The sequence below is a fragment of the Bacillus sp. A01H genome (genome assembly GCF_045277205.1).
GTDB lineage: Bacteria > Bacillota > Bacilli > Bacillales > Bacillaceae_G > Bacillus_A > Bacillus_A paranthracis.
Window position 1 is genome coordinate 946,981 of sequence record NZ_CP117702.1, and the last position, 115,343, is coordinate 1,062,323.

Annotated in this window: 93 protein-coding genes, 5 pseudogenes and 1 riboswitch; of the genes and pseudogenes, 58 read left to right on the plus strand and 40 right to left on the minus strand. The window is 35.3% G+C overall.

Annotation, left to right across the window (positions count from 1 at the left end):
* Positions 1-15: 15 nt before the first annotated feature.
* Complete coding sequence (locus PSR14_RS05095) at positions 16-564, plus strand: NAD(P)H-dependent oxidoreductase (RefSeq protein ID WP_000718019.1); 549 nt, start codon at positions 16-18, stop codon at positions 562-564.
* A gap of 72 nt (positions 565-636) precedes the next feature.
* On the opposite strand, the gene PSR14_RS05100 is transcribed toward PSR14_RS05095, so the two are convergent.
* A complete protein-coding gene (locus tag PSR14_RS05100) occupies positions 637-2,376 on the minus strand; it encodes an SgrR family transcriptional regulator (RefSeq protein WP_098487620.1) in 1,740 nt (579 codons plus the stop codon).
* 105 nt (positions 2,377-2,481) lie between these two features.
* On the opposite strand from PSR14_RS05100, the gene PSR14_RS05105 reads away from it, so the two are divergent.
* On the plus strand, positions 2,482-3,738 hold the full coding sequence (locus PSR14_RS05105; RefSeq protein ID WP_098487619.1) for an MFS transporter: 1,257 nt from the start codon (positions 2,482-2,484) through the stop codon (positions 3,736-3,738).
* Positions 3,739-3,782: 44 nt separating this feature from the next.
* On the opposite strand, the gene PSR14_RS05110 is transcribed toward PSR14_RS05105, so the two are convergent.
* From PSR14_RS05110 to PSR14_RS05130, 5 genes are all read right to left on the minus strand, one after another.
* Positions 3,783-3,986 (minus strand): hypothetical protein, encoded by a 204-nt coding sequence (locus PSR14_RS05110; RefSeq protein WP_001063858.1) that lies wholly within the window; start codon positions 3,984-3,986, stop codon positions 3,783-3,785.
* A 240-nt stretch (positions 3,987-4,226) separates the two neighbouring features.
* A complete protein-coding gene (locus tag PSR14_RS05115) occupies positions 4,227-4,742 on the minus strand; it encodes a type 1 glutamine amidotransferase domain-containing protein (protein WP_061185590.1) in 516 nt (171 codons plus the stop codon).
* A 23-nt stretch (positions 4,743-4,765) separates the two neighbouring features.
* The gene (locus PSR14_RS05120; RefSeq protein WP_142328674.1) at positions 4,766-6,763 is read right to left on the minus strand and encodes a catalase; all 1,998 of its coding nucleotides are present in this window, start codon (positions 6,761-6,763) and stop codon (positions 4,766-4,768) included.
* 192 nt (positions 6,764-6,955) lie between these two features.
* Positions 6,956-8,155 carry an ABC transporter permease gene (locus PSR14_RS05125; protein ID WP_098487618.1) on the minus strand — a complete coding sequence of 400 codons (1,200 nt, stop codon included), beginning with the start codon at positions 8,153-8,155 and terminating at the stop codon, positions 6,956-6,958.
* Between the two features lie 60 nt (positions 8,156-8,215).
* Entirely contained in the window at positions 8,216-9,640 is a 1,425-nt protein-coding gene (locus tag PSR14_RS05130; RefSeq protein ID WP_001186312.1) for an amino acid permease, read from the minus strand.
* Between the two features lie 147 nt (positions 9,641-9,787).
* A riboswitch (Lysine riboswitch) is annotated at positions 9,788-9,971 on the minus strand.
* A 200-nt stretch (positions 9,972-10,171) separates the two neighbouring features.
* On the opposite strand from PSR14_RS05130, the gene racE reads away from it, so the two are divergent.
* Positions 10,172-11,002 carry a glutamate racemase gene (gene racE / locus PSR14_RS05135; protein ID WP_061536321.1) on the plus strand — a complete coding sequence of 277 codons (831 nt, stop codon included), beginning with the start codon at positions 10,172-10,174 and terminating at the stop codon, positions 11,000-11,002.
* A gap of 112 nt (positions 11,003-11,114) precedes the next feature.
* Positions 11,115-12,200: a DUF3626 domain-containing protein gene (locus tag PSR14_RS05140; protein ID WP_074533142.1), complete on the plus strand. Its 1,086-nt coding sequence runs from the start codon at positions 11,115-11,117 to the stop codon at positions 12,198-12,200.
* 77 nt (positions 12,201-12,277) lie between these two features.
* Here PSR14_RS05140 and gapN read toward each other — a convergent pair whose 3' ends face one another.
* Positions 12,278-13,717 carry an NADP-dependent glyceraldehyde-3-phosphate dehydrogenase gene (gene gapN, locus PSR14_RS05145; RefSeq protein WP_000213632.1) on the minus strand — a complete coding sequence of 480 codons (1,440 nt, stop codon included), beginning with the start codon at positions 13,715-13,717 and terminating at the stop codon, positions 12,278-12,280.
* Positions 13,718-14,307: 590 nt separating this feature from the next.
* Between gapN and PSR14_RS05150 the strand changes: the two genes are divergently transcribed.
* From PSR14_RS05150 to PSR14_RS05170, 5 genes are all read left to right on the plus strand, one after another.
* Entirely contained in the window at positions 14,308-16,068 is a 1,761-nt protein-coding gene (locus tag PSR14_RS05150; RefSeq protein ID WP_098487617.1) for an ABC transporter ATP-binding protein, read from the plus strand.
* On the plus strand, positions 16,065-18,065 hold the full coding sequence (locus tag PSR14_RS05155; RefSeq protein WP_406644163.1) for an ABC transporter ATP-binding protein: 2,001 nt from the start codon (positions 16,065-16,067) through the stop codon (positions 18,063-18,065). The genes PSR14_RS05150 and PSR14_RS05155 overlap by 4 nt, the downstream gene beginning before the upstream one ends.
* Positions 18,066-18,336: 271 nt before the next feature.
* Positions 18,337-19,134, plus strand: a complete 798-nt coding sequence (locus PSR14_RS05160) for an amino acid ABC transporter substrate-binding protein (RefSeq protein ID WP_000732854.1) — start codon at positions 18,337-18,339, stop codon at positions 19,132-19,134.
* A complete protein-coding gene (locus tag PSR14_RS05165) occupies positions 19,121-19,819 on the plus strand; it encodes an amino acid ABC transporter permease (protein ID WP_002170323.1) in 699 nt (232 codons plus the stop codon). Before PSR14_RS05160 ends, PSR14_RS05165 begins: the two co-directional genes overlap by 14 nt.
* Before the next feature lie 28 nt (positions 19,820-19,847).
* Entirely contained in the window at positions 19,848-20,582 is a 735-nt protein-coding gene (locus tag PSR14_RS05170) for an amino acid ABC transporter ATP-binding protein (RefSeq protein ID WP_000623602.1), read from the plus strand.
* A 51-nt stretch (positions 20,583-20,633) separates the two neighbouring features.
* Here PSR14_RS05170 and sasP read toward each other — a convergent pair whose 3' ends face one another.
* Positions 20,634-20,837 (minus strand): small acid-soluble spore protein, SasP family, encoded by a 204-nt coding sequence (sasP, locus tag PSR14_RS05175; protein WP_000013338.1) that lies wholly within the window; start codon positions 20,835-20,837, stop codon positions 20,634-20,636.
* A 355-nt stretch (positions 20,838-21,192) separates the two neighbouring features.
* Here sasP and PSR14_RS05180 point away from each other — a divergent pair, with 355 nt between their 5' ends.
* Positions 21,193-21,438, plus strand: coding sequence for a hypothetical protein (locus tag PSR14_RS05180; RefSeq protein ID WP_000510467.1), 246 nt, complete (start codon positions 21,193-21,195; stop codon positions 21,436-21,438).
* 16 nt (positions 21,439-21,454) lie between these two features.
* Here PSR14_RS05180 and PSR14_RS05185 read toward each other — a convergent pair whose 3' ends face one another.
* Both PSR14_RS05185 and PSR14_RS05190 read right to left on the minus strand, forming a co-directional pair.
* A complete protein-coding gene (locus PSR14_RS05185) occupies positions 21,455-22,915 on the minus strand; it encodes a YheC/YheD family protein (protein ID WP_000658075.1) in 1,461 nt (486 codons plus the stop codon).
* 20 nt (positions 22,916-22,935) lie between these two features.
* The gene (locus tag PSR14_RS05190; RefSeq protein WP_000242722.1) at positions 22,936-23,988 is read right to left on the minus strand and encodes a YheC/YheD family protein; all 1,053 of its coding nucleotides are present in this window, start codon (positions 23,986-23,988) and stop codon (positions 22,936-22,938) included.
* A gap of 134 nt (positions 23,989-24,122) precedes the next feature.
* Between PSR14_RS05190 and PSR14_RS05195 the strand changes: the two genes are divergently transcribed.
* Positions 24,123-25,259 (plus strand): DUF445 domain-containing protein, encoded by a 1,137-nt coding sequence (locus PSR14_RS05195; protein WP_113732813.1) that lies wholly within the window; start codon positions 24,123-24,125, stop codon positions 25,257-25,259.
* A gap of 142 nt (positions 25,260-25,401) precedes the next feature.
* Positions 25,402-25,758 (plus strand): YlbF/YmcA family competence regulator, encoded by a 357-nt coding sequence (locus tag PSR14_RS05200; RefSeq protein WP_000164606.1) that lies wholly within the window; start codon positions 25,402-25,404, stop codon positions 25,756-25,758.
* A gap of 114 nt (positions 25,759-25,872) precedes the next feature.
* On the opposite strand, the gene PSR14_RS05205 is transcribed toward PSR14_RS05200, so the two are convergent.
* Together PSR14_RS05205 and PSR14_RS05210 are read right to left on the minus strand one after the other, a co-directional pair.
* Positions 25,873-26,478 (minus strand): NDxxF motif lipoprotein, encoded by a 606-nt coding sequence (locus PSR14_RS05205; RefSeq protein WP_000760974.1) that lies wholly within the window; start codon positions 26,476-26,478, stop codon positions 25,873-25,875.
* Positions 26,479-26,499: 21 nt separating this feature from the next.
* Positions 26,500-27,060 carry a DUF1700 domain-containing protein gene (locus PSR14_RS05210; RefSeq protein ID WP_001042981.1) on the minus strand — a complete coding sequence of 187 codons (561 nt, stop codon included), beginning with the start codon at positions 27,058-27,060 and terminating at the stop codon, positions 26,500-26,502.
* A gap of 402 nt (positions 27,061-27,462) precedes the next feature.
* Between PSR14_RS05210 and alsS the strand changes: the two genes are divergently transcribed.
* Together alsS and alsD are read left to right on the plus strand one after the other, a co-directional pair.
* Positions 27,463-29,151, plus strand: a complete 1,689-nt coding sequence (gene alsS / locus PSR14_RS05215) for an acetolactate synthase AlsS (RefSeq protein ID WP_000103506.1) — start codon at positions 27,463-27,465, stop codon at positions 29,149-29,151.
* 16 nt (positions 29,152-29,167) lie between these two features.
* Positions 29,168-29,926 carry an alpha-acetolactate decarboxylase gene (gene alsD / locus PSR14_RS05220; protein WP_000215014.1) on the plus strand — a complete coding sequence of 253 codons (759 nt, stop codon included), beginning with the start codon at positions 29,168-29,170 and terminating at the stop codon, positions 29,924-29,926.
* Between the two features lie 270 nt (positions 29,927-30,196).
* On the opposite strand, the gene PSR14_RS05225 is transcribed toward alsD, so the two are convergent.
* On the minus strand, positions 30,197-30,814 hold the full coding sequence (locus PSR14_RS05225) for a DNA-3-methyladenine glycosylase (RefSeq protein WP_001148803.1): 618 nt from the start codon (positions 30,812-30,814) through the stop codon (positions 30,197-30,199).
* Positions 30,815-30,948: 134 nt separating this feature from the next.
* Between PSR14_RS05225 and PSR14_RS05230 the strand changes: the two genes are divergently transcribed.
* The gene (locus PSR14_RS05230) at positions 30,949-31,821 is read left to right on the plus strand and encodes a Cof-type HAD-IIB family hydrolase (protein WP_000640425.1); all 873 of its coding nucleotides are present in this window, start codon (positions 30,949-30,951) and stop codon (positions 31,819-31,821) included.
* Positions 31,822-32,309: 488 nt separating this feature from the next.
* Positions 32,310-36,344: a SpaA isopeptide-forming pilin-related protein gene (locus tag PSR14_RS05235; RefSeq protein WP_098487615.1), complete on the plus strand. Its 4,035-nt coding sequence runs from the start codon at positions 32,310-32,312 to the stop codon at positions 36,342-36,344.
* Positions 36,345-36,402: 58 nt separating this feature from the next.
* Here the strand turns inward: PSR14_RS05235 and PSR14_RS05240 are convergent, their stop codons facing one another.
* Positions 36,403-38,142 carry an S-layer homology domain-containing protein gene (locus tag PSR14_RS05240; RefSeq protein WP_142328672.1) on the minus strand — a complete coding sequence of 580 codons (1,740 nt, stop codon included), beginning with the start codon at positions 38,140-38,142 and terminating at the stop codon, positions 36,403-36,405.
* 257 nt (positions 38,143-38,399) lie between these two features.
* Between PSR14_RS05240 and PSR14_RS05245 the strand changes: the two genes are divergently transcribed.
* The 3 genes from PSR14_RS05245 to PSR14_RS05255 all read left to right on the plus strand — a co-directional run bounded on the left by PSR14_RS05245 (position 38,400) and on the right by PSR14_RS05255 (position 46,792).
* Positions 38,400-39,890 carry a coproporphyrinogen III oxidase gene (locus PSR14_RS05245; protein WP_001998823.1) on the plus strand — a complete coding sequence of 497 codons (1,491 nt, stop codon included), beginning with the start codon at positions 38,400-38,402 and terminating at the stop codon, positions 39,888-39,890.
* A gap of 274 nt (positions 39,891-40,164) precedes the next feature.
* Complete coding sequence (locus PSR14_RS05250; protein ID WP_000282004.1) at positions 40,165-41,721, plus strand: fatty acid--CoA ligase; 1,557 nt, start codon at positions 40,165-40,167, stop codon at positions 41,719-41,721.
* 613 nt (positions 41,722-42,334) lie between these two features.
* On the plus strand, positions 42,335-46,792 hold the full coding sequence (locus tag PSR14_RS05255; protein ID WP_406644164.1) for a Cna B-type domain-containing protein: 4,458 nt from the start codon (positions 42,335-42,337) through the stop codon (positions 46,790-46,792).
* Between the two features lie 92 nt (positions 46,793-46,884).
* Here the strand turns inward: PSR14_RS05255 and PSR14_RS05260 are convergent, their stop codons facing one another.
* Positions 46,885-47,349, minus strand: a complete 465-nt coding sequence (locus tag PSR14_RS05260) for a hypothetical protein (protein ID WP_000955016.1) — start codon at positions 47,347-47,349, stop codon at positions 46,885-46,887.
* A 152-nt stretch (positions 47,350-47,501) separates the two neighbouring features.
* Here PSR14_RS05260 and PSR14_RS05265 point away from each other — a divergent pair, with 152 nt between their 5' ends.
* Positions 47,502-49,016, plus strand: a complete 1,515-nt coding sequence (locus PSR14_RS05265) for a SulP family inorganic anion transporter (RefSeq protein ID WP_179886022.1) — start codon at positions 47,502-47,504, stop codon at positions 49,014-49,016.
* Positions 49,017-49,212: 196 nt separating this feature from the next.
* Positions 49,213-49,584, plus strand: coding sequence for a hypothetical protein (locus PSR14_RS05270; protein WP_000278023.1), 372 nt, complete (start codon positions 49,213-49,215; stop codon positions 49,582-49,584).
* A gap of 101 nt (positions 49,585-49,685) precedes the next feature.
* On the opposite strand, the gene PSR14_RS05275 is transcribed toward PSR14_RS05270, so the two are convergent.
* Together PSR14_RS05275 and secA2 are read right to left on the minus strand one after the other, a co-directional pair.
* A complete protein-coding gene (locus tag PSR14_RS05275) occupies positions 49,686-50,567 on the minus strand; it encodes an accessory Sec system S-layer assembly protein (RefSeq protein ID WP_098487390.1) in 882 nt (293 codons plus the stop codon).
* A gap of 14 nt (positions 50,568-50,581) precedes the next feature.
* Entirely contained in the window at positions 50,582-52,948 is a 2,367-nt protein-coding gene (gene secA2, locus PSR14_RS05280; RefSeq protein WP_098487389.1) for an accessory Sec system translocase SecA2, read from the minus strand.
* 282 nt (positions 52,949-53,230) lie between these two features.
* On the opposite strand from secA2, the gene PSR14_RS05285 reads away from it, so the two are divergent.
* From PSR14_RS05285 to PSR14_RS05300, 4 genes are all read left to right on the plus strand, one after another.
* The gene (locus tag PSR14_RS05285; RefSeq protein WP_098487388.1) at positions 53,231-54,751 is read left to right on the plus strand and encodes a polysaccharide biosynthesis protein; all 1,521 of its coding nucleotides are present in this window, start codon (positions 53,231-53,233) and stop codon (positions 54,749-54,751) included.
* A gap of 141 nt (positions 54,752-54,892) precedes the next feature.
* Positions 54,893-55,996 carry a polysaccharide pyruvyl transferase CsaB gene (gene csaB / locus PSR14_RS05290; RefSeq protein ID WP_001241608.1) on the plus strand — a complete coding sequence of 368 codons (1,104 nt, stop codon included), beginning with the start codon at positions 54,893-54,895 and terminating at the stop codon, positions 55,994-55,996.
* A gap of 677 nt (positions 55,997-56,673) precedes the next feature.
* Entirely contained in the window at positions 56,674-59,172 is a 2,499-nt protein-coding gene (locus PSR14_RS05295) for an S-layer homology domain-containing protein (protein ID WP_098487387.1), read from the plus strand.
* Between the two features lie 700 nt (positions 59,173-59,872).
* A complete protein-coding gene (locus tag PSR14_RS05300; RefSeq protein WP_001140724.1) occupies positions 59,873-62,452 on the plus strand; it encodes an S-layer homology domain-containing protein in 2,580 nt (859 codons plus the stop codon).
* A 95-nt stretch (positions 62,453-62,547) separates the two neighbouring features.
* On the opposite strand, the gene patB1 is transcribed toward PSR14_RS05300, so the two are convergent.
* Together patB1 and PSR14_RS05310 are read right to left on the minus strand one after the other, a co-directional pair.
* Positions 62,548-63,738: a secondary cell wall polysaccharide O-acetyltransferase PatB1 gene (gene patB1 / locus PSR14_RS05305; protein ID WP_000733026.1), complete on the minus strand. Its 1,191-nt coding sequence runs from the start codon at positions 63,736-63,738 to the stop codon at positions 62,548-62,550.
* A gap of 24 nt (positions 63,739-63,762) precedes the next feature.
* Positions 63,763-65,178, minus strand: a complete 1,416-nt coding sequence (locus PSR14_RS05310; protein WP_000232139.1) for an MBOAT family protein — start codon at positions 65,176-65,178, stop codon at positions 63,763-63,765.
* Between the two features lie 223 nt (positions 65,179-65,401).
* Between PSR14_RS05310 and PSR14_RS05315 the strand changes: the two genes are divergently transcribed.
* Positions 65,402-66,859 carry an MBOAT family protein gene (locus PSR14_RS05315; RefSeq protein ID WP_000898520.1) on the plus strand — a complete coding sequence of 486 codons (1,458 nt, stop codon included), beginning with the start codon at positions 65,402-65,404 and terminating at the stop codon, positions 66,857-66,859.
* A 9-nt stretch (positions 66,860-66,868) separates the two neighbouring features.
* Positions 66,869-67,900 carry a hypothetical protein gene (locus tag PSR14_RS05320; RefSeq protein WP_000792077.1) on the plus strand — a complete coding sequence of 344 codons (1,032 nt, stop codon included), beginning with the start codon at positions 66,869-66,871 and terminating at the stop codon, positions 67,898-67,900.
* A 141-nt stretch (positions 67,901-68,041) separates the two neighbouring features.
* Here the strand turns inward: PSR14_RS05320 and PSR14_RS05325 are convergent, their stop codons facing one another.
* Complete coding sequence (locus tag PSR14_RS05325; protein WP_000256702.1) at positions 68,042-69,436, minus strand: O-antigen ligase family protein; 1,395 nt, start codon at positions 69,434-69,436, stop codon at positions 68,042-68,044.
* Positions 69,437-69,745: 309 nt separating this feature from the next.
* Here PSR14_RS05325 and PSR14_RS05330 point away from each other — a divergent pair, with 309 nt between their 5' ends.
* From PSR14_RS05330 to PSR14_RS05340, 3 genes are all read left to right on the plus strand, one after another.
* The gene (locus PSR14_RS05330) at positions 69,746-70,534 is read left to right on the plus strand and encodes an enoyl-CoA hydratase (RefSeq protein ID WP_000454170.1); all 789 of its coding nucleotides are present in this window, start codon (positions 69,746-69,748) and stop codon (positions 70,532-70,534) included.
* Positions 70,535-70,635: 101 nt separating this feature from the next.
* Positions 70,636-70,956, plus strand: coding sequence for a hypothetical protein (locus tag PSR14_RS05335; protein WP_000720155.1), 321 nt, complete (start codon positions 70,636-70,638; stop codon positions 70,954-70,956).
* A gap of 17 nt (positions 70,957-70,973) precedes the next feature.
* Positions 70,974-71,300: a nucleoside triphosphate pyrophosphohydrolase gene (locus tag PSR14_RS05340; RefSeq protein ID WP_000118158.1), complete on the plus strand. Its 327-nt coding sequence runs from the start codon at positions 70,974-70,976 to the stop codon at positions 71,298-71,300.
* Positions 71,301-71,321: 21 nt separating this feature from the next.
* On the opposite strand, the gene PSR14_RS05345 is transcribed toward PSR14_RS05340, so the two are convergent.
* Positions 71,322-71,501, minus strand: a complete 180-nt coding sequence (locus tag PSR14_RS05345; protein WP_001027091.1) for a hypothetical protein — start codon at positions 71,499-71,501, stop codon at positions 71,322-71,324.
* A 126-nt stretch (positions 71,502-71,627) separates the two neighbouring features.
* On the opposite strand from PSR14_RS05345, the gene PSR14_RS05350 reads away from it, so the two are divergent.
* The 3 genes from PSR14_RS05350 to PSR14_RS05360 all read left to right on the plus strand — a co-directional run bounded on the left by PSR14_RS05350 (position 71,628) and on the right by PSR14_RS05360 (position 75,593).
* Complete coding sequence (locus PSR14_RS05350; protein WP_000930097.1) at positions 71,628-72,677, plus strand: M42 family metallopeptidase; 1,050 nt, start codon at positions 71,628-71,630, stop codon at positions 72,675-72,677.
* 240 nt (positions 72,678-72,917) lie between these two features.
* Positions 72,918-74,507: an N-acetylmuramoyl-L-alanine amidase gene (locus PSR14_RS05355; protein ID WP_000877253.1), complete on the plus strand. Its 1,590-nt coding sequence runs from the start codon at positions 72,918-72,920 to the stop codon at positions 74,505-74,507.
* Between the two features lie 132 nt (positions 74,508-74,639).
* Positions 74,640-75,593: a TRM11 family methyltransferase gene (locus PSR14_RS05360; RefSeq protein ID WP_001059296.1), complete on the plus strand. Its 954-nt coding sequence runs from the start codon at positions 74,640-74,642 to the stop codon at positions 75,591-75,593.
* Positions 75,594-75,797: 204 nt separating this feature from the next.
* Here PSR14_RS05360 and PSR14_RS05365 read toward each other — a convergent pair whose 3' ends face one another.
* The gene (locus PSR14_RS05365; RefSeq protein WP_000400488.1) at positions 75,798-76,040 is read right to left on the minus strand and encodes a YflJ family protein; all 243 of its coding nucleotides are present in this window, start codon (positions 76,038-76,040) and stop codon (positions 75,798-75,800) included.
* Positions 76,041-76,129: 89 nt separating this feature from the next.
* Here PSR14_RS05365 and PSR14_RS05370 point away from each other — a divergent pair, with 89 nt between their 5' ends.
* Positions 76,130-77,173: a proline racemase family protein gene (locus tag PSR14_RS05370; RefSeq protein ID WP_305037128.1), complete on the plus strand. Its 1,044-nt coding sequence runs from the start codon at positions 76,130-76,132 to the stop codon at positions 77,171-77,173.
* Positions 77,174-77,324: 151 nt separating this feature from the next.
* On the opposite strand, the gene PSR14_RS05375 is transcribed toward PSR14_RS05370, so the two are convergent.
* Positions 77,325-78,554: an IS110 family transposase gene (locus PSR14_RS05375; RefSeq protein ID WP_098487274.1), complete on the minus strand. Its 1,230-nt coding sequence runs from the start codon at positions 78,552-78,554 to the stop codon at positions 77,325-77,327.
* 369 nt (positions 78,555-78,923) lie between these two features.
* Here PSR14_RS05375 and PSR14_RS05380 point away from each other — a divergent pair, with 369 nt between their 5' ends.
* Positions 78,924-79,085 (plus strand): hypothetical protein, encoded by a 162-nt coding sequence (locus tag PSR14_RS05380; protein ID WP_098487705.1) that lies wholly within the window; start codon positions 78,924-78,926, stop codon positions 79,083-79,085.
* A gap of 165 nt (positions 79,086-79,250) precedes the next feature.
* Here the strand turns inward: PSR14_RS05380 and PSR14_RS05385 are convergent, their stop codons facing one another.
* A complete protein-coding gene (locus tag PSR14_RS05385; RefSeq protein ID WP_098487704.1) occupies positions 79,251-79,826 on the minus strand; it encodes a TetR/AcrR family transcriptional regulator in 576 nt (191 codons plus the stop codon).
* Between the two features lie 142 nt (positions 79,827-79,968).
* Between PSR14_RS05385 and PSR14_RS05390 the strand changes: the two genes are divergently transcribed.
* Positions 79,969-81,444, plus strand: coding sequence for an MDR family MFS transporter (locus PSR14_RS05390; protein WP_113732458.1), 1,476 nt, complete (start codon positions 79,969-79,971; stop codon positions 81,442-81,444).
* A 40-nt stretch (positions 81,445-81,484) separates the two neighbouring features.
* Here the strand turns inward: PSR14_RS05390 and PSR14_RS05395 are convergent, their stop codons facing one another.
* The 4 genes from PSR14_RS05395 to PSR14_RS05410 all read right to left on the minus strand — a co-directional run bounded on the left by PSR14_RS05395 (position 81,485) and on the right by PSR14_RS05410 (position 83,171).
* Positions 81,485-82,012 (minus strand): permease, encoded by a 528-nt coding sequence (locus PSR14_RS05395; RefSeq protein WP_000661324.1) that lies wholly within the window; start codon positions 82,010-82,012, stop codon positions 81,485-81,487.
* Complete coding sequence (locus tag PSR14_RS05400) at positions 82,009-82,491, minus strand: hypothetical protein (protein ID WP_000606986.1); 483 nt, start codon at positions 82,489-82,491, stop codon at positions 82,009-82,011. Before PSR14_RS05400 ends, PSR14_RS05395 begins: the two co-directional genes overlap by 4 nt.
* The gene (locus PSR14_RS05405; protein ID WP_000683189.1) at positions 82,484-82,825 is read right to left on the minus strand and encodes a PadR family transcriptional regulator; all 342 of its coding nucleotides are present in this window, start codon (positions 82,823-82,825) and stop codon (positions 82,484-82,486) included. The genes PSR14_RS05400 and PSR14_RS05405 overlap by 8 nt, the downstream gene beginning before the upstream one ends.
* Before the next feature lie 220 nt (positions 82,826-83,045).
* Positions 83,046-83,171, minus strand: coding sequence for a YjcZ family sporulation protein (locus tag PSR14_RS05410; RefSeq protein WP_000540377.1), 126 nt, complete (start codon positions 83,169-83,171; stop codon positions 83,046-83,048).
* A gap of 198 nt (positions 83,172-83,369) precedes the next feature.
* On the opposite strand from PSR14_RS05410, the gene PSR14_RS05415 reads away from it, so the two are divergent.
* From PSR14_RS05415 to PSR14_RS05430, 4 genes are all read left to right on the plus strand, one after another.
* Entirely contained in the window at positions 83,370-83,615 is a 246-nt protein-coding gene (locus tag PSR14_RS05415; RefSeq protein ID WP_000013680.1) for a hypothetical protein, read from the plus strand.
* Between the two features lie 452 nt (positions 83,616-84,067).
* Entirely contained in the window at positions 84,068-84,850 is a 783-nt protein-coding gene (locus tag PSR14_RS05420; RefSeq protein ID WP_098487702.1) for a hypothetical protein, read from the plus strand.
* 352 nt (positions 84,851-85,202) lie between these two features.
* A complete protein-coding gene (locus tag PSR14_RS05425) occupies positions 85,203-85,787 on the plus strand; it encodes a CGNR zinc finger domain-containing protein (RefSeq protein ID WP_048557805.1) in 585 nt (194 codons plus the stop codon).
* Between the two features lie 116 nt (positions 85,788-85,903).
* On the plus strand, positions 85,904-86,458 hold the full coding sequence (locus PSR14_RS05430) for an HPP family protein (protein ID WP_061535743.1): 555 nt from the start codon (positions 85,904-85,906) through the stop codon (positions 86,456-86,458).
* A gap of 119 nt (positions 86,459-86,577) precedes the next feature.
* On the opposite strand, the gene PSR14_RS05435 is transcribed toward PSR14_RS05430, so the two are convergent.
* Complete coding sequence (locus tag PSR14_RS05435; RefSeq protein WP_000505679.1) at positions 86,578-86,688, minus strand: YjcZ family sporulation protein; 111 nt, start codon at positions 86,686-86,688, stop codon at positions 86,578-86,580.
* Between the two features lie 151 nt (positions 86,689-86,839).
* Entirely contained in the window at positions 86,840-87,106 is a 267-nt protein-coding gene (locus PSR14_RS05440) for a YmzC family protein (protein ID WP_061131448.1), read from the minus strand.
* Between the two features lie 560 nt (positions 87,107-87,666).
* On the opposite strand from PSR14_RS05440, the pseudogene licT reads away from it, so the two are divergent.
* The 8 genes and pseudogenes from licT to PSR14_RS05480 all read left to right on the plus strand — a co-directional run bounded on the left by licT (position 87,667) and on the right by PSR14_RS05480 (position 95,616).
* Positions 87,667-88,515, plus strand: a pseudogene (gene licT, locus PSR14_RS05445) (BglG family transcription antiterminator LicT).
* A 146-nt stretch (positions 88,516-88,661) separates the two neighbouring features.
* Positions 88,662-90,554, plus strand: a complete 1,893-nt coding sequence (locus PSR14_RS05450) for a beta-glucoside-specific PTS transporter subunit IIABC (RefSeq protein ID WP_095842624.1) — start codon at positions 88,662-88,664, stop codon at positions 90,552-90,554.
* Positions 90,555-90,649: 95 nt separating this feature from the next.
* On the plus strand, positions 90,650-92,089 hold the full coding sequence (locus tag PSR14_RS05455; RefSeq protein WP_001984321.1) for a 6-phospho-beta-glucosidase: 1,440 nt from the start codon (positions 90,650-90,652) through the stop codon (positions 92,087-92,089).
* A gap of 144 nt (positions 92,090-92,233) precedes the next feature.
* A complete protein-coding gene (locus PSR14_RS05460) occupies positions 92,234-92,692 on the plus strand; it encodes a MarR family winged helix-turn-helix transcriptional regulator (RefSeq protein WP_061535745.1) in 459 nt (152 codons plus the stop codon).
* Positions 92,685-93,269: a CDP-diacylglycerol--serine O-phosphatidyltransferase gene (gene pssA / locus PSR14_RS05465; RefSeq protein WP_113732456.1), complete on the plus strand. Its 585-nt coding sequence runs from the start codon at positions 92,685-92,687 to the stop codon at positions 93,267-93,269. Before PSR14_RS05460 ends, pssA begins: the two co-directional genes overlap by 8 nt.
* Positions 93,270-93,291: 22 nt before the next feature.
* Positions 93,292-93,663, plus strand: a complete 372-nt coding sequence (locus tag PSR14_RS05470) for an ATP synthase subunit I (protein WP_098487701.1) — start codon at positions 93,292-93,294, stop codon at positions 93,661-93,663.
* 291 nt (positions 93,664-93,954) lie between these two features.
* The gene (locus tag PSR14_RS05475; protein WP_098487700.1) at positions 93,955-94,608 is read left to right on the plus strand and encodes a DUF2306 domain-containing protein; all 654 of its coding nucleotides are present in this window, start codon (positions 93,955-93,957) and stop codon (positions 94,606-94,608) included.
* Between the two features lie 357 nt (positions 94,609-94,965).
* Positions 94,966-95,616 carry a VanZ family protein gene (locus PSR14_RS05480; protein ID WP_098487699.1) on the plus strand — a complete coding sequence of 217 codons (651 nt, stop codon included), beginning with the start codon at positions 94,966-94,968 and terminating at the stop codon, positions 95,614-95,616.
* Positions 95,617-95,714: 98 nt separating this feature from the next.
* Here PSR14_RS05480 and dhaQ read toward each other — a convergent pair whose 3' ends face one another.
* Together dhaQ and dhaS are read right to left on the minus strand one after the other, a co-directional pair.
* Complete coding sequence (gene dhaQ, locus PSR14_RS05485) at positions 95,715-96,713, minus strand: DhaKLM operon coactivator DhaQ (RefSeq protein WP_098487698.1); 999 nt, start codon at positions 96,711-96,713, stop codon at positions 95,715-95,717.
* Between the two features lie 19 nt (positions 96,714-96,732).
* Positions 96,733-97,299: a dihydroxyacetone kinase transcriptional activator DhaS gene (gene dhaS / locus PSR14_RS05490; RefSeq protein WP_000204220.1), complete on the minus strand. Its 567-nt coding sequence runs from the start codon at positions 97,297-97,299 to the stop codon at positions 96,733-96,735.
* A gap of 178 nt (positions 97,300-97,477) precedes the next feature.
* Between dhaS and dhaK the strand changes: the two genes are divergently transcribed.
* Positions 97,478-99,229: a dihydroxyacetone kinase subunit DhaK gene (dhaK, locus tag PSR14_RS05495; protein WP_169509492.1), complete on the plus strand. Its 1,752-nt coding sequence runs from the start codon at positions 97,478-97,480 to the stop codon at positions 99,227-99,229.
* A 179-nt stretch (positions 99,230-99,408) separates the two neighbouring features.
* Here dhaK and PSR14_RS05500 read toward each other — a convergent pair whose 3' ends face one another.
* Positions 99,409-101,574 carry an ATP-dependent RecD-like DNA helicase gene (locus tag PSR14_RS05500; RefSeq protein WP_098487696.1) on the minus strand — a complete coding sequence of 722 codons (2,166 nt, stop codon included), beginning with the start codon at positions 101,572-101,574 and terminating at the stop codon, positions 99,409-99,411.
* A 612-nt stretch (positions 101,575-102,186) separates the two neighbouring features.
* Here PSR14_RS05500 and PSR14_RS05505 point away from each other — a divergent pair.
* Positions 102,187-102,578: pseudogene (locus PSR14_RS05505) on the plus strand (DAK2 domain-containing protein); the annotation flags it as partial.
* A gap of 222 nt (positions 102,579-102,800) precedes the next feature.
* Positions 102,801-103,151, plus strand: coding sequence for an SH3 domain-containing protein (locus tag PSR14_RS05510; protein WP_000946189.1), 351 nt, complete (start codon positions 102,801-102,803; stop codon positions 103,149-103,151).
* Positions 103,152-103,358: 207 nt separating this feature from the next.
* Here the strand turns inward: PSR14_RS05510 and PSR14_RS05515 are convergent, their stop codons facing one another.
* Both PSR14_RS05515 and PSR14_RS05520 read right to left on the minus strand, forming a co-directional pair.
* Positions 103,359-104,168 (minus strand): CPBP family intramembrane glutamic endopeptidase, encoded by an 810-nt coding sequence (locus tag PSR14_RS05515; protein ID WP_098487694.1) that lies wholly within the window; start codon positions 104,166-104,168, stop codon positions 103,359-103,361.
* 362 nt (positions 104,169-104,530) lie between these two features.
* Entirely contained in the window at positions 104,531-105,013 is a 483-nt protein-coding gene (locus PSR14_RS05520; RefSeq protein ID WP_001049724.1) for a GNAT family N-acetyltransferase, read from the minus strand.
* Positions 105,014-105,363: 350 nt separating this feature from the next.
* Between PSR14_RS05520 and PSR14_RS05525 the strand changes: the two genes are divergently transcribed.
* Both PSR14_RS05525 and PSR14_RS05530 read left to right on the plus strand, forming a co-directional pair.
* On the plus strand, positions 105,364-105,693 hold the full coding sequence (locus tag PSR14_RS05525) for a hypothetical protein (protein ID WP_061131456.1): 330 nt from the start codon (positions 105,364-105,366) through the stop codon (positions 105,691-105,693).
* Positions 105,694-106,003: 310 nt separating this feature from the next.
* Entirely contained in the window at positions 106,004-107,128 is a 1,125-nt protein-coding gene (locus tag PSR14_RS05530) for an HD-GYP domain-containing protein (RefSeq protein WP_016716670.1), read from the plus strand.
* A gap of 150 nt (positions 107,129-107,278) precedes the next feature.
* On the opposite strand, the pseudogene PSR14_RS05535 reads toward PSR14_RS05530, so the two are convergent.
* Positions 107,279-107,353, minus strand: a pseudogene (locus PSR14_RS05535) (YjcZ family sporulation protein); the annotation flags it as partial.
* Between the two features lie 278 nt (positions 107,354-107,631).
* On the opposite strand from PSR14_RS05535, the gene PSR14_RS05540 reads away from it, so the two are divergent.
* A complete protein-coding gene (locus PSR14_RS05540) occupies positions 107,632-107,913 on the plus strand; it encodes an LCI fold-containing protein (protein WP_000473834.1) in 282 nt (93 codons plus the stop codon).
* Positions 107,914-108,559: 646 nt separating this feature from the next.
* Here PSR14_RS05540 and PSR14_RS05545 read toward each other — a convergent pair.
* A complete protein-coding gene (locus PSR14_RS05545) occupies positions 108,560-108,775 on the minus strand; it encodes a hypothetical protein (RefSeq protein ID WP_000833256.1) in 216 nt (71 codons plus the stop codon).
* 964 nt (positions 108,776-109,739) lie between these two features.
* Between PSR14_RS05545 and PSR14_RS05550 the strand changes: the two genes are divergently transcribed.
* From PSR14_RS05550 to PSR14_RS05560, 3 genes and pseudogenes are all read left to right on the plus strand, one after another.
* Entirely contained in the window at positions 109,740-111,476 is a 1,737-nt protein-coding gene (locus PSR14_RS05550) for an S-layer homology domain-containing protein (protein ID WP_098487692.1), read from the plus strand.
* A gap of 416 nt (positions 111,477-111,892) precedes the next feature.
* Entirely contained in the window at positions 111,893-112,510 is a 618-nt protein-coding gene (locus PSR14_RS05555) for a DUF6241 domain-containing protein (RefSeq protein ID WP_000823726.1), read from the plus strand.
* 246 nt (positions 112,511-112,756) lie between these two features.
* A pseudogene (locus PSR14_RS05560) lies at positions 112,757-112,927 on the plus strand (hypothetical protein).
* Between the two features lie 449 nt (positions 112,928-113,376).
* On the opposite strand, the gene PSR14_RS05565 reads toward PSR14_RS05560, so the two are convergent.
* Both PSR14_RS05565 and PSR14_RS05570 read right to left on the minus strand, forming a co-directional pair.
* Complete coding sequence (locus tag PSR14_RS05565; RefSeq protein WP_000700215.1) at positions 113,377-113,616, minus strand: DUF2798 domain-containing protein; 240 nt, start codon at positions 113,614-113,616, stop codon at positions 113,377-113,379.
* A 300-nt stretch (positions 113,617-113,916) separates the two neighbouring features.
* Positions 113,917-113,991, minus strand: a pseudogene (locus PSR14_RS05570) (YjcZ family sporulation protein); the annotation flags it as partial.
* A 325-nt stretch (positions 113,992-114,316) separates the two neighbouring features.
* Here PSR14_RS05570 and PSR14_RS05575 point away from each other — a divergent pair.
* Positions 114,317-114,730: a hypothetical protein gene (locus tag PSR14_RS05575; RefSeq protein ID WP_046199501.1), complete on the plus strand. Its 414-nt coding sequence runs from the start codon at positions 114,317-114,319 to the stop codon at positions 114,728-114,730.
* Between the two features lie 86 nt (positions 114,731-114,816).
* On the opposite strand, the gene PSR14_RS05580 is transcribed toward PSR14_RS05575, so the two are convergent.
* Positions 114,817-115,272 carry a hypothetical protein gene (locus PSR14_RS05580; RefSeq protein ID WP_098487461.1) on the minus strand — a complete coding sequence of 152 codons (456 nt, stop codon included), beginning with the start codon at positions 115,270-115,272 and terminating at the stop codon, positions 114,817-114,819.
* Positions 115,273-115,343 lie beyond the last annotated feature (71 nt).

The window sequence follows — 115,343 nt, forward strand, 5'->3', positions numbered from 1 at the left end:
GGGGAGAGGAAAACGATGAAAAAAATATTTATTATAAATGGACATGAAAAATACGGTACAAAGGAAGGACGATTAAATAAAACGTTAGTGGATCATATGGTGGCGGTATTAAGCGAGAACCATCAAGTAAAAACAACAACGATTCAAGATGGATACAATATAAAGGAAGAACAAGATAAATTTTTATGGGCTGATGTTGTGATTTATCAAACACCGATTTATTGGTTTAGTGTTCCAGGATTATTTAAAACGTATATGGATGAAGTATATGAATACGGTTTGTTCTTTAAAGGTGCAGATGAATACGGAACAGGTGGTTTATTAACAGAGAAAGAGTATATGTTCTCTACAACTTGGAATGCACCTGAAAATTCATTTGGAGATAAGACGAAGTTCTTTGAAGGGGAAAGTCTAGAATCAACGCTTAGTCATTTACACCGCGTGCAGAAGTTTCTTGGGATGAGTCCGTTAAAGAGTTTTGCTTGTTATGATGTGGTGAAGAATCCGGATATTGAGCAATATTTATTGAACTTGAAGGATCACTTAGATGAAGTAATTAAATAATAGTTTGTATTTGTATGTGAAGAAGGTACTACTAAGGATGTAGTACCTTCTCCTTTTATAATGAATCACATTTTAAGACATGGATGGCTGTATCCATAACTTCGCAAAATTTGCCCAACCGAATGAATCAATTGTTACGTTTTTTAAAGAAGAAGGGTATGTCTTTCTTTTTAAAACGTGATAGTTAAATAAAATGATGTGTTCTGTTTGTAAAAATTCTTCGATCTCATACATGAGCTCGTAGCGCTTTTCTTTATTTTCTTCTAATAAAAATGTATCAAGTAAACAGTTAATTTGTTTTTCATAGTGCGGGTCCATGAACCGGTTTATGAAGCAACTTTTATTTTTAAATACATTTAAGAATGCAAGTTCGTGATTGGAAGCAAACACTTCTCCCATGAAAATAATATCGGCATGCTGATCGATAGAACGGTTCATATAATCTGAAACGAGAAATGGGTGAAGCTCTACTTGTATACCTAGACCGTCACATCGTTCTTTTAAGAAATATGCATCATTTGCACTATCTTTAAATGCGAAGAAGTAAATATGTATCGTCTCTCCATTATAAGTGCTCTTTTTTAAATACTCTTTTGCTTTTTCTAAAGAGTAAGACCTTTTAGAAGCTTGGCGACTTCTTTCAGGGAAAAAGCTTGATGCAGCAATTGTTCGTCTTCCTTCTATGTTACGAAGTATCATTTCAACATCATATAGTTCTCTCCAAGCCTTTCGAAAGTAAATGTCGTGATGAGGACCAGGTTTTGCAAAGTTGAAGCCAGCATAAATACAACCTATTTCTTCTATTTGTATATTATGCCTTTCATTTTCTTCTTCATTTGGTAGTTCATAATCAGCATCGATTTGTACATGATCAGGAATACCCCAAAATTCAATACGGTCTAATAAAGCGCGCTCTTTAAAATAATGAGTGAACGCTTCGAGCACGATATTATCTTCAGAGTAATGGGCAAGTTTGAAAGGTCCAGTACCTATATAATGGTGATTTTGAATAACTGCATCACACGGTAAAATTGCTAGTTGTATGGAACTTACATAGTGTAAGAAAAATAAATTTTGTTTTGCTAAATGAAATCGAATTTGCAGTGGTGATGGCGTTTTAATTTGAACAATTTCTGCTGTTAACCATTCGAAAGGAGAGTGAACTTCTTTTAGTCTTTCAAATGAAAATCGTACATCTTTAGAAGTTAAAACTGTTTCGTTATGAAAATATACATCCTTTCGTAAATAAAAAGTCCACGTAAGCCCGTCTTCGCTTAATTCCCACGTATGCGCAATGTGTGGTTCCATTTTTTCCGTAACATCGTTATAAACGACTAACGTATCAAAAATTTGACTTGTAAGATGGCTTTCTGTAGTTACAGCCACAAAAGCCGGATCTAATGGGACTATCTTTCTCGATATAGGAATTTTTAGTATGTCGTACATATCATTTGAAGGTTCGTATCCAAAATGATGATGTAGTTTATTTTCTATCTTTTTTTGAAGTGCAAGGGGTAGGGGTTCTTTTAAAAGAAGAAAGATATCTTTTAATTTTTCTTGCGCTAACAGTTCATCTGTATAGGACTCAATCGCTTCTACGAAATTATGTATAAATAGAATTTCCGTTTTATTCCCGCGACCTCGCCCTGGAGTCCAGCTAATTAATTGCTCATCGCTCATTTTCTTTAATAAAATCTTTACGTTTTTCGTACTGCAATATAAAACATCCGCTAATTCTTGTAAGCTATTTCGCAGATGCTGTTGATCTTGTGCATGTAGTCTTAGTCTAATGTAATAGTCCATAATTTTCATATATACACTTCCTTCTATTATAAAAGGGGAAACTCTTTAGAATATTCTAACCTTTTTCTTCCTTTTTTTCAAAGTAAAATAAGTAAGCATAAGGAGGGGGAAACAATGGGATTTTGGAGTATGCATCGAAATATAAAAATTAGAATTATAACTTCGTTTTTAACACGTACTGTATCCACGATGATTTTTCCATTTATGGCGATTTATTTTTCAATAAAGTTAGGTAGTGCGATTGCTGGTGCGTTACTACTTATTAATGTCATAGCTTCATTAGTAATTGGTTTGTACGGTGGGTATGTTGGAGATCGGCTTGGTCGTAAAAAGGTTATGATTATCGGTCAAAGTATACAAGTCATTTCCATTGCTTGTATGGGGATTGCAAATTCCGATTATGTAGATTCACCTTGGTTAACATTTATCTTTATGCTAGTGAATAGTTTAGGATCTGGACTTATGAATCCTGCGACAGAGGCGATGTTAATTGATGTGAGTACACCTGAGAATCGAAAAGTGATGTACAGCATTAACTACTGGGCAATTAATTTATCCATTGCGATTGGAGCGATATTTGGCGGATTACTATTTGAGAACTATAGATTGCAATTGTTTATCGGATTAACAGTGATTGCAGTTATTACTTTATATGTGATGGCTGTATATATGGAAGAAGTGTATGTAGCACGGAAAACGGTGGAGAAGAAAAATGTATTAAAAGATATGGCGGATAGTTATAAAGTTGTGACGAAAGATAGAGCGTTTTTAATTTTTTGTGCAGCAAGTATATGTACATTATCGTTAGAGTTTCAAATTAATAATTATTTAGGAGTACGTTTGCAGAAGGAATTTGAAACGGTGCACTTTTTATTCGGGAATGGTGTTACGTTTGATTTAACAGGTATTCGCATGCTGAGCTGGATTTCTGCAGAGAATACAATTTTAGTTGTATTATGTTCAGCACTTCTTATTAAAATGCTGAAAAGCTTCAACGATTTGAAAATTTTATATGTAGGCTTATTCATTTATACGATTGGTTTTACAATACTCGGAACGAGCAATAGTTTATGGATTTTATTAATTGCAGGGCTTTTCCAAACGGTAGGAGAAATGATGTATGTGCCAGTGCGTCAATCTATTATGGCAGATATGGTACCAAATGAGGCGAGAGGTTCATATATGGCGATTAACGGAATGGTCTTTCAAGTAGCAAAAATGAACGGGGCATTGGGTGTTATGTTAGGTTCATTTATCGCATCTTGGGGCATGAGTGCTCTGTACTTTATCGTTGGTATGAGCAGTATTTTATTATTTATGAAGGCGATTGGGAGAGAGAAGTATGAGGGGGAGGTTTCTCAGATTGGATAAAACGATATGAAAAGCGATGCTAGAAATCGCTTTTCATATGGCTTTTAAAACGGATCAACTTCAGCTAAATTTGGAGTGGTGCTCGGTTGTAGTAAAAGATTTTTTAACGTTCCTACTTCAGAAAGAGTGACTAATATGTAGCCACTAATCAGTACAATAAGTCCGATGACGCGTAACGTTTGTAAGCTCACTTCATTATTATTCGTTTCCGCTGGATTTGGGGGCGTTGAAGGTGGATTGTTATTCATAAATAAGGCTCCCATCTTTTGTATTTATATATGTGTAAAATCATTATTTAACTTATGGATAGGAATTGTATAGTCATTTTCACTATATGAGAACTGCTTATGAAAAGTGATTAGAAGTTCCGGGGAGAGAAAAGAGGGTGTATGAAAAGATCATTAAAAATAAGGTTCTTTTTTGTTTTTCATACAAATAAAAAGATTAATCAAAGTAGCTAAATAGCTACTTTGATTAATCTTTAATAACTATTCCAATATACGCAACGATTTTTCAATAAACGCCGGGATGTCCTCAGGTTGTCTACTTGTTACTAGCTGATTTTGGCATACGACTACTTCTTTATCGTGAAAGTTTCCGCCGGCGTTTTTTAAATCGACTTCAATAGATTTATATCCAGTCACATCGCGTCCTTCAAGTGTTTGTGCAGTGATGAGTAATTGGGGTCCGTGACAAATAGCAAAAACAGGTTTTTCCGCATCCATAAATGCTTTACTAAAGTGAACGAAACGCTCATCCGCACGAAGTATATCTGGAGAAAATCCACCCGGTATGAAGAGTGCATCAAAGTTCTCTGGAGAAACATCATCGATACCTTTATCAATTACAATTTCACTTTTTCCTTGTTTACCGTGTACTGTTTTACCTTTTTCTGTTTCAATAGTTGTTAATTCATATCCCTTTTGTTTAAAAGCTTCTGTTGGCTCTGTGTATTCTGTGTCCTCGAAATAATCCGTTATTAAAATAGCAATTTTTTTACTCATTTTAATCCGCTCCTTATATTATATTATCGGTTCCAGAATCGTCCTTGGGCAATGCCTTCTATAAATGACTCAATTGAAGTGTTTGTTAAGTTGTAAATTCCTGCTCCATCTAATTTGATTTTACTATTGTCTAAAGCATGAGGATCGCTAAGGACATAGGCTATCGGTTTAAAGTGTTTAAAAGTAGTTTCTGCAAATTCTAAAACAGGGGGTTGAATGACAGATTCGCTACTAAACACTAATACCGCATCAAAAAGTGCAGAGTCTGCTGTTGTATAAGTATCCGTTACTTTAATGGAATCATTGAACTGATGAATTTTATTATCTATGATGCTATAGTTCATTCGGTGTTGTACAAAAGCTTGAATCCATTCGGACAGAAGGGCGACGCTTGGGTCACCATTCAATAGAATTGCCACATTTTTGGAATCAGCTTTAAAAATAGTGTTGGACATGCTTAGTGCAGGTGATTTTGCATCCGAATTTATTTCGTGATTTTCTTTAGGCAAAGGGGCTCCAATCATGTTAGCGACTTCCTTTGCTAATTGACGATCGACATGATTCAGTAGAGCAATTACATTTGCCTTCACCATGTCTGATTTGCACTTCCCAACTTCAAAGCAAAATGCATCTTTTATGTGCTGCTTTTCAATAGGGTTCATACTATTGTAGAAAAGTTTAGCTTGCGAATAAAAGTTAAGAAAGCTTTTACTGCGCCCCCTAATTTTATGTCCATCAATCTTTTCTTGATAATGCTCATATCCGCCCTGTTCAGCTTGCACGGTTGCTGGTTGATTATTATTTAAGCCATTAGGGTGATAGCTTGTTTGACCGCGATGAATCTGCATTTGATGCATGCCATCACGTTGATTATTATGAAAAGGACATACGGGCTGGTTAATAGGAATTTGGTGAAAATTAGGGCCTCCTAAACGAGATAATTGTGTATCTGTATAGGAGAACAATCTTCCTTGCAGAAGAGGATCATTTGAAAAATCAATACCTGGTACGACATGGCCAGGGTGGAAAGCTACCTGCTCCGTTTCTGCAAAGAAGTTATCAACATTTTTGTTCAATGTCATTTTACCAACTAGTTTTACAGGAACTTCTTCTTCTGGCCATAATTTCGTTGGATCTAAAATATCAAAATCAAATGCATGCTCATCTTCTTCTGGAATTAGCTGCAATCCAAGCTCCCATTCTGGATAATCGCCCTTTTCAATTGCTTCATATAAATCTTGACGATGGAAATCAGGGTTTTTCCCAGCAATCCTTTGAGCTTCATCCCATACTAATGAATGAACCCCGAGGGTAGGTTTCCAATGAAATTTTACGAAGTGGGCTTTTCCTTCTTTATTAATAAGTCGAAATGTATGAACCCCAAAACCTTCCATCATTCGTAAACTACGCGGAATAGCACGGTCGCTCATCTGCCACATAACCATATGAGTAGACTCGGGATTATGCGCAACAAAATCCCAAAATGTATCATGAGCGCTAGCTCCCTGAGGAATATCATTATGTGGTTCTGGTTTAACTGCATGGACAAAATCAGGGAATTTAATAGCATCTTGGATAAAGAATACAGGCATATTATTACCTACTAAATCATAGTTACCTTCATCTGTATAAAATTTTGTGGCGAATCCGCGTACATCTCTTACTGTGTCATTGGATCCTTTAGAGCCTTGAACGGTCGAGAACCGTACAAATACAGGTGTCTTTTTTGAAGGGTTAGTAAGAAAATCTGCTTTTGTATATGCTTCTAACGATTCATAAAGCTGAAAATAACCATGAGCGCCAACTCCGCGCGCATGAACAATTCTTTCAGGAATTCGTTCATGATCAAAGTGGGTCATTTTCTCTCGAAAGTGGAAATCCTCCATTAAGGTTGGGCCTCTTAAGCCCATCTTTAAAGAGAATTCATCCTCGGCTATTTTTACTCCTTGGTTTGTTGTTAAAGCATGTTTGCGTTGATTGTCGGTAACGTGGTGCTTCAATTGTTCCATTTTTTTATTCACAATATAGGCCCCTCCTTTACTCTGTTAATTTAATAGATACCCTTTTTGTTAGGACGTAAACATGTATTATCGTTTTTCTATGTAAAAATCATAAAATATTGGTTGTTTCAGTGATTTTTGTTTGAGGAATGAAAATAAAAAAGCCAAGGAGATACTTTATTTTCTCCTTGGCATTTAAGATAATTCTTTTCGTTAAAACGAAGAAACGCGTTGTTTCGTTTTTGGTACAATAATAAATTTGATCCAGAGTAACCCGACAATCATAATGATAAGGCTATGTAAAAATTGACCTGTAGCAATGAGTATAACAATTGAAAATATAATGAGCTGAATGCTTAGCAATATAAAGATTAAGTGAAGAAATTGATTCATTCGTTTTTCAGTATCAATTGGATATAATGCTACAATAATATCTCCCGAAAAATATTTCCATAGGGAACGGAGCTGCATAGAAATCATATATAGGACGATATATGCGATAGCGCCTTTTACGTATATGTTTGGTATAAAATATAAGGCGAAGGCACCGATCAACCCTAAGCGAATATATATACCGAAATAATCATTCCCGCGTAAAAATGCGAGTGTATGTAAATAGAAGAAAGTTGCTCGTTTTTTATGTAATAAAGGTTCAATCCAAGTTGTAAGCCATTTTCTTTTATTTACTTGCTTATTTAGTTGCGGAACATCAGTGAAGATGCTAGCAAATTGATAAAAACGAACGTTCATTTTTTCTTCTTGCTCGATTATGTAATCCCATGGTATTCGTTTTGTAGGCTGTTTTTTCGTATAAAGAAGCAGGAAAGCAAGCAGTAAAAGTAATCCGCCCAATATGAGAACATTTGCCGCATAAAACAGCATATAAATGACTAGGGCGTTACAAGCAATACGAATAATCAGCCATATATTTTTTTCGTGACGATCACGCCACATCCAATGTATGTATATGTTCCAAGCTTTCGTAACCATTAAAATGATAAAGATTGTACATAAGAAAGGTATCGTTAATTGTAATGATTGCAGTGCAAGCGGAACGAGAATAAGGAACGTAAATAATAATGGGAAAAGCTGAATGATGTAATTGTATAGAAGAGATTTTTTGAAATAAGAAGTTAATTTCTCTTCTAGTGCTAGTAAATAGACAGCGTCAGGTTTTTGAATAAATGTACGAATAGGGCATCTCGTTATAATGAATGTAAGTACAATCGTGATGAGTAGTAAAGATATTCCTTTAGAAGGAGATGCTTTTAGAAACTGAGCATAGTAGTATGCGCCAACGCATGAAATAAAGATAAAGCTATATAGTAAACCGTTAATCATACGTGCAAAGTATGTAATGATATTTTGCATATGTTGTTGGAAACGGCTGCTCCATAGTGATTCGATTGACATGTTTTTCACCTCTTTGTTCTATTATATATGTTTTGTAAAAGAAAAAACGAGCAAATTGCGTTATGCAACTTGCCCGTTTTTCTTTTCGTTATTTTTTTTCTGATCACGATTCATTAATGGATAGAAGGCAAAGCCGATTACGAATAAACCAATTCCGAGAAGGAATGTTTTTATATCGGCTGCTCCTGTTTTAATAACCCACAGTGCGTAGCAAAGTGCAATCACTGCGACTATGCCATCTGTAATTCTTGCCCGCATTTCATTTTTATACGTTTCACCAGTTGCGACTAGTTTTAACTGGAAGATTGGTGAAACGAGATATGGAATGAGGTAGGCCAGTGTCGATACAGTAATAACGAATGTATAAGCTTCCGCAATTGTTCCTGATAATGTTGAGAATAAGAACACTTGCGACATAATGTTTGTTAATCGTAATGAATAAATTGGACTTCCTTTTTTGTTTGTTTTTGTGAAGAAGGAAGGGAAGAAACCTTCTTTTGCTGCTTGATATGGTACTTCTGAGCTTAATAAAATCCAGCCTAAGATGGAACCGAATAGGGAAGTAAGAGCAAGTAATGCCATCAGTTTCCCGCCGCCATGACCCATTGCAGCGTTTAGTGCATCTGCTAATGGACGTTCAGAAGCTTGTAATTTATCAATGTGAAGTACACCCATTGTTAAAATTGTAATTCCTAAGTAAATCGCAACTGTAATAAGTAATCCCGCAACTGTTGCGCGTTTTACCGTTTTTGGAGAAACAGCACGGTTTGATAAAAGAACCGCTGATTCAATTCCGATAAATGCCCAAAGCGTCGTAAGAGCAGCTAAGTTTACTTGTGAAAGAAGGCCGTGTGATACACCTGATTTATCGATCATCGGTGTGTACCATTGTCCAAACTTAGAAGCTTCGAATGCAAATAATGTAACGACGATGAATAATAGGAATCCAGTTACTTTCGTTGTTGTTGCTAAGAAGTTTAGCTTTCCAGCTCCGCTTACACCGTTTGTTAATATAATATGAGTTCCCCAAAGTAAGATGGAACAAATCGTAAATGTAATTAGTTTTCCGACTTCTACATTAAAAGAACCGATTGAAAATAGTAGTCGTGTATCTTTCATAATTGGGAAGAAGAGTGATAAATATCCCGCAAATGATGTAATGATGGCAACGTTACTTGCCCAGTTTGCAACCCAATATCCCCATACCATACTGAAACCAGCCATTTTTTTCTTTTTTGGTGTTGAGAATAAAGCATATGCATGACTTTGTGGCCCTGTCGTTAAATCAGGACGACGAATTGCTAAATTACCGAAAACAAGAGCTAGCATTAAAACACCAAACCCTGTTGTTAACCAAGCTAAAGTGACACCGAGAGGGCTTGCTGTTTGTGCCAACGTACTTGGCACCATGAAAATACCAGCGCCAACCATGTTACCGACAACGAAAGCTGTGAGTACCCAAAAGCCCCATTTTTTTTGTTGCATAGAAAATACCTCCAAAGTTAGTATAACCAAGTCAAGCGAGGAGATATGTATGTCTTCCTGAGTCAGGAAGAGAAGTCCCAAACAAAACAAAAAAAGCACGTAATTTGCCGCTACATGCTTTCCATCTTATAAGAAACCCACGACATACCTCTCGATAGCTCTCCACAAACGAAACGTTTGTGACAGTTCTGCACTTATTAAGTAGCAGACCCAGCAAGCGTGCATGGTGGACACGGGCTTACTTCGGCAATCATTCCTTTCTCATTCGTTCATCAATGCCACTACATCTCCTGAAATGATACTCTTAATGACTGCAACCTCTACCTCACCGAGATACGAATGAGGATTTAAATATTAATTTAACGTATTTAAGAGTAACAAATGAATTTTTATACGTCAATGGATATAATAATAATCAGATTATAGAGAAGAGTTTGTGATTAAAAGTAAGAGGGATTATTATGTAATATTGAATTTTCATAATATAATAAATGTTGTTGGCGCTAGATGATTGAAAAGGGGATGAAGTATATGTCTGTATGTCATAAACATTCAGTAATAGGTGTGTTAGATTCGGGAGTTGGGGGATTAACAGTTGCGAGCGAAATTATAAGACAATTGCCTAAAGAGAGCATTTATTATATTGGTGATAATGAGCGTTGTCCGTATGGGCCAAGAAGTGTAGAAGAGGTACAATCTTTCGTATTTGAAATGGTTGAGTTCCTCAAACAGTTTCCGTTAAAAGCTCTAGTTGTAGCATGTAATACTGCTGCAGCTGCTGCATTGACTGCGCTGCAAGAAGCACTTTCTATTCCGGTTATTGGCGTTATCCATCCAGGAGCAAGAGCGGCAATTAAAGTGACAAAGAAAGGAAAAATCGGAGTAATTGGAACTGTAGGTACGATAAAATCTAATATGTACGAAAAAGCATTGCATGAGCTTGATACATATTTGAAAGTGCATAGTCATGCGTGCCCGACCTTAGCTACAGTTGTAGAAAATCAATTAGAAGATACAGCATATGTAACCGAGCAAGTGAAACAAGCTTTACTGCCATTAACGAAAGAAGATATAGATACGTTAATTCTTGGGTGTACACATTATCCACTTTTAGAGTCTTATATTAAAAAGGAACTAGGAGAGGATGTAACGATTATTAGTTCTGCAGAAGAAACAGCGATAGAGTTAAGCACAATTTTACAGCACAAAGGAATTTTGTCTGACAATCTGAATCCTGAGCATCGATTTTTTACAACAGGCTCTGCCTTATCATTTGAACATATTGCTGAGCGTTGGCTAGGATATCACATTTCTGTAGAATGTGTGGATTTACCCGTAAAGAATGCTCGCATCTGTAATTAGACTGTATGAAAGTACTTTTTGTTCAATACACTAGGTTAGTTGCATAAGAAGGAAAAAATGCACTTTTAATTGAAAGGATTAAGGTCATTTCAATTAAAGGGGAGATTGGATTATGGAATTATCAAGGTCTCAATTATTTGCTTTAGAGTATATTTCAAAATATGCAGAGAACGAAAAACGTGAGGCGAAAGCAACAATTAATCATATACTTAACATGTGTAATATTACAGATGAAATATTTGAAGAAGCTGTGGCTAACTTAAAATCTCATGCAAGGATCGCTTTACACTTTCATCCAGACAGACTCGATTCGAGTATGAAAAGTGTTGCTGAAGCATTGTTTGAGCAAGGAATATATAAAAGTCAGTTTGAAACATTGCTATCTAACGGAAGCGTATCTGCTTATCCTGGCGGTGAACGTGACCTTTGGGAACAGAGAATATTTGGAGGAGCATATCAATTGGAAGGTGTAACGAATGATCAACGGCCAAAGTATGGGGCGCTAAATTTGATGTTACATCCAGATGGGCCGGCTCCGCGTTTTGGATCATGTTATTTTCTCTTATCTCCAAAAGTTTCTTCTCGCTCTACATATACGTATTTAGATTCGCATCAAGATCCAAAAGAAAAGGGGACTTATGAGGAGTTTGATATGATTTTAGCTGCTCTTTTGGAAGAGACATTCGTAAGAGAGTGTGCAATTGGTGAAGGGAATTTGACTCCAACAAGATTAGTTAATCATTTACTGGCTAACATGGAAAGGCCGTTTATAGATTTAGTAAGCAAAGAGCCAGCCCGTAATCTTAATCATTATATTGAAGCGCAAGTTCATGGAGAGATTTCTCTTAAAGAAGACGTGGAAGCTCTTGTTGTAGATCCTTCATTTAAGGGGACGGATGTAGGAAGAACTTTAGAAGAAATTTGCCTGAAGTATGCTATTGATTTGTATTGGCACATGGGTTTTGTACTGCCGGTAGACGAAGTTCCAATGGATTTTAGAGGTTCCAAAATGCCATCTTTGGCAAGACGTATTGCACGACATAATTGTATCGATGCAAATATAATCGGTTCTGCTGTAGCGGATTTGAAACACAATCCATTATCTTGGAGTGATCGTGGAACTTATGAGGAAGTGCTTCAAGAATTAAAATTATTATGGCATGTTTTAGTTCGGTTTGGAAAACCAAATCGGAAGTAGAACGAAATACTCTGTTTTTTGGAAGTATATATAGAAAAGAAGCTGATCTAAAACTAGATCAGCTTCTTTGTATAAGATTAAACTAAGTTTAATACAGTTACTTTTTCACGTGTCATAGACTCAAGGCTCTTACGAATACCTTGTGCGCCCATACCTGAACCTTTTACACCGATGAATGGGAAGTGGTCAGGACCGCGCTCTGTGCGTCCGTTAATTTGAACAGAACCAGTTTCGATTTTGTTAGCAATTGCAAATGCTTTGTTAATGTCTTTAGTGAAGACACTTGCTTGCAGACCGAACTCTGATTTGTTAGCAATTTCAATTGCTTGCTCATCTGAAGAAACACGAATGATTGGAAGGATTGGGCCAAATGGCTCTTCCCAAGCAACTTTCATTTCTTCTGTTACGTGGTCGATTAATGTTGGATAAATTAAGTTACGCTCACGTTTATTACCGATAACGATTGTTGCACCTTTTTCCACAGCGTCGTCAACTAAACCTTGAACGAAGTCAGCAGATTTATCGTCGATTAATGGAACGATTGTGCTGTCTTGTTCTGGAGATCCAACTGATAGGTTAGCTACTTGCTCTTTTAATAAGCCAACAAGCTCGTCTGCTACGTTTTCGTGTACAAGTACACGTTTAATAGCTGTACAACGTTGACCAGAGTAAGAGAATGCACCGCTTACGATATGGTTTGCAGCATCTTGTAAGTCAGCATCTTCACGAACGATACCAGGGTCTTTACCACCAAGTTCTAATACAAGTGGAATCATTGAAGCTTTTTTCGCTAAATGTTTACCTGTGTTTGTACCACCTGTGAACGATACCATATTGATGCCTTCGTGTTCTACTAAGTAGTCACCAATTACAGAACCACGTCCTGTCGCTACGTTTACAAGACCTTTTGGAAGGCCAGCTTTATGAAGTGCTTCCACCATTTTAATACCGCTAATTGCACCTTGAGTTGCTGGTTTGAAAATAACAGCGTTACCCATAATTAATGCTGGTGCAAGTTTTGCAGCAGATAAGTTTACTGGGTAGTTAAATGGTGCGATTGCTAATACAACACCAAGTGGTGCGCGTTGGATAATCGCAAGTTTTGATTTTGTACCGCCCGGGAAGCTATCGCCCATCATGCTTTCCCCGTGCATATGTAAAGCTTCTTCAATCGTATAACGAATGAAATCAGCTGTACGAACAACTTCTTTCTTCGCATCTTTATATCCTTTACCGACTTCTTTCATAATGATATCGGCAATTTCATCCTGCATATTTACGAGCTCATCAGCCCATTTATATAAATACTTTGCGCGATCTTGTAGAGAAGCTTCCGCCCATGATTTTTGAGCTTCCTTTGCAGATGCAATTGCTTCATCTACTTCTCCGCGAGTAATTGCTTGTACTTGTCCAATTACTTCGTGTAAGTATGGAGATGGAATTTCAATCGTTTCTCCTGAAGAGCTTTCTCTCCATTCTCCATTTAAATAAAATTTGTACGTATTGCTAGTTGTCATGATTAGTCCTCCTAAAATAGCAACTTGTAAGAGTGAGTATAAGGTGATTGTATGGGGTTTGATAACATTTTTCAAATGAAATATTTGTGAAAACGATTTCTTATGAAGTTTTTATTTTGTATGCCCTTTCTTACAGAACATTCCCTTATTTCGAAATGATGGATCATATGTTTTTATTCAATTTGTAAAAAAAACAATTGACAGAATACTCAATAAAGTTATAAGATTATAAATGGAAAATAAATGAAGGGGGTGTGCGTAATGATTGTAATCGTAAATGTAATGGGTTTAGCTCTGTTAAATGGCAGAAAACATTTATATCATTACGCAACCCGTGCGGATATATAGGGCATTTTTGTCTTATAAAAAGCGTACGTTGCGTATATCGTAACGTACGCTTTTATGCATTTTTGTGCATATCGTCAAGCGGCGGTATGCTTTTTTTTGTTTATTTTCCATGTTACTAAATAAAACTTTGGAAGGTGGAAAAATGTGATGAGATTGTATGGGTTACGAAATGTAAATGTAATGGGTCTGGATAGCGGATAAAGAAATGAGAGATAAACGAGAACGAGAAGGGAGAGATTACATTGTTTTCAGTATTACTAAAGTTAAAGTGGTTTTTTAAGGAGCACTGGAAGAGATATAGTATCGCCATTGGAGCTCTTTTAATTGTGAATATAGTTGAAGTTATTCCCCCGAAAGTGTTAGGGGTTACGATAGATAATATAAAAACAGGAACGTTATCGAACGAAGCTATTATACAGTCTATTCTTATTTTAATTGGGGTTACGATAGTTGGGTATGGCCTCACTTTCGTATGGCAACATCAATTGTTTGGCGGTGCATTCGTGCTTGAGAAAACAATGCGCTCTAAATTTATGGGGCATTTACTTAAGATGACGCCGACTTTTTATCAAAAAAATCGTACTGGTGATTTAATGGCGAGAGCGACAAATGATTTAAAAGCAATCGCTATGACAGCTGGTTTCGGTATATTAACGCTCGTTGATTCGAGTTTATATATGCTTACGATTGTCTTTATGATGGGATTTACAATTAGTTGGGAGCTTACATTTGCGGCACTTATACCGCTTCCAATTATGGCGTATGCGATGAATATATATGGAAAGAAATTGCATGAAAGATTTACAGTTGCGCAAGATGCGTTCGGTGATATGAACGATAAAGTATTAGAATCGATTGCTGGCGTGCGTGTTATTCGTGCGTATGTACAAGAGAATGTAGATCAGGAAAGATTTCATCAATTAGGAGATGACGTCTACGAAAAGAATATGAAAGTAGCTAGAATTGATGCACTATTCCAGCCAACTGTGAAAATGCTTGTCGGTCTTAGTTATTTAATTGGTTTAGTGTATGGCGCATATCTTGTATTTCAATCAAAGGTGACACTTGGTGAACTTGTTTCCTTTAACGTGTATTTAGGGATGATGATTTGGCCGATGTTTGCAATTGGTGAATTAATCAATGTTATGCAAAGAGGCAATGCGTCACTCGACCGTGTAAATGAAACGTTAGCGTATGAACCAGATGTAAAGGATCCGAAACATCCAAAGCTTGTACAAGAGCCGGATTATATTCAGTTTGATGATGTTACCTTTTCATATCCTTCATCAACTGAAACAAATTTAAAAAAGGTTTCGTTTACATTAAAACAAGGGGAAACGCTTGGTGTTGTTGGAAAAACAGGAAGCGGAAAAACGACGCTCGTACGTCAGCTTCTTCGCCAATATCCGCTTGGAGATGGAGCTATTGCAGTCTCTGATGTGACGTTAGATCAAATGACAAATGAAAATGTGCTTGGGTGGATTGGTTATGTACCGCAGGAACATATTTTATTCTCAAAAACAGCGAGGGAAAATATTTTATTCGGAAATAGGGAAGCGACGGAAGAGGAACTCGAGAAAGCGATTGAAATTGCAGCGTTTAAAAAAGACTTAGAGTTTTTACCAGAAGGGTTAGAAACGCTCGTCGGAGAGAAAGGTGTTTCCTTATCAGGAGGGCAAAAACAAAGGATTTCGATTGCACGAGCTGTTATTCAAAATCCGGAAATATTAATTTTAGATGATTCTTTATCAGCTGTTGATGCTCGTACGGAAGCAGCGATCATTGAAAATATAAGAACAGAGAGAAGCGGAAAGACGACGATTATTACGACGCACCGTTTATCTGCCGTACAACATGCGGATTGGATTCTCGTGATGGATGAAGGAGAAGTAATAGAAGAAGGTACGCATGATCAGCTTATTCAAAAGGGAGGCTGGTATGCGGAACAGTTTGAAAGACAACAAGGAGAAAGTGAAAGTGCGGATAGTGGGGTGAAAATATGAGCGTTTCAAAACGATTGTTTCAATACGCAATGAAAGTAAAAGGGACGATTTTTGCAGCGATGCTAATGTTATTTATTTTCGTCATCGCAGAGCTTGCTGGTCCTTTCGTCGCGAAAACGATGATTGACGATCATATCGTTGGAATAGAGAAGCCTTGGTATGAAACAGAAAAGAGTGAAGAGGCTGTTTCGTATAATGGCGCCTTTTATAAGCGAAGCGATCGCTTCCAGGAAGGTGAGAAAAAAGGAAAAGAAGTACGCGTGATGCAAGTCGGTTTTCAATATTACTTTGTACCGAATAAAGTAAATCTAGAAGGGTCACGGACTGTAAAAGGTGATATGATTACCCTTCAAAATGGTAAGGCGGTGCAAGTGTATAAAGCGAAAGCATTGACGAAAGAAGAAGTGTTTTCGTTTTATAAACCAGAAATAAACCGTCTATTATTACTTGGTGGTGGATACTTCGCTTTATTAGTAGTCGTATCATTGTTTGCATACGGAAAGCAGTTTTTCTTACAGAAGGCAGCGAACAAAATTATTCAAATTATGAGGGAAGATGTCTTTTCTCATATTCAAACGTTGCCGATTCGTTATTTTGATCATTTACCAGCAGGGAAAATTGTGTCGCGTGTAACGAATGATACAGAGGCTATTCGTGATTTATATGTAACGGTGCTTGCAACATTCGTTTCAAGTATCATCTATATTATTGGGATATTCGCTGCGCTATTTTTACTTGATGTAAAATTGGCGACGTTATGTTTACTCATCATCCCAATTTTAATTGTTTGGGCTATTTTATATAGAAAGTACGCGTCTGTATACAATCATAAAATGCATTCGCGTTTATCTGATATTAACGGAACAGTGAATGAATCCATTCAAGGGATGCCAATTATTCAAGCGTTCCGTCAAGAGCGTGAAACGAAAAAAGAATTTGAAGAATTAAATGGCGATTATTTTAAGTATCAAAATAAAATTTTAAATTTAAATGCAGCAACTTCGCATAACTTAGTAGGTGTATTAAGAAATATCGCTTTCACAGGAGTAATTTGGTATTTCGGCGGTGCTTCATTAAGTGCTACAGGCGTCATTTCTCTAGGGATACTATATGCGTTCGTTGATTATTTAACACGATTATTCTCACCGATTACAAATATGGTGAATCAGCTTGCTAACTTAGAACAATCGCGCGTTGCATCAGAACGTGTTTTTGAATTATTAGAGGAAAAAGGGGAAGCGGTAGAAGAAGAACGTATACCTCGCATACAAGGAAATGTGAAGTTTGATAATGTGTCGTTTTCTTATAATGGAAAAGATGAAGTGTTAAAAAATATTTCATTTGAAGCGAAACAAGGCGAGACAGTCGCACTTGTCGGTCATACTGGCTCAGGAAAAAGTTCCATTATGAATGTACTCTTTCAGTTTTACGAGTTTGAAAAAGGAAAGCTTACAATTGACGGTCATGACGTAAAAGAGATGCCGAAACAAGCAACTCGTGAACATATGGGAATTGTACTGCAAGATCCATTTTTATTTAGCGGAACAGTAGCATCTAATGTTAGTTTAGAAAATGAAAATATTTCAAAAGAGCGCATCGTAAAAGCATTGCGTGATGTAGGTGCTGAAAGATTTGCGAACAATATAAATGAAGAAATTACGGAGAAAGGAAGTACACTTTCAACCGGAGAACGTCAGCTTATATCGTTTGCTAGGGCGCTCGCTTTTGACCCAGCCATTTTAATATTAGATGAAGCGACATCTAGTATCGATACAGAAACAGAGGCGATGATTCAACAAGCGCTAGAAGTTGTGAAAAAAGGAAGAACGACATTTATTATTGCCCACCGTCTTTCAACAATTAAAAGTGCAGATCAAATTATCGTGCTGGATAGAGGGACGATTTTAGAAAAAGGGTCTCATGATGAATTAATGAAAAAGCGCGGGCGTTATTACGATATGTACAAAACGCAAATGGAAGGGAATCAGAGCGCTTAATAGGTATGGGGAGGAACTTGTGATTTTCACAAGTTCTTTTTTAGTGAATCACGGCAATTAAATAAGAAGTATTATTTTACCTTTCGTACAATAAATGCTATATTAAAAAATGTTACTTATTTTTTGTATGTAGCATTGTTTTTCCTTTTTGTTTGATTATGAAGAAAAAGGATAAACTAAATAAGAACATTTTCATTGAAAAATTGTTCAAGATTGCATACAATCAATATAGTTTTTAAATTCCTATCAGAATACTTGGAGGATTACCATCATGAAGAAATTATTTTCAGTACTTGCAGTAACTACATTAGCGATCGGGATTGTAGCCGGCTGCGGTAAAGAAGAGAAAAAAGATACAGCTAGTCAAGACGCGTTACAAAAGATTAAACAAAGCGGTGAACTTGTAATTGGTACAGAAGGTACATACCCACCATTTACGTTCCACGATTCAAGCAATAAATTAACTGGATTTGACGTTGAACTATCAGAAGAAGTTGCAAAACGTTTAGGTGTAAAACCTGTATTTAAAGAAACGCAATGGGATAGCTTACTTGCTGGTTTAGATGCAAAACGTTTCGATATGGTTGCAAACGAAGTTGGTATTCGTGAAGATCGTCAAAAGAAATACGACTTCTCTAAACCCTACATTTCATCTTCAGCGGCATTAGTTATCGCAAAAGATAAAGATAAACCTGCTACATTTGCTGATGTAAAAGGATTAAAAGGAGCACAATCTTTAACAAGTAACTATGCAGATATCGCTAAGAAAAATGGTGCGGAAATCGTTGGTGTAGAAGGATTTAGCCAAGCAGCAGAACTATTAGCTTCAGGGCGCGTTGATTTCACAATCAATGATAAATTATCAGTGTTAAATTATTTAGAAACGAAAAAAGATGCGAAAATTAAAATTGTAGATACAGAAAAAGAAGCTTCAGAAAGTGGATTCTTATTCCGTAAAGGTAGCACTAAGCTTGTACAAGAAGTAGATAAAGCGTTAGAAGATATGAAAAAAGACGGTACGTATGACAAAATAACGAAAAAATGGTTTGGTGAAAATGTATCTAAGTAGTGCATTGATTTCAGATCGATTGTCTACTTGGATGGATATTATGCAGACTTCCTTCATGCCTATGCTGAAGGAAGCTGTTTTTACGACAATTCCATTAACGCTTATTACATTTATTATCGGTCTTATACTGGCAACGTTAACGGCGCTTGCACGTATTTCAGGTAGTCGTATTTTACAATGGATTGCTCGTATCTATGTATCTATCATTCGCGGAACGCCACTTCTTGTACAGTTATTTATTATTTTCTATGGTCTGCCAACTCTTAATATTGAAGTTGAGCCATATACAGCAGCAGTTGTTGGATTTTCATTAAATGTCGGTGCGTATGCATCTGAAATTATTCGTGCTTCTATCCTTTCCATTCCGAAAGGGCAGTGGGAAGCAGCTTACACAATTGGAATGACATATCCGCAAGCGTTAAAACGTGTTATTTTACCGCAAGCAACGCGCGTATCAATTCCGCCGCTTTCGAATACATTTATTAGCTTAGTGAAAGATACTTCATTAGCATCGTTAATTTTAGTAACAGAAATGTTCCGAAAAGCGCAGGAAATTGCGGCAATGAACTATGAGTTTTTAATTGTTTATTTTGAAGCAGGTCTTATTTATTGGGTTATTTGTTTCTTATTATCAATCGTACAACAGATGTTAGAAAAGCGTTCAGAACGCTATACATTAAAATAATCCTTTTACAAAAGGAGTTTTTGTTTTTATGATTTCAATTCAGCACTTACAAAAAAGTTTCGGAGATAATACCGTACTAAAGCATATAGATTTAACAGTTGAGAAGGGCGAGGTTGTTGTTATTATCGGGCCGTCTGGATCTGGTAAAACGACATTCCTGCGTTGCCTTAACGTATTAGAAACGCCAAACGCTGGTCATATTCGTATCGGTAATAAAGAGCTTAACTTCTCTCAAAAAGTAACGAAGAAAGATATTGTCAACCTTCGTACGCAAACAGGTATGGTATTCCAGCACCATAATCTATTCCCGCATTTAACAGCACTTCAAAATGTAATGGAAGGGCTCGTTACAGTGAAAAAGATGGGGAAAGAAGAAGCGAAGAAAAAAGCAAACTATTTCCTTGAAAAAGTTGGTTTAGCAGATAAAGTGGATTTATATCCGTTCCAATTATCAGGCGGACAACAACAGCGCGTTGGAATTGCTCGCGCGCTTGCAATGGAACCAGAAGTGTTACTATTTGATGAGCCGACGTCAGCGCTTGATCCTGAACTCGTTCAAGAAGTTCTGAAAGTAATGAAAGAACTTGCTAAAGAAGGTATGACGATGGTCATTGTAACGCACGAAATGCGTTTTGCACATCAAATTGCGAACCGTGTTATTTTCATGGATGGCGGTGTCGTTGTCGAACAAGGTACACCAGAAGAAGTATTTACAAATCCAAAAGAAGAACGTACGAAGAAGTTTTTACAAATGTTGCAATAAATGAAGGAAGGTCTCAAGGCATATGCCTTGAGACCTTTTTGCCATATATATTTATTTGTGGAATCCGCCAAGGCTTTGCTCAGCCATTGCAACTAGACGTTTTGTGATTTCGCCACCAACAGAACCGTTAGCACGAGCTGTAGAATCTGCTCCTAATTGTACACCAAATTCTTGAGCGATTTCGTACTTCATTTGGTCGATTGCAGCTGTTGCTCCTGGTACTACTAATTGATTTGAAGAATTTTGGTTTGCCATAGGAATATATCCTCCTTAGAGTTATAAAAATTTTTTGGTTGGACTAGCTGGAGTTGAACCAGATTATCGCCCCGTTTGGCGCTAATCCATCGGTAATTAAGTTTGTACTCATAGTATGGATGTTACCTAGAAAGATATACGAAATAATAATTTGTAAATTTTGTAAAAAAATCTTAGTGATTTCGTAAATTATGAAATAAGAGTAATCGTTTTATTTTTTAGAAAGAAGGTAAAACTAAGAGCGATATGAAATATATTTTTCTTTTTGTATCCTGCTATTTTGAGGTAAATGTAAGTGAGAAAGGGGCAAGCCGCTCCTATACGTAGCTAGATACAATTATATGGAGGAATCGTGATGGGAATTTGCCCGCTTTGCAACGCATTAGAATCACAAACATATTCTTGTCAAAATTGCCAAAGTATACTCCAAGATTATGGGAAGGCTGTAGATTACATAGACGATTATAGTGCGTATATGGACCAAGAATTATTAAGTGCAGTAGATGGATTGACACATAATAATTCAAATGAATATTGCAATCATATTTTTTATTGCGGAGTATGTAACGTGGAAACAGAGTTTGTAGTAAAACTTGTGTAAATAGAAAACTTCCACCTTATGAATGAGGTGGAAGTTTTTGTTTTTGTATTTGTGAGTGAATCATAGGAGACGGAATATGCTCGTTGTTTGAGGAAGTCTCTGATTTTATTTGAGACATTTTTTCTTTTGTATCGCGCAAAGAGTGTTCAGTTAAGTAGATGGCATATTCGTAAAATAATTGGCGCGTTAGTTCACTCTGTTCTTTTAACTTGGCATCTTGGAATACAGTTCGCCCTGGTTTAGAGTTTGCTTCAAAGAGCCACGGGTTTTCCTGCGTGTCTAAACCGATATCAAAACCGATTTCTCCAATATTTCCGGTTACTTGTTCATCGAGTGCGTAACTAATTTGTAAGGCTGTATGTTTTAATTTATTTTCAATTTGAATTTGTTTCGTTGAATCAGGAAAAAGTTCTTGTAGCAATTTCGTATCGCCACCGCTATTTACATGCGTTGTTAAGCTACCTTTGCCAGCAATTTTTGCGACGATTGCACTGACCATCCATTGGCCGAAATGATTTTTATTTGTATGAATGCGGAAATCAACAGGCTGCCCATCGAAGCGTAGCAAGGAGATACCTTGTTGTACGATAAACTTTTTTAAATCATGTCCTTTTAACACATGGTTCAGAAGCGTTTCTAATGATTGGTACTTTCTTAGTTTATTTTCTTCATTTTCGCGATAACGACAGTAGTAGCAATTCTCTGCTTGAGAATAAAATAGTTGATGAATATTTCTACCGAAGCTACCATGAATCGGTTTCATATAAATGGATTTATACGTTCCGAGAAATCGTTCCACTTGTTCGAAGTGCTGAAATGTTTCTGTGTTTGGTAATAACGGCATGATGGATTCATCTTTCATAAGAAGTTGATGTACTTCCCATTTATTAAAAAACCCTGGGTTAAACCAAGGAATAGCATAGTCATGCTCTAGCTTTCTTTTTGCTCTTACGATCGGTTTATAATTTTCGGCTTTCCGATTTGGTAATCGATCGTAAATGACATTCGGTAAAGGGACTTTTTTCTTTATCCACTTTTCCTCTTGAAAGAAATACCCTTCAATTGTTTCGTCTTCCCAGTCTATATGTTGCACACCAAAAACGAATACAAATGGTCGTAAGGTGAATGGTGGCGTTAGTAACTCGCCAAGAGAAGTTGAACGGTTCCCTAAAGGATTAGAAGCGTCATCGTTAAAACCAGTTGTGAAAATCCCGATTAATGGTCCGAAAATAATCGTTTCATTTTGTGTGAATGCATGGATAGTAGTGGAATGAGGCAGTAAAAGTTTCTCTGCAATTTGTTTTCCAATAATGATTTCGCGAGTAAAGGAATAATGAATTTTTACCTCTTCACTTGCAACATGGCGTAGGCCGAAGGAAAGGGATGTAATTGGTGGTGTGATGGAAAAAATATAAGGTAAAGTAATACTATTTGGATGTTCATCTGAAATATTTAACGTATATATGTGCTCTTTCAAAATAGACTTACCCCCTTTCTTTATGGTGTAAAGCGACTAAATTGTAATGGTCCGTGATATATTTTTTCGGCTAATGAATCACTATGGCGAATGTAATGTTCGTACGGGGGAATCGTGTTGACATACATAAGCCAAATTGCCCCTTTTTGATCCATAATAGTGGAAAGCTCTAGCTCGAATAATGAAGAATAAGATGCATCTAGCGTTTGAAACACTTCATTTATAATGTCTTGTAAAGCGTCTTGTAACAATTGTACACCGGTACTAGATAGTACGTATTTAATTTTTGAAAATGCATGCAGCGAGGAATCATCGGTTGCCGATAGTAAAAGTTGATTCGGAAATGAACTTTTTTGTATAAACTGACCGATAACGTTCCACTTCTGTTCTTTATTTTTTTGTAAAATGGTTCGAATATGGAGTGGGTATGTTAATTGATTTGGAGGTTGCAGCATTGTATGCGTGATGTAACGTGCTGATCGTATATGAGATTTGTACCAAGATATAAATTCATCAGTTCGTTTAATTGGAGTAGAAGTATGGTAAGCATCATTTATCGTATCAACATGAAACGTTTTATTTTTATAAACGACCCGGTACAAACTTTCATTGGAATGTGCGTTAGTAGGACGTATAATAATATCTTTTGTTTTTAATAACAGTTTGAAAATGTTGTGTATCGTTGCTATTTCAAATTTTGGTATATAAGGAGATAATTTTTTATTCGTGAGAAATACATCATGTAGTTCGCTTAAGTCAATGAGTGTGTTATTTAAAAAGGTAGTGGAAGCACGGTTGTGTAATGAGCGAATAATTGACTTTGCTTTTTCGACGTTTGTTTCCTCGTTAAAAGAAGAACGATCGTATATATAAGAAGGAATAGGGAATATTTGCTCTTTCCATTTTCCTGTATCTGTATCATAAATCAGACCAGAAATAAGATCTGTTTTAGGGTCAATACCAAACGGCGTAAACTGGGCCACGACATTATGATAAAGCCGAGCGCGTTTAGCGATTTCGGTGTAATACGTTTGCTCATAATGAGGCTGAGAAGTTAAAATACCGAGAACCAACGAAATCACTCCTTTACTAACAAAATGTTGGCATAATAGGCGAAGCTATATATTGCAAATACGTTTTTATACCATTATACTTTTGTCCGTATGATGATATGCTATAGTTTTGGAGAAGCGAAAGGTTGATTGTAATGGATATATGGTTAAGTATGTTAACGACGACAGGGCTCGGAGCGATTATTGGAGGATTTACAAATCATTTAGCGATAAAAATGTTATTTCGTCCTCATCGTCCTATGTATATTGGGAAGTTTCAAGTGCCATTTACACCAGGATTAATTCCGAAGCGCCGCGATGAACTTGCTGTTCAATTAGGGAAAATGGTTGTAGAACATTTGTTAACGCCAGAAGGAATCGGCAAGAAGTTAACAAATGAAGAGTTTCAAAAAGGTTTAATCCACTGGGCACAAGTAGAAGTGGATAAAGTAATTACGAATGAACAGTCACTGCGACACATGTTAGAAAAATGGGACGTAGCGCATGTAGAAAAAGAAGCAACTGAGAAAATCGAACAGGTGATTACAGAAAAGATTCAGGCATTTTTAGAAGAGTACTATACATATACATGGGAACAAGCTTTACCTCATTCTGTTCATGAGAAAATAGAGAATGCGATCCCAAATGTCTCGGCGTTTATTTTAGATCGAGGAATCAGTTTTTTTGAAAGTGAAGAAGGGAAAGCGCGTCTTTCAAAAATGATTGATGATTTCTTTGCTTCTAGGGGGACATTGCTTAACTTAGTCGGAATGTTTTTAGGGAATGTAAGTGTAGTGGATCGTGTGCAGCCTGAGGTTATTAAGTTTTTAGGGCAAGATGGCACAAAGCAGCTTTTAACTGAAGTACTGCAAAAAGAGTGGGAAAAGTTAAAAGGAAGAGATGTAAAAGAAGTAGAAACGTTTGTAGAAAAAGAAATGATTGTAAGCTCTATATTGTCAGCAGTTAAAGTTGAGGAAACAGTGAGCAAGTTTTTAAATCAATCTGTGCAGCAAGTATGTGAGCCAGTTCGAGAAACAATTATGGAAAAGGTAGTCCCAAGTGCAGTAACGAAAGGCTTGAAGTGGGGAGCAGAAAACGTAGCGAGTATACTAAATAATCTCCACTTGGCTGAAATTGTGCAGCAAGAAGTGTCCACATTTTCCACGGAGAGACTAGAAGATTTAGTGCTGTCCATTACAAAAAATGAACTGAAAATGATTACGTATTTAGGTGCCTTATTAGGCGGTATGATTGGAATTGTGCAAGGTTTATTACTGTTGTTTCTGAAATAATAAAATACGTACATATAAATAAAAGTGAAATTTCTTCACATCTCTTGCATAGTTTGATATGGTAAGAAGAGGTGCGTATGTAAATGCACGTAAAAGGCAGTGCGTATGATAAGCGCTAGCCTTCTAAAGGAGGAAAAATAAAATGACAAAAAACATTCATGATGTAGCATATGAATTACAAAAAGCAATCGCTGAAAACGATGACTTCAAAACGTTAAAAGAGAGCTACGCAGCAGTTCAAGCTGATGCAGCTTCAAAGAACTTATTCGATGAGTTCCGCACAATGCAACTTAGCCTACAACAAAAAATGATGCAAGGCCAAGAAATCACTGAAGAAGACAACCAACAAGCACAAGAAGTTGTAGTTCGCATTCAACAAGATGCTAAAATTACAAAGTTAATGGAAACTGAGCAACGCTTAAATGTTGTAATCGGCGACGTTAACAAAATTATCATGAAACCACTTGAAGAATTATATAGCGCGCAACAACAAGCGTAATAGTGGAAGACGCCCCTTGTATGGGGCGTCTTTTTTGTTTAGGGAATTTGATAGTTAGACCACAAAACCTCACTTTCAAAATAGCTATTTTGAAAGTGGTATGTAGTACATCCGTTAATTCTTTTTATTGCTGTTAATTGAAGTTTTAATGTTTTTTTCGTTTAAAAACTTTTCAATCTCTTTTTGCTTCCGTCCATTAGCTTTCTCAAGGTGCTTCGTAAAAGAAAAATCGGCTTTGAATAAGTTACCATCTTGGGCGAGTTTGTTTAATTCTTGATCTAGTTCTACGAAAATAGCCGTAGATGATGACATAAATTCATAGATTTCTTTTGAAGGTTTTTTATAATCAGTAGGTAAATTATTATTACTAATAAACTCATGGAAATTCATATCGTTTTGTTTCGCTAGATCGATTAGTTTTTGTAATTTTTTTCGATCGGAATCAGTGAAATTCTTATCAGGAGTTGTTGAGGCAAGTGGAATGATGTTTTCAGATAACTCCCAGCTATAATCTATATAATCTTTTATATTTTTTCTCATTTCATCTTCATTAATAGTTTCATTCTTTTTTGAGGAAGTGAATATAGTTTCCGGAATTTTAACCGTAACATCTTTAATAGATTGTACATCGTTTTCTTCCTTAGGTTGTGCACTGTTTGAACAAGCTGATAGAAATAAAAGAGTAAGTAGCATGAGTGAATATAAAGTATATTTCTTCATTTTAATCTCCTTTTTTATTCATTAGTGTCTTTGTAAAATAGCTATATTCCATTTTAAATACTTTACTAAAAGTGCGTATATATGTTTGACCATTTGATAACATACGACGGATATGAGTAAACCGACGCAAAAAGCGATGAACACATTATAAACATCGGAATAACTAATTTGATGAAACCCTTTAAAGAATCCTAATCCTATTAATAAAATAGGTGAAATAATTAATACTGGAGTGGCAATGATTAGTGCTAGAAGAAAAGGTAATAAAAAGAGTAGTACGAAAAAGGCGATAAAGATAAAGGCAAAGTTTAAAACACTTAAGCTCATAACAGAAAATAGTGCAGTTATCATATTTTTGAAGCTTCGTTTCTTGTCAGCATTGCTTATTGCATAGGAAACATTAAGTTCTTTAGCAATAGCTTTAGGGTTTCCTAGTTTTTTAGAAATTTCTTCTTCGCATATTCCATCCTGTTTACCACTAATAAAATGAGTTTCGTACTCTGAGATGATATCCTCCTTTTCTGAATTAGGTATATTCCGTAGGGAGGAACTAAGTTGGCTTAAAAATTCACTTTTGTTCATTGTAATCACTTCCCTTTATAAAATAATGAATTATAGCTGAGAATTCGCTCTTTTTTGAGAGGGGGATATACTAACTACGAATGTTATTCCAATTAATGGGTGTTCCAATATTTACAAATATATCATTTAGTAGTGTTCTTTGCAAGGTACTGTAAACATTTTGGTACCGTGATGAGATGGAAGCTTTTTAGATTTTTTCGAGAAAATATGAAAATATTATTTTAAGATAAATAAAGGGTTGTAAGCGCATTCCTTAATGAGTGTCATAAAACTGTCAAATTCATATCGTTGGAAAAATAATGCATTTGTAATATAATGATAAATAATACTTCACCACGTTAATTAACCAGGTGAAGTTTAAAATCTTTATTACACAAATTATGAAACAAAGGAATGGTTAGTTTGAGTACAGGTGTAAAAGCAAACGACGTGAAGACAAAAACAAAAGGAGCAGATCTTGTTGTTGATTGTTTAATTAAACAAGGTGTTACACATGTTTTCGGTATTCCAGGAGCGAAGATTGACTCTGTATTTGATGTACTGCAAGAAAGAGGACCAGAGTTAATTGTTTGTCGTCATGAACAAAATGCAGCATTTATGGCAGCTGCGATTGGTAGATTAACAGGAAAACCGGGCGTATGTCTTGTAACTTCAGGACCAGGGACATCAAATTTAGCGACAGGTCTTGTTACTGCGAATGCGGAGAGTGATCCCGTTGTTGCTTTAGCTGGTGCAGTTCCACGTACAGATCGATTAAAACGTACGCACCAATCTATGGATAATGCTGCACTATTCGAACCAATCACAAAATATAGCGTAGAAGTAGAGCATCCTGATAATGTGCCAGAAGCATTATCAAATGCATTCCGAAGTGCGACTTCCACAAATCCAGGCGCTACTTTAGTAAGTCTTCCGCAAGACGTTATGACTGCGGAAACGAATGTAGAGTCTATCGGTGCGCTTTCTAAGCCACAGCTTGGAATCGCTCCCACACATGATATTACATACGTAGTAGAAAAAATAAAAGCAGCGAAATTGCCAGTTATTTTACTCGGTATGAGAGCAAGCACAAATGAAGTGACGAAAGCTGTTCGTGAATTAATTGCGGATACAGAACTTCCTGTCGTTGAAACATATCAAGCAGCTGGTGCGATTTCACGTGAATTAGAAGATCATTTCTTCGGCCGCGTTGGCTTATTCCGTAACCAACCAGGTGATATTTTACTAGAAGAAGCGGACCTTGTTATTTCTATCGGTTATGACCCAATTGAGTATGATCCGAAATTCTGGAATAAACTTGGGGACAGAACGATTATTCATCTTGATGACCATCAAGCAGATATCGATCATGATTACCAACCAGAGCGTGAATTAATTGGTGATATTGCCTTAACAGTAAATAGTATCGCAGAAAAATTACCGAAACTTGTGTTAAGTACGAAATCAGAAGCAGTATTAGAACGATTACGTGCGAAATTATCAGAACAAGCAGAAGTTCCAAATCGTCCTTCAGAAGGTGTTACGCATCCACTTCAAGTGATTCGTACACTTCGTTCTTTAATTAGTGACGATACAACTGTTACATGTGACATCGGTTCCCATTCTATTTGGATGGCGAGATGTTTCCGTTCTTATGAACCACGTAGATTATTATTTAGTAACGGTATGCAAACGTTAGGTGTTGCACTCCCTTGGGCAATCGCAGCTACTTTAGTAGAACCAGGTAAAAAAGTAGTTTCCGTATCAGGTGACGGTGGTTTCTTATTCTCAGCGATGGAGTTAGAAACGGCGGTACGCTTAAATTCTCCAATCGTCCATCTCGTTTGGAGAGACGGCACATATGATATGGTTGCATTCCAACAAATGATGAAATACGGCAGAACATCAGCTACAGAGTTTGGGGATGTTGATCTTGTGAAATATGCGGAAAGTTTCGGGGCGTTAGGTCTTCGTGTTAACACGCCTGATGAATTAGAAGGGGTATTAAAAGAAGCATTAGCAGCAGATGGTCCTGTCATTATTGATATTCCAATTGACTATCGTGACAACATTAAATTAAGCGAAAAATTATTACCAAACCAATTAAACTAATGGAGGCAGATTTGAGATGACGGTTGCGCAATTAATTGATATTGATGCAAAAAAAACGAAAACGAATAACGAAGTATATCAAACATCTACAATGCTTGCGCTATTAGATGGTATATATGATGGTGTGATTAGCTTTGAGGAACTAAAAGAACGTGGTGATTTCGGTATCGGCACATTTGATCAATTAGATGGTGAAATGATCGCGTTTGATAATGAATTTTATCATTTACGTTCAGACGGTTCAGCAGAAAAAGTAGAGCCAGAAGAAACAACACCGTTTGCGACTGTAACGTTTTTTGAGAAAGAAATGAGTTATACAGTGGAGCATCCGATGAATCGTGAAGAAGTGGAAGCTTTATTACATGAATTAATGCCGAGTAAAAACCTATTTTATGGTATTCGAATGGATGGTACGTTCCGCGAAGTAAGAACGAGAACTGTTCCAAGACAAGAAAAACCGTATACACCACTCGTTGAAGTGACGAAATCACAACCAATCTTCTCATTTGAAAATACAGAAGGTACGCTTGCTGGATTTTGGACGCCAGATTATGCGCAAGGTATTGGTGTAGCTGGTTTCCACTTACATTATATTGATGATGAAAGAAGCGGAGGCGGACATGTTTTCGATTATGTGGTTGAAAACTGTACGATCCAAATTTGTCAAAAAGCTCATATGCATTTAGCACTTCCAGAAACAGCTGATTTTATGGCGGCTGAATTATCTAGAGAAAACTTAGAGGATAATATTGCGACTGCGGAAGGTGCGGAGTAAAAAGGGAGAGACTGTTCCATTTTGGAACAGTCTTCTTTTATTTGTAATGTTATTCCTTGTCGAATCGTTGATATATTGTGAGTTATGATAGATATATTCGAAAAATCGTTGATATCGTTTATCCCGCTTTAATGGGCAGTAAGATCCCCACTTCCAAATTCAGCGAAAGCAAAGAAGTTAGGCGGGGGATCAACTGCCCATAAAAGTCCGATTGGTTCAACTAATAATCAGTGGGGGATGAAGGCACTCCCCACTGATTAAAGTTTCACTTTATTTCTTTGAAACAAACGGATGCCCCTCATAATAAAAACGCCACGGATAATGTACAGCTTCTTCTGCATAGTCGATATTAATACGAGGTCCTGCTGTTATTTTATATTGTGATGATAGGTGTTCTTCTTCTGGGACGAGTTCAATATGCAATGTGTCACTTTGTAATGATACGCCTCGTTCTTCCAAAGTGATTCCAAGGGCACGACATAATTTTCCAGGTCCGTTCGTTAAGTTTTTATACTGTGCTTTTGTAATGTCTGTTTTGTTGTAGCGCGCTAGTTTTATTTCTTCTATTCCATCTACCGGCTCAAGGGCTCGAATGAGAACACCTTGCGGGGTGCCTACTGGTGCTGTAATGACGTTAAAACAATGGTACATACCGTAAATTAAATATACGTAAGCATGTCCTGGCGCACCAAACATGACTTCCGTACGATCCGTCCGTCTGCCGCCGTAACTATGTGCGGCCTTATCACCCGGACCTTTGTATGCTTCTACTTCAACAATGATTCCACTTCGCTTTATTCCATCTACAATATGAACAAGTTTCTGTCCGAGTAATTTTTTTGCGACTTCTAACGTATCGCCTTCATAAAAGGAAGGTGGTGCTTGCATTGTACTATCTCCTTTACTAAGTGTATATGTATATAGTAAACCAAATTTTCAGTAGTAATTCTAACTCGTTCTATTTGCTACATTTATTTCATAAATTATGGATAGAGTACAACAGCGAAGAGGGGGAGTGCGACATGATTTATCGCTTACTAGCTCTTAACATAGATGGGACACTACTATACAACAACGGAAAAATTGCAAAAGGATTACGTGAAACAATTGAATTTGTAAAAAGAAAAGACGTATACGTTACATTATTTACGAGCCGGAATTTTCAGTCCGCTCATAAAGTAGCAAAGGCGTTAAAATTAGATTCTATATTAGTGACACATGGCGGTGCTTTCGTTTCAGCAACTTTAGATAAGCCGTACGTTCAAAGAAGATTATCGGAAGAGAAGACATTTAACATTGTGCAAGTATTGGAGCATTTTGACTGTAACGTCCGCATTTCTCATGAACGGTTTTCAATCGGAAATCGTGAGAGAAATACACCAAACTTAATTGCGCGTACTGTGCTATCGAGTGCGGATCCGTTATTTTATCCAGTTCAATTTGTAGATTCGTTAGGTGATGCGCTTCGTGATCATCCAGTCGCGGCGCCAAAAATTGATGTTCTTTTCCAAACGAAAGGTGAAAAAGAAAGAGGACTGAATACATTAAGAAAAGCGTTTCAAGATATAGAGTATATTGAATGTGATTCAAAACGAATAGAAATTTTGCCACAAAATGTATCAAAATTACGTGGATTACAATTGCTTGGAGAGCATTTAAATATTTCGTTAAACGAAATGGTTGCCATTGGAGATAGCATGGAAGATTTAGAGGTTATTGAAAATGTGGGTCTCGGGGTAGCGATGGGGAACGCGCCTGTAGAGGTAAAACAAGCGGCCGACTGGATTACACGTTCAAATAGTGAGAACGGCGTAGAATATATGATTAAAGAACATTTCCGCAAGCAATTCCCGCTTCCGTTTTTGAAAAATCATAAAAATACACCGAAACGATAAAGGAAAAACGTAGCTTTTGGCTACGTTTTTTTATTAGTTTTATCCCGCTTTAACGGACAGTAAGACCCCCACCTCAAAATTCAGCGGAAGCAAAGAAGTTAGGTGGGGGATGAACAGAACCCCCACTGATTAAAGTTTCACTTTATTTTGAAAATGAAAGCGTTCTATAAAGGTGAATTGTGTCTGGAATCTATACAATTCACTTGAATCCTTTAGAAAACTGTTGTAAAGTGAATGATGTTGCCAAAATAGTTACACCATATGAAATATTCTCCAGATTAATTTTGTTGAGCTCCGTATGCAAAAAAATACTCCCGCATGATAGTTTCATTCACGTATTATCTCAAAAATGAATTGTAGTAATTATATTAATTAGTTGTAGAGTTTCTTTGGTTTATTTAAATGGATTATTTTAAGTTAATGTCAGTAAGGATTGGTACATATGAAAAGTACTTCTTTTCATAAATTTAGGAATTATAAAAGGGGGAATGAATTTTTTGAGGAAATCATTTAATCAAAAAATCAAAAAATTAAGTAGTAGTTTTATAGTCGTGTTACTAGTATGTATGAATTTTTTAATCCATTTACCATATAAAGCAGAGGCAGCTACAACAGAATTAAAAGGTTTAGGTGATGTATCTTATTACAATGCAATCATTTTTGGAGATCATAGTGCAACGAGTGCGGATATTGAGGGTGCGATGGCTATTCAAAAAAATATGAATGCATCAAGTTATACAGTCTTAGCGGCTGCAACGGGAGCACATAACTTAGCTGGAGCGACATGGGTAGATGAAGGATACCCATCATTATTACTAGGCGGTCAATTTACGAAAGCGGGAACAGGACAAGTAATTATTCAAGATGGAACAGTGGCAATGACAAAAGATGGTGATCCAGAAGGTGCAATGAAATCATCATATGACCGTATCTCATATAAAGAGCAAGCGGAGATTGATGCTAAGTTTAAAGAATTTAGAAAAGACGTTGATGGTGTAATTGGGGATGCAAGTAAACTACAGACTGATAAGCCAAAACCTAATATGAGCTTTGGAATCGGTGAAGATGTAAACAACCCTAATATTTATGTCTCTTCAGGCCAAACGGGAAAGAAAGCATTTGATGTAAAAGACGTTTTTCTTCCGAATGTAGAGAATAAAGACTTTATTGTTATTTATTCAGATGCAGAAGAAGTGAGTTTTGGTGGCGGTGCAATTTTGTATGATACAAGAAATACTGGGATGGCGACGGATTTAATTAATACATCTCAAGCATACGACCCTAATTCATCTTTTACTGAGTTAGCTAGTAAGGTAATTTGGGTATTTCCTAATGCTACAAAGATAACAACTAAAGGATATGGTGTAGTAGGAAGTGTATTTGCTCCTAATGCAGTTGTAGATACAAAGGGTGGCTCTATTAATGGACAAGCCTATGTTGGTGGATTACACCAAAGAGATGGATTTGAGGTTCATAACTTTAAATTTAACTGGTCAAAGTGGAAAAAGCCAGCAGCTGAAAAAGGAAATTTACAAATTAAAAAAGTTGATGAAAACGATGAAAACATTGTTTTAAAAGACGCAAAATTTGATGTTATAGATAAAGAGAATAATGTTGTAGATACGGTTACAACAAACGAAAAGGGTATCGCGGAAGTTAAAGATTTACCATTTGGTGATTATTTTGTAAAAGAAATTAGTGCACCAGAAGGATATATAAAAGTTGATACACCAGTAAAAGTAACAATTGATAATACAAACATAATTGAATTTGTTATGAAGAATACGAAAAAAGTAGAAAATGGTCAATTTAAATTATTGAAAAAAGATAGTGAATCTGGTCAACTTCTGCCAGGTGCAAAATTTGATGTTATAGATAAAGATGGGAACGTTGTCGAAACAATTATTACAGATGATAAAGGTGAAGCTTTATCAAAACAACTTCCAGTTGGAACATATACATTAAAAGAAATTGAAGCACCGAAAGGATATGAATTATCATCTAGTTCAGTTTCTGTTGATGTAGAGGCTAATAAAGTAGTAACTGTAGATGTGGTGAATAAAAAGATCCCCGAAAAAGTAACAGGTCAATTTGAAATCGTAAAAGTGGATGCAGAAGATAAAGCGAAAGTATTATCAGACGCAGAATTTGAAGTGTACAAAGATGGTAAAAAAGTAGAGACGTTACGAACAGATAAAACAGGTAAAGTAATCTCTCAGAAATTAGAGCCAGGAAAGTACACATTAAAAGAAACGAAAGCACCACAAGGGTATAAATTGCTGAAAGAAGAAATTGAAGTCGTTGTGGAAGCAAACAAAGTAGTACAAGTACAAGTAGAAAATGCGAAAGAACTAGGAAGCTTACAAGTAATCAAAAAGGATGCAGAGAGTGGAAAAGTTCTAGAAGGCGCAGAATTTAGACTAAAGAACGAAAGTGGTCAAGTAGTTGGAGAAGCAAAAACAACGAATAAAGACGGTGTTGTGAAATTCGAAAACTTAGTGCCAGGAAAATATACGTTAGAAGAAACGAAAGCGCCAGAAGGCTACAAAGCAGTCGAAGTAACAGTCGAAGTAAACGTAGTAGCGAATGAAGTAGTAAAACAAGAAGTTACGAATGAAAAAGTAACAGGTCAATTTGAAATTGTGAAAGTAGATGCAAATGATAAAACGAAATTGTTATCAGGTGCAGAATTTGCAGTGTATAAAGATGGTAAAAAGGTAGTAGAACTGAAAACAGATGAGAGTGGAAAAGTGCTGTCACCAAAATTACCATTAGGTGAATACACAGTGAAAGAAACGAAAGCACCAGAGGGTTATAAGCTTTCGAATAAAGAATGGAAAGTAACAATTCAAAATGAGAACGAAATCGTAAAATTAGAGGTAGAAAACGAAAAAATATTAGGTTCCCTACAAATTATTAAAACGGATGATAAAGATCAAACGAAACGTTTAGCGGGCGCAGAATTTACATTGAAAGATGTGAAAGGCAATGTTGTAAAAGAAGGAATTACAACAGATAAGTCTGGAACTGTTAAAGTAGACGGACTTGTGCCGGGTGAATATACGTTAGAAGAAACAAAAGCGCCAGAAGGTTATGAGTTAACTAAACAAGTAATTCATGTAACAGTTGACGGTGAAAAAATTGTTGATGTAAAAGTAACGAATAGTAAGAGTCTTGGTCAATTCGAAATCGTAAAAGTAGATGCAGAAGATAAAGCGAAAGTATTATCAGACGCAGAATTCGAAGTGTATAAAGATGGTAAAAAAGTAGAGACATTACGAACAGACAAAACAGGTAAAGTAATCTCTCAGAAATTAGAACCAGGAAAGTACACATTAAAAGAAACGAAAGCACCACAAGGGTATAAATTGCTGAAAGAAGAAATTGAAGTCTTTGTGGAAGCAAACAAAGTAGTACAAGTACAAGTAGAAAATGCAAAAGAACTAGGAAGCTTACAAGTAATCAAAAAGGATGCAGAGAGTGGAAAAGTTCTAGAGGGTGCAGAATTTAAGCTAAAAAATGAAGCTGGTCAAGTAGTTGGAGAAACGAAGACAACGAATAAAGACGGTGTTGTGAAATTCGAAAACTTAGTGCCAGGAAAGTATACGTTAGAAGAAACGAAAGCACCAGAAGGTTATAAGACATTAGAAGTAACAGTAGAAGTAAACGTAGTAGCAAACGAAGTAGTAAAACAAGAAGTGTTGAATGAAAAAGTGAAAGAAGAAATTAAAGGGCAATTAGAAATTACAAAGGTAGATGCTAATGATACAAATAAAACATTAGCAGGTGCAGTGTTTGAAATTTGGAAAGACGGAACAAAAATCGACACATTAACATCAGATGCAAATGGTAAAGCAACTTCGAAAGAACTGGATCCAGGAGATTATATTTTAAAGGAAGTTCAAGCACCAGAAAGTTATGAGTTATCTGATAAGGAAATCGAATTTACGATTTCTAATCAAAAATTTGAAGTTGTAAAACTTCAAATTACAAATAAAAAAGAAACAAGCAAAGGTCCAGAGAATCCAGGCGAAGAAACAGAAAAGCCAGGCGAAGAAACAGAAAAGCCAGGTGAAGAAACAGAAAAGCCAGGCGAAGAAACAGAAAAGCCAGGCGAAGAAACAGAAAAGCCAGGTGAAGAAACAGAAAAACCAGGTGAAGAAACAGAAAAACCAGGTGAAGAAACAGAAAAGCCAGGTGAAGAAACAGAAAAGCCGGATGAAGAAACAGAAAAGCCAGGTGAAGAAACAGAAAAACCAGGTAAAGAAACAGAGAAGCCCGGCGGAGAGACAGAAAAACCAGGTAAAGAAACAGAAAAACCAGGTAAAGAAACAGAGAAGCCCGGCGGAGAGACAGAGAAACCGGGTGAAGGAATGGAAAACCCAGATAAAGAAAAAGGACAAGGTACCTCTCATGCTCAACAGCTTCCAGCCACAGGACATGATATGAATTATCTTCCATTCATTGGCTTTGCTCTTGTTTTATTAGGGATACGCTTAAGATTTATGATTAAAAATAACTAATATGTTTTATAAAAGGCATAAGAGAAATATTATCTCTTATGCCTTTTGTTTTTTTTATTTAAGCTTCAATAACTTTAAGCATTCGATTTAAAAATGCGGCTGCTTCAGCGCGTGTTGCTGTGCCTTTTGGTACGAATTCATTTCGTTCGTTACCTTTTACAATTCCGTATGCGTAAACATTTTGTAATGCTTTTTTATCGTATGCTAAGTGTTGGTCAGTGAATGGTAATTTTACTTCTTTTCTATAAATCCAGTTATATTCTAATGCACGGTCAATCATAATAACAGCTTCATCACGTGTTATTGTAGCATTGGGATCAAATTTATTATTCCCACGACCATTAATGATCCCTGCGCTAGCGGCGCGGTTAATTCCATCTATTAAAGATGGGTGTGCTTCGTTTAAGTCTGTAAATTTAGCGTTTCCAGCAGGTAATTTTAAAGCTCTCGACATTAAATTTGCAAACTCAGCTCGTGTCACGAGGCGGTTTGGCCAGTAAGAACCATTGCCGTCACCGAACATGATTTTTCTAGCAGCTAATTGACGAATGTCTTGCTCATACCAACCACCTGAAATGTCGTCTTTTTCATGAGGGACTTCTGGCGGCGGCATAACATCTTTACGATGTTCGTTATAGTAAGCGTTCGTGCCCTTTAAGAAAGCATCCCATTGTCCGCGCTGAATCATAAATGCAGGGCAGTTTTTTCCGCTCCAAAATTGATGCTTTTGAACGTGATCTAGAGATATGTTTAATTCATTCATTAAGAAAGCAGCTAACTTGCGCGCATTTTCTACCGCTTTTGTATAATTTCCATCACTATTCACAGCAATTTCAATTCCGATAGATTCATAGTTTCCAGTTTTATCTCCAGCATGCCACCCAACTTCATTTAGCGGAAGATGTTGATAAATTTCTTTGTCATCTACTGTAAAATGCCAAGACGCTGAACGATCAGTATTTCCGCGAGCTTGATTATCTAAGTACTTCGCATGATTTAAAGCGTTCGCACCTTTACTTGTATTAGCAGTTTCATGAATTGTAATGTATTTCGGTTCCATTGCGTAGCCAGGGCGAATATTTTCATTTCCTTTTGGAACAATCATTTCTTTAAAAGTAACACCATAAACGTTATTTGTAGGTAAATTAGATGGTGTTTTGAAGAAAGTTGCGCTTCTCTTTTCGATAGCACCTGTTTTTTCAAATAATGATGCTTTCGTACCGTCGAATGTAGCTGAAGGAGCATAAATCCATTTCTCAGTTCCGTTCATTTGAATGTTAAACCAATTCCCAGCTTGTTCAGTAGGAGTTACTGTTTGTGGCTGTAATTTCATTTCTTCTTTAAACGATTGGAAAGGGAAGGAATATACTGATGCTTCTTCTGTTACGATTAGTTTTTGATTCGAGAGTTTATGAATCTCTTGTACTTCTAAACTATTACTTTCCTTATTAACCCAGCCAGCACCAAACGTAGTTTGTATGTAATATGCATTCCCTTTTTTCTTCGTTGCTTTTACTACTGGTTCAGCAATTTCAATATTTGTTTTCGTTTTTAAGTCATTTGAATTGTATAGTGGAAGTTTTGTTGATAAGTGGAGAAGATATTCACCCGAGATTTCAAGGTCGTTTTCTTCGTCATGTCTATGCTGTTTTGCATGTTCTTCAATGCTTTTTAAAGCTTGTTCATCCATAGACAATTCCGCAGTTTTTTCTATACTTTCTGCGAATGAATGGGTAGGCGCTACAAATGTTTGTACTGTCAAAGATAATGCTAAAATGTTGTAAAACTTTTTTTTCATAGTTGTTTTAACACGTGATAGTCTTTCGTGCGTGTTAAGAGTCCTCCTTTATATGTATTTAAATTAGTAGCAAGTACTAATACGTTCTAGATTGTAACAAGAGTATATTCTAATGTCTATACAACTAGGGAAAGTTCATGAAAAATCAATATTCAGTTTGTTTTAAATAGGATATGAAAATAAGGTAAAACCTTCTGTATTGACCTGCAAACGCCCTTCAAGTAAACTAAAGAGAGTTTGCAAATGAAAAGGTGATAATGTTGTTAATTTCAATTAAAACGTTACAAGATGATCGTTTTTTACGTCCGCTACAAAATATTGGCGGCTTATTTTTTGAAGATAGTACGATTGGATTTGAACAAGAGGAAGCAAATCTTATCGTTGATATACACATTGAAGAGAATGTGAAAGCATCAGCTCGTTTAACAGATGTTGCGACTGGAAATGTGTATGAAGAAACATTCGCAAAAGATTTATCTGCTTTTACAGATGAAAAAGAGCGTATGAAGCAAGTGAAGCACGTTGTTTCTTATGTATATCTTTCTGTTCTTCAGCAGTTAACTGGTATTGAACAAAGCTGGGGTATTTTAACTGGAGTTCGTCCAACGAAACTTCTTCATAAAATGCTTCAAAACGGTATGTCAAAAGAAGAAGCACACCAAGAACTTCGTGAAAGTTATTTAATTCATGAAGAGAAAATTGAACTCCTTCAACGTATCGTTGATTGCCAATTAGCGGTAGTTCCGGATTTATATCGTTTGAAAGAGGAAGTAAGTATTTATATCGGTATCCCATTCTGCCCAACAAAATGTGCATATTGTACATTCCCGGCGTATGCAATTAACGGACGTCAAGGCTCTGTTGATTCATTCTTAGGTGGTTTACATTATGAAGTTCGTGAAATTGGTAAGTTTTTAAAAGAAAAAGGTGTAAAAGTTACGACGATTTATTACGGCGGCGGTACACCGACAAGTATTACAGCAGAAGAGATGGATATGCTGTATGAAGAAATGTATGAAGCGTTCCCAGATGTGAAAAATGTGCGTGAAGTAACAGTTGAGGCAGGTCGCCCAGATACAATTACGCCAGCGAAGCTAGAAGTGTTAAATAAATGGAACATTGACCGTATTAGTATTAATCCGCAGTCATACCATCAAGAAACATTAAAAGCAATTGGACGTCACCATACTGTAGAAGAAACAATTGAGAAGTATCATTTAGCTCGTGAAATGGGAATGAATAATATTAATATGGATTTAATTATTGGTCTTCCTGGTGAAGGGTTAGATATTTTCAAGCATACGCTAGATGAAACAGAAAAGTTAATGCCAGAATCATTAACAGTTCATACGTTATCATTTAAACGTGCTTCTGAAATGACGCAAAACAAACGTAAATATAAAGTAGCAGGTCGCGAAGAAATTACAGCGATGATGCACGAAGCAGAAGAGTGGACGCAAAAGCATAATTACGTACCATATTACCTATATCGTCAAAAGAATATTTTAGGTAACTTAGAGAACGTTGGTTATGCAATGCCGACGCAAGAAAGTATTTACAACATTGTCATTATGGAAGAAGTACAATCAATTATCGGACTTGGCTGCGGGGCATCAAGTAAATTTGTTCATCCGAAGACAGGTGCAATTACGCACTTTGCGAATCCGAAAGATCCAAAATCATATAACGATGGCTTCGTAAAATATACAGAAGATAAACTGAAAATTTTAGAAGAGCTATTTGCATAAGAAGAAAGGAGCTGTTCCGAGTCGGGACGGCTTCTTTTTTATCTTGTCAGTTTTTGTCGGTAAGTCGATATATCTGGAAAATCGCCGATATAATTCAAGTTGCGCCGATATATCCGGAAAATCGCCGATATAATTTCACTTACCCCCAAAAGCGGAACTGTTTGTAAAACTATGTCGATAATAATCAGAAAAATTAGACGAATCATTAAAGGACAATGTCTACTTATGGACGAAATGATAGATTTATGAAAGAGAAAAGGGGGAAATTGTTGGCATGTACATGACGATAGGGAGAATATTTGATTTATCTGTTGGTAAGTATCCGAATAAAGAGGCGTTAGTGGAACCAGAAAAAAATATTCGCTGGACGTATAAACAGTGGAATGAGCAAATAAATAAAACGGCGCATGCTCTATTAGAAGAAGGGGTAAGAAAGGGCGATACGGTATCTGTTTACTTATATAATTGCCGTGAATTTGTAAACGTTTACTTAGCCTGTGCAAAAATTGGAGCGATCTTTAACCCAATTAATTTCCGCTTAAAAGCAAAAGAAGTATCTTATATTCTTCAGGATGCATCCTCGAAAGTCGTTGTTTTTGAAAAAGCAGTTGAGCCAACTGTCGCTATCATTGAACGAGATTTTCCGAATTCGTCTTTTTGGTATGTAGAAGACGATACACCTTCTTATGCAAGTTCTTACCATGAAAAAGTGAACGCAGCATCTTCTAAGAAAATAGATATCGAAATTAATGAAATGGATTATTGTTCGATGCTGTATACGAGCGGTACGACTGGTCATCCGAAAGGTGTATTACATCGCCATCGTGAAATGGCTGAGCATAGTATGATTTGTACGTATTTCCTAAAATATAATCGAGATAGTGTCGGACTTGTCGTTGCACCTTTATATCATTGCGGTGAGCTGAATGCTGGAATTATCCCGCGTATTCAAGTTGGCGGAAAGAATGTTATTTTACATCATTTTGATACGGAAACAGTATTACATACAATTCAAGAAGAGAAGATTACGACATTCTTTGCAGCACCGACGATGTGGAATATGCTGTTGCAAAAAGATTTAACGCAGTATGATTTAACGTCAATGAAGATCGGTATATACGGCGGGGCTGCAATGGCGCCAGCATTAGTGAAGGAATGTAAAGAACGTCTTTATATTGATCTTGTTCAAATATACGGAATGACAGAAATGGGACCAGTTGTTGCGTTTCTCGTAGAAGAAGATCAAATTACGAAAGCAGGTTCAGCAGGCACGCCATGCTTTAGTCATGAAATTCGAATTGTAAAACCAAACGAAGATGCACCGGCAGAACCAGATGATGTATTGCCTCCTTATGAAGTAGGAGAGATTATTTTGCGCGGTCCAACTATGATGGCTGGTTATCATAACCGAGAAGAGGCAAATGTAAAATCGATGTATAAAGGGTGGTATCACTCTGGTGATTTAGGTTACTTCGATAAAGACGGCTATTTATTCGTCGCAGATCGCGTGGATGATATGGTGATTAGTGGCGGCGTTAATATTTATCCACGTGAAATTGAAGATTTTCTCCATAGTCATCCTGGTATATTAGATGTTGCGGTGCTTGGTGAGCCGGATGAATTATGGGGAGAACGTGTTGTGGCAGTTGTTGTGAAGAAAGATGAAACAATTACAGAGGCTGATTTAGAAACGTATTGTAAAGAAAGTGATGAATTAGCAGATTATAAACGTCCACGTCATTATTTATTTGTGGATGAACTTCCTCGTAATGCAAGTGGGAAATTACAAAAATTTGTGCTGAGAGAGTCGTTGAAAGGCGCGAAAAAGTAAGCGGTAGAACGGTTGTCTATACAGATAAAGCTATCTTTTTTAATAAGAAAAGATAGCTTTATTTTTTTAAAATGATTAAAAAAGTAGTATGTATCTTTTATTTAAACGTTCTCTTATTATTATATAAAAATATTTTTCGTAGCATTTTATTTTGCTTACGAATGTATATATATATCGCTTTAGATAAGGTTTTTTTGATTTATTCATGTGGATTTTATAGATTTTGAGATAATAATTTCAGTAAGAGTAGAATAAAGTTATGAGAGAAGAATCATCGCTGAAAGATAAAGAAAGCCAATCATCAGATGACCGTATGACTGAAATGGTCATTAAGTATATTTTGGTATTATAAATATAATAACAAATTAATATGTAAATAAACAGTCTTGTAATGTATTTTTATTAGGAATAATATTTATTGTTGGCTGCCCAAAAAAAGTAGAAATGAATAATATAGTTAATGAATTGTATTGTTTGCTATTTTATGTCGTATCACTAACGATGGTTTGATGCTACAAATAATCTTTAATTCGTATCCCCCTTATTTTTAAGGGGTATTTTGAGTGGAATCGATCTCACGATTAAAAATTTAATGATTAATATTGGAGGCGTTATGAGTACATATTTAAAGAGAATTTCTGTAATTTGTTTTATTTTCACCGTTATAATAGGACAGGTTTTCACACCTATTATAGGACATGCTCAAGAATTAAGAACATCGGGAATAGTCGATAGTTTTACAATCGAAAAAACAAAATTAACTTATGGGGAAAAGACTAGCATACATGTAAACTTTAGCGAAAAACCCGGCAAAGAAATGAAGGCAGGGGATACATTAACGTTAGCGCTACCGCCAGAATTAATAGGATTTAGTGGTACGATTACATTAAAGGATGAGTCAGGACGTGTTTTCGGTACGTGCCAGATTAATGCAAATAGTGTAGTTTGTACATTTAATGAGACGGTAGAGGAACGCGAAAATATTCGCGGGAGTTTCAATTTCACTGTCCAAGCTATGAATGTAGAAGCAGGAAAAACGAAAGATATACAAACAAACTTAGGGACAGATTTAGAAAAACAATCGGTTAGCATTACTCATCCGAAAAGTGAAGGTAACGAACCGGGAATCTTTTTCTATAAAGTTGGTGATATTCAACCAAACAACAGTGATGAAGTACGTTGGTTTTTAAATTTTAATTTAAAGAAACAATATTTACACAACAACATCGTTTTGAAAGATACTTTACAAGAGGGGCAATTACTTAAAAAAGATAGTTTTACTGTAACTATTAATAATAAAGAATATTTGTCTCTTGAGCAATTTCAACAGCGAGGCTATGGATATATAAATTTTACGGGTGATAACTCGTTTGAAGTTGTCATTTATAAACATATGGGGAATGCTACTTCATTTACCGTTGCTTACAAATCTACGATAACTGAAAGTGGGAAGAAGTTAAAGTTTCTACAAAATGACTATAAACTTGATTATCAAATTTTAAATGAAAAGCCTACTTCTGAATCTAATAGCGCAAAGGTTGAAAATATATCATTTGGCGGCGAAGCTGAAGGCGATTTACCTGCAAAAGGAACGCTGCAAATTGTTAAGCATATTGAAGGAAACGAAGGGAAAGTTATCCCAGGTGTTTCTTTTGAATTGTATACAGAGTCAGGACAGAAAATTGGTGATTCTTATACAACAAATAAAGAAGGAATAGTGGAAGCCTCAAATCTTACTCCTGGTAATTACTATGTGCAAGAAATTAATGCCCCGAAGTACGTAGAGTTTGATCCGAAAGCAAAAATTCCTTTCACAATTAAGAAGGATGATGTAAACGGAATAAAACTTATGATCCCAAATAAGTTAAAAACTACATCTGTTATAGGAACGAAAAAGTGGGAAGGCGACAAAGTGAATGATCGCCCGGAAACAATTAAAGTGGACTTACTGCAAGATGGTAAAGTTATTGCAACGAAAGAAGTTACTGCTGCCAATGGCTGGAACTATGAGTTTGGAAAGTTACGAGCATTTGATAATGAGGGAAAAGCTTATAAGTATGAAGTGAAAGAACAACCAGTATCAGGATATCAGTCGAAAGTGAACGGATATGATATTACAAATATAAAGATACAGGAAGCAATAGAAGTAGAAGAGCAAAATAAAGAAGAAACAACAGAAGATCTGAAAGAGTTAGAAAAACCGGAAGAGCCAAAGGTGACAGAAGAGCCAAATGTGCTAGAGAAGCCAGAGGTAACAGAAAGACCGGAAATCTGGGTAAAACCAGAGGAAGAAGAAGTTGAAGAAGAAACAACAGAAGAACTAGAAGACTTAGAAAAACCGGAAGAACCAAAGGTAACAGAAGAGCCAAATGTGCTAGAGAAGCCAGAGGTAACAGAAAAACCGGAGATCTGGGTAAAACCAGTGGAAGAAGAAAATAAAGAAGAAACAACAGAGGAACTAGAAGACTTAGAAAAACCGGAAGAGCCAAAGGTAACAGAAGAGCCAAATGTGCTAGAGAAGCCAGAGGTAACAGAAAAACCGGAGATCTGGGTAAAACCAGTGGAAGAAGAAAATAAAGAAGAAACAACAGAGGAACTAGAAGACTTAGAAAAACCGGAAGAGTCAAAGGTAACGGAAGAGCCGAATGTATTAGAAAAACCAGAGGTAACAGAAAAACCGGAGATCTGGGTAAAACCAGTGGAAGAAGAAGTTGAAGAAGAAACAACAGAAGACTTGAAAGAGTTAGAAAAACCGGAAGAACCAAAGGTAACGGAAGAGCCGAATGTGCTAGAGAAACCAGAGGTAAAAGAAAAGCCGGAGATCTGGGTGAAACCAGAGGAAGAAGAAAATAAAGAAGAAACAACAGAAGAACTAGAAGACTTAGAAAAACCGGAAGAGCCAAAGGTAACGGAAGAGCCGAATGTGTTAGAGAAACCAGAGGTAAAAGAAAAGCCGGAGATCTGGGTAAAACCAGTGGAAGAAGAAAATAAAGAAGAAACAACAGAAGACTTGAAAGAGTTAGAAAAACCGGAAGAACCAAAGGTAACAGAAGAGCCAAATGTGCTAGAGAAGCCAGAGGTAACAGAAAAACCGGAGATCTGGGTAAAACCAGTGGAAGAAGAAAATAAAGAAGAAACAACAGAAGAACTAGAAGACTTAGAAAAACCGGAAGAGCCAAAGGTAACGGAAGAGCCGAATGTGTTAGAGAAACCAGAGGTAAAAGAAAAGCCGGAGATCTGGGTAAAACCAGTGGAAGAAGAAAATAAAGAAGAAACAACAGAAGAACTAGAAGACTTAGAAAAACCGGAAGAACCAAAGGTAACAGAAGAGCCGAATGTATTAGAAAAACCAGAGGTAAAAGAAAAGCCGGAGATCTGGGTAAAACCAGTGGAAGAAGAAAATAAAGAAGAAACAACAGAAGACTTGAAAGAGTTAGAAAAACCGGAAGAACCAAAGGTAACGGAAGAGCCGAATGTGCTAGAAAAACCAGAGGTAAAAGAAAAGCCGGAAATCTGGGTAAAACCGATTGAGGAAGAAAATAAAGAAGAAACAACAGAAGACTTGAAAGAGTTAGAAAAACCGGAAGAACCAAAGGTAACGGAAGAGCCGAATGTGCTAGAAAAACCAGAGGTAAAAGAAAAGCCGGAAATCTGGGTAAAACCGATTGAGGAAGAAAATAAAGAAGAAACAACAGAAGACTTGAAAGAGTTAGAAAAACCGGAAGAACCAAAGGTAACGGAAGAGCCGAATGTGCTAGAGAAGCCAGAGGTAAAAGAAAAGCCGGAAATCTGGGTAAACCTAGAGGAAGAAGAAAATAAAGAAGGAACAACAGAAGAAACAACCGAAGAAATAGAAGATTTAATAAAACCGGAAGAACCAAAGGTAACGGAAGAGCCGAATGTGCTAGAGAAGCCAGAGGTAAAAGAAAAGCCGGAAATCTGGGTAAACCTAGAGGAAGAAGAAAATAAAGAAGGAACAACAGAAGAACTAGAAGACTTAGAAAAACCGGAAGAACCAAAGGTAACAGAAGAGCCGAATGTGCTAGAGAAGCCAGAGGTAAAAGAAAAGCCGGAAATCTGGGTGAAACCGATTGAAGAAGAAGTTGAAGAAGAAACAACAGAAGACTTGAAAGAGTTAGAAAAACCGGAAGAACCAAAGGTAACGGAAGAGCCGAATGTGCTAGAGAAGCCAGAGGTAACAGAAAAACCGGAGATCTGGGTAAAACCAGTGGAAGAAGAAAATAAAGAAGAAACAACAGAAGAAATGGAAGACTTAGAAAAACCGGAAGAACCAAAGGTAACGGAAGAGCCGAATGTGCTAGAGAAGCCAGAGGTAAAAGAGAAGCCGGAGATCTGGGTAAACCTAGAGGAAGTAGAAAATAAAGAAGGAACAACGGAAGAAACAACAGAAGAACTAGAAGACTTAGAAAAACCGGAAGAGCCAAAGGTAACGGAAGAGCCGAATGTGTTAGAGAAGCCAGAGGTAAAAGAAAAGCCGGAGATCTGGGTAAACCTAGAGGAAGTAGAAAATAAAGAAGGAACAACGGAAGAAACAACAGAAGAACTAGAAGACTTAGAAAAACCGGAAGAGCCAAAGGTAACGGAAGAGCCGAATGTGTTAGAGAAGCCAGAGGTAAAAGAAAAGCCGGAAATCTGGGTAAATCTAGAGGAAGAAGAAAATAAAGAAGGAACAACAGAAGAAACAACCGAAGAAATAGAAGATTTAATAAAACCGGAAGAACCAAAGGTGACAGAAGAGCCAAATGTGTTAGAGAAGCCAGAGGTAACAGAAAAACCGGAAACTTGGGAGAATCTAGAGGAAGAAAAAAATAAAGAAGAAACGGCAGAAGATCTGAATGTACTAGAAAAACGAGAAGTAAAAGAGCAACAAGAAGTTTCAAACAAATCTGATGCTCAAGGTGAATTAGAAGTACCATCTAGTAAAGAAAGTGATAAGCAATCAAAATTACTTCCTCAAACAGGTGGAACAGCAACTGAATCTACTTCTATCCTTGCAGGTATGCTCGCATTAATTTTAGGAGCGAGGGTGTTTAGACGCTCAAAAAAATAATGAACGTCAGAGTATAAATAAGGTACTTATGTTTTTAGTTCGGAAACAGATGGATAGAAAAAAGCGGAGACGATAAGTCTCCGCTTTTTATATTATTTACGTGAAAACCCTTCTTCATCAAGGTATTCCGCAGCTTCTGGATAAGAGTTAAATGTACCGTCTAAATTTACACCAGCGTACACGTTCCACATATCGTCCTCTGAGATAAGAGTAAGGATATGACCGTCTTCGTTCTGCCATTCTTCTTCTTTCGCAGGTTCTGCAGGAATTACTACTTCTTCTTGTGAAAGTAATTCAATTGATTGCTCGATTACTGAGCGTAATTCATCTGCTGAAAATTCGCGGATGTTAACCATACCTTTATCATCCGTTTTGTAACCTTTAATGCCACTTGCATATACAAAGCCGTTTCCATTTGGATGTAAGTGGTAAACAACGTTCTTTTTATCTAAACGACTTTCTTCAAAGTGAAAGTTCACGCGTTTTAATGATACGTTTTTTCTTTCTAATTCTGGGAAAGATTCAATAATTGATAATTTTTCTTCAAAAGTTAGCATAGTGCCTCCAAATATATAATAAAAGATTTAATTTATCCATTATAGCATAGTTATAATGGTTTCCAAAGATGCGATAGGTACTTATAATTGAATGCGTTTACGTCACGATACTGTAAAAAGTGGACTAACGAATGTATCTTTTTAGGTGTACAATGGAACGTGGACTTAATGTGAAGGTGGTTATTTATATGTTTCAAAAAATAGCAAAGGAATGTTTAGCTGGTTTTACTGTTGCAATTGTTGCGTTGCCACTTGCCATTGCATTTGGTATTGCTGCAACGGGAACATCTGAGGGAGCACTAGTCGGATTGTATGGTGCAATTTTTGCAGGTTTATTTGCGGCGTTATTTGGTGGTACACCTGGGCAGGTTACAGGGCCAACTGGACCAATTACGGTTATCGCAACAGGGGTTATTGCGACGCACGGATTAGAGGCGAGTTTTATAGCATTTATGATGGCGGGACTATTTCAAATTTTATTCGGTGTATGTAAGCTTGGCTCGTACGTTCGTTACATTCCGTATCCTGTCGTTTCAGGATTTATGAACGGAATCGCATTAATTATTATTTTAGGTGAACTGAAGCATGTGCAAAATAGTTTTCTACTCGTCGTATTAACGATTATTGTCATGATTGTTTCAGGAAAGTGGATTAAGGCAATCCCATCTAGTTTAGTCGCATTAGTAGGTGTGACAGCTATGCTTCCTTTATTTTCTTCTGCGTTAGAAGGGCTTACAGTGAGGTTACCGGTTATCGGAAATTTGTCATTAAATATGGTGATTGAAAAGATTGGGACGATTCCAGAAGCGATGCCAACGCTTCATATTCCATCTTTAAGTGGAACAGGCGTAGCAGAACTTGTTTTACCAGCGCTTAGTATTGCTTTATTAGGATCGATTGACTCGTTGTTAACATCGGTCGTAATGGATAACGTGACGGGGACACGTCATAAAAGTAATAAAGAACTTGTCGGACAAGGTATCGGTAATATGATGAGCGGATTGTTTGGCGGATTAGCAGGGGCAGGTGCGACTGTACGATCTATCGTTAATATAAGAAGTGGCGGTAAAACGGCGCTTTCAGCAAGTATGCATAGTGTTATATTATTTATTTTCATTATGGGACTTGGATCAGTCGTGCAATACATTCCGCTTGCTGTATTATCAGGTATTTTAATTTTAACTGGTATTGGCATGTTTGATTGGGAAAGCATGAAGAAAATGCATGTAGCGCCAAAGGGTGATGTCGTTGTTATGCTCGTAACGATGATTGTCACAGTGAAGTTTGATTTAATGATCGCTGTTGGCTTCGGAATTCTTCTTTCCTTCATTATATACATGGTGAAATGTAAAGAACGTAAATCTTCTATTGTAAAAGAAAAAGAAGCGACATATAAAATTAAAGGCCCACTTTCGTTTTTAACAGTGGATCGTGTTTTTTATGCTTTACAAGACGTAAAATCTCCGGTTGTTTTACGTATGAAAGATGCACGCTATATGGATGTATCAGGAGCTATGGCGTTATTGAATTTCATTGAGCAGTCGGATAAATCAGGATTGAGTGTAACGCTAGAGCAAGTACCTGCTCATATTAAAAAGACGTTAGTAGTGATGGCGAGTAATGAGCAGAAAGATAAATTACTATTTGTAAAAACGGAAACTATATGAAGAAACACCCTTATATAAGGGTGTTTTTGTTGTTTGTAACATCTGTATATAAAGATGTTATGCGTCTGTTGACATTTATTCCTCTTAGCAGTATAGTAACATTCTAGATTAGGTATGTGATATTATAGTAATGTATATGAATTTTGAGATTCCTTTTTTGTCAGAAGGAAGAGCTTTAAGCTGGAGGGAATAATTGATGTACAAACAGTTACCACACGGAGTGAAGATTGGGATTACACGCTCAATTGTTGTTTCTTTTGAGAAGTATATGAAAGAAATTGAATGGAACGAAGAAAAGTTTGATATGCAACAATTTGTTGAACAGTGGAAACAGTATTTATACACAAAATCAACTTGGATCAATAAAGTAGATGACGAGTTGAAAGGACATCCAGATTTCCATCAAGCGTTAGCAATGAAAGTAAATGAAAAAATTAACGAGCTTATTAATGAAAAACCGAGCGAAGAACAAGTGGAGCAATTAAAAAGAAATAAAGTAAAGCATGCAGATGAAATGTGCAAATTAGAAGCTGAATATCATATTGAACGTTTATTCGTAACGAAATAAATTTTACATAAAGAAAAAGCCTGTCCAAAGAGGTGTGATGACCATCTTTTTGAGCAGGCTTTTTGTATGAAAAAAAGTAAGAGAGGCGAGCCTCTCTATGATTAGTCTTGTGGTACAAGTGCCTTCCAAGAAGATAGGTCCATATCTTCTTTTAATATAGATGAAGCAGGGAAGACAAATGACCACGGTTTTGTAGTGTTCGCTTTAATTTCAAGGTTCGGTAATGTGAAAGCGCCTTTAACAACAACTGCACCTGTGGCATCTTCAATATGAAGAGGAAGTTGCTCTAGTTGAATGTTGTCTTTACAACCGTTACGAATAAGAAGCGTTGTATGTAAATCGCCGTTTTCTTTTCGTGCAGCTTGCAGACCTAGGAAGTTAATTTCACCATCATTTGGAGGGGTTAAATTGTCTACGAAATTACGTAAAGCTTCTTTGCTTGCTTCAGGTAACTGAGCTTCCCAAGATGGATCTAAATCTAATACATGCGTACTTTCAAGTTCGAACGCTAATTCCCAATCCGTTCGCGATAATTCAGCATCTGTAATTGTTTCTTGCTCAAATGTAAAGATAAACGGCATATTTACATTTGCAGGAATATCTCCTAATGCAGAAAGGTTGAATGTTTTTCGCGCGCATAATTTTTTCTCTTTATTTAGAAGAATTAATGTAACTTCTTCGAAAGAAATTGGTTTCGGAACAGTGCTACGAATAAATACAGCTACGTCATAACCGTTATCACGCTTTTCAATCTCAATTCCAGATAAAGAAATTTGATATTCTTCTAAACGTGGTAGTTCTTTATGTAAAAATTGATAAATGTATTTTTGTTCTTGTCCTACTGCACCCCAGCTAGGGTGGAAGTAAAGCGTTGGTTTTACAGTTTTATTTTCAGTATTTGTGCTTTCTTGTCCGAATAGTTGATTACTAGAGACAGTCGTATCTTTTCCGTTTTTCTTAGCTTTTTTTAGGAATGATAACATAATCTTTCACCTCGTTATTGTACGTTTTCAGGAACACCTAAATGTCTTGCAACATAGCGGCACATTTCTTTTTCAAAATTACCATATGTGTATAAAAAGATATCTAAAGCTTCTTTTTGATAAAGACGAGTAGGGTCTTCTTGTTGATATTGTCTTAGTCCGATGCCTTCTTTTAAGTGGGTCATTGCATCTAAGTGATTGACCCAGTTCTGATCTAGGAAATGAAGGGCAACATATCGTAGCGACTGTTGTAAATCAGTATGGCTATCTAGCTCATTTACGCGCTCTTTATAAAGAGATAATGTTTCTTTCAAAACGGATTGTAAATCTTCCGGTGAATGTACATTATTTGCTGATAATGATGGAATATTTTCTACTGATAAAATTTCGTTTAGACTTGCTGTTAAACTAGCAAAATCCCATTCTTCTGGAAGCATACCTTCTACAAGATATTGCTTAGAAATGGCTTCTACAGCATGATTAATCATTGGAATAATAATTTCAATCATATTTGTATCTTCTTGTAATAAGTTATTACGTAATTTATAAATAACGTTACGTTGGTCATTTATTACATCGTCTAACTTTAAATTGTACTCACGCATGGAGAAATGGCTACCTTCACAAATTAATTGTGTACGGTTTACAAAATCATGGACTTTAGAAGTTAGAATAAGTCCTGTTTCATCTGTTTTCAGTGATTTCATTAATTTCTCGACTTCTTCTTGTGCGAAACGTTTTAGCATTTCATCTTCTAAAGAAAGGAAGAATTGAGAGCTACCTGGGTCACCTTGGCGACCAGCACGACCTTTTAGCTGATTGTCAACGCGTCGCGATTCATGGCGTTCTGTCCCGATTACATGTAATCCACCAAGTTCGTGAACACCCTCACCTAGTAAAATATCAGTACCTCGTCCGGCCATATTCGTCGCAATTGTAATTTGCCCTTTTTGTCCAGCAGTTGCGATTAAATCAGCTTCTTGTTCTGCGCTTTTTGCATTTAATAATTGATATGTAATATTTGCTTCATCTAAGTAACGGGCAACGGTTTCTGATTGTAAAATAGACATTGTCCCAATTAAAATCGGGCGTCCTTGTTTATTGTGCTTTAGAACATCTTCACGTACAGCTTTATATTTTGCATCGGCTGTTACGTATACGACGTCTTTTTTGTCTTCACGAATGATTGGACGATTTGTCGGAATCGGCATAACTTCCATGTTATATACACGGTTAAATTCTTTTTCTTCCGTTTTTGCTGTACCTGTCATACCAGATAGTGCTGGATACATACGGAAGAAGTTTTGAATTGTAATGGATGCTTGTGTTTGATTTTCTTCTGTGATTTCTAAGCCTTCTTTTGCTTCAAGAGCTTGGTGTAAACCATCACTTAAAGAGCGACCATCCATAACGCGGCCCGTGAAAATATCTACAAGTAGAATTTTTTCATCGTGTACAATATAGTCAACATCACATTGGAAAGCGACATGAGCTCGTAATGCTTGAATCATATAATGATATAAAGTTTGATGCTCTAAATCATATAGGTTATCGATATCAAATAAATCTTCTATTTTTGTAATACCGTCTTCTGTAAAACTAGCAGATTTCGTTTCTGCATCGTATGTGTAATGAAGAGTATCTTGGAATGATTTAATAACTTTTGCACATAAATAGTGTAAATCAGAGCTGCTTGATTTTTTACCGGCGATAATAAGAGGCGTCTTCGCTTCATCAATTAAAACGCTATCAATCTCATCGATAATAGCAAAATGATAAGGACGTTGCACCTGCTCATCTTTTGAAGCAGCCATATTATCACGTAGATAGTCAAAGCCAAATTCTGTTCCAATACCGTATGTAATATCAGCTTCGTAAGCAAGTTTCTTTTCGGCAGGATCGATTTGAGGAATATTTAATCCAACCTTTAAACCTAGAAATTCATGAACTTGGCCAATTAATTCTTTATCTCGTTTTGCTAAATAGTCGTTTACAGTAATAACGTGAACGCCTTTTCCTTCAAGAGCACGTACGTATGTTGGAAGAGAAGAAACTAATGTTTTTCCTTCACCAGTTGGCATCTCTGCAATATTACCTTCTAATAGTACAAGGCCACCAATTAACTGTACATCGTAGTGACGTAATCCAAGTACACGTTTTGCTGCTTCACGTACAACAGCGAACGCTTCAACTTTTATATCATCCACTGTTTTTCCGTCACGAAGCATGTTTTTAAATGTGATCGTTTTATGACGCAATTCTTCATCAGATAAATCAGATAGTTTTTCTTCCAGATTATTAATTTCTTGAACAAGTTGTTCATACTTTTTTAGTTTTCTCTTCTGAGAATCTCCTAACAGCTTTTTTACCGAATTCAGCATGTTGTAAACACTCCTCTTACTGACAATAGCTACATTATAGCACATGTTTATCCCGAATAAGTAGAAGTAGTAAATTGAAGAAATAACTGGATATAAATAAGGCGTTAGTGTACATACTATATTTAAAACATAGAAAGAAAGAGAGTATTCAATGTATAAGAAATTTGGTATGATAGCTAAATGAGATAAAGTGAAATTTTTCAAAAAAGAGAAGAATATAGCTATCTCGTTTTATGTTGTAATATGTATGGAAATTATATATTGAAAGAAAAGAGCTAGAAGATGAATAATAAGTTTGTGAAAGGCGCTGCGATTTTAACGATTACAACGTTTCTATCGAAAGTGTTGGGAAGTTTTTTTCAAATCCCATTACAAAATATAGCAGGAGATGAAGTACTGGGGATTTTTCGCCTTGTTTTTCCTGTGTATATGATAGCTTTAACTTTATCAGTAGCGGGAGTACCGCTAGCTATATCAAAATTAATCGCTGAACTTCATGAGAAGAATGACGAGAACGGAATTGCCAAACTATTTACTTCAGCATCTATTATTGGAGTAATATTTGGAGTGCTTGGATTTTCAGTTATTATGATTGGATCAAGTATGTTTGCAAATATGCTTGGTGGACAAGATACAAGACTTCCATTAATCGTAACTTCGTTTGCGTTATTAATCGCACCATATATGGCGGTATATCGAGGATATTTCCAAGGTTTTGGAGATATGATTCCTACCGGGGTGTCACAAGTAATTGAGCAGTTCATTCGTGTTTTCTTTATGTTAGCAATTGCATTTTTATTTGTATATTGGAATAAAGAGAGTGATGTTGTAACAGGCGGCGCAATGATTGGTTCTTGCCTTGGAGTAATTACGTCACTTATCTATTTGAGAATGAAGTATGTAAAAAGTATATATCGTTATAAAAGTAATACATATTCACTACAAGATTTTAAAGATAATGCAAAAAAGATACTTCAGGTCTCGATTCCAATTGCAGTTGGAGCATTATCGATGCCGGTGTTAAATTTAGTTGATTCTGTAACGATTCCACATATGTTGCATGAATCCACTACAACGATTCAAGAACAATTTGGTATATATAGTCGTGGATTTGCGTTTACACAATTAATTGTCGTGTTTGCAAGTGCGATGGTATTTCCGTTAATCCCGTTGTTAACGGCTGCATTAACAAAGAAGGATGTAGCGTTAGCAAAACAAACAATTGAACGAACAAATGAGCTTGCCCATGTTTTAACAACGCCGATAACAATCTGGCTCATGGCACTTGCAGTCCCGTTAAATGTTGGATTGTTTACAGATGCGAAAGGGAGCGGAATGTTAGCTGTTTTAATTGGTAGTTCGTATTTCACATCACTTATGGTATTATCAATAGGAATTTTGCAAGGAATTAACCGTTCTAAGCAAGCGGCGTGGATAGTTGTTGGAGCGAGTTTTGTAAAAGTCATATTAAATATAGTACTTGTAAGTCAATTTGGCATAACTGGTGCGGCTTATAGTACACTTATCATATATATCATGATTTGTATCGTAAATTATATATACATTCGAAAAGAATTGGCTTATTCGATTCGAATGGGTAGATTTTTTGCTGTAATTGGAGTATCGAGTATAGTAGGTATAGGATTATATTTCACATCTACGTTCATAAATGTGGTAGATTCTAGACTTATTGCAATAATATATAGCGGTGTAGCGTTTTGTATGGCCTTGTTTATATATGGCATATGCGCATTAAAGTTGAACTGGATATCCAAAAAGCAAATTCCATTTTTACGTAAGTAAATTTATCCATAAATGAGTATGGCTATTTATATGTTTGGGAAAGAAATCAATTTAAAGTTATCCAACTTTTCTTATTAAAGAGTTGATAGCGATTTGTTGAATGACAAAAAGTTGATTGCGAAATGTTGGAGGAGATTAAGAGTGCGGTTAGTTTTATCAGGATATTATGGTTTTTATAATGTTGGGGACGAAGCAATTTTGCAATCAATTATTAAAGCGTTACATGAAGAGGATCCTACTCTTGAGCTTGTTGTACTTTCGAATGACCCCGACTATACAAGAAAAATGTACGGTGTAGAGGCAGTAAATCGCTGGGATATAAGAGCAATTTATAAGGAAATAAAGAGAAGTAATGGCTTAATTAGCGGAGGAGGAAGCCTCCTTCAAGATAAAACGAGTATTAAAAGTATTTTGTACTATACGGGTATTATGCGAATTGCTCGTTTTTTGAAGAAGCCGTATTATATTTATGCGCAAGGAATTGGTCCAATTACGAAAAGACAAAATCGTTTATTAGTGAAATGGCAAGTATCAAAAGCGGAATATATATCAGTTCGTGATGAAGATTCATTTTTGTATTTAAAAGAAATTGGTATTAAGAAGGATATCGAACTAGTTCCAGATCCAGTATTGGCATGTCAACCAGAAGGAATGAAGTCGGAGTGGTTGCAAAAACATGCGATTCAAGGGAAAGTAATTGCAGTTAGTGTGAGGTATTGGGACGCGAAAGAAGATTATATGAAGAAGCTAGCAGATACGCTGAAAAAATTTAAGCGTGATGGATACCATATTTTATTCGTACCAATGCATGGACCATTTGATCAAAATGCATCACGCGATATTATTAATTTAATGGGAGAAGAAGCTCATATGCTTCCGTATAAGCTCGATATTCATGAGAAAATTTCAATTTTGTCGGAATGTTCGCTTCTAATCGGTATGAGACTGCATGCACTCATACTATCTGCGGTTGCTAATATTCCTATGGTCGGTATTTCATATGATCCAAAGATCGATTCATTTTTACAACAAGTAAATCAGCCGATTATCGGAAACGTAGATGGTGATTGGACGTCTGAAACTTTGTATAATGTCGCAACGAAGCAATTAGAACAAAAAGAATATGTACAAGAAACATTGGAACAAAGAGTAGAAGAATTACGAGAGCAAATTTCAACAGCGTCTCGATACATCATAAGTGACTTGAATTCAAAAGAGTTCAAAAAAAGAGGAATGGGATCTTAATTTAAGAGGACATCCTCTTTTTTATTTTTTGAAAAAGAAAATGTCGAAAGAAAAAATAAATTTGTAGAAAAATGTCGAATTACGCAAGTGATTGTAAATGTATGCTCATAAAGAAAGAAGTTTGAGAGATAAGATGTATGTTTAAAAATCCTAACATTAATATATATTGAATGTTGGTATTTAACGTTTTATTTAGTAAATGATAAAAAAATAGGTATGGTAATTTTGGAAAATCTGATGGTAATAAAAATGTCGAATCATAGAAAAATAAGTTGTCGATTAATGTCGTAATATCTTTATAGTTAAATATTGAAATTGGAAACGTTCTTCTGTTATAGTTGTAAATGGTTATAAGAAGATTGTTATAAATGTAATTCAGACGCGTTTTTCTATTCATTTAAAATATTCAGATTTTGCAATCCGGATTCTTTAAAACAAAAGTCGAAAAAACGATCGTTTCGAATTGTGAAAATTCACTTTTTTGTCGAATTTAAGGTTTTAAATTAGATGAAAAGAGTGTATGATTTCTTTATGATATCTTTAATACGGGATATTCTATTATTCTGTACAAAGAATACTTTAACCACATTTATATCTACTAGTTTTAAAAATAAATAGAATATCTATTTAAAACATTATGTAACTAGTATTACATTCCTAAGGAGGAAATATATAAAATGGCAAAGACTAACTCTTACAAAAAAGTAATCGCAGGTACAATGACAGCAGCAATGGTAGCAGGTGTTGTATCTCCAGTAGCAGCAGCAGGTAAAACATTCCCAGACGTAGATGGTCACTGGTCTAAAGAATCAGTTTACTACCTAGTAGAAAAAGGCGCTATCGCAGGTAACGACGATGGTACATTCGCTCCTGATCGTGAAATCACTCGTGCAGAAGCAGCTACAATGATGGCTAAAATTTTAAACTTACCAATCGAAAAAGGTGCTAAACCATCTTACGCTGATTCTCAAAACCACTGGGCTTCTGCAATCATCGCAGCAGTTGAAAAAGCTGGCGTTGTTCAAGGTAAAGGCGACGGCACATTCGATCCAGACGGAAAAATCGACCGCGTTTCTATGGCATCTCTTCTTGTAGAAGCTTATAAATTAGATACTAAAGTAAACGGTCCTTTAGAAACTAAATTCGATGATTTAAAAGATAGCTGGGGTAAAGATAAAGCTAACATCCTAGTTAAATTAGGAATCTCTGTAGGTACTGGCGACAAATGGGAGCCAAATAAATCTGTAACGAAAGCAGAAGCAGCTCAATTTATTGCTAAAACTGACAAGCAGTTCGGACAAAAAGAAGAAGCTAAAGTTGAGTCTATTAAAGCAGTAAATGCTAAAGAAATCGAAGTTAAATTCGGTACTGAAGTTAAAGATTTAGCCGAGTTAAAAGAAAATAAGTCTGCTAACTTCTCAGTAGTAGAAGGTTCAAAAGAACTTGAAATTGAAAAAGTTGAGTTAAGCAAAGATAAAAAATCAGCAACTATTACATTAAAAAATGCACTTGTAAATAAACAAGCTTATGTTGCACATGTTAAAGATGTTAAATCTGTAGATGGAAAAGACATTCCAAAAGCATTAGAAGTAATCTTCTTTAACGATGAAGTAGCTCCAACTGTATCTACAGTATCTACTCCAGATGGAAATGTTAAAGTTGTATTCAGTGAAAAATTAAGTGGAGATGAAGTTACTGTTGTAATTAACGGTAAACAAATCAAAGCTACGCCTGCTGGCAATGCAGTTACATTAACAAAAGCTCAAGTTGAAGATGTAGTTAAAAATGGCGAAGCATTTAACGTAATCGTGACTGGCGCTACAGATTTAGCTGGTAACAAAATGGAAATGTACGAAGGTAAAGCTACGTACAAAGTAGAAAAAGATGTTACAGCTCCAGAAGTTAAAGATATTAAAGTGAAAGAACTTGTTGGTGGAAAAGCTACTTTAGAAGTAACATTCTCAGAAGAGCTTATTAAAGATGGTCAAGGTAAAGTAGTAGTTAAGAAAGATGGAAAAGTACTACCTAACACGGAAATCGCACTTACTGACGATCAAACAAAAGCACTTGTAACAGTGCCAGCTGCTCTTACAGAAAAAGAAACATCTGTAAACCTTACAGTTGAATTTACTGCTTACAAAGATTTAGCTAACAACGTAGGTCAAAAAGTATCTAAAGAAGTAAAAGTTACAAAAGATGTTGTAGCTCCTAACTTCGTAAAAGTTGTAGCAGAAAAAGATCAAAAGGCTACATTTACATTTGATAAAGAAGTAAATGTTGACACAGCTAAATTTGATAAATCAGTTGTTCGTATCATTAATCAAGATACAAGCGAAGATGTAACAACAAAAGTGACTGTAGAAGCTGCGAAAGATAATAAAAAAGGTATCACTGTAACATTCCCAGCTGCAGGTAACTATAAAGTTTCTGCTTCAAAAGGATTTATTCAAGATACAGCTGGTAATAATTCAGCAGCATTTACTGCAGATGTAAAAATTGAGAAAAACAAAGAAGAAGTAGTAGTAGTTGATAAAGTAGCTCCAAAGGTAACAGAAAAAGCATTCAATAAGGCTGAAAATACTATTACAGTGAAATTTGATAAAGTAGTAAAAGGTGGCCAAGGTGCAGAATCAGCTGCTAACGTAAACAACTACACATTAGCAGGAGCTAAATTACCAGAAGGTACACTAATCACTTTATCTGGTGATACTGCTACAATCGAATTACCAAAAACATTCACTTTCGAAAAATCAGAAACAGTGAAATTTACAGTAGCTAATGTTGCAAATGCATCTGGTGTGAAAATGGGTACAACAAACCTATTATTAGAAGTTAAAGATACAAAAGCTCCTGAATTTAAATCAGCTAAAGTTACAAATGTAGAGAAAAAAGAAGTAACTCTTACATTCTCTGAAGCTGTAAAAGTTGATGCAACTGATCTTGTATTTGACTTAAATGGTGTGCCATTTACGGTAGCGGCAGACTCTGCTAAAGCAGCAAAAGAAACTGCTTCTAAAGAAGTAGTACTTAAGTTAGAAACTGCAGAGAATGTTAACTTTGCAACTGGTACATTAACTCTTAAAGCTAAAGAACTTAAAGATAATGCAACTTTAAATACAGTTGACACAGAAAATAACAAACTTGTTGCTTTCAAACCAGTAACAGTAACTCGCTAATTGAAATTTATTTCAATAGAAAGAGCCCACAACATGTGGGCTCTTTTTTTATATAAAATGAGCTCTGCAAAATAAATCATATTTTGCAGATTAGTAGTTAGCTATATTGAGAAACAAATCAAAAGCGCTTTCAAAAATAGAAGAATACCTCATTGATATGTAAATTTTTGTAAATTAACACCTTTTTCTGTTAAAAAAACATTCGAAAAGAAGAAAATAATGTCGAAATGAAATAGTTTCAGTCGAATGTAGTCTGAAAATTGTATTTATTGTAAAAAATATTTAGATGCTGAAGTGGAAATATGTGCTATAATTCCAATTGTGTATTCGATATGAAAAATATACGAAGCGCATTGAGAGTGGTTTATAGGAAAACAGTTTATTCATTTCTATATTTAAGTATTATTGATATCTTAATAGTACGATAAAAAGACAGAATTATCAGAATGTGTCGAATTTTCTTTTGAGAAAGTTCTTGATAACGAATGGTTTTGTATAGTATGATGAACTTGTTTCAGAAAATGGTATTTAAACCTTATATTTACATCTAACGGTTTGTATCATTTTTTATGTGAACTACTTTTCATTATAGTGTTTTTGTTTATGTTTTTATTGTTTTATGGCTTTTCTAACTAGCTAGTTTTCAAATTTAATATGATGTGAAACTAGTAGCATATTCCTGAAGGAGGAAATTTATAAAATGGCAAAGACTAACTCTTACAAAAAAGTAATCGCAGGTACAATGACAGCAGCAATGGTAGCAGGTGTTGTATCTCCAGTAGCAGCAGCAGGTAAATCATTCCCAGACGTTCCAGCTGGACATTGGGCAGAAGAATCTATTAACTACTTAGTAGATAAAGGTGCAATTGTAGGTAAGCCAGATGGTACATATGGTCCAACCGAATCAATCGATCGTGCTTCTGCAGCTGTAATCTTCACTAAAATTTTAAATTTACCAGTTGATGAAAATGCTCAACCTTCTTTCAAAGATGCTAAAAATACATGGGCTGCTAAATATATCGCAGCAGTTGAAAAAGCTGGTATCGTTAAAGGTGACGGCAAAGAAAACTTCTATCCAGAAGGAAAGATTGACCGTGCTTCATTTGCTTCTATGTTAGTAAGTGCTTATAACTTAAAAGATAAAGTTAATGGCGAGTTAGTTACAACATTTGATGATTTAAGAAAACATTGGGGTGAAGAAAAAGCAAACATCCTAATTAACCTTGGAATCTCTGTAGGTACTGGTACGAAATGGGAGCCAAATAAAACTGTAACTCGTGCAGAAGCAGCTCAATTTATCGCATTAACAGATAAAAAGTATGGTAAAAAAGATAATGCACAAGCATATGTAACAGATGTGAAAATTTCTGAACCAGCGAAATTAACATTAACAGGTACTGGTTTAGATAAACTTTCTGCTGATGATGTAACTCTTGAAGGAGATAAAGCTGTTGCGATTGAAGCAAGTGCTGATGGTACTTCTGCTGTAGTAACACTTGGTGGCAAAGTAGCTCCTAATAAAGACTTAAGCATTAAAGTTAAAAATCAATCATTCGTAGCGAAATTCGTATACGAAGTGAAAAAATTAGCTGTAGAAAAACTTACATTTGATGATGATCGTGCTGGTCAAGCAATTGTCTTCAAATTAAACGACGAAAAAGGTAACGCTGATGTTGAGTACTTAAACTTAGCAAACCATGACGTCAAATTTGTAGCAAATAACTTAGACGGTTCACCAGCAAACATTTTTGAGGGTGGAAAGTCAACTTCTTCTACAGGTAAACTTGGTGTTGGCCTTTCTCACGGTGATTACAAAGTAGAGGTTCAAGTTACAAAACGCGGTGGTTTAACTGTTTCTAACACTGGTATTATTTCAGTGAAAAACCTTGATACACCAGCTTCTGCAATTAAGAGTACTGTATTTGCGGTAGATGCAGATAAAAACGGTGTAGTATACGGTAATACATTGACTGGAAAAGACTTCAAACTAAACAGCCAAACGTTAGTGGTTGGTGAAAAAGCACAAATCCATAACGTAGTTGCTACAATCGCTGGAGAAGATAAAGTAGTTGATCCAAACTCAATTAGCATTAAATCTTCAAACAGCGGTATTATCTCTGTAGTAAACAACTACATTACAGCTGAAGCTGCTGGTGAAGCTACACTTACTATTAAAGTAGGCGACGTTACAAAAGACGTTAAATTCAAAGTAACGACTGGTTCTCGTACGTTAAAATCAGTAAAAGCTAATCCAGATAAATTACAAGTTGTTCAAAATAAAGAGTTACCTGTTACTTTCGTAACAACTGACCAATATGGCGATCCATTTGGTGCTAACACAGCTGCAATTAAAGAGGTTCTTCCAAAAACTGGCGTAGTGAAAAAATTAGATGTAACAACAACTGATGCTGGCTCAATCGGTACAAAAACAATTGGTGTTACAGGTAATGAAGTAGGCGAAGGTACAGTTCACTTCCAAAATGCTAACGGTGAAACTTTAGGTTCATTATATGTGAACGTAACAGAAGGTAACGTTGCATTCAAAAACTTCGAACTTGTATCTAAAGTAGGTAAATACGGTGAATCACCTGATTCAAAACTTGACTTAAATGTGGCTAACACAGTTGAGTATCAATTATCTAAGTACACTTCAGATCGCGTATATTCTGATCCTGAAAACTTAGAAGGTTATGAAGTTGAGTCTAAAAATCCAGCAGTAGCTACAGCTGAAATTGTTGGAAATAAAGTTGTTGTTAAAGGTTTAAAACCAGGTAAAGTTGATATCCACTTAACGAAAAATGGTGCAACTGCTGGTAAAGCGACATTAGAAATCGTTCAAGAGAAAATCGCTATTAAATCTGTAGACTTCAAACCAGTTCAAACAGAAAACTTCGTTGAGAAGAAAATTAACATCGGTACTGTATTAGAACTTGAGAAGAGTAACCTTGATGATATCGTAAAAGGTATTAACTTAACAAAAGAAACACAACATAAAGTACGTGTTGTGAAGTCTGGCAAAGATAAAGGAACTCTTTACCTTGATACAAATGGTAATGCTCATTATGACATCTTTGACCAAAAACTTGGCGATGTAACAGTAACAGCATCAAGTGATTCAGTATTCAACAACTTTAAAGCAGATATTTATGATGCTTTAACTACTAAGTACACTGACAAAGGTACATTAGTATTCAAAGTATTAGGCGATAAGAATGTTGTAACAAGTGAAATTGGTTCACAAGCAGTACAAGTGAACGTTCTTAACAATCCAAATCTATAAGTCGATTATAGATAAAGTAAAAAATCAGTGGGGATTCATCCCCGCTGATTTTTTAATAGAAAGAAGGCTCTTGTAAATTTACAAGAGCCTTCTTTCTATTTCTTAAACTTAAACATATCCCCACTCAAATTCGAATCACTATACACGAACAATACCATGTTAATGTTGTTGTCTTGAATGTATTGATATACATCTTTTTCGTGATAGTGACGCAGGTCGAGGATAGATGTGTGTTTGAAACTTTGTGCTAAGTGTGGCACGATTGCGTTTGCGAATGAGTCTTTTAGGACTAGGGCGCGTACTTCATTTTGTGCATTGTTATTTTCGATGACGATTTCTGGATAGTCATCTGTGTAATAACCTGCGTATGATGTTGTATCTTTTTGTTTTTCTACGCCGTATATTTCATCTAAGTTTTGGTGAATAGTACCTTGCACATCTTTTGCGGTTACGCTTGTGAAGTTGAAACCGTCTTTCGGTGTGTAGTAGCATAATTTTTCACCATTGGCATCGATGAGTTGGTATAGTTGGTTGTTAAAACTTCCAACTAAATGTTTATTTTGCGCACATGTCCGAGTGTAGTCTTCTTTTTTTATTTCTTTTCCTTTATATATAGAAGATTGTTGCCCAATTGTGTTCATTATATATTGGTAACCTAAGAAGGCACCGTCCATATTCCAATGATGATCTGTTTTGAAATACATGTCTTGTATTTCTTCGTTTGTATAGTTCTGTTTAAAGTGTTCCATCAGTTTTATTGGCTTTACGTCTGCTGGAAGCTTCTTTAGAAAGTAATTTAAATTTTCCTGTGCATATGTGTGAATATGAGAAGGTAATTTAAATGATAATGCATTCGTTTTTGACGGTGGTAAAGCAAAGTAAAACTCAACGTTTTGTTCTTTTAAAAACTGAGACAAATCGTTTATAGCAGGCATGGATTGGTCAATTTCATTATATTTTTTTGTCCACGCCGGGTTTTTCAGGAGCCATTTATCATCAGTTAAAATAATGTCGTTAATGAGAGATTTGCCCATATTAATTTGAGCAATCGTATAGTTTTTAATAAGCTCATCTCGTCCAATTAGTTGATCATTAGTGTATGTTTCGAAATCTTTAAAGAAGCTACCAGTTAGGAGAGCTTCTTTCGTAAGTGCTGGTTTTTGAGCGAGCGGCCGATTTTCAACTGGTGAAATGTCTCGGTCTGTTTTGAGTAACGATAATATGCCAAATGAAAAGATAATGGTGATAAAACCGATAAACAGGATGAGGTTCCCCAATTTTTTCATAATAACGTTTCCTTCCTACATCAGTTAAAACCTGAAATAAATAAATGGATTATATGTTGAGTTAATCAAGTACATAACCGAAATCATAAATAATGTTAGTAATAATATAGGACGTACAAATTGCATTGTGAACATATACGTTTTTGGCGCAAGTTCTAGTATGTTTTTCATTCGTTTTAAAATTGGTGTCGCTGCGATAAAGGCAATGAGAAATACGATAATGTATTCATGTACGTATAACATCGTATTGTCATCGATGAAAGATTGGCCACCTATGCCGAACATCGCTTTTAAATATTGGAAAGAGTAAGCGAAGTTGTCAGCTCGGAAGAACACCCAACCGATCATAACGATTAGTAATACGTATGCATGTTGCAGCGGCTTCCATAGTTTGTTTAATATTTTTTCGAATCCAGCTTTTTCAATTGAAATAATAAAGCCGTAATATAAGCCCCAGGCGATAAATGTCCAGCTCGCCCCGTGCCATAAACCAGTTAACCCCCATACGATGAAAAGGTTACGATAATTCGCTAGTTTTGAAACGCGGTTTCCGCCGAGCGGGATATATATGTAATCGCGGAACCAAGAGCCGAGTGTAATATGCCATCTTCTCCAAAACTCTGAAATAGATTTAGAGATGTACGGATAGTTGAAGTTTTTCGGGAAATCAAAGCCGAACATTTTTCCAAGTCCGATTGCCATATCAGAGTACCCTGAGAAATCGAAATAAATTTGCAGGGTATAGGCGATAATACCAATCCATGCCGTTCCAACACTCATTTCAGATGGTGGTAAGGCAAAGATTTTATCAGCGACAAATCCAACTTGGTTAGCGATTAATATCTTTTTTGCTAGTCCGAGAACGAAAATTTGAATACCTTCTGTGAATCGTTCAAAAGAATGGATGCGCGTTTTAATTTGCTCAGCGACGATATTGTAACGAACAATTGGTCCGGCAATAAGCTGAGGGAAAATAGAGATATATAGCGCTAAGTTAAGTGGATTTTTTTGAACATCCCCATCTTTACGGTATATATCGATGACATAGGACATCGCTTGGAATGTATAAAATGAAATTCCAATTGGTAGTGGAATAGGTTCCACATGAATAGATAAGTGCAATATGTTGTTTAAAATGTCTGTGAAAAATGAAATATACTTAAAATAAGAAAGTAATAGTATATTTCCGACTACAGCCATAATTAAAAATGTGACTTTCATATTTTTTCGTTTATCATAATGATGCACGAGTAGGCCGAAGCAGTAGTTTAATACGATGGAAAAGAGCATTAAAAGAACGAAACGTGGTTCGCCCCATGCATAGAAAATTAAACTAAATGCAAGTAATACGAAATTACGTAGCTCGGCACGCACTATAAAATAGAGAAATAATACGAGAGGTAAAAAGATAAACAAGAAAATCGAACTACTAAATACCAAAGGACTCTCCTCACTTTTTCGAAATACATTTCGTAAAAAAACGACATATCTATTATATATTCTTTTTTATAATAGTGCCTTTAATATTTTAGCATGTTAATAATTCGATTAAAATAATTATTCTATATAATAGAAGAAAAGCGGTATGGAATCCTTTTGACACCCACTATCTGGATAAGATAAGATGAATAAGGTGTGATTTGTTTAGAAGGGAAGAGATGGTGTGTTATTTAACTCGTTTGAGTTTATTTTTTTATTTTTACCGATAGCATTTCTTTTATATTTTTTATTAAATAAATTTGGACAAACTACTTTAGCAAAAGCTTGGCTTGTGGCAGCATCTTTATTTTTCTATAGTTATTGGAACATAAAGTATTTGCCGCTTATGTTAGTATCGCTCATTGTGAACTACTTTATCGGAATGAGGCTCGTGAAGCATAAGAGTAAACTTCTTTTAACAGTAGGCTTACTATTTAATATAGGAATGCTTAGTTATTTCAAGTACTATGATTTCTTTTTGCAAAATGTAAATTCGTTATTTGGAACTCATTTTACATTATTATCATTAACGTTACCGCTTGCGATTAGTTTCTATACATTCCAAAAGATTGCGTTTTTAGTAGATACATATCGCGGGGAAACGGAGGCATGTCATTTTCTTGATTACGCTCTGTTTGTAACATTTTTCCCGCAACTTATTGCAGGACCAATTGTACACCATGCGCAAATTATGCCGCAATTTGCGGATCGTAGTAAAAAGCGTTGGCAATCAAATTATATCGTTCTCGGTATTTTTGTATTTGCCATCGGTATTTTCAAGAAAGTAGGGATTGCAGACGTTTTATCTCCTGTCGTACGGGAAGGGTTTGATGTACAGCAGTCGCTAACCTTTGTTGAAGCTTGGCTTTCATCATTAGCGTTTACATTTCAGTTATACTTTGATTTCAGTGGATATAGCGATATGGCAATTGGAATTGCGTTAATGTTCAACATTAAATTGCCTCAAAACTTTAACTCACCTTATAAAGCGGTGAGTATACAAGACTTTTGGCATCGTTGGCATATGACATTAAGCCAGTTTTTAACGAAATATGTGTATATTTCTCTTGGAGGAAATCGAAAAGGTATTACGCGTACATACGTCAATATTATGATTGTCTTCTTAATAAGTGGACTTTGGCATGGGGCTGGTTGGACATTTATTTTCTGGGGATTTCTGCACGGATTAGCTTCTGTCGTTCATCGTTTGTGGAACAAAGCAGGAGGGCGCATGCCGGCCTGGGCGGGATGGCTCGTGACGTTTTTCTTCATTAATATAACGTGGGTATTCTTTAGAGCAACATCGATGCATGATGCGGTGAAAGTGTTAAAAGGAATGTTTGGATTTAATGGATTCGAACTAGCCAATAGCGTATTCCCGGTATTTGTTATTGAGAAGCTACAATTTTTAAAAGGGTACGGTGTTTCATTTACTGAAGCATACCATGTTTCATTATTAAATACGGAAATAGTAGCGTATATTTTCGGAGCATTATGTATTAGTTTCTTCTTAAAAAATTCAATTCAGTTAAAAGACTCATTCCGTCCGACAGTATGGACGGCGTTATTTACTGCAATATTACTTGTGTATAGTGTATTGCATTTAACGAGTATTAGTGAGTTTTTATACTTTAATTTCTAGGTGGAGAATATGAAAAACAAACAGTGGCTTATTTTCGTTTTTGTATGTGTTTTTGTTCCACTTGCAGGTGTTGGAATATTTAATGGCTATGCAGATTCACTTTGGTTATTCTCTCATAAAAATAAGTGGAATAATGTTCAGTTTGGGTTTAATGAGAGACAACAAAAAACGAATTATATAACATATCGTCCGTTTACTTATGATGGCGTTATACTTGGAAGTAGTAGAACAACGTTTATCAATGAGAATGATTTTACTGGATTAAACGCATTTAATTATGCGGTAAGTAGTACAGATCCGCGTGAGTACGATGCGTACATTGAATATGCAAAAGAGAGAAAAGGTAGTGAATTATCTTCTATTGTGATTGGTTTAGATTTCCTTGGAACGAACAAAAATAGAGAAATCGGTTTTGAAAAGCCAGAAGTATATATTAATGAGGCACAAAGCTTACTATATCCAATTAAATCGTATGTGAGTATGGATGGGATTACATATTCCCGAAATACAATTCAAAACTCCATTCATCACAATAAGACTATTGATGTATATAATCGCGATAACATAAAATCGATGCGTGAGTATACGAAAGAAGAGCGTGACACACAAATTGCCGCGCAAGTAGATAAATTTAGTAGAGAGATTTATGGCGGGAATTATGAGTATCAAAATATGAAGGAAATATTAGGAACTGTAAAATCTCATAATCCGAATACAAAGTTTTATATTTTTACAACTCCTGTTTCAGAGCCGTTGTTCCGTGCGATGATTCAATCAGGGCGTTGGGAAGATTATAAAAGGTGGCTCCATGATGCTGTCGATGTATTTGGAGAAGTGCATCATTTCATGTATTTAAATTCAGTAACAAAGAACTTAGATAATTATATGGATGGACATCATTTCAGGCCAGAAGTCGGAAAGATAATTGCACATAAAGTTGTAAATGAAGAAGATCGTAATGTGCCGAAAGATTTTGGGATTGTTATTACGAAGGATAATATTGATGAGGTGCTGGAGCAGATTCATGCATCGTTTCAATAGAAAGAAATAGTTTTGTTTCAAAGATCGAATCTTCATGTGATTCGATCTTTTTTAGTAGTCCACAAAAAATTTAATTAAGCGAGAAAAAGCAATTATGACTGGAGTAGAAAGAAGCAGCATCCAAATAGATGCTGCTTCTTTCTATTCTATTTCTAAATCAACAATTAAGTAGGCAAGTATAACGATGAAAAAAATGCTAACAGATGGCGCTGTTAATACGTGACCAGACATAAAGCCAATGCCAAGTGATAGGATGAGTGTACTAGATAATAGCATATATTTTACAGTTATAATTTTCTTAAAGTTTGTGATCATACGGATGAACAGTTTAATACCGAAGTATAGAAGTGGTATTAAGTAAATAAGGAAACCGATAATTCCAAAGGCGAAAAATAGGTCATGGAAGTCCATTTCAATTAATTTAATTTTAACTGTGTAGTTACCAGCGTAACCCATTCCAAAAAGTTTTTGTGAGAGCGGTGCTTCTTTATAGTATTGTTTGTATACTTTTAAGAATTTGTCCCGATCACTATAAATTAAACTCTTCACTTCAGAGTCTGTTAGTTCACCTTTTGCGTGTTTTTTTGCATCCTCTGGATTTTCTTTAATTACTTTTCCTTCTTTTTTATCCTGTTCTTCTTGTACTGATTTTTTGTATTCGTATATTTGCATGTGGATTCCCATATTTTTTGCGATAGGAGTATGCGGTGTAAGAACAATTAAACCTCCTAGTACAACTGCTGCAACGATGGTGTTTACAAGATATGTGAATCCTTTTTTTTCTTTTTTACGGTTTATCATATATTCAATGAACGAGAAGAAAAGTGCTACGCCTAATGTTAGCACAATTGCACCATATCCAACTTTTGTTCCGACCATAATACTTGCATACATCGCAAGTATTGTTGGAATCCAGTAATATATTTTCGAGAAAGAAGTTGTTTTATAAATCGAATATAAGACAACGATTGGGAACATAATCGCGAAGAGAGCACTTAAATCATTTCCAGCAAAGAACCAACCTCTCGAGCCAATTTTTGAGTGAGGATAGCTTGGGAAATCAGTGCCAGTTTGCATTGCGATAATCATTGTGATGCTTAAAATTAAAGTTGCATATAAGAAATATGTAATGATTTTATGAAACACATATTCTTTATTTTTTAGCTCTTTAAAGACGATAATATATCCAAACAGTAGCACAATTGGATATATGCTCTTTAAAATAAATTTAACTTCTTCTCCAAATGAAACTGGAGATTTAACCATCATATTATTTACAAGACCGATTGCCAGTGCAATGCCGAGTAAACATAAATAGAGAATGTACTTTTTCGCGCCTTGTTGTTTATGATGAAGAAGTAGATAACCTAATGCAAGAAGCATAAAGGCGAAACGGACTACGATTCCGACTGTTGCGCTCATGTGTAATATATAGATTGAAAAAGACGTTAATAAATCTAAAATTGGTTGAAACACGATGAATAGCAGTAGGAAATGCGGGAAGTAGTTATCCGTCTGTTTTAACTTAGTAACCATATGTTCCTCCATTTCTTCATTCCTTTATTTCAGCACCCCTCTATATAATAGGAAGGGGAATGAATTTCTATATTTAATTTTTATATCAGACTTAAGAATACACCATTTCATTGTAATGGTAAATAGATGAAGAGCCGGGATAAACCGACTTTAATTTCTATATTTTTCAACGAAATTGTATGTTTTATGCAAGGTGATATACAAATTACGAGATTATTAGACAGAAAATTAAGAAAAAAGAAGGGTTTTTCACATCCTTTCTATAATTATATAAGTATAATCTTTGTGTAGAAAAGAGGGGTATATATAATGGAAGTAACAAGTAAAACAGAATCTGTCATTGTGAAATATGAAGGGCACGTTGCAACGGTTATGGTCAATCGCCCAGAGGTGTTAAATGCATTAGATGAGCCAACGTTAAAAGAGTTATTACAAAAACTGAAAGAAGTAGCGGAGAGTTCTGCACACATTGTTGTGTTATGCGGGAACGGCCGTGGTTTTTCTGCGGGTGGAGATATTAAATCGATGCTTTCAAGTAATGATGAAAGCAAGTTTGATGGAATTATGAATACTATCTCTGAAGTCGTTGTGACTTTATATACGATGCCAAAGCTCGTTATTAGTGCGATTCATGGACCAACTGCTGGTCTTGGATTAAGTATTGCGTTAACAGCTGACTATGTGATGGCAGATATTTCATCCATTATTGCGATGAACTTTATTGGAATCGCTTTAATTCCAGATGGCGGCGGCCATTTCTTCCTTCAAAAGCGCGTTGGTGAAAATATGACGAAGCAAATTATTTGGGAAGGAAAGAAATTATCAGCGAGCGAAGCGCTTGATATCGGCTTAATTGATGAAGTAATTGGCGAGGATTTCCAAACAGCTGTGAAGCAAAAGATTAGTGAATGGTCACAAAAACCGATTAAAGCGATGATTCAAACGAAACAAATTTTATGTGAAGTAAATCGCTCCAATTTAGAACAAACATTGCAGCTTGAAAAACGCGGTCAATATGCGATGAGACAAACTGCGGATCATAAAGAAGGTATTGCTGCATTTTTAGAAAAACGTTTGCCGGCATTTAAAGGAGAATAAAGTGTAGTAATAGTTTTACTAACGGTTAATTTAAGGTAAAGGGGAGAAAGTGCTAACACATTTTAGTATAATTGTGTTAGCACTTTTTTTAGGAGTAATACATGAAGAAAATTATTGGTGTTATCGTTATTATTTTACTTACTTATTATGCTTTGCATAGTACACCATCTCTTGCGGTACGAACTGCACTATTCTTTGAAGGGCATCCAATTGTTGCTTTCTCAGGTGAAGTGGAGAAAGAACGGGATGTGAAAAAAGAGGCGATTCCTGATGAGTACCAAACCTTATATGGCGATAAGAAAGAAGAACCAGAGCATTATTTCTTTCCGGCAGTAAGGGCACACGGATCAGGAATTGATATGTTAAGTGCTTGTGTGAAAAAAGAGTGGTTATTTTATAAGGCAGAGCTCGGCTGTTATTAAACATAGGAGGGTGGATGATGTCAGTATATAACAAGTTAGTAAGAGATCGTGTTCCAGAGAAGATTTTAATGTCTGGAAAAACATATACAGCACAAAAATTAACAGGACAAGCATACATACAAGCTTTAGCGAAAATTGGAACAGAAGAAATTCGTGAATTTGCTTCTATGAAAGAGCGTGAACATGCGCTTGATTCTCTTGCGGATGCACTGGAAGTAATCATCTCATTAGCGCGTGCAGAAGGTGCGACAATTGAAGATGTAGAACGTCTTCGTAAGCAAAAAGAGATAGAGCGCGGTGGGTTTGAAAGAGGTATTTACTTGTTGGATGTTTCAGAAGAATAGATTTGTAGGAAAAGCATAGCGTTACTCATTAACGCTATGCTTTTTTGTTGCAATTAAGCTAATAATGAAGAAGATAGCTGTTAATACCCAGCCAGTTGTAATAGAAGTAGTAGTATGAACTGCATAAGAAAATTGTAAACAAAGTAATGATGCTAGAAACCAAATGAGTGCAATGTGTACATATTTTTTTGATATATTCATATTGTATAACTCCTTTTATATACTAAAATGAATTTTACTATAATTTAGAAAATTAAGCTATATGAGTAGAGGATTTATAGTAAATTCGGTATACTAAATAATAGGAAAAATGAGGAGGAAATGACAATGGCACATCATACGAAAGAAACGATGGAATTGATTAAGGAGCTTGTCTCTATTCCAAGTCCGTCTGGAAATACAGAGAAAATCATTCGTTTTATTGAAAACTATGTAAGTGAGTGGAATGTAGAAACGAAGCGTAACAATAAAGGCGCTCTTATTTTAACGGTAAAAGGGAAAAATGATGCACAGCACCGTTTATTAACAGCACACGTTGATACGTTAGGTGCGATGGTAAAAGAAATTAAGCCAGATGGTCGTCTCAGTCTTTCTATGATTGGCGGATTTCGCTGGAACTCTGTAGAAGGAGAATATTGTGAAATTGAAACATCAAGCGGTAAGACGTATACAGGAACGATTTTAATGCATCAAACATCTGTGCATGTATATAAAGATGCAGGTGAAGCGAAACGTGATGAGAAAAATATCGAGGTTCGTATTGATGAGCGCGTATTTTCAGCTGATGAAGTACGTGAATTAGGAATTGAAGTAGGAGACTTCGTTTCATTTGATCCGCGCGTTCAAATTACAGAGAGTGGATACATAAAATCACGTCATTTAGATGACAAAGTAAGTGTTGCGATTCTATTAAAATTAATTAAGCGATTACAAGATGAAAACGTAACATTACCATATACAACTCATTTCTTAATTTCTAACAATGAAGAGATTGGATACGGTGGTAACTCTAACATTCCAGAAGAAACGGTTGAATATTTAGCGGTTGATATGGGAGCGCTAGGTGATGGACAAGCATCTGACGAGTATACAGTATCTATTTGTGCAAAAGACTCTAGTGGTCCGTATCATTATGCACTACGTAAACATTTAGTAGAGCTTGCGAAAACGAACAATATTGAATATAAAGTAGATATTTATCCGTACTATGGATCGGATGCATCAGCTGCAATTCGCGCTGGATTTGATGTGAAACATGCATTAATTGGAGCAGGTATTGATTCTTCTCATGCATTTGAGCGTACACATGAAAGTTCGATTGCTCATACAGAAGCACTTGTTTATGCATATGTATTATCAGAGATGATTGCAGAATAAGAAAAGAAATAGGCTACCTCTAGTAGCCTATTTTTTGTGTGCAGAGAAATCGACTTTATTTAACAAAGAGTAAATTAATTGTAATTTATTTTACAATATTAAGAAATTAGGTTTACTACATAATTCGAGTATTATAAAATAATAGAGGCGCACTAATTTTTTTTGTTCGAATTTGCAGGGATTTATATATTAAGATTACGCGTTATTAAAAGATGATTGTCGAGAGGAGTATTATTTTTTATGAAGTATCGTGCAGTCGCGGCAGGTATTTTAGCCGCAAGTTTATTATCGTCTCCAGTAAGTAGTTTCGCAGCAGCGAAGAAGTTTTCGGATGTTCCTTCATGGGCGCAACAATCAGTTGATTATTTAGTAGGAAAAAAGGCGCTTGATGGAAAGCCAGATGGAACGTTTTCTCCATCTGAAGCAGTAGATAGAGGATCAGCTGCAAAAATTTTAGCAGTCGTTCTTGGTTTACCAATTGATCCAAAAGCAAAGCCATCTTTTAAAGATGCACAAAACCATTGGGCAGCTCCGTACATTGCTGCAGTGGAAAAAGCAGGTGTAATTAGTGGAGATGGTACTGGTAAATTTAATCCATCAAGCAAAATTAACCGTGCATCTATGGCATCTATGTTAGTACAAGCATACTCATTAGATAAGAAAATTATTGGAGAACTTCCAACACAGTTTAAAGATTTGGAACCTCATTGGGGTAAGAAACAAGCTAATATTTTAGTAGCTTTAGAGATTTCTAAAGGTACGGGAAATGGCTGGGAGCCTGAAGGAACTGTAACTCGTGCAGAAGCAGCTCAGTTTATTGCGATGGCTGATCAAAATAAAACAGATACATCAAAAAGAATGTATATGAACAGAAACTTTATTACATATCATCAACCATCATTATCATCTGGTATTACTGATGTTCAGCATAAGCCACAAATGGTTGTAGTGAAAGAACAAAGAGCAGACGGCTGGTTAAAAATTGTAACAAGTAAAGGTGAGAAGTGGACACCTCTAACAGAAAAAACAGAAACGATTAATGAAGGATTTACTACTTATGAAACAGCTTCACATAGTTCTAAAGTGCTAGGTACATATAATGCACAAACAGTAACGGTTATGGAAGAGAGTGGAAGCTGGATTCGTATCCGCGTAGGCGCTGGTTTCCAATGGGTTGATAAAAATCAATTAAACCCAGTAAAACAAGAGAACTTCTTAGAAGGTAAAGCAATTATTATTGATCCAGGTCACGGTGGAATTGACTCGGGTAATGTTGGTTATTACGAGAAAGAAAGTCAAATCGTATTAGATACATCTTTACGATTACAAAAACTATTTGAGAAAAAGACACCATTTACTGTTAAGTTAACACGTACGAACGATACACGCCCAGGAGTAGATGCTAGTGATTCTTTAAGAAAAAGAGTAGAATTTGCTAATGAAAATAAGGGTGATATTTTCGTAAGTATTCACGGTAACGGTTCGGATGAAAAAAATGGACACGGTACAGAAACATTCTATTATGCAGCAGCACCGACAAGATCAACGAATCCACATACGGAAGACAGTCGCTTATTAGCAGAAAAAATTCAAAAACGCCTTGTAGCAGCACTTGGGACATATGACCGTGGTGTGAAAAAGGATAATTGGTACGTAATAAAATATAATACAATGCCAGCTGTATTAGCAGAATTAGCATTTGTAGATAATAAGAATGATGCAAATAAAATCGCTACACCAGCACAGAAACAAAGTGCAGCAGAAGCAATTTATCAAGGTATTTTAGACTATTACGAAGCAAAGGGTAATAACGTATCTTCTTTCCGTTAATACATTAAAAGAGATTGCCAATAGGCAGTCTCTTTTATTTATTAACGTTTCTCTTTATTTCAGGCATGTGATATCATTTAATTTTATATAAGAAAGTATTGTAATTATAACGATATAGAGGATGATCATAGATTGAATAATCATAGGAAAACACCTGCATGTATATATACGTATGCATTTCGTGAGGAGGAGCGTGCTTTATGTTACTTGGAAATGCGCTCGTTCTTTGGAATGGAGTCCCACGTTAATATTTTGAAAAGTGATGTCAAAATTGACCCGAGTAGAAGTCCTTTTATGAAAGAGCGCGTTGAGGTTATGTATGAAGGAGACGACTTAGAAAGTATTTTGGAACAAGTAGAACAAATTGATTTGGCGGGGGCGACGTTCAAAGTTATCTTCGTTAAAATTAATGACCTTGTTGGAGAGAATAAAATTGAATATGGAGAAAGACGTCTGATAGAGCGAGACCTCGGCATGCATATTGAAGGAGAAGCGGATGTTCGTAATCCAGAGCGTGTATTCGGGATTGTTCCTCTTGGAGGACGCTGGTATTTCGGGCACTATGTAGAAAGTGAACCAGTTTGGTATCACCACATAAAAAAACCACGTAGCTATTCGACATCTCTTAGCACACGCGTTGCAAGATCCGTTGCAAATATTGCGGTGCCAAATCCAGAGGGAGTAAGAGCGATTGATCCGTGCTGCGGCATTGGAACGGTTGTAGTAGAAGCTCTTTCGATGGGAATTAACATCGTTGGTAGAGATATAAGCCCGCTCGTTGCGATTGGAGCGAGAGAAAATATTGCACACTTCGGATTCGATGGGACGATAACGAAAGGCCCGATCGAGGAGATTACGGATAATTACGACGTCGCAATTATCGACATGCCATATGACTTATTTACGCACGCAACACCAGAAAATCAGCTCTCCATTCTTTCAAGCGCGCGCCGCATTGCTAAAAAGGTAGTCGTTGTTACAATGGAAACAATGGACGATATGATTCATGAAGCAGGATTTGAAATTACAGATCGCTGCACTACAAAAAAAGGAACATTTTCTAGACAAATTCTTGTTTGTGAATAAGGAAGAAAGGTCACCCGTTTGGGTGACCTTTTTTTGCTTTGTATGAATGTGTGATTGGTTGGTGGAATGGAGGAGGGATTTGGCGAAATTTGTCGGTAAGTCGATATTCCATGTCGAATCGCCGATATATTTAAAAAATCGCCGATATATTGTGTGAAATCGCTGATATATTCCGAGAATCGTCGATATCGTTACATTAGTATATTACTGTTCTTTTAATTTCTTTTGTTGTGCAAGTAGTAAATTGCGCAAGATGTGTCCGCGGTAACTTTCTAGTTTGCGTCCTTCATGATAGCGCACGCCTAATTTCTTTAGTTCGGCTACGTACCAGCCTTTTGTTCCGTAATACATGAGATCACTTCCTTTTTGCTTTTGAACAGTATATGTTGGGGGTGGAAGTAACTTTCCATTGAAAATAATAAGACCGGTTGTATCAAGGTGTTCCATAAAATAGCTTCAAGACCGTGTATAAAAAAATAGACAGTAGTGTATGTTTTTTTTAACAATGTATACAAATTTATACCCTATGCGTTGGCATGATATTTGCAATAAAAAGAGTATCAACATATAGGGGAGAGATGGAAATGAAGGTTAGTAAAGTGTATACAACAATTGATGCACACGTAGCTGGGGAACCACTTCGAATTATTACAGGAGGCGTGCCAGAAATAAAGGGAGAAACGCAGCTAGAAAGACGGGCATACTGCATGGAACATTTGGATCATCTTCGCGAGGTTCTTATGTATGAACCGAGAGGACATCACGGTATGTACGGTTGTATCATTACTCCGCCTGCGAGTGCTCACGCTGATTTTGGTGTGTTATTTATGCACAATGAAGGATGGAGTACGATGTGTGGACACGGCATTATCGCTGTTATTACAGTCGGAATTGAAACTGGTATGTTTGAAACAAAACAAAAGTTTATTATTGATAGCCCTGCTGGGGAAGTCATTGCGTACGCAACATATAGGGGGAGTGAAGTAGAGTCCGTATCATTTGAAAACGTTCCTTCATTTGTATACAAAAAAGACGTTCCTATTAAAATAGATAACTATGAGTTTCAAGTAGATATCGCATTTGGCGGAGCTTTTTACGCTGTTGTGGATAGTAAAGAATTGGGTTTGAAAGTTGATTTTAAAGACTTAGCTGCTATTCAAACGTGGGGCGGTAAAATTAAGCGCTACATTGAGAGTCAGATGGAAGTGAAGCATCCACTTGAAGAAGGGTTAAAAGGAATATACGGCGTTATTTTCTCAGATGAACCGAAAGGGGAAGACGCAACGTTACGAAATGTAACAATCTTCGCTGATGGGCAAGTAGACCGTTCTCCTTGCGGCACAGGAACTTCCGCAAGAATCGCAACTCTTTTTGAAAAAGGCGCTCTGCAAAAAGGAGAAATTTTCGTCCACGAATGTATTACTGACGGGAAATTTGAAGGGGAAGTATTGTCGGTAACAGCGGTACATACATATGAAGCTGTCGTTCCGAAAGTAACGGGGAATGCATTTATTACAGGATTTCATCAGTTCGTTGTAGACCCGAGAGATGATTTGAATCGGGGATTTTTGTTAGGATAGAAGAAGACCTGCGGTAGTATGTCAACTTAGAAATAACAAAGTTTAAAGTTGTCAAAGGTCAATTTGTTTAAAAAAGGCATCACAAAACTAAACCAGTAACGAATGTAATTTACTGGAAAATAATGAAAGGTAGCGATGACAAAATTTTATGTCATTCTTTCACACACCTTCCAGGCGTAAAAAGTTGGTGGCTACGTAGTAGCGCATCCACCAATCGCACAAATTTTCTTGCGGTTAGAACGAGTGCACGTTTGTGTTGATGTTTTGGTACTTCATTATATTTTTTCACGTAATACTCTTGATAATCTGATACATGCTTTCTTACTGAATTGGCGGCTTCAACTAAGTAATAACGCAAGTAATGATTACCTGTACGGGATAATGAAGTATCTTCGGCTGTAAAACGACCGGATTGGTGCTTTCGCCAGTATAATCCAGCGTATTTGGCTATTTTTGTTTCATCGTCAAATCTTTCGATTTGGCCAATTTCAGCAATGATACCGGCAGCGAAAACAGGGCCTACTCCAGGAATAGATTCAAGTGTTTGGGTCAAACCAGCCATGATTTTTTTAATAGACTTTTCTAATTCCTTGATTTGCTGTTGAAACGTACGAATGACTGCGATGGATGTACCTAAGATGACATCTATTGAATCTTCTACAACCTTATCCAAGCGATAAGAAACTTTCACAGCTTTGTGAATGGATGCTGCTACGCATTTTGGATCACCAAAACGGTTTCGACTTTTTTTCTGTAGGAACTCAGCGAGTTCTTCTAAAGGCATATTAGCGAGTTCCTCTAAGCTGAATTTTTCAAGAAATAGTTCTGTCATGGCGCTACCGAATACGGAAGTATCCACCTCTTGTGAAAATGTATTACATTTAAAACTTAGGTGTTGAAGAAAGTGTTGTTTTTCTTTCGTTAACATTTTGACAAGTTGGTATCGTGATCGAGTTAATTGCTGCAGTGCCACGTACTGGCTTTCTTTTACGATAGACATTTGATTACGGCCAAATCGTAAGTAATCAGCAATGACAAAGGCATCAATCTCATCGGTTTTATTCATGTCAGAATAACTTTTCTTAAAATTTGCGACTTGCTTTGGGTTTAGGAGAAATACTTTTGCTCCAAAACGCTGTAAATCTATATCATGGTGAAGAAACATAGAAGGATGAAAGCTGTAAACAGAGGTGGATTCTAGACCAATCTTAAGGATGTCGACCTCTTTACCTGCAACACACTGTAATAATTTTTCTTTGAGTGTAGTAGCTCCCGGTAGGTCATTACTGACCGAAAAAGAATCCAGTTTTTCTCCATCACCATTTAAAAAGCAAACTTTCATATCAAACGAACTTACATCTAAACCAACAAATAATCTCATGTAAGAGACCTCCCTTCTATATTAGAATCATTTCTTGGACGTCTCGAGATATCTCTAGTGTGTACGCCGACCAACAACCTCGTGTATGAGAGCTAGTCCTGAATCGAAAGCCGCCCTAGAGCTACTATCATCTAGGTTCGAGGGTCAGGCTGCTCAGCCTGCGAGTAGGGAGTCCCGCACGTTCACTGAGAAACACTCTTCAAATGTGGTAAATCCACAGGAGGTGAAAGAATTGTCCCAAATGATCCTAAAATCATTATCTAGAAATATCTTGGGACGTCCAAGTATTTTTATTTATAGGGCTCTTATTAAGAAGAAAATCTAAGCCTGTAATAGGGCTTAAATATTAATATACGAGGAGGTGATAATATGGACTTTTTGTTTGATCTTGTAAAAGAGTTTGTCAAAGCAACTGTGCGCGAAGTTTCAGCGTATTTTTTGCAGAAGCAATTTCTGGATAAGGACAACAAAAAACCCACTCCGCGCCGTAGGAAGCAAAAGGGTGGGTTCGCAAAAAATAATAACGTATAATAACCACTACCCTATACGGTAGCAGTTAAGGAAGAGATGTTAGCGCATCTCTTCTTTTATTATATGCCATTTTAGTGGATGTCATACTTATATAGTACTCTACCGAAAATATATCATATTCCTATTTTGGGGTCAATTTGATTGCATGATTGAAAAGGTGTAGTCTTATTCCTTTTCAAACTGAAAAATATCTCGATTAATAAGTTGTTGGAGATACCTATCCATTTCAGCCGCAGAAACTTTTCTTTCATTTTTAAACCACCATGCGCTTAATGAGGTGATTGCCCCTGAATAAAATTCAATGATTAAATCATTTGGCATCGTATGGTTTTTACAAAGTTGATTTAACACTTCTATTTCTTGTTTTCTCGTTTCGTGACTTAAATACTGTGTCCGGTTAATAAATTGTTCATCAGACATTTGCGTCTCTAATATTTTACCGAGTTCTTCATGGTGTAGAAATTGTTCCATTACTTGAAATGGTTTACTTAATCGATCTGAAACGGGTATTTCAGCAATCATCTTGCTGTATCGTTTAAATCCAAAGGCTAATAAAGCATCTTTATCTTCAAAGTGTTTATAAAAGGTTGTTCGGTGTACCATCGCGCGATCACATATTTGGTTAATCGTGATGGTACTATATTTCTGTTTTGATTGCGTCATTAATTCAAATAAGGAATCCCATAGTAATTTATGTGTACGTCTAATACGTAAATCAATTTGTTTTTCATTATCGTTCATCTACAATTCTCCTTTTTTGTAGATTAAATATACAGTGGCTGAAAATTGATTCTCCCTTTTTAATCTACATATGTATATTATATTACATGTGTTCGGGTTTATTTAAAGCTTTTTAAGTAAGAAACAGGAGGAGAATCTGTAAATGAATATGACAACTAAGAGCCCTGCAAGTGGCAAAGTTGATACTTCTAATATGAAACATACCCCCATTTTAATTGCATTACTTTTAGGGGCAATGGTTGCATTATTAAACGAAACGTTACTTGGTAATGCGTTAACAGTATTAATGAAAGAATTCGGTGTAACAGCTTCAACGATTCAATGGCTTTCTACAGCATACATGTTGGTGGTTGGGGTTTTAGTCCCAATTACAGCGTTACTTCAGCAATGGCTTACAACGAGACAAATGTTTTTAATCGCTATGGTAACGTTTTTAACTGGTACATTAATTGCGGGATTTGCACCGACATTTTCTGTTTTATTAATTGGCCGTATCGTCCAAGCGGTAGCGACAGGGTTGATTTCACCGTTATTAATGAATACGATTCTAATTATTTGTCCACCTGAAAAACGTGGTGCCACAATGGGATTAATTGCACTTGTGATGATGGCAGCTCCAGCAATTGGTCCTACATTATCTGGAGTAATCGTCGACTCATTAAATTGGCGCTGGTTATTCTATATCGTTATTCCTATCGTGATCATTTCAATTATGATTGGGATGAAGTACATTCAAAATGTTTCAGAGTTAACAAGACCAAAAGTAGATTATCCATCTATCCTTTTATCGACATTAGGATTTGGCGGGCTTGTATATAGCTTTAGTGCATCAGGTGATTTAGGATGGTCCGATGCGAAAGTATATGGCGCTTTAATTGTTGGGCTTATATCATTATGTATTTTTGTCGTTCGACAATTAAAAATTGAGAATCCAATTTTAGAATTACGCGCATTTAAAGTTCCGATGTTTACATTATCAGTTGGATTAATTGTCATTGTGATGATGTCGTTATTTTCAACGATGACTTTATTACCGATGTTCTTGCAAACAGTTTTACTCGTTACAGCTTTTAAATCAGGAATTATCATGCTTCCGGGAAGTATGATTAGCGCTATAATGGGACCAATTGCAGGTAAACTATTTGATAAATTTAGTCCGAAAGTTATTATCGTTCCCGGCATTATGTTAGTAGGGATTGCAATGTTCTTATTTAAAGGCATTACACCTGACACATCAATGTTACAAATTATTATTATGCACAGCGTATTAATGGTTGGACTCATGTTTGTCATGACAGCACAAACATACGGTTTAAATCAATTAACACCAGACCTATATCCGCACGGAACAGCGTTGTTTAATACTCTGCAGCAAGTAGCTGGCGCAATTGGTACGGCTATCTTTATTTCAAAAATGTCTTCAGGAACAACTCAGTATATGGAAAGCTCCGCAAACCCAATGGACCCAGTAGAGAAGTTAAATGGTTTAACGTCAGGATTCCAAGGTGCATTTGCACTTGGATTAATCTTTATCATCGTTGCTTTTATCGTATCGTTGTTCTTAAAAGAAGAGAAAAAGGGAGTAGAAGTAAAGGGAGTTTTACAGAACGAAAATTAAGGTTTATATAAAAAGACATCTTTATGATTAAAGATGTCTTTTACATTTCCTCCGTAACATCATACCTTAGCAACTCTTCCTGATTATAAAACCTCTCAAAAATAAGCCCCATTACATAGAAGAATACTAGCCCAAAGCAAATATGAATGAGTGTAAAAGTAGCTCCAAATGAAGAAAATTCATACACGAGAATTGGCAATTTCGCAGTTGTCCAAACGCCTAAGAAAAATACGATGTACCGAATGCTTGCACCTTTTTTTAATAATAGTGCTGCAATTGGGAAGGCGACGTAGAGAGGACCAGCTGCAATGCCTCCTAATAATAGAGAAAATAAGATTCCGTATATACCTGATTTTTCACCCATATATTTCATGAGCGTTTCTTTTTTCACCCACTGATCAAGTAGCCCTACAAATAGTAAGACAGGGGGGAGGAGAAACAGCATATCTAAAATGCTATTCCCTGTTAGTTGTAATGCACTCCACCCTAAAGATTGATTTATAAAAGTTAATACAAAGAGCCCGAGTAGTAAGACGAAAAAGAAGCGATATCTTTTTAATTCTTTCATACCATCACCATCCAAATGATATAGGAGAATAGAAGAGACATGAGCAAAGCGGCTGCATTACGTGCGTAAGCAAAGCTTCGCCCAAATATCTTTTGTTCCATCGGTAAAGTTGTAAGTCCTACTGACATGAGTGTAGATATAAGTGCCGCAACTTGAGGTAGGCCTGCACCGTGTTGGACTAATGTATTTCCAAGAGGGAATACGACAAAGCTTGGAATAAGTGCAACGGAGCCGAGTATTGCTGAATACATAATACCTAACAATCCGGACTGTTCTCCAATGATAGAAGAAATAAAGGACGGCGTTAATATAGAAAGCGATAAGCCAACGAAAAGCATGATGGAGAGCATCGCAGGGAGAAGGTTACGAAACATTTTCCACGACTTCATTAGAGCATCTTTCGTTTTCTTGCGGTCCTTCATAAAAGAAATCCCAGTAAGAATAATGGCTAACGTGTAAAGAATCACGCCGTTAATCATGATCGGATTCCTGTAAGTCTTTATATTTACCTAAGAAAAAGGATAAGTTCTTCATTTTTTCTTCAATATCCATTTGAAAATCCGCCAGTTGTTCCTTTCCAGCAGGCGTAATTTTGTACATCTTTCTCGGTTTGTCTTGATGATCTGTGCTTACATAAGATTCAATTGCACCTTCGTTTTCTAATTTCTTTAACGTGCGATATAAAATGGCGCTATCGATTGGATTGACGGGAAGTTCTTCCTCGCACTTTTGCAGTAATTGCCCGCCGTAGTTATCGCCCTCAGCTAAAAATAACAAAAGAAATGCACCTGTATGTCTTCCTGTATGTTTCATGGGTTTTCCTCCTAGAATGAATTAGGATTTATACTGTTAATGACAGTATACTGTTGTTAACAGTATATGGTGCATGAAGTGTTATGTCAATTTCAAAATGTACGAATTTCGAGGGAGAAGATAACAAAAACATTGTTTTTTTAGCGCTGGGAAACGACGGATAGGGAGGGGCTGTACATCCAAAAACATAAAAAAAAGACACTCTCAAGAGTGCCTCCCCTTAGCAGCCGAATCCGCCGCCCCAACAGCTAGCGCCAACGATGATTAATAAGATAAAGAGTACAACAAGTAAAGCGAAACCGCCGCCGAAACCGCAGCCTCCACCACAACTACCGCCATAGCCCATATTAACTCCTCCTTCCATAAAGACCATTAATTAATGGATTTAATTCACTTTATGTTTTTACGGATAATCTTGAGCAGGTCCTTTTGAAAAATAAAGGTGCTTAGATTTTAAGAGAGTTGACGATCTTATTTTTGTCACCGTTATTCCGCTGATGACATATTCTATTTTATTCTGTGTATTGGGGGAAGGAGGATCTTTATGGCTAATTCTGAAATGATTTTACGTTTACTTACAGATTTAAAGATTGAACAGCAAGCTTTAAAAGAACAGCTGGAAAAAATGCAAACAGCTGTGAATACTCTTGAAGAAAAATCATTGATTGTGGAAGAAAAACCAAAGACTATTGAAGAAAAACCAGCTGTTGCTGCTGCAAAGCAAAGAGCTCATTCTGGACACCCAACATCTTTTCGTGCTTGGAGAGCATCTGCTCAAAGGAATTCATAAAAATATAAGAAAAGAAGACATCTAGTAAGATGTCTTCTTTTGCTTGTACAATCCAAATGCGATAAGAAGGTATATATCCATATTGCTTTAAAACTAAGAAGAAAATAACGATTGTCGACTCCTGTTTTAGTATAGCATGTAATAATGAAATTTTTCTATGTAATATTGCATATATATGAATTATATGATGTTTTGATGTGTATATTTTAGTTGTTTGGTGCGGAAAACAGAACTTATTGGTTCATCGCCTATATTACTGACTAAAAAAATTATCATCTGAAATGGAAGAGTAAAATCCAAATGTGCGTGTGGGTTCAGCGTTATTTGACGTTTACTTAAATTAGAGGTAACAAAGTTAGCTTAGGGAAAAAGATTAATATATGTACATGAATAATATTTATAAATTATAATTAAGATGAAAGTATTGGCAGTATATGGGGGAATAACAACCGGTGAATAAAAAGGCAACATTTAAAATAGGGGCAATGTTTACCATTTTATTAATGGCATGTTTGTTTTATGGATATAGGAGTTTAAATAGTTTTTTAGTCTGGAATGAACTCGGTGATATACAGATGATTTCAAGTGAAAAAGAGGTTGCAAATGGTATATATTTTGTAAGGGGAAAGATATATGCTGAACGTGTAACAGGCGATGAAACGCTACTTGCTGATGGGTATGCGGTAGTGAATCGAATTCAAAAGAAAAAAACGACATACTATACACAGACTTCTGCACCAAATCGTTCTTTATGGAGTAACGGTCAAGTAACAGCTTTTTATAATGAACCAATACATATTGGAGATAAAGAATTAAAATTAATAAATAAAGAAAATGTGTCTCTGGAAACTCCCTTTATGGAATTAAATGATCAGAATGTAATTTCAACAAGAATAAATGATATTCAGGCGAATGCTACAAAGTTAGCAGATGGAAATAAACGCTTTTATTCATTTAGAGCAATAGAAAATAAAGAAAATGTAGTTGTGCTTGGATCAATAGATGGAAAAGTAATAAAAGAATTACCTAGTAGATATGGGGAATTTGTTTATATTGGAAATACTAAGGAGCAAATTATAGATAGCTTAAAGAATGGTAGTAACAAAAATTGGATATATTTCGCTGTGCTTATTATACTAACTAGTATTAGTGGATTCGTATTTTATATGTATGGGAAAGGAAAATGGACAAAAGATGTTTTTGTTTTTACATTTTTCGGACGGAAGATAAATTAAAGAGGATGCATCTTTGCATCCTCTTTAAAAATTCATATGCGTTCTTTTCGTAAAGAAAGTTCTTCTTCATTTTCATATCCAGTAAATAAAATTTCTTCGATTTAAAAGGTGCCCCACAAATGATAAACCATACCGAAAACAAAAAATGCGAGTCCTACAAATAAAACGATTAAAGCAAGCATTCCGTTTTTATTATGCTCCATACAGTCAGCTCCTTTTTAGTTATATAGAAAAAAGCCTTTAGTCGTAATTATGGCTAAAGGCTTTGATCTTCATACTTTACAGTTAATAAAAAAGTTGTACTTCTGTATGAATTTGGAATATGATTATTTAAAGAGTAGGTGATGAGTACATGCAGGAAACAAAACAATTCCCGCTTATATGTGGAAATCTCTCATTAGATTTAGTGAATACAGAGTTAGTTAGGCGTGGACAACGTTATGATTTATTAATAACGGATGAAGATGTATTAGAATGGCTATATGTAATAAAGGTTAATCTTCCTTTTTGGAATGAAAAAACACTTATAGGAATTCAAGAACGAATGGATCAAGTTACATCTAGCATATTAGGGGCAAGAGAAGTACTGAGAAAACAGTTTGAGGCAATTGCTGATCAGCACGAAATTTCTAATGATTTTATTATGTATTTAGAAAAACAAATTGAGAAGGCACCCTTTACATATAAAGTCATTGAACAGCGTCTAGTACCTGTCCCAGTTGGAGAAGTTGAGGATGTACTTGTATCGATAATTGCATTTGATGCTTTAACCTTAATAACAGAAAATAAGCTTATTTCTCTTAAAAGGTGTTCAAATCCCGACTGTGTTTTATTATTTATAGATAAAAGTGGGAAACGAAAATGGTGTTCTATGAAAATATGTGGGAACCGAAAAAAGGTAGCAAAATTCCAGGATCGAAAATGTGAAGAAGTTTAGGGATCAACTTATAGCAGTTGATCTTTTTTTATGTATTTTCAAACTAACCCCTAAAATTAATATTGACCAGTTAGTTTGTTTGAAATATAATTATTGGTAAATAAAGGAGGAGAATGATGAATCATATAACAGCAGCTAAGCAGAAAGAGGCTCCACCAATAAGTGTACGATATTTTGCAAAAATGAAAGGGAAAGGAAGAAGTCCGTTACAAGTAAACATAAAGGACTCTTTGACGGGACTATTAGGGGGATTTTTAACAATTCTCACCTTAACATATTTAACGAGTATAACTTCTACAGAATTGTTAATGGCTCCATTTGGGGCGAGTTGTGTATTAGCGTTTGGAGTTTGGAATGCACCGTTATCACAGCCACGTAATATTATTGGAGGACATTTGATTTCAACTTTCATTGGTCTATCAATATATCATTTGTTTGGGAATGAATATTGGACAATTGCTTTAGCAGTTGGGATGTCGATTGCTATTATGATGTTAACAAGAACAACACATCCTCCGGCAGGGGCTGATCCAATTGTCGTTATTTTAGGAGCATACAGTTGGAGTTATTTAGTAACGCCGGTTTTAGTTGGTTCCCTTGTTATTGTAGTTATTGCTTTATTCATTAATAACATGAGTAGTAAAAGAAGCTATCCAACTTTTTGGATATAATTAATAAGGTGAAAAACAATTTGAGTAAGTATCCCGTTTTTACTATGTCTTCATTTCATATACTTTTTAGTTTACAAAGAAAAGACACCCATATAAGAGTGTCTTTTCCAATAGTTTGTTTAGCAGAAGCAAGCAGCTCCAACGATGATTAATAAAATAAACAATACAACTAATAATGCAAATCCTCCAGCAAAACCGCAGCCTCCGCCGCAACTACCACCAAATCCCATAATAGTTCCTCCTTTAATAAGAGGGGAAAACAAAGGGTCACTCGTGTTTTTTAACGGATTCCATTTACTTTATGTTTGACGCCTGAATGTGAGCAGGTCCTTTTGAAAATAAAAAAGACACCTTGAGGTGCCTTCCGTCCCATTTATTTCATTAATATTCGTTAGCGTAAAATTCTTTTATTAGCTTTATTTCATTTGTATCTGGGTTAAACTTAAATATTTTAATTTGATTAGATTCATCTTTATAGGCAAATGTATGATCGCCAATTTGGGTCATATTACTAGTGTTTAACATAGGATCGCTACTATGGTCAGTGATTTCTACAGGTTTCTCACGGTCCCAAAATGCGATGACGATAATTAAGATGATAAGGCATATACGTATGTTACGTAATTCTCTTGCTAGAGGATGCTCCATATGATAGTCTCCTTTTTCATTTGCTAGATTTTGTGTATAAAAGAGATATTTTCTATGAGAATATAAATAAAAAAGACACTGTAAAAAGTGTCTTTTTTATTTGATTTATGCGCATTGCTTAATAAGACGCTAGTTCCTCAATCGGAATATGAGTAACTATGTAGGGTGATTTCATTATAACATTTTAACCAGTAATGGGTCTATATGGAATTTTTGTAATGATTATGTTTATTTATTCAGAATGATAGATGTAGTTAAAGATATATGTTACCTATAGTAATTTTAAAATATAATGATGTATATAACTAGTGGTGTAATGAATGTAAGCAACAGTTGATGAACTGTTAGTGTTTTTTTGTAAAAAAATATTCAATAATTTATTATTGCAACCGCTTACTTTTTGTGTATAATGAAGGTAAGTTAATAAGTAAAAGGATTGTTACTGTTCGGCAGGCAAAACCTAAATTGATCTAGAGGCTACGGGTGTAGTGTGGCTTTTGGAATCAGTTTAGGTTTTTTTATTACCTTTTGTGACTTTAAGAAGAAGAAGGCGGAACAATATGAGAATCCATAAAATCTTAAATAACAATGTTGTTTGTACGATGAAGGATAATGAGACAGAAGTTGTACTTATGGGCAGAGGTTTGGGATTTCAGAAAAAAGTAGGCGATGCGATTGATGAATCTAAGATAGAAAAAACCTTTGTGCTAGAAACAAGAGAATTATCAGAGAAACTCGTTAGGTTACTAACTGAAATTCCTGTAGAAAATTTAGAGATTACAGAGAGCATTATTCAGTTTGCTAAGACAGTGTTGCCGGGGACTTTAAGTGATTATATTTATCTTACATTAACGGATCACTTAAGTTTCGCCTTAACTCGGCATAAAGAAGGAATGGATCTCAAAAATACTTTGCTTTGGGAGATTAAGAGATTCTATCAGAAAGAGTTTGAAATTGGTCTACAAGCTTTGAACATTATTGAAGAAGAGACTGGATTTAGACTTTCTGAAGATGAGGCAGGGTCAATTGCCTTGCATTTCGTTAATGCGCAACAAGGAGAGCCGGCGATGCAACAAACGGTAGCGATGACGAAAATCGTTTAAGATATTTTAAATGTTGTAAAGTACCACTATAAGATGAACTTAGATGAAAATTCATTTAATTATAGCCGGTTTGTAACGCATTTACGATATTTTGCTCAGCGTTTAATGCAGAAGGAATTGAACTCGGCCGATGATGATTTTTTATACGAGCAAGTGACAAGTAAGTATGAAGAGGCATATTGTTGTACAGAAAAAATTGAAGCATACTTACAAAAAGCACATAATAGTCATCTTTCAAAAGATGAAAAAGTGTACTTAACGTTGCACATTCATCGTGTAACGAAACGAAATGAATTATGTAATTGAATAAACGGGATTGTTACTGTTTGGCAGGCAAAACCTAAATTGACTTGTAATGGAGTGATTCGTATGTATCGCACCGTTATGGTTAGTTTAGGTTTTTTCTTTTATAAAAATAATAAAAGGGATGATTGTAGGGAGGGAAAGTTACTATGAAGTATGAAAAATTAGCAAAAGAAATACTGAAACATGTTGGCGGGAGAGAAAATATAAATAGCGTTGTACATTGTATAACGCGCTTACGATTCCAGTTAAAAGATGAGGGGAAAGCAAATACAGAAGTACTAAAAGGCATGGAAGATATTGTGACTGTAATGAAAAGTGGCGGACAATATCAAGTTGTAATTGGTAACCATGTATCCGACGTGTATAAAGCGGTTATTGCTGTTGGAGGGTTTCAAGAGACAGAGGAAGAAAGTGCGAGTGAGAAGAAAAAGAGTAGTCTTATAGATATTCTTTCTAGCATTTTCACTCCTATTTTAGGAGTATTAGCTGCAACAGGGATGATTAAAGGATTTAATGCACTATTTGTAGCGCTAGGCTGGTTAAGTAATGAGTCAGGAACGTATCAAATATTAAATGCAGTTGGCGATTCGCTATTTTACTTCTTCCCAATCTTCTTAGGATATACAGCAAGTAAGAAATTTGGAGGATCACCATTCATCGGTATGGCAATTGGGGGCGCGTTAGTCTATCCGGCTTTATCCGGTTTAAAAGCAAGTGAGCCATTATATACACTATTTGCAGGAACGATGTTTGAATCACCAATTCATATTACGTTTTTAGGAATACCAGTTATTTTAATGAACTACGCATCATCTGTTATTCCAATTATTCTTGCTGCTTATTTTGGAGCGAGAGTTGAACAGTCTTTAAAGAAAGTCATTCCGGATGTTGTGAAAACATTTGTACTACCATTCTTAACGTTACTAATCGTTGTACCAGTTACATTTCTCGTTATTGGTCCAATTGCGACGTGGGCAGGACAATTTTTAGGACAGGCGACGCTTTGGGTTTATCATTTAAGCCCATTAGTAGCGGGTGCTTTACTCGGTGCTTTCTGGCAAGTGCTTGTTATATTCGGTCTTCATTGGGGTGTTGTTCCGATTGGCTATAACAATCTAGCAGTACACGGTATTGATCCAATACTAGCGCTTATATTTGCTGCTTCATTTGCTCAAATTGGTGCTGTACTTGGCGTTTGGGTGAAAACGAAAGATAAGAAATTAAAAACACTTAGTATTCCAGCTTTTATTTCAGGTATTTTCGGTGTTACAGAGCCGGCGATTTATGGTATTACACTTCCTCTTAAAAAGCCGTTTATTATGAGTTGTATTGCTGGGGGAGTTGGCGGCGCAATACTTGGCGTATTCGGTACACAAAGTTATATGACAGGCGGGCTTGGCATATTTACGCTTCCGACATTTATTAGTCCGAAAGATGGGATTACAGCTGGATTTTGGGGCGCAATTGTTTCGATGGTTGTTTCTTTACTTGTTGGTTTTATTCTGACTTACTTATTTGGTTTTACGAAAAAACAAACATCTACAGAAACAGATGAAACAAGTAATAAAATTGCTGCATCAAATGATGATGAAGTAATATTTAGTCCTTTCCATGGTGTCGTTAAGTCGCTTCAAAATATTGACGATGCTGCATTTGCATCAGGTGCGTTAGGGGAAGGCGTTGCTATTGAGCCTTCAGAAGGAAAGTTGTTTTCACCAGTTTCAGGTACAATTTCTGCGCTCTTCCCGACGAATCATGCGGTAGGAATTACGGCGGATTCAGGTGCAGAAATTTTAATCCATATTGGAATGGATACTGTGAAATTAAATGGCGAATTTTTCTATTCTCATATTGAACAAGGAGCGAGAGTAGAAAAAGGTCAGTTACTTATTGAGTTTCATATAGCTGAAATTCAAAAGGCGGGTTATATTGTGACAACACCAGTTGTTGTTACAAATTATGATAAATATAGCATCAAAAAAACAGAAGTAGAAAAGATTCAAGCAGGAGATTCTTTATTAGAGTTAGGAGTTAAATAGTAGTTATATTTCATATTGGTTCACACGAAGAAAGGTATTCTTTGAGAAGCATAATACCTTTCCTTGTTAAATCTTATATAAAGGAGTTTTTCTATATGTCTAAAGTTATTTTTCCTAAAGGATTTTTATGGGGTGGAGCGACTGCAGCTAATCAAGTTGAAGGAGCGTATGCAGAAGACGGAAAAGGATTAACGACGGTTGATCTATTACCAACTGGTGAAAACCGCTGGGATATTATGAAAGGAAATATTCATTCCTTTACACCGGTAGAAGGAGAGTTTTATCCATCACATGAAGCAATTGATTTTTATCATCGTTATAAAGAAGATATTGCTCTATTTGCAGAGATGGGATTTAAAGCGTTACGTGTATCGATTGCTTGGACACGTATTTTCCCAAATGGTAATGATGAAAAGCCGAATGAGGCAGGATTACAGTTTTATGATAATTTATTTGATGAACTATTAAAGCATGACATTGAACCAGTTGTTACGATGGCTCACTTTGATGTGCCTGTTCATTTAGTAGAAAAGTATGGAAGCTGGAGAAGTAGAAAGCTTGTCACTTTCTTTGAGACGTATGCAAAAACGATTTTTAATAGATATAAAGATAAAGTGAAATATTGGATGACGTTTAACGAAATTAATATGCTTTTACATTTACCTTTCATGGGAGCAGGTCTAGCATTTAAAGAAGGTGATAATAAAAAACAAATTCAGTATCAAGCAGCACATCACCAACTTGTTGCAAGTGCGTTAGCTGTAAAAGCGTGTCATGAAATCATTCCAGATGCAAAAATCGGTTGTATGCTTGCTGCCGGTGCAACGTATCCATATACGTGTAATCCAGACGACGTTTTTCGTGCGATGGAACAAGACCGAGAATCATTCTTCTTCATTGATGTACAAGCAAGAGGCACATATCCTGGATATGCAAAACGCTTCTTTAAAGATAATAATGTAACAATTGAAATGGAAAAGGAAGACGAGGCGATTTTAAAAGAGCATACAGTTGATTATATTGGCTTTAGTTACTATGCAAGCCGAGCAACAAGTACAGATCCAGAAGTGTTAAAAAGCATAACGAGCGGGAATGTATTCGGTTCTGTTGAAAATCCATATCTTGAAAAATCAGAGTGGGGATGGACGATTGATCCGAAAGGCTTCCGTATTACAGCGAACCAACTTTACGATCGTTACCAAAAACCTTTATTCGTCGTTGAAAATGGTCTCGGTGCAATCGATGAATTAAATGATGCAGACGAAGTGAACGATGCATATCGTATTGATTACCTAGAGAAGCATATGATCGAAATGTCAGAAGCGATCCAAGATGGTGTAGATATTATCGGATACACAAGCTGGGGCCCAATTGACCTTGTAAGTGCTTCTACTGGAGAAATGAAGAAACGTTACGGATATATATACGTTGATAAAGATAATGAAGGAAAAGGTTCATTAAAAAGATCGAAGAAGAAAAGCTTCGACTGGTATAAAGAAGTAATTGCGACGAATGGTAAGAGTTTGGAGTCTTAAGTATGAAAAGGAGACATCTTAATGGATGTCTTCTTTTTTAAAGTATGGAAATTGATTTCCCTTTACACAAACATAACGGTATAATATAGTTAAGTTAAGTGAACTTAACTATTAAACAAAATAACAGCATGGAGGAAGAGTGCTATGACTAGAACGTATAAAGAAATAATTAATGAAATGAACCGAGCCTATAATGAATTCTACATTTTACTATTTCAGGAGTTGAAAGATGAGTACGGTCTTACAGGACAGCAAGAGAGTATGTTATTTCATATTCATTTAAATGAAAACACGACAGCGAATCACATTGCGACTACTTTTAACATATCGAAAAGCGCTGTGAGTCAAGTTTTATCGAAATTGGAAAAGCAGAAGATGATTTCAAAACAAGTAAATCCTAATAATAAAAGGGAGTATTTCCTTACACTTGGTCCGAACGGTAGTAAGTATATGGAGCAGTTGTCTAAGTTAGATGATGTATTAATTGAGAAGTATTTTTCAAAAATCGATATCGGTGCTTTAGAACAAATGACGGATACGTTAAAGAAAATAAATAAGGTGATATTGGAAGAAAAACAGAAGGATCTTGATTGTAATGAGTAAGAACTTGAATGAGATAATGAGTAGAAAGGAGGAGAAGCGTATGATGAGTCACATACCAAATATGATTACGATAGCAAACTTTGTATGTGGACTTCTCGCTATTCACGCTGTTTTCGTTCACGATATGTATGGTGCAGTCATGTTCATTATTACAGGTATGGTATTTGATCTGTTTGATGGCATGGTTGCTCGGAAACTTGATTCTGTTTCGGAAATTGGCGGAGAGTTAGACTCATTTGCGGATTTAGTTACGTTTGGCGTGGCACCGTCTATTCTTGCCTATAGTGTCGCTTTAAAAGATTTGCAGTCTATTGGGATGATATGTGCGCTTGCTTATAGTATTTGCGGAATGCTTCGGCTTGCGAGATTTAATACACAACAAAGCAAACTCCCGACATTCATCGGAATGCCAATTCCATTCGCAGCCATGTGTCTCCTCATTTTATGCTTTTTGAATAATCCAGTTTCCGTGGCATTTGGTACATGCGTACTCGCTTATTTAATGGTGAGTAAAATTAAATTCCCTCATTTTAAAAAAGATATATCGGAAAGCTTGAAGTCCGAAAGATGGGAGTAATAGGAAAGGTAAGGAGCAGAACATGATTCGTATGGCATTAAGATCATTCAATATACAAATGTATTGTTTGCTAGGCGTGATGTTATTGGGATGGGCGATGACACCTTTTCGAGCCCAGTTTGTAGGGATAAGCATTGGCCTTTTAGTTAGTATGTACTGCGCCTGGATTTTAGGAAGACGTATTGAAAAGTTCGGAGGTAGCATTGTAAAAAAAGAAAAAGCACCGATGCTTGGAATGATGAACCGGTTCGCAGCCGCCATACTCGGCGCAATTATTATGTATGAAATTGAACACCGTGAGTACATGTGGACATTTGCAGCTGGAATTATGAGTGGGTATTTCTTGGTTATTATTAATTTGGGGTATTACAGTATGAGAGATGCGGAGGAATAGATGAGTAAACTCTCAAGTATAGAATGATATACTTGAGGTTTTTTTATTATATAAAAAGTTTGCTCATTTTAAATGTATCTATTACTTGTTGCAACATATCCATTAGAAAAATTCCCATTTCAGTACCTTTAACAATATAACATATATATTCATTATTTTTGAAATCTTAATCTATTACATGTCCCTTTTTCGGAGGTATTTCATTTGTCTAGAAGGATTTTCTATTTATTACAAGAATGAACAGTAACGTATAATCTAATTTCCATGAATGTAATAGGGAGGCAGTGAAATTTGAACAGGAAAATTTGGTTTGTATTTACTTGTTTTGCTCTTTTAGTATCTGGTTATATTGTTGTCCAATATTTTATTATGGATGGATTTCAAACAGGGCTTGTAAAAGCGAAGCTTATGTTTGGATCTAAATTAAGTGAGTTCTGGTATAGTATGTTATTTACGCATATTACAACGAGTATAGTAGCATTAGTAATTGGTCCGTTTACATTATCGACTAAATTTAGAGAAAGGAATATCAATCATCATCGAATAATGGGGAGAATCTATATGGTTGGTATATTATTAGGGGGCATTTCTGGACTGTACCTGTCCTTTTATGCTACGGGGGGATTGGTAGCGAAGCTAGGTTTCGGTTTGTTATCCGTATTTTGGCTAACATCAGCATATCAAGCATTACATAGAGTTAAAAATAAAAAAATGAAAGAGCATCGGAATTGGATGATTAGAAATTATGCTTTAACCTTTGCGGCAGTTACATTAAGAATTTGGCTACCGTTGTTTATCGTTCTATTTGGAATAGAGCGGTTTGAACTTAGTTACGCGGTTATTGCTTGGTTAGCGTGGGTACCTAATTTAATTATCGCAGAATTATTTATAAGACAGAGACTTAATAAAGGAAAATACGAGGAAAATGAGGATTTACATTTTTGATGTGAATCTGCTGTCATATTGAGGGCAGAATTTTTCAGTAGTTCAATGTTTTTATAGGTGTAAGCATGTTGCTATCTAACAACGAATAGCGGATTCCTAACGAGAGTAATAATAAAACCCAACATAAAATTTAAGAAAAATTTTATATTTACCCCACATTTTATTTTAAAAGTTTTTCCTATCCTATAAACAAGTTACATCAAGGAGGAGACTGAAAATGAAGAAGTGGGGATTTTTTATTTTTAATATATTCCCTATATTCGAAGACAAAGTAGAAGATTGAATATATGAACAAAGTACTGGTTCTTAAACTATGTTCTAAATAATAGATGAAAATGTAAAGTTAGGGGATTCCACATGCATACAGGAGTTTTAATGAGTTATTTGTATACTTATTTTTTTACAATTATGTTTTGTGTTTTATTTCAAATCGGATTTTATTTTAAAGCGAAAAACAATATATCTATTCGACATTTTTTATGGGTATATGTTTTTCTATTCTACCTTTCGCTAGTGTATAAAGTGACGCAGATTGCGACTGTATGGGATATAAGTAGATATGAAACGTGGATTCGTGTAAATCAAATCAACTTGACTCTATTTGATACGGCAGGTAGTACTACGTATCTTTTGAACATTGTACTGTTTATGCCATTCGGTTTCTTACTACCGACTATTTGGCCGCAGTTTAGAAAAATGAAAAACACCGTATGCGCAGGATTCTTTTTTTCATTGGCAATTGAGTTAAATCAATTACTAAATAATAGAATTACAGATATTGATGATTTATTTACGAACACCCTTGGGGCAATTATTGGGTATGTATTATATAAAGTATTATATACAGCGTTATTTAAATTGATATTGAAAAGAGAGGAAAAAAAGCTTGATACGAACTCTTCTCTAGTCATAAAATACGAGGCTATTTTTTGTTTAGTGTGTTCATTTGTAGGTGCGATGTTAATTTATTATCCAGCTTTATTTGGAAGACCTGTCATCCTTCAGTGAGGCGATTAAGAATTTCTTGTTAATGCCCGTACGATATTTCAATTTGCAAAAAGCCTTTAACTCGTTATAGTTAAAGGCTTTTATCATCATAATTTTAGTTACCAATTACCCACTCGAGCATCCGCCTTCAACCACTTCACCCAATCCAAATCCTCTACCCTAAGTAAACTGAGTGAAACACCTTTCATATCTAAAGAAGTGAGTAGCGTACCAACTTTTACGAATGTAATCTGTAATCCTTCCAGCTCACACAAACGGCGAATGTCATTTGCGAAAATGTATTGTTCCATTAATGGAGTGGCGCCGAGTCCGTTAATAAGGATGGCGAAGTTGTCACCTTTTCTCCAGCGATAAATGCTTTTTAGTTTGTTCATCAGTTCAATCGCTAATATTTCAGAAGAGGATAGTGCTTCTTTACGGTAACCTTTTTCGCCGTGAATACCGACGCCGTAAAAAACTTCATCTTCGTTTAATGTGAATGAAGCTTGTCCTTTCACCGGATCGTTGGCAGGTGAAAGGGCGACTCCTAATGTGTGTAAGTTTTCAGTGATAGAACGGCCGAGTGCAGTCAGTTCTTCTAAAGAATGACCTTCAAGAGCGGCCGCACCTAATATTTTTTGAACGAAAACAGTACCAGCGACGCCGCGTCTTCTTTTATTAAAAGAAGCATCATCTTCAATTGAAACGTCGTCATTTACGATGATGTGGTCAATTTGTCTTCCTTCTTCTTTTGCGATTTGTTCTGCCGCTAAAAAGTTAGCTACGTCATCTTTAAAGTTTTTTATGATGAATAGTATACTTTTTTCTTTTGGCATGAGGCGAGTTGCCGCCACAATTTGTTCCACTGTAGGCGGAGTGAAGATGCTGCCGTTTACGGCCGCCGTAAGCATTCCTTTTCCTACATAACCAATATCAGCAGGCTCGTGTCCGCTACCACCGCCGCTTATTATGACAACGTTTTGCTTCAGTTTTTCGATATCTTTTACATAAATGATGTTATTTGTTTCGTCATAATTTACTTTGTCGTTATGTTCAAAATAAAAGCCATGCAGCATATCTTGAACGATATTTTGTACATCATTCATAATCTTTTTCATTGCTTTTGCCACCCTTTAATTACTTTGCTGATTGCTCCAGTAATAGTAGTAATTGATTGTTTATCATATTTTTCATGAGAGAAGACATAATGGAAGGATCTACTTCGCACTTACTTTCAATCCAATCTTTTATCGTTCCAACGAAGCCGTGACTATAAAAGGAGGCAATCGTATTTTTTGTCTCATCAGAAAGGCTGAATCCACAGCTTACAGATAGTTCATCAATAATCTTCATATATAAGTTTTTCGTATGCTCAAATAAATAGTGATTAAACGAGTTTTGTTCAATGACTTTAAAAGCGTTTCGGTAAAATTTTTGATTTTCATAAAAGTAATCAAATAATAAATCGAAAATATTTTCCCACGTTTCATAGTCGAGAAAGTCGATAATGTTTTCTTTCGTTTCTTCTCTATAAATCCAGCTTAATAGTTCAAATTTATCTTTAAAATGATAATAAAAAGTTTGCCTACGCATTTGACAGTGTAACATAATATCGCTCACTGATATTTTATGAAATGACTCTGTTTCCATTAAATACTTCAATGAATTCGCGATTATCTTTTTAGAAATTATAGAAGAGGTCATCTGAATCATCCCTAGAATGTTAGTAATATGAAAATCCTACCCATAAATGAGAGCGGTGTCTTTAGACAGATTGTCCATTTTGTCCGTTTACTATAAAACGCTTTCATTTTAACATGGATAGTAAGAAGAAGATTTCAAATATATCACAATATATTAAAGGAATTGAGGGAGAACTACAATGAAAAAGATTATAAACAAACCAGAAACATTAGTAATGGAAATGTGTAATGGAATGGTTATGGCTCATCCAGAGCTTGAGCTTTTGAAAAAATATAAAGTCATTAAGAAGAAAGAAATGAACGAAAATAAAGTAACGTTAATTAGCGGAGGCGGTAGTGGTCATGAGCCGGCACATGCGGGATTAGTCGGAAAAGGAATGTTAGATGCGGCAGTGTGCGGAGATGTGTTTGCTTCGCCTTCACAAATTCAGGTATACCAAGCGATTAAAGAGACAGCTAGTAAAAAAGGTACGTTATTAATTATTAAAAATTACAGCGGCGATATTATGAATTTCAAAAACGGTGCGCATTTAGCGACTGAAGATGGAATCGAAGTCGACTATGTAAAAGTAGACGATGACATTGCGGTAGAAGATAGCCTGTACACAGTAGGACGCCGCGGTGTTGCGGGCGTTATTCTCGTTCATAAAATTGCCGGTGCAGCAGCGGAAGCAGGTATGGATTTAGGAGCAGTGAAAGCAGTAGCCGAAAAAGCAGCTGCTAACGTGCGCACAATCGGTTTAGCGTTAACTTCTTGTACAGTTCCAGCGAGCGGATCACCTACTTTCACACTTGCGGAAGATGAAATGGAATACGGCGTAGGTATTCACGGCGAACCAGGAATTAAACGTGAAAAAATGTTGTCAGCTGATGAACTAGCGAACCGTATGACAAATGATTTAATGAAAGATTTAGGAGTAAAAGATGGCGAGGAAATTGCACTGCTAGTTAACGGTTTTGGCGGAACACCACTGCAAGAACTTTACTTATTTAACAACGCAGTGACGAGAGAACTAGCTGCTAGAAACATTAAAATCAATAGAGTATTCGTCGGTAACTATATGACGAGTATCGATATGGCAGGTATGTCTTTAACGGTAATGAAGTTAGATGATGAGCTAAAAACATTACTATCGAAAGAATGTAATACACCAGCGTTTAAAGTAGACGGGCCAGTTGAAAGTGTTGAGTATGTAAATGTACTTGAAGAGGCAGAAGAGAAGGAAGTTTCCTTTGAACTAGAAACGGCGGAAGAGCACGCTGTGATTAAAGATAATGTCATTACATTAAATAACATGATTTATCTCGTTGATAAAATGAGCGATATTATTATTAAAAATGAAGTACCGTTCTGTGAGCTAGACACGCATGCGGGTGACGGCGACTTTGGAATGAGTGTGGCAAAAGGATTTAAGCAATTAAAACGTGAGTGGCACTCTATTGTAGAACAAGAGAATGTAACGATCGGATCATTCCTTGACGGTTGTTCCATGATTATTATGGAACATTGCGGCGGCGCATCTGGTCCAATTTGGGGCGGTGCATTCCGCGCAGCTAGTAAAGCAGCAGGCGAAAAACGTGAGTTAACAGTGAAAGAATTCGCTGAAATGTTGCAAGCAGCTCTGCAAGGCATACAATCTATCGGTGAAAGATCATTCGGCAGAGGAGCGGTAGTTGGTGATAAAACACTTGTTGACGCACTTGCTCCATGTGTAGACTCTTGGTTAGATAACGCTTCAAATGAAGTAGACATGAAAACTGCCTTTGAAAAAGGGGCAGAAGCAGCGGTTAAAGGAGCAGAGTACACGAAAGAAATCGTAGCTCGCATGGGCCGCGCCGGTACAGTTGGTGAAAGAAGTTTAGGATATCCTGATGCAGGTGCGCATGCACTTGGAGTTATCTTTACGGAGATTGGGGGTAGTTTGAAATAAGGGTGATACAAAATTCGCTCCACAGTAATTCTCTTACTGTGGAGCGAATTTTAAATTATGATTTAATTGTTTTTTTATAAAATAAAAAGCTATCTTCATTCGTGTATTTTGATTGGAGCAGTATGTAATAATGTTAATTGTTTACAAACCTTATTAAAAGCTAAATATCATAATTGTATTTAAATCGATGATAGCATATCTTTTAAAAAGGTAAACCGTTGGCGTGGCTTTTCTTTAAGTCCTTTTAGAAAAATATTTAACTCCCCAATAATTGTAACTTCCTTTTTAGCACGAGTAATCGCTGTGTATAATAAGTTGCGATTCATCATAAGTGTATACGAGCTTGAAATTGGAAGCAGAACATGGGAGAATTCGGAACCTTGAGATTTGTGAACTGAGAAGCAATAAGCTAATGCAAGTTCATCTAGTTCTTCCTTATCATAAAAAACTTCTTTTTCACCGAAATCAATAATTAATTTTTCTGGTTCTTCAACTGTTTGTTCATTATTTTGTACTGATGTGCTTGCTGGCAGAATACCAATCACCATTCCTAGGTCCCCATTTAATACATCTTTATTACTATCATTTTTTAATTGTATCACTCGGTCACCTACATAAAATTCATAATGCTTATTGGCATATCCTGTTTCCATAAAGGAATGAGATGATGGGATTTTTTGGGTAATTAATGAATTTTGAATATGTTTATTAATATTAGTAATCCCTTGCTCTCCTCGATGAATGGGGGCAATAATTTGAATATTTTCAAATGGAATACCACGGTCAAGGATAGAAAATACTTCGGATTCAATTGTTTTTACAATGTCATCTTTAGTTGTTGGAAGCCATTTAACATCGTCGCTAGTTTTAATGAGTTTTTTTGAAATATCCCCTTTCCGAATAGTGGCAGCTAAATCAATTATCATTGAGTGCTGTTGCTGGCGAAATGTAGTGTCCAATTCAATTGTTGGAAAAGCATTAGACTTGATAATATCTTCAAATACATTTCCGGCTTTTATAGGAGGAAGTTGTTCTTTATCACCCACTAATATAATTCGATCTCCGGCGTGCAATTGTTCAAGGAAACGGCTCATAGTAGAAATGTCCATCATTGACATTTCATCGATAATAAAGAGCCGGTTCTCAGTATTCTTATCATCTGATTGTTGATTTAATAAGAAGTGATGAATTGTTTGAGCTGGAATTTCTGTGATTTCTGTCATTCTTTTTGCAGCTCGGCCAGTTGGAGCTAGTAAAACAACCTTATTTAAAAGTTGATGAAAGTCATAGATTTCGAAAAAGCGATTATATAGCATTAAAATCGCTTTTATAATTGTACTTTTACCTGTTCCTGGTCCTCCTGTAATAACAAGTACATTGTTGCGCATGGATTCAATAATTGCTATTTGTTGTTCATCAGATAAACTGAAAGGTAACCTTCTGTGTATATTAATAAAGTGATCTAATAACATATCAGTATCCTCTTCTGTTAGTTGTGTTTTGAAACAGCATAGAAGGGATAGTTTTTCTGCAATAGTTTGCTCGTAGCTATGATATCTTGCTAAATAAATACGTGTTTCAATTTGACGAATTTGACCAATTTCAGTTGTGAAATCTTCTAATTCATTTACATTGGTAGAAATAAGTTCAGTCAAATTTTCATCTATTACTTCTGGGGGATATTGCACACCATCTTGATTGAATAAAATTTGTCCTGCCTTCTTTATAACATAGGCTTTCATTGCAAAAGTACTTCCATCATGTTCGTAAATTTCATGTAGAGCGTACTCAATAGCGCCTTTAATACGGCGAGTATCTGTTCCTCGTATGTTGATTTTCTCTGCAATTTCATCTGCCCTTTTAAAACTAATACCGCGTATTGTATTTGCAAGACAATATGGATTTTCCATAATTCTTTGTACAGATGCATCTCCATATAACCGGAAAATTTTCTTTGCTAGATTCAAAGAAATTCTCCATTCATGAAGTTTAGTAATAATCTTTTGCATTCCTAAATTTTCGATAATAGTTTCTTGAATTGTTGCAATTGTTTTTTGAGGGATACCTTTAATTTGGCTCAACACTTCAGGTGAATTAACAATTTTAATTAAACAATCTTCTCCTAACGTTTCTACAATCTGCTCTGCTCGTTTTCTTTTAATCCCTTTGAAAAGACCAGAGCTTAAAAACTCTATGACATGAACTGAGTTTATAGGAATATCACGAATATATGTATCGCATTTGAAAGACATACCGTATTTTTTACTAATTTCAACAGTGCCAAAAAATTTATAGGTTTGGTCTTTCTCTGGGGGGGGGAGAATGAAAAATAACTCGTATTTTATCTTGACTTACATCTATATTTGTTTCCTGGATAAATATATCACAGATACAGTAGGGTGATAGCGGATTTTTATAATTAGCGTAGACTGTATCTATAACTGTTCCAATAATGTATTTAATTTTTTCAGCGTAAATTTCTTGCATTAAAAAATTCTCCTTTACAGTAAAACACTTGTTGTTTAAAAACTATTTAATAAAAAATTAATAATAAAGAATTTTTTTAGGAAGTAACATTCTTTGTTCTATTAATTTTAAAAAATTATATCAATACAATTGATATAAACATGATATTTGATGATTTAGTATATAGTTCGTAAAATCCTAATTATATAATATCCTTTGGCGTATTTGTAGTTTTTTAGGGAAGAACTAGAATAAGAGATGTATTAGGAGACAGGATTATTATTTTGGTTGGTATTCCCACGAGGGGGGCGGGTAGTGGCTTTAATTTATTGTGTATTAGTACCGAGTAAACAAGGGTGGTACTTTCGATGATGATGCTGTTCATTATGTATTGAAAGATGGATTTATTTTAAACAATCCTGATCATGATATTCGCTCAAGTTTTACAATGTTCCCGGAAAAGGTGTTAACGTTTATGAAATTAGATAGTGGCATTCCGCGCAGCTAGTAAAGCAGCAGGCGAGAAGCATGAGTTAACAGTGAAAGAATTTGCTGAAATGTTACAAGCAGCACACTGCAAGGCATACAATCGATCGGTGAAAGATCATTCGGCAGAGGAGCGGTAGTTGGTGATAAAACACTTGTTGACGCACTTGCTCCATGTGTAGACTCTTGGTTAGCTAGCGCTTCAAGCGAAGAAAATATGAAAACTGCCTTTGAAAAAGGTGCAGAAGCAGCGGTCAAAGGAGCAGAGTATACGAAAGAAATCGTAGCACGCATGGGCCGCGCCGGTACAGTAGGTGAAAGAAGTTTAGGATACCCTGATGCAGGTGCACATGCACTTGGGGTTATCTTTACGGAGATTGCGGGTAGTTTGAAATAGGAATGAGAAAGTCCCTTTGCCTTAAGGTGAAGGGGCTTTTATATAGTTGGTAGAAGACTATTTTCGGGCTCTCTGTAAAATATGAGTTTGTTACTATTTTTGATAAAATTTTATTTCAAAAATACAACTAATATTTCTCAACATTAATATATTGAAAATAATTAGAATATTTAAGATAATCGTTTGTGAAGAAAGAAATTATAAAAAAAGGGGGAATTTATTTTGTTACGTCGCTTATCTATTTGTACTTTATTAACAGCTTTTATGTTTACTTTATTTACATTTAACAGCTCTGCTTTCGCGGCTACGAATACTACTGAAAATAAAACAGTAGTAGCAGCTTGTGCCAAGGGAGGTACGGTAGGTACATATGGTGCAAAGATGCGCAGTGGTTACACTGTGGGATCACCTGTCTTACATACATTTACTAGTGGTCAGAAAATTACTGGCACATGGGTAACAGGTGAGTATGTTCAAGGGCATTATAGTAATTCTAAACAGTGGTTAAAAGTTACTTATAAAGGGATGACAGGTTATGTATCCCACACAACATTATATAACGTTTGCTCATAAAACTATGTAATATAATAGCTTTTGAGATATTGAACTAATCCCTTATAGGGATTAGTTTTTTTTATCTCCTTGAAAAATATCCATATTTAACTAAGTTAGTGTATAGATAACCATTTTTTCTAAGGATTTATTGGATTAATAGTTTTAATATTAGTTGTTAATTAGTATGGAGAAATTTATCATGCAAGAAGATTGAGAAATCAAGAATTATAAAAAATTATAGTATCTTCGATATAAAACTTTCTTTGGATTTATAACTATAAGTAAAATGGCAACTATGGAATAAAAAATTGCAGTATACATAATTAATTCAATTAATTGTCCATTTATTATGCCAATAAATAAGTTAAAGAAAAAGTGGATGATAATTGGAACAATTAAATTTTGATTTAAATTATAAAATGTTGCCATGATAATTGTAGTAGATATAATTGCAATCATAAAAAACAAAATATATTTGATTAAATTACTGCCTGTAAAACCTGTAGTAAACCATATAGGTAGATGCCACATTCCCCACCAAAAACCAATAATGATTGAAGATTTTAATGGCGAGTATTTTTTCTGGAGCTCCATTAATGCAAAACCCCTCCACCCTAATTCTTCTCCTAGTGGTCCAGATACAATAGTTTTAACAACATAATAAATTAACACGCCCCATGTAGTTCTATTAAAAATAGAGTCTGCTTCACTATTAGTCGAAATGAGAAACAGCATTGTCAAAAATATAATTATTTGAATCATACTGACAGTAAGAATGATAGAGTAGTTAAGTTTATTTTTAAATCTATCTTTTACGAATTGAATAAAACTTTGTCCAGGATAAATTCTTTTAAATAGAAACATAAAAGCAAAAGTGGAAGACCAAGCTGATATGCAGAGCATTACATCAAAAATCCAAGTTGGAAAATGTAATAACTTTGTAATTCCTACAAGCAGAAAAAGTGGCCAAAAAATAATGTTGGTTAGTAATATAAAACTTACCACCGGCTTTTTCAGTCTTTTATCTTCAGTCATATACAATTCCACCTTAAGTTAAATTTTTAACATGCAATAATGTACCTATTCAGCGCGTTGAGATGATGCACCGAGTATTCTTTCTATTATATCTATATGTTCTTTCAAAATATTACTTAGTTAATTAATAAAGGGAATTTCCAACTAATTGTTCACATAAAATCCATTCTTGGAAGTAAAGTTTTAAAAGTAATTTATCCATAGTGATATTAAAATTACTACTAACAGGGGAGCACCACATCGCTATCATGCTAACAAAAATAAACTACACAAAATTAATTTTTTTGCTTCATATGTTAAAGAATATGGAGTAAAAACCAGAAAATGAAATGATTCATACAGAACTAGAGGTATATATAATTTTATACATTTACATAGTTCTTTAATTTTAAACAGTAAACTAATTCTGGATGGTGTCCTTCTTCAATCTCTCCTGTTGGCCTAAAACCCACTTTTTCATAAATCCGCTTTGCGCGTTCATTATCGTGAATAACCGATAAGAATATTTCTTCACATTTGTACGTCTGAACCATACTATCTATTACTGCTTTTAAAACAGGAATCCCATACCCTAACCCTTGATATTGATGGCCAAGCATCATACTAATTAACTCATATTGCTTCGTTTCATTTCTAAACCCATACGAAGCAAAACCTATTAAAACATCATTATCATATATAGCTTTCGGAGTAAACCCAAACGTTTGGCAAGCTGCAAGAAAGAAAGCATTTGAACCAACCCATCTTTCATATATTTGGATGTGTTTTTCTTGAAGTTTATCTGATTTTAAATTAATAATTTCAAAGAAATTTTCTTCTGTTACATCTATTAATTTTAGATTCATCTTTTCCCCTCTTTCCATTTTTTACATTATCTATTCTAATTCTTCATCGTATTTCTCATTCCTTTATCTTCTTAATCGATAACTCATTAGTATTCCACATACTAATTGCATGAATTAAGAGGTTTCGTGCACTACTTCTTGGAAGTTGATCATGTAGTGCTCTATTTCGTAATTCACTATGTTTTCCAAAGAAAATAATGAAAGGAAAGGCGATGAATACATTTGCAAAATGACAAAATTGTAAGAATACAAGAATGTTTGTAAGAAAGTTCGATGTTTTCCTTTTTCTTTTTTTATTATAGTGAAAAAGAAGAAAGAAATATTCTCTTATGTAGGAAAGGAAGATAATAATGATTGATCTATTAAATAAATGGATGTTAGAAAGTACAGGAAATTTCAATATCGTTGTAGGACTTACAGCACTTCTATTTTTAGGTTCAGTAATTGCACTTATTATTATTTACAAAAAAATTGGTAAACCAGATGAAAGAACAAATCCTATTTATTTTAAAATTATTTCTTGTATGTTTACTACTCAAATTCTAATGAATTGCATATTTATTTCTTTAGTTGGTAAAGATATTGAGAATTTCCGTCAAATCTTTATAATATTTGAAGCCTTTGTATTCTTTGTTGGAGCTATTTATTCGTTTAAATTATATAGACAGGAATACAAATAGTTCACTTATAAGAAACAATAAAAAAATGCAAAATTTTCCTTTTTAGTTTACTGTATATTCTATACATATGAGGTTAATATAACGTCTCATTATCGGTAGCAAGAAAAAGGCGAATTCCAAATTTCAAAAGGAATTCGCCTTTTTCTTTTTCTATAACCCTATCCATCTCTTTATACATTCCTATCATGGCAGTACCCTATTTATAGGTTATGAGAAAGGGTATTTTTTGCACTATTATCTATTCTTGGATATTATTAATAATATCTATATGAACTTATTTTTTTATTAAAAAGGTTTGGCGGTGTGTAAAATGATGAAAGGGATTAAAAATATTGAAACGAAAGAACCGATAAACATGTTTCTATTTATTCCCTGCAGTACTCTTTTGTTTGATAATATTTATCAACATTTTATTCTTGGAAAGGATTTTACGCTAGAGAAGCTTTTATTTGAACTCGTATTTTTATTTATTTTCATTTCATTTTTTTTATGTAATAAGTGTTTACAAAAAATGAATAAACAAATGTTTACAAAATATATTTTTCTTGGTGTTAGTATTATTTATCTTTTGGCATATGATCTTATGTTTATACGTGATCCAGGTTCGTCTTTACATATTCCTTATTTAGAGTGCTTCTTAGTAATTTCTGCTCCTTTATTTTTAAGTATTCATTATCTTCTAACGGTATCTATTTGTATGGTATGTAGATTTTTAATTGCTATTTATTATTTTGAAATTAATTATCCAATATCATTAATATTATTGTTTCTAATCATTTTTGTTACGTCATTTTTTGTATTTCTTTCATTAAAATTTTTAGTACAAAAAATTAAAGCATCCTATGAAAAACAAATGAAAGAAACAGCTTTATCGATAATGAGGATAATGGAATTAAAGGATCAATATACGAAAGGACATAGTGAACGTGTAGCCAATTATGCTACGATTCTTGCTAAAGAAACAAATGAATATGATGATAATTTTTTAAAACAATTTCATTTTATTTGTTTATTACATGATATAGGGAAAATAGGTATTCCGGATGAGGTTTTAAAGAAAGCATCTTCTCTTACAGAAGAAGAGTATAATATTATTAAGACACACCCACAATTAGGATTAGAAGTTTTTAAAAATATATCTTTAATAAAAGGTAGCGAAGATATAATTCTTTCTCATCATGAAAGATGGGATGGAAAGGGCTATCCTCAAAAACTAAAAGGAAATCAAATACCATTATGCGCAAGAATTGTTGCAATAGCAGATGCTTTTGATGCGATGACTTCTTCAAGAGCGTATCGTTCGGCTCTATCTCCTGAAGAAGCGTATAGACGTATTATAGAAGGATCTGGTACACAATTTGATCCTTCCATGGTAGAGATTTTCAAAAAGGTATTTCCTTTGTGGGAAAAAATGGTCCCCAATTCTTTTCGTTAAAAACACATGTCTGAAATCGATTCTTATTTCAGGTATGATGAATACGAAAAATGAAAAAACAAATTCAATCGTGATAAAAATTTGGAACTAGATAATGAATAAGGCATATAAAGAAAAGGTACCCATATAGGTACCTTTTCTAATAGTTTTTTAGCAGAAACAACTGCATCCGATAATGATTAATAGAATAAATAATACAACTAATAAAGCAAATCCTCCAGCGAAAGCAAAGAAGTTAGGTGGGAGATCAACTGCCCATAAAAGTCCGATTGGTTCAACTAATAATCAGTGGAGGATAAAGAACCCCCCGCTGATTAAAGTTTCGCTTTATTATGCACTGTTACATACTTCTCTAAATTCCTCTATTTTTCATTTGATAAAATGAAATCCTAATATTACCAAAAATTAAATAAATATTTCTACATATTCAAGATATTTACATAAATTACAAAAGTGATACATTTAAGTTGTAAGCTATAAAAACTATTAAAGGGGGATTTATTATGTTTAAGAAATTAGTAGTAGGGCTATTGGCAACTGGTATTGCATTAACAGGAGGAATTGGAGCGGCTTCAGCTGATACGCAAAAAGCTGTGAGTTCTCCGAAGCAAGCAGCATGCTCAATTCCTTATGAGTATTCTAATGGTAAATTTAAAAGAACTCTTTATTACTCAAATGGAGTATATGCTAATAGTTTTAATGAAAATGTTTGTGGCGGGACGATTACATGGTATTTAAAGCATGTTCAAAATGGAGTTGCTTTTTACGAAGGTAATTTAAAATAGTAGAGTTTTTGAACCTCATGTATTGAGGTTCTTTTATTTTTGATTTTTAAACTGATTCTCTATAAAAAAGCTAGGATTTCTCTTAGCAAAAGAGTTATATGTCATACAGAAAGACAATTGTATGCAAACTGGATATTTTCAATTTTATTATATAACGTTTATTGAGGGAATAATTGAATTATAGCAATCTTTACGTAAGCTTTATGTGATATTAAAGTTTTTGGGAGAGGTTGAAGTAGAATTTTGTACAAATAAGTAGGAAGTATGGAGATAATATTATAAATAAAGGGCTCAATTCTCAAAAGGGAGAGAGTTGAGCCTAAAGAGGTAATTACTAAGCTCTCGGGTTGATGAAAACTAGTAATTAAATAAAATCGCCCTAGGTTTAAGGGGTCTAGGGTTTCACGTTTTGGTATATCTCACACGACATTATAAAAAGAATAGAACGTACTGAAGATAACACATGAATGTTTCATAAATGTATCAAAAAAATGAACAAATTGTGTTTGAAATAAAAAAGTCGTATGTGCCTCTATATTAGAATCGAAATAACATTTTTAATATTCAATTATATATAGTTTTCTATATAACTTAACGTGATGAAGTTAAATAAAAATGTTATTTTAATACAAAACGAAATTGAAAGTTAGCAAGCAATACTTAAATAAGTAAAAGCGGCAAATCCATAAACTAATAAGCTACTAGTAGCAAGGAATTTTATAATTTCATTTGTAGAAATAATAGTTAAACATATTGCTATAGATGCACCTATAAAGAATTGGTACTTCGTATGTATATTTGTAAGATTAATTATTACAAGTACAGTTAAGAAAAGTGAAATGAAGTTCAAATATCTTTTCATTGTCATATTTCCTTTCAATATTTGATCTGTATTTATTATACCGGATTGTACCAGTAATAACATACTTTGTAATAGATCGTAATAGAAATCTCATTTTGCCATAAATAAAAAGGCGGTTGTTTCCGCAACCACCTTTCAGCAAAATAAAGCACTTTTTCAGAAATAAAATATGGATAATTCCTGAAAATGTTATAGGATATAATCCCATTTTTATAATTCAAGTGACGAGCTTAATTTATAAGAAAGGAATGACTACATTATATGAAAACTTGTCTAACAAGGTTACAAATAAAAGAGCAGCTAGCAAAGGCTAACTGCTCAATACAAGGAGATACAGAGAAAACTAAATGGGTTTTGGCATACAGCCTATCAACATTATGGACATAATATTGAGTTTTATTCGAAGGAATTCATGTTTTATAAATTAGATTATAATAATAGATAATTTAATAAATGATACGATTGGTTTAGGGTTAGTAAGGCAATACATCGCTCCACAGAAATTAGAAATGGCTGTAGCTTGTATAATGAAATAAGTGATGATATGGCACGAAAGCAAACGCGAGAGTCTCTTAGTATTGTACTAGATAAAACGATAAATACGTTTATAAAAATGAGGAATAAAAGAAAGGACCCCCTGGAGTTCGGGTCCTTTTAGAAGTGATGATGTTTTCTCGGCTTGGGAAACTGAGAAAATACAAAAATATAATACATTGAGATTTAGAGAATTTCAATACTAAATTAGAGATTATCATGAGGGAGTTATAACGAGTTACTATTTATATATTCACAAATAAAACAACATAATATCACCATGAATCCCTATAACAATATGAATTTTTGCATATTTCAAAACCTAATATATCCTTCAAAAAATTTTAATAGTATAATATGTTTTGTCATATTCTTTTAGATTTTTCGACAAAAAATAACATAAATAGAAAAGATATTGGGAGAAGGAATTATGTACACAAAACTACTAAAATCAATTACATCATTATCACTTATTGGTGGTGCTTTACTATATACAAATGGTAGTGATGTAAGAGCAGCTGAGGCAAGTATTTTTTCTGATGTGCCTACGTCGCATTGGTCGTATCCGGCGATTAAAGATTTATCGAGTAAAAATATTATTTCTGGTTATGGAAATGGGAAGTTTGGTTTCGGTGATGTTGCAACGAGAGAGCAAGTTGCAGCTTTAATTTATCGTGCGTTGTTACCGAATAAGCAAGGTGGTACGTTTAGTAATGATGGCGCTCGTTACGTATTACAAGATGGATCTACTTTAAACAATCCGTATCGAGATATTCGCTCAGGATCCACATTGTTTCCAGAAGAGGTTTTAACGTTAACGAAATTAGGGATTTTTAACGGGGATGGAAACGGAGGTTTTAGACCGAAAGATTCTGTTAGCCGTGCAGAAATGGCGCAAATTATTAAAAATGCTTTTCAAGTTTCGGCTAAGCAAAAGCATACATTTAATGATGTTCCGAATGGTTTTTGGGCAGAAGGGGCAATTAGTGCGGTGCAGTCAAACGGGATTGCATCTGGTACAGGCGAAGGGAATTTTGAACCTGCTAAAACGGTAACGCGTGAACAATATGCACAGTTTTTATATAATGCTTTGCAGTATAAAAAGCCTGCGGTTGCGGTGCAAAATACAGGAGATGCAGCACTATTAGCAGCATTCAAAGATGAAGTGCAGAAGCGTATTAATGCGTACGAAACGAATATTACACTTCCATATAAAACGACAAATAGTAATACAAAAGAAGTGATGAATACACTTTTTAACGCCTATAAAGAAGTGGCAAGTAAAAATGAGTATACAAATAATAATAGATCGAATGTTTCATATGGACTTTCTGGATCACCTGGAAATTATACGTTTACGCTAAAAATTACATATCGTGAAACGAAAGAACAAACAGAATATGTAATGAAGCAAGCGAAGGCAATTGTTTCTTCTATTACACAAGTTGGGATGGATGATCACGAAAAAGTGAAAGCGATTCATGATTATGTCGTAAAACATGTTTCTTATGATACGTCTTATAAAGCTTACACAGCATATGAAGCACTCGTAAATCGTTCTGCGGTTTGCCAAGGTTACGCACTATTAACTTATCAATTATTAAAAGAAGCAGGAATTGAGAATCATTTTGTAGTAGGAACTGGAGACGGTCAGCCTCATGCTTGGAACTTAGTGAAAATCGAAAACAAATGGTATCACCTTGATACAACATTCGATGATCCTCTGCCAGATGAACAAGGCCGCGTAACATATTCTTATTTCAACTTATCAGATGAGCAAATCGCAAGAAATCATGAGTGGAACCGCGGGGACTATCCGCAAGCTACAACCAATTATTATAGTACATTAACAAATAAAATTGCTGCAGGTGGTACGAAAATCCCTGCCTATCAGCAAATATTAAAAGATACAAAGTTAAACTATTTAGGAAATGAATACATCGCAAATAACTATAACGAATTAAAAAATAAAATGCAGCAACGTTATAACGAAAAGTCACCAAAGATCGAAATCCTTTATAAACAATCAATGAATGGCGCATTGCAAGATGTGAAAAAAGCAATTGGAGAAATCGGTTATCCGCAAGGAGCAAACCGTGTTTCTTATAAAGCGGAGCCGTATAATGCGAAAGAAGGATATTCTTTAGTGACGATTACATTTATGTAAAAAAACAACCTAGATCCTATGGGATCTAGGTTGTTTTTTTATAACTTAATTTAACATATCATTTTATTTATATGTTACACCGTTCAAAAAATATGCTTTATAGAGCGTGCCCTGTGCCTATTAACTTAAAAATTTTAAATTACCCCAAAACGAAAAAATGAACTTTTTTATTGTAAGTTAGGATACAATCTCGTTCTGGGGTAGTTGTATTTTCTTAGCTTGATAGGCGATGAGAGTCCAATACATATTATTAAAATTAAGATAATTCAAGCCGGAGAAAGGCACCATAGGGTGTTTTTTATTATCCTTCGACAAAACATGACAATATACAAACGAATTGTTTGCTACTATGAGATGAGAAATCTTACATTCTAAAAAATCTATTTAAAATAACCAATACAGATAGGCGTGAAAAAATGAAACGAAAGTTACTTACGGCGTTAACATGCAGTACATTGCTTATGGGAATGGCTGCTTGTAGCTCAAATGAGAAGGCTGCAACTGAATCAAAACCTAAACAAGAAGAAAAGGTTCAGGAAAAATTGAAAGTTCAAACCATTCAAAAGCAACAAAAAGATAGTTATGTAGTAAGTGAAGATGAATTATCTAAAGCGGCACAGTCGATTGGTGAAATCCAAAACGAGCAAACGATAAATGATATGATGATACATATGTCTTTACAAAAACTCACATTCAATGGAAATAATCTTCATGTTTCTGGTACTCGTGATGTAGGGCGGTTTCAAATGATAAAAGAAAACATTCAATACTTAAAAAACAACTTAAATGTTATCAATAATGATGAAAGACCCAAATATGAATCTATTCTGAACAAATGGTACGATGGAAATTTCGAATCTGCAGTTGAAGACTTTAGGGAAATTCATTATTTACGTTCTGGAACAAAGCAAAGTATGGAAGGATCTAAACTAGCTAAAAAAACTGTTAGTGATGAAAAAGAATTTATTCTCCATTTCTTTGGTCAAGAAGGATTAGATATTCATAATAAAGAATGGAAACATGGAGAGTTATAAAAATAACACTGAATTTCACTCCACTAGGAAGTACAATGTTTTTACTCTGCAATACGGTATTTCCTTCGGAGATAGTATCACATTGGCTTAGTGCATAATTTTACTCATGCCCTCTTCTATATCATTTTTAAAAATATAGATTTTAATTGTAAATAAGGAATCAAAATTTTATTTAATACCATTTTTTACGTGATAAATGAATGGTGAAATTTTCTTATGCGCAGTTCCACTAGGAGATTGCTTATAATGAGATTTAATAAATACACAGTCATGCTTATGTTTCTAACCATTGGCTCAAATGCCGCATTATCTATGTGGCTCAAGCAAGGACTTTTAGGTGTTTATCACGGCTATTGTTCTCTTGTTAATCGCTGCATGGACTACAAAGGATCTCATACAGACGGTCAGCATAAATAAATTATTGTATTTCTCAATAAACAAAAACAACTTAACATGGTAAAATAATAGTTGGATGGGAGTCCAATACATATTATTAAAATTAAGATGGTTCAAGTCGGAGGAAGGCACTTTAGGGTGTCTTTTCTTTTTTCTAAAAGAGAGTTTTGCTTTCAAGAAGATACATTTTTAATGGATTACTGCCATGAGTATATAGATAAAGTCCATCAAAACATGTATGTTCATGAATATGTAAAATTACATAAAATTTCCGAGAAAAAGAGAGTATACTTTCTTATTGTGTAATAAAGATAAAGCTCGCCTACGGAAATAGGCGAGCTTTTTTAACATATAAAGAAAAGACAACTTTTCAAGTACCTTTCTTTGAGTTGAAACATTTTACTAGGTTAAGTTTTGTGATGATTATTTCTTTTCATTTAAATGAACTAGAGTAGTACATCACTTTATTTTTAAGCATCCTTCTCAACAAATATGAATATTTTCATTATCCTTTTCACTACAAAGGGTAGTAATTTAGAAGCTAAAAATGCAAGCACGAAAGCAATTGCCCATGTTTTTATCCATGATTTGAGAAATAAAGCTGTATACCCAACATTCATTGAAACCATGACGAAAGAGATAATACTAGATATACCTAAAATCATAAAGAGATTAAAAATTATCGGTTCAAATTTTTTATTGATTTTCAAAATTAACACCTATTTTCTATATATACTTTGCTGTCCGATTTCACCAACATCTAATCTTACAGTTTGAAATCTATGTTGTCCAGCTTGTTGTACTTTTCTGCAATAGCAATTATTGAGATGTTAACTAGTTTGTCTGGGATGGGAACTCATGATATTGCTATCAAGCTAAGGTTGTATAAATGAACACTTTATCTTTTTTATAGCATCGAAGTTCATTTTGGGGGCGAATGTAATATTACATCATTAAAGTAATAGTTGCACTTGAAACTCTGCATATCGCATGTCTTTTCCAATAGTTTTTTAGCAGAAGCAAGCAGCTCCAATGATGATTAATAAAATAAACAATACAACTAATAAAGCAAATCCTCCCGCGAAGCCATAACTATCACCAAAGCCGAGAACAGTTCCTCCTTTAAATAGGAGGGGGAAAACAAAGGATCAATTATGTGTTTTAACGGATTCCATTTACTTTATGTATTTATGAATGGAGCAGGTTCTTTTTAAAATAGATTTATTCTTTGAAGGAGTTCAAGGACAAAATAGGAGAATTTATATTATTTATTAATAGGGAATAAGTAGGAAATAAAATTTCCAAAAACACAGATAGAAATCCGCTTTTATACCTTTCATTAAAATAATACTAGCATTATATATTATAAGGAATACTTATCCTTAATTGTAAATGAAAGGGGGGATTAGTATGAGTTATGGCTATAATCATCCTCCTGAAAAGCATCATAAACACCACAATGAAACTTTGTCAACGGGTGTATTACGTAGACATTCCGCTACGTTGTTTCTTACTGTGGAAGCTATGAATGTTGATCCAGATGATACTCATACAGTAACTGTTGAAATGTTTGATTGGTCATCGGGTTCTCCGGTATTGTTACCATTAGTAGACCCTTCAACACAAACATTGGCACCTAATCGACGTGTTACTTTTCGTTCAGCAGCTCTTTCTTCAGGTGTTTTTGCTTATGAAGTAAGAATCATTCGTTCGAAAGATAGAGATGTTGTTACGAATGTTTTTGGTCTTAGTGCAATCGTATTTAACCCACAAGAAGGAAATAATGTTTTACAACATGATTTAGCAAAATTAGATCTTAAATAGCTTTTATAAAAGTTTATTTATTGGACAAGATTAAAAAAGAGTAGGATGTAATCCTACTCTTTTTTAACATCAATTATATTAAAATTTTAAAAGAAATCCTTCATCATTTTCACATCTTTAATATTCACTGTTACACCTTCAATCTTATCCTTCTTCTCATCTTTAGCAATCGTAATTTTCTCATTATTATCAACCCAAACAAGAAATTCTTCTTTTGTGTCATCTTTATATGTAACGGTAATAGTAGAATGTGCCGATTCTCGCTTTTTTTGATCTAAAGTGATTGTTTTAGGCGTGCCTTTTTGAACTGCGGAAACGATAGATTGTATCATTTCTTCATTGTCTGTTTGAGATTTAGAAGTAGTATTATTGGTTGTCTGAAGTATTTCGATATCTGTAATGTTTGCGGAGTTTAATTGAAAGGCACTTTGTTTCTGTTCTTGCTTAGCTTGTGAAGCTTTATCTGTAGCTGAGGTGCTTGTGCAGCCTATTAAAGTGAAAGATAGAGCGGTTAGAGCGCATATATAAGTGGTTTTTTTCATTATATCCCCTCCTTGGCTTAATCATAACAATTTTCTGTTAATTTAGGTAGTTATTGTAAGAGGATTTATTT

Coding starts and splice junctions, on each gene's coding strand:
- PSR14_RS05285 (WP_098487388.1), top strand. CDS start 53,231: ATGAATAATAAGTTTGTGAAAGGCGCTGCGATTTTAACGATTACAACG.
- PSR14_RS05200 (WP_000164606.1), top strand. CDS start 25,402: ATGACAAAAAACATTCATGATGTAGCATATGAATTACAAAAAGCAATC.
- PSR14_RS05525 (WP_061131456.1), top strand. CDS start 105,364: ATGATTGATCTATTAAATAAATGGATGTTAGAAAGTACAGGAAATTTC.
- patB1 (WP_000733026.1), bottom strand. CDS start 63,738: ATGAAAAAATTGGGGAACCTCATCCTGTTTATCGGTTTTATCACCATT.
- PSR14_RS05555 (WP_000823726.1), top strand. CDS start 111,893: ATGAAACGAAAGTTACTTACGGCGTTAACATGCAGTACATTGCTTATG.
- pssA (WP_113732456.1), top strand. CDS start 92,685: ATGAGTAAGAACTTGAATGAGATAATGAGTAGAAAGGAGGAGAAGCGT.
- PSR14_RS05260 (WP_000955016.1), bottom strand. CDS start 47,349: ATGCTAACTTTTGAAGAAAAATTATCAATTATTGAATCTTTCCCAGAA.
- PSR14_RS05430 (WP_061535743.1), top strand. CDS start 85,904: ATGAATCATATAACAGCAGCTAAGCAGAAAGAGGCTCCACCAATAAGT.
- alsD (WP_000215014.1), top strand. CDS start 29,168: ATGACGGTTGCGCAATTAATTGATATTGATGCAAAAAAAACGAAAACG.
- PSR14_RS05295 (WP_098487387.1), top strand. CDS start 56,674: ATGGCAAAGACTAACTCTTACAAAAAAGTAATCGCAGGTACAATGACA.
- racE (WP_061536321.1), top strand. CDS start 10,172: ATGTCTGTATGTCATAAACATTCAGTAATAGGTGTGTTAGATTCGGGA.
- PSR14_RS05370 (WP_305037128.1), top strand. CDS start 76,130: ATGATATTTGCAATAAAAAGAGTATCAACATATAGGGGAGAGATGGAA.
- PSR14_RS05345 (WP_001027091.1), bottom strand. CDS start 71,501: ATGAATATATCAAAAAAATATGTACACATTGCACTCATTTGGTTTCTA.
- PSR14_RS05400 (WP_000606986.1), bottom strand. CDS start 82,491: ATGATTAACGGCGTGATTCTTTACACGTTAGCCATTATTCTTACTGGG.
- PSR14_RS05250 (WP_000282004.1), top strand. CDS start 40,165: ATGTACATGACGATAGGGAGAATATTTGATTTATCTGTTGGTAAGTAT.
- gapN (WP_000213632.1), bottom strand. CDS start 13,717: ATGACAACTAGCAATACGTACAAATTTTATTTAAATGGAGAATGGAGA.
- PSR14_RS05470 (WP_098487701.1), top strand. CDS start 93,292: ATGATTCGTATGGCATTAAGATCATTCAATATACAAATGTATTGTTTG.
- PSR14_RS05580 (WP_098487461.1), bottom strand. CDS start 115,272: ATGAAAAAAACCACTTATATATGCGCTCTAACCGCTCTATCTTTCACT.
- PSR14_RS05325 (WP_000256702.1), bottom strand. CDS start 69,436: ATGGTTACTAAGTTAAAACAGACGGATAACTACTTCCCGCATTTCCTA.
- PSR14_RS05155 (WP_406644163.1), top strand. CDS start 16,065: ATGAGCGTTTCAAAACGATTGTTTCAATACGCAATGAAAGTAAAAGGG.
- PSR14_RS05355 (WP_000877253.1), top strand. CDS start 72,918: ATGAAGTATCGTGCAGTCGCGGCAGGTATTTTAGCCGCAAGTTTATTA.
- PSR14_RS05095 (WP_000718019.1), top strand. CDS start 16: ATGAAAAAAATATTTATTATAAATGGACATGAAAAATACGGTACAAAG.
- PSR14_RS05415 (WP_000013680.1), top strand. CDS start 83,370: ATGGCTAATTCTGAAATGATTTTACGTTTACTTACAGATTTAAAGATT.
- PSR14_RS05105 (WP_098487619.1), top strand. CDS start 2,482: ATGGGATTTTGGAGTATGCATCGAAATATAAAAATTAGAATTATAACT.
- sasP (WP_000013338.1), bottom strand. CDS start 20,837: ATGGCAAACCAAAATTCTTCAAATCAATTAGTAGTACCAGGAGCAACA.
- PSR14_RS05115 (WP_061185590.1), bottom strand. CDS start 4,742: ATGAGTAAAAAAATTGCTATTTTAATAACGGATTATTTCGAGGACACA.
- PSR14_RS05195 (WP_113732813.1), top strand. CDS start 24,123: ATGGATATATGGTTAAGTATGTTAACGACGACAGGGCTCGGAGCGATT.
- PSR14_RS05410 (WP_000540377.1), bottom strand. CDS start 83,171: ATGGGCTATGGCGGTAGTTGTGGTGGAGGCTGCGGTTTCGGCGGCGGT.
- PSR14_RS05340 (WP_000118158.1), top strand. CDS start 70,974: ATGTCAGTATATAACAAGTTAGTAAGAGATCGTGTTCCAGAGAAGATT.
- PSR14_RS05160 (WP_000732854.1), top strand. CDS start 18,337: ATGAAGAAATTATTTTCAGTACTTGCAGTAACTACATTAGCGATCGGG.
- PSR14_RS05230 (WP_000640425.1), top strand. CDS start 30,949: ATGATTTATCGCTTACTAGCTCTTAACATAGATGGGACACTACTATAC.
- PSR14_RS05100 (WP_098487620.1), bottom strand. CDS start 2,376: ATGAAAATTATGGACTATTACATTAGACTAAGACTACATGCACAAGAT.
- PSR14_RS05235 (WP_098487615.1), top strand. CDS start 32,310: ATGAATTTTTTGAGGAAATCATTTAATCAAAAAATCAAAAAATTAAGT.
- PSR14_RS05450 (WP_095842624.1), top strand. CDS start 88,662: ATGAAGTATGAAAAATTAGCAAAAGAAATACTGAAACATGTTGGCGGG.
- PSR14_RS05300 (WP_001140724.1), top strand. CDS start 59,873: ATGGCAAAGACTAACTCTTACAAAAAAGTAATCGCAGGTACAATGACA.
- PSR14_RS05375 (WP_098487274.1), bottom strand. CDS start 78,554: ATGAGATTATTTGTTGGTTTAGATGTAAGTTCGTTTGATATGAAAGTT.
- PSR14_RS05425 (WP_048557805.1), top strand. CDS start 85,203: ATGCAGGAAACAAAACAATTCCCGCTTATATGTGGAAATCTCTCATTA.
- dhaS (WP_000204220.1), bottom strand. CDS start 97,299: ATGACCTCTTCTATAATTTCTAAAAAGATAATCGCGAATTCATTGAAG.
- PSR14_RS05225 (WP_001148803.1), bottom strand. CDS start 30,814: ATGCAAGCACCACCTTCCTTTTATGAAGGCGATACGTTAGAAGTCGCA.
- PSR14_RS05205 (WP_000760974.1), bottom strand. CDS start 26,478: ATGAAGAAATATACTTTATATTCACTCATGCTACTTACTCTTTTATTT.
- PSR14_RS05210 (WP_001042981.1), bottom strand. CDS start 27,060: ATGAACAAAAGTGAATTTTTAAGCCAACTTAGTTCCTCCCTACGGAAT.
- PSR14_RS05350 (WP_000930097.1), top strand. CDS start 71,628: ATGGCACATCATACGAAAGAAACGATGGAATTGATTAAGGAGCTTGTC.
- PSR14_RS05405 (WP_000683189.1), bottom strand. CDS start 82,825: ATGAAACATACAGGAAGACATACAGGTGCATTTCTTTTGTTATTTTTA.
- PSR14_RS05530 (WP_016716670.1), top strand. CDS start 106,004: ATGATGAAAGGGATTAAAAATATTGAAACGAAAGAACCGATAAACATG.
- PSR14_RS05395 (WP_000661324.1), bottom strand. CDS start 82,012: ATGAAAGAATTAAAAAGATATCGCTTCTTTTTCGTCTTACTACTCGGG.
- PSR14_RS05130 (WP_001186312.1), bottom strand. CDS start 9,640: ATGCAACAAAAAAAATGGGGCTTTTGGGTACTCACAGCTTTCGTTGTC.
- PSR14_RS05330 (WP_000454170.1), top strand. CDS start 69,746: ATGGAAGTAACAAGTAAAACAGAATCTGTCATTGTGAAATATGAAGGG.
- PSR14_RS05550 (WP_098487692.1), top strand. CDS start 109,740: ATGTACACAAAACTACTAAAATCAATTACATCATTATCACTTATTGGT.
- PSR14_RS05165 (WP_002170323.1), top strand. CDS start 19,121: ATGTATCTAAGTAGTGCATTGATTTCAGATCGATTGTCTACTTGGATG.
- PSR14_RS05335 (WP_000720155.1), top strand. CDS start 70,636: ATGAAGAAAATTATTGGTGTTATCGTTATTATTTTACTTACTTATTAT.
- PSR14_RS05435 (WP_000505679.1), bottom strand. CDS start 86,688: ATGGGATTTGGTGGTAGTTGCGGCGGAGGCTGCGGTTTTGCTGGAGGA.
- PSR14_RS05390 (WP_113732458.1), top strand. CDS start 79,969: ATGAATATGACAACTAAGAGCCCTGCAAGTGGCAAAGTTGATACTTCT.
- PSR14_RS05270 (WP_000278023.1), top strand. CDS start 49,213: ATGTACAAACAGTTACCACACGGAGTGAAGATTGGGATTACACGCTCA.
- PSR14_RS05385 (WP_098487704.1), bottom strand. CDS start 79,826: ATGAACGATAATGAAAAACAAATTGATTTACGTATTAGACGTACACAT.
- PSR14_RS05575 (WP_046199501.1), top strand. CDS start 114,317: ATGAGTTATGGCTATAATCATCCTCCTGAAAAGCATCATAAACACCAC.
- PSR14_RS05245 (WP_001998823.1), top strand. CDS start 38,400: ATGTTGTTAATTTCAATTAAAACGTTACAAGATGATCGTTTTTTACGT.
- PSR14_RS05480 (WP_098487699.1), top strand. CDS start 94,966: ATGCATACAGGAGTTTTAATGAGTTATTTGTATACTTATTTTTTTACA.
- PSR14_RS05255 (WP_406644164.1), top strand. CDS start 42,335: ATGAGTACATATTTAAAGAGAATTTCTGTAATTTGTTTTATTTTCACC.
- PSR14_RS05170 (WP_000623602.1), top strand. CDS start 19,848: ATGATTTCAATTCAGCACTTACAAAAAAGTTTCGGAGATAATACCGTA.
- secA2 (WP_098487389.1), bottom strand. CDS start 52,948: ATGCTGAATTCGGTAAAAAAGCTGTTAGGAGATTCTCAGAAGAGAAAA.
- PSR14_RS05380 (WP_098487705.1), top strand. CDS start 78,924: ATGGACTTTTTGTTTGATCTTGTAAAAGAGTTTGTCAAAGCAACTGTG.
- PSR14_RS05180 (WP_000510467.1), top strand. CDS start 21,193: ATGGGAATTTGCCCGCTTTGCAACGCATTAGAATCACAAACATATTCT.
- PSR14_RS05140 (WP_074533142.1), top strand. CDS start 11,115: ATGGAATTATCAAGGTCTCAATTATTTGCTTTAGAGTATATTTCAAAA.
- PSR14_RS05540 (WP_000473834.1), top strand. CDS start 107,632: ATGTTTAAGAAATTAGTAGTAGGGCTATTGGCAACTGGTATTGCATTA.
- PSR14_RS05520 (WP_001049724.1), bottom strand. CDS start 105,013: ATGAATCTAAAATTAATAGATGTAACAGAAGAAAATTTCTTTGAAATT.
- PSR14_RS05455 (WP_001984321.1), top strand. CDS start 90,650: ATGTCTAAAGTTATTTTTCCTAAAGGATTTTTATGGGGTGGAGCGACT.
- PSR14_RS05240 (WP_142328672.1), bottom strand. CDS start 38,142: ATGAAAAAAAAGTTTTACAACATTTTAGCATTATCTTTGACAGTACAA.
- PSR14_RS05460 (WP_061535745.1), top strand. CDS start 92,234: ATGACTAGAACGTATAAAGAAATAATTAATGAAATGAACCGAGCCTAT.
- dhaQ (WP_098487698.1), bottom strand. CDS start 96,713: ATGAAAAAGATTATGAATGATGTACAAAATATCGTTCAAGATATGCTG.
- PSR14_RS05275 (WP_098487390.1), bottom strand. CDS start 50,567: ATGTTATCATTCCTAAAAAAAGCTAAGAAAAACGGAAAAGATACGACT.
- PSR14_RS05365 (WP_000400488.1), bottom strand. CDS start 76,040: ATGGAACACCTTGATACAACCGGTCTTATTATTTTCAATGGAAAGTTA.
- PSR14_RS05125 (WP_098487618.1), bottom strand. CDS start 8,155: ATGTCAATCGAATCACTATGGAGCAGCCGTTTCCAACAACATATGCAA.
- PSR14_RS05110 (WP_001063858.1), bottom strand. CDS start 3,986: ATGAATAACAATCCACCTTCAACGCCCCCAAATCCAGCGGAAACGAAT.
- PSR14_RS05545 (WP_000833256.1), bottom strand. CDS start 108,775: ATGAAAAGATATTTGAACTTCATTTCACTTTTCTTAACTGTACTTGTA.
- PSR14_RS05320 (WP_000792077.1), top strand. CDS start 66,869: ATGAAAAACAAACAGTGGCTTATTTTCGTTTTTGTATGTGTTTTTGTT.
- PSR14_RS05440 (WP_061131448.1), bottom strand. CDS start 87,106: ATGGAGCATCCTCTAGCAAGAGAATTACGTAACATACGTATATGCCTT.
- PSR14_RS05515 (WP_098487694.1), bottom strand. CDS start 104,168: ATGACTGAAGATAAAAGACTGAAAAAGCCGGTGGTAAGTTTTATATTA.
- PSR14_RS05265 (WP_179886022.1), top strand. CDS start 47,502: ATGGAACGTGGACTTAATGTGAAGGTGGTTATTTATATGTTTCAAAAA.
- dhaK (WP_169509492.1), top strand. CDS start 97,478: ATGAAAAAGATTATAAACAAACCAGAAACATTAGTAATGGAAATGTGT.